Source organism: Bradyrhizobium sp. BRP22 (assembly GCF_020194175.1).
Lineage (GTDB): Bacteria > Pseudomonadota > Alphaproteobacteria > Rhizobiales > Xanthobacteraceae > Bradyrhizobium.
Genome location: NZ_JADYVX010000021.1, coordinates 53,094 through 141,446, shown reverse-complemented (window position 1 = coordinate 141,446; position 88,353 = coordinate 53,094). Strand labels below are relative to the sequence as shown.

Here is an 88,353-nt window from a genome sequence, read left to right as displayed (position 1 = left end):
GGAAAGAGGGAGGGCAGGGTCGGGGGTCAAGCCACGGGCGCAGGCGCCAATGGAGCGGGATGATCCCCACCCGGTTTGTGCTCACGCATATTGCTTGTCTCGCTGACGGCTTTCCGTCGTTTGATTGAGCTCGTTCAGGACGACGCCGATCAGGTTGCGCTCCGCCCCGCCGAGCGCGGCGATGATGTCTTCCATGCAGTCGTTGATATCGAGATGGACCGGGAGCACGGCGAGGAGGCCGTCGGCGAGGTCGAGCAGCTTGCGGTCCGTCGCGCTCAACGGCATCGCCGGCCCGTCGAGAAGGATGAGATCGTAGCCGCCTGCGGATCGCGCTTGTGCGACCGACTTGCGGATGGCTTCCGCCGCCTTGGCGTCGCCGCCGGCGACGACGGGCAGGATGGAAATTCCATTCGCCGTGTTGATGGCGCGCGTTGCCTTGCTGCCGATGCTGAGCCAGCCAAGGCGGCCGGCCTCGCTCCTGCCGAGCCTGATGACCTTGCCCGACAACTCGCGGTCGCGATGATCGGCATCGATCATCAGCACCTTGGCGCCGTCACGCGCGGCGGAGAGCGCGACGTTCAGCGCCACGACGCTGCGGTCGGCAGATGAACCCGCGCCGATCACGGCCATGACTGGTGCGCCGGTCGCGGGCGCGCGCTTCTTGAGCGTCGCGCGCGCCTCGCGCATGGCGTTGAGGAAGGTCATCAATGGGAAGCCTGCGCGCAGCGTCGGCCAACCCAGCCGGGTGACGTCGGCGATCTGGCCTCCGGTGAGGATGCCGCCCAGTGTCCGCATCACGTCGGATTCCTGCAGGCGGGCGATCAGCGGCTTCTCGATGACGCCGACTGCTGCTTGCGGCGCCGGCTTGCTGACGACGGGCTGTCTTGCGGGCGCCGTCGTCTGCCTCTCGGGCGAGGTCGATTTGCTTGGCCGCAGCGGGTCGGCGCCTGGCGCAAGCTGGTCGGCGGCGATGATCCAGGCGGCAGCCGCAAGCCCGCCGAGCACGAAGCCGATCATCGCGAGCAGGCTCATCGCCGGCGGGAAGGTGCGCCGCTGCGGCACGGTGGCTTCGCCGATGACGCGCGCGCTCGAAGTGTTCAGGCTTTCCTGTTCCTCGGTCTCGCGCGAGCGCTTGAGGAAGGACTGGTAGACGTCGCGGCTTGCCTCGACGTCGCGTTCGAGTTCGCGCAGATGCACCGAGGCCTGGCTCATCTGCACGCTCTGGCGCTTCTGCGCATCCAGCGCCTTGTTCAGCGACGCCTCATAGTCGCGGGCGCGGGTCAGGTCGTTCTTCGCGGCCTGCGCGAAGCGGTCGATCTCCTCCTTGACGGTGCGGCGGAGATCCTCGACCTGCTGCTCGACCTGTCGGAGCGCCGGATGCCGCGGGCCCAGTTCGCTCTGCAGTTCGGCCTGCCGCTTCTTGGCGTCGGCATATTGCGCGCGCAGGTTCGCAATGGTCGGCGACTGCAGCGCCTCGGGGATCGCGCCGGGGTCGCTCGCATTGCGGCGGCTGGCCTCGATCTGGTCGTACTTCGCCTGCGCATCGAGCGTCAGCGCGCGCGCAGCGGCGAGCCGCTGGTTGCTGGCGGAAAGCTGCTGGTCGGCGATCAGCGTGTCCTGGGTGCCGACGAAATTGTTCTGAGCCTTGTAGACCGCAAGCGCGTTTTCGGCGTTGCGCAGCCTTTCCTGCAATTCCTTCAGCCGGCCCGAGAGATCCCGCGTGGCGCGCCGGGCGGCGGCGGATTGCGACTGCTTGGATTCGGCGAGGTAGGCGCTCGAAAGCGCGTTGGCGAGCATCGCCGCCTTCGCCGGCTCATAGGACCAGACGTCGATATCGACGACGAAGGTGCGATCAGTCTTGCGCACATTGATGTGGCGGCCGAGGGCATCCAGCGCGCTCATCGTCGCCTGGTACTGCTGTTCCGCCGTCGGACGCAGCTCGATCCCGATCAGGCCGAGCAGCGAGCCGAACAGGCTCTTGCCATCACCGCCGCCGAACTCGGGATCTTTATCGAGATTGGTGTTCTTGATGACCTGCAACAGCACGCTGTTGGAGGTGATCACCCGCGCCTCGCTGTCAACCACCATCGCAAGGCCCGAAACGTCCTGGGCGCGCGGGGTCAGCTCGCGTTCAACGAGCTGCAATTCGCGCGGGTCGACATAGAGCTGCGCGGTCGCCGTGTATTTCGGAGTGAGGCTCTTGCCGATCGCAACCGCGATGCAGGCGCAGAGCAGCGCGGCGGCGACAATCGCAGCCTTGCGCCGCCACAGCAGCAGGGCCAGGTCGACCACGTTGAAGCCCTGGCTTCGGCGCTGTTCGCCCGTGGCCTGGCTCTTGGCCGGGCTGTTTATCGGCTGGTCGTAATCAAGCATCGACCCCAGCTTCCATTCCAAACGCCGCACGCATCGGCTGAGGGGTTACTCTTCGGGCCGCGCGATGCGCGACAGCGGACTGCGCGACAACAACGCAACAGGAAAAATTAACCATAGTCTTTGAGGGACTATTCACCGAAAAGGCAAACAAAGCGTTTAAGCGCTCGCGCATCGGAACGCCTCCGCCATGGTCAGGGCCGGAATATCGCGCTTCGCCGCCACCTCCAGCGCCCGGTTCAGGAGCCCCGGGGAGCAGCCATAGAAGCTAGGCCGCTTGGCCACGTCGTGGCTGTAGAAAATTAACCAGCCGTTATGGATTTGCGCCTCGTCGAGGGCGCGCTCGATCGCATCGCTGTTCATCTGGCGATCGATCAGCGGCATCGCGCGCAGGAACTGCAGGTCGACATTGCCGAAGTTCACGCCCTCGACGATCGAGCGGCAGGTCGCAAATCTGGACTTGAGCAGGTATTTGTGCGCGAACGAGCCATAGCCGAACGGATAGGCGAAGGTCTCGGCCCCGATCGACGGATCGAGCAAGTCGAAGTAGCGACGATTGCGGGCGATGTCGTCGGCAAGCGAGCGTTCATCGAGATCGCTGGTGCGGCGGTGCGAGAACGTGTGGCAACCGATCTCGTGACCACGGCGATGGAGCGACAATACGTCATCATCGTCGCCCGACGTCCAGTTCGCCGAATCGATGCCGACCAGGCCGCCCGACACATAGAAGGTGCCGCGGGCGCCATGCGCCTCCAGCATCTCGGCGCCGGTGGTCACCGCGCTCTTCGGCAGGTCGTCGAAGGTGAAGCTGACCATCGGCGTGGCGTTGCGCAGCCGGACGCGACCGACCGGCAGATGCATCGCCAGCCGGTGGCTGACCTTCACCACCGCTTCGGTCCACAACGCGTGCATGCTCTCACAGCTTCCGCAGGATCACGTGATAGTCGCCGTGCCGCACGTCGATCTTGCCGGGCAGGAAGAAGTTCAGCGCTTTCGCGGCGGCGTCGACCAGCGTGGCGAGCAGGGGCTTGCGCAGACGCATTTCCGGATAGCGCGGGCTCTCATAAACCTTGCGGTAGATCACCTGCAGGCCACGCGCCCTGGCGAAGGCTTCGAGCCTGCCCAGCGTGACCAGCGGATGAAAATGGGTCGGGAATGGTGCCTCGCCCGGCAGACCGGCTTTCTTGTCGCCGCGAACATAGCGGTAGAACCAGACGTGGAACCAGTGTGGCGAATACTTCGTCACCACGCCGGAGAGCGACTTCGGATTCGGAGCGCCGATCAGGATCAAACCGTTCGGTTTGATCGCCTCGCAGAAACCGCTGAGCGCGGCCTCGACATCGGGCACGTGCTCGATGACGTTGTAGCAGACGATGAAATCGAAGCTCTTCGGTTGGAAACGATAGGTCTGGATGTCGCCCAGGATCGTCGTCTGTGCGTAGTTGTTGTTCTTGACCTGGTCCTCATCGATGTCGACCACGGTGATGTGGCTGCGGCGCAGCACCTTGAGCGGCAGGAAACTGGTCGAGCCGCCGCCGGCCTCGTAGATCGCGAGCGGGCCTGCCGGCAGCGCCGCCTCCAGGATGCTGTGCACGGTGAGGAGGCTCTGCCGCGCTTCGCCCGGCGGCAGGTCGAGCAGCGACTGGGGATGGATGGCCGGCGCCGCCGCGTCAGCATCGGCGAGCGGTGTATGGATGCGATCCAGGGTGAGGGTGTTGGTCATTGGCTGTCATCCAATGTTGCTGTTTGCGAATTTTGCTCTGAATGCCGCAAGGCCATGCTTCAGCCGGCCGCGAATCCGGGCGATGTCGAACAGCCAGGCCAGCGCGGCATAGGTGAGGATGCCAACTCCCGCCAGCACGACGCAGGCGGCGAGATCCGGAATGCGCAGGACGCGATCGAGCGCTGCAACCGTCAGCGCCATCGCGAGCGCGGCGATCAGGACCAGTGCCAGTCGACCGAGCGGCAGCGGAACGCGGAAGGCATAACGGGTGAGCACCAGCGCGCAGGCAAAGCCGATGACATCGGCGCCGAGCCGCGCCCAGGCCGCGCCGACCGCGCCGTTGTGGCTGACGAGGAGATAAGACAGGATCACGTTCGCCGCGATCAGCGACGCGGTATTGATGAGATAGAAGCCATTCTTGCCCGACAGCAGGAAGCTTGCGTGCAGATATTGTTGCGTCAGGATCTGGAACACCACGGCGACCGCGATCACCGGCATGATCTCCGCAGCGAGCTCGCGGAATTCGGCACCGAGGATGATGTTGGCGATGTGCGAGGCGATCACGGCAAAGCCGAGCGCAGCCGGCAGCGTGAGGGAGAGCAGCAGCTCGAGGCATTCGGCGAGATGCGAGCGCACCGCGCCGTCGCCCTGCTTGGCGTGGATCTGAACGGCGAGCGGAAAGAACGCCGCCGCCATGCTCATCGCCGGCATCATCAGCGTCTGCCGCACCAGGTCGAGCGAGGCGACATATCGGCCGGCATCCGCCGCGCCGACGAGGTTGGCGATCATGAAACGGTCGGTGATGCTGGCCATCGCAAGCAGGGTCAGCGACAGCGTCAGCGGCAGGCCGGTCTTGGCCACGGCCATAAGGCCGGCGTGATCGAAGCTGATGTGCGTGCCACGCCAGGCGGTGCGCGACTGCACGAGCACTGCGAGCAGATAGGCGAGGGCGGAGGAGAGCAACAGCCAGAAGCCGTTCGGTCCGACCTGCGCCACGACGACGCCGAGTGCGAGCACGGCGATGGCGCGCACCAGCGTCGCCTTCATCACCGAAAACGCCATCAGCCGCGCACGAACCAGGTCCTGCGTCAGTTCGAACAGGCCGATCGCGACCGACAGCACCACGGTGGCGAACGCCGCGGTGTTGTCCAGGCCGGCGACACGGGCGAGCATATAGGCGATCGGCGCGGTCAGGCAGCAGATCATATAGCCTGACATCACAAGCCCGCGGACGTCGGTGCCATCGTTGCGGGCATGTCCGCTCAGGATCAGATTTCGGAACCAGCCGACCAGGAATACGCTGATCACGGAAGCGAAGCCGATGCCGAGCAGATAGACGCCGTAATCATGCGGCGAGAACAGCCGCGTGAAGACGAACACGCTGAGCAGCCCGAGCAGCGCCGACAGGATGTTGGCGGTCAGGTTGATGCTGGCTTGCCCGATCAGCATAACGCCGCGAACTCCGCGCGTTGGCTGCCGCCGGCGAGTGAAATGATCTCATTGCTCTCCGCAATCGCGGCGCGAATCGTCTCGACCGGCGTACCGGAGAAGGATGCGATCGAGAAGGCGACGTCGTCCTTGTTGGCCCGGCGCAAGAGATCCTGCAGCTCATCCTTGCTAAGCCTCGGATCGTCCCAATAGCTGATGCAGGGCGTGGTCGGCACAGCGGTATGTCGCAGCGAGGCCGCGGCGTCATTCTGCACGAAATAGCCGTACAGCATGTATTCGGAGAATTCGCGGGTCTTGCACAGCGCGTCGATCCAGTCGAGGGCGGTGACGGCCTCGATGCGCTCGGCCAGAGCGCGGGTGGTTCGCTTGTCCCAGAAGATGATGTGCCCGATGAAGTCGTCGGCCGGGAACGGCGGCGTCTTCAGCCCGAGCAATTCATGGCTGGTCACGAGCCAGCGCGAATGCCGCGGCTGGTCCGCGGTCACCACGTTGGACATGGTCAGCATCGGGATCGCGTTCGGAAATTCGAACCGCCTCAGATCGAAGTCGCGGAAGAACACGATGTCGGAATCCAGGATGCAGAAGCGCTGGTGGGGCAGGGCGATGGTGGCGGCGATCTTGAGGATTTGCTGCACATGCCAGCCGTTTACGGGCTTGGCCCGCAGCGACCACCAGAACTGGCGTCGCCGGCGCTGGATGATGCGCGGCAGCGGCCGCAGCCAGTCGGGCAGGAAGCTGGAAGCCGGAATGATGATGCGCCGTTCGCTCGCAAGCGGCGCGAACAGCGGCAGGTCGCAATCGGGAACCAGGAGATAATGCTTGGAGAACGAGGTGACGTGCCGGTCCACGCTCTCGCAAAGCAAGGTGCAGATTTCCAGATCGCGCCCGTAGGTCGGGGTCAACAACGCAACGGGGTCCATCTCGTAGATCTCTCTGGCGATCACGTTCACGGTTGTCGCTTTCCAAGCCGCCGTTCTTCCTCGGCGAGGCTTGCAGCAAGATCGGTGCCGAACCGCCGTGCCGCCCTCGGCCGCGATCGACGTTAGTTAATTTTGTTGGCGACTGAGCCGCGCGGTGCAGTTGATGCCGCGAAGTAACCATAGGAGGTCGTGCTTCAGGCCCAGAAGGCGCGGCTTGCCCGGATATTGCAGAGCCGGATCGCGCATCGCCGATGCTGTTCGGCGCGGGTGTGAGTGCATGTGGATTTACAGGTCTTCCGGGTGTGACCTCGCCGCGGATGATATGCGGGCTATGCCGCCGGTCCGTTTCGGCACAGCGGCTGCGTCCGTGGTGTCCGTTTTTGAAACGGCGGCGGCAGATGGGCTCGGTCATCGGCCGAGGGTGGGACGATGAAGTACCGTCCGGATATTGACGGGCTTCGGGCGCTCGCCGTCATTCCCGTGGTGCTCTATCACGTCGGCGTCCCCGGCTTTGCCGGCGGTTTCGTCGGCGTCGACATCTTCTTCGTGATCTCGGGCTATCTGATCTGCGGCATGACCGATGCGGATATCCGCAACGGATCGTTCTCGCTGTCCAATTTTTACAAGCGCCGGATCCTGCGCATCCTGCCGGCGCTGGTCGTCATGCTGCTCGCGACGAGTGTGTTGGCCTATTTCTATTTCCTGCCGGTCGAGCTCGAGGATTTCGCCAGGAGTCTTGCTGCAGCTGTCGGCTCCGTCTCGAACGTCTATTTCGCGCAGACGACGGGTTATTTCGAAGCGCCCGCGGAAACCAAGCCGCTGCTGCATACCTGGTCGCTTGGTGTCGAGGAGCAGTCCTACCTGGTCGTGCCGATCGTAATGGTGATCGCCTATCGCTTCGTGCCGAAACGCGCCAAGCTCCTGTTCGCGGTCGCCGCCGCGCTCTCGCTTGTTGCCGCCATTGCCATCAGCTACCGCAACGAGGCCTTTGTCTTTTACCTGACGCCGTTCCGCGCCTGGGAATTGGCGCTCGGCGCGCTGCTCGCGATCGGCTTCGTCCCGGCGCCGCGAAGCATGTTGTGGCGAAATCTTTGCGGCGCTGCGGGGCTGATACTGCTGTTCGGCGTCACCGTGTTCGGCTCGTCGTCCGCACCGCTGCTCCTGATGACATCGCTCGCCGCCGTTGGAGCGACGCTCGTGATCGCCTCGAGCGAGCGCGGCGTGTCAATGGTGGGGCGTCTATTGTCGCTCCGACCATTCGTGTTCGTCGGGCTGATCTCTTATTCGCTTTATCTCTGGCACTGGCCGCTGATCGTGTTTCAGCATACCGATGCAATCCTCGCGCTGGGATCGCCGGCGACGGTCAAGCTGACATTGGTCATCCTGTCGCTCGGCATGGCCTATCTGTCGTGGAAACTGATCGAGCTGCCGTTCCGCAGCCTGGCGCACGAGACGTCGAAATTCACCGTGTTCGCGACGGCGTCGACGGCGATGGCATCGATCCTCGCGCTCTGCGGCCTGGTGATGGTTGCGGGCGGCGCGCCGTTCCGGTTTCCCGATCGCGTGGTGCAGATCGGGTCCTACCTCGCCTATGATTCTGCATACGCGTTTCGTACCGGCCGCTGCTTCCTTTTGACCAATCACCAGCAGTTCGATGCCGAGACGTGCATCAAGCGCGACCCGGAGCGGCAGAATTATTTGCTCGTAGGCGACAGCTACGCGGCGCATCTGTGGTACGGCCTTTCCGCGGCTCTGCCCGACGTGAACGTGATGCAGGCCACCGCCAGCCTCTGCCGGCCGGCGGCCAAGGGCGGGTCGCGCTACGATACGCCGATGTGCCGGCGCTTGCGGGACTTCATCTTCAACGACTTCCTGGCGCACAACAAGGTCGACAAAGTTCTCCTCGCCGCCTCATGGAAGGATGAGGATCTGCCTGTTCTGGAAGGCACGCTGGACATCCTGAAAGCACGCGGGCTCGAGGTCACCGTGTTTGGCCCGGTCGTCGAGTACGACAGCGCGTTGCCGCGGCTTCTGGCCGATGAGATCCTGCATGACCATCCGGCCGCCGCCAGCCACATGAAGCGCGCCGGCGTGCGCGAACGCGACGGGGCGATGAGCCGGCTGGTCGCGGCACATGGCGCGACCTACGTCTCACTCTACGATGTCATGTGTCACGAGGGGCGCTGCGACGAAGTCGTCGAAGGCGGCGTGCCTATCCAGTTCGACGGCGGCCACCTGACGATGCGATCGATCGAAGTAGGCAAGCGGATCGCCCCATTGTTCAGCCGTAAACTCGCGAGGACAGCGAATGGCTCGAATTGAACGGTTGAGCCGGCGTCGGTTCGTCGGCGGGATGCTGACGGCATCCGCCGGCGCAGTTCTCGGCGGCGTGACCCCGGCGCGGAATGCCGCCGGCGCGGCCTCCCGCTTCGGCGCCGATCCCGCGCGATTCGCCGGCGCCTTCGTGAACTGGGGGAGCGACGGCCGCGAGCATGTGCTGCAGGCCTGGGAGAAATGGCTCAAGCAGAAGCCGTCATCCGTGCTCGGCGTCGACTTTTACGGCCAATCGACCTGGGAGGATTTTCGCAAGGTGGATTGGGTGCCCGGCGTCTGGAGACGGCTCAATCCGAAGCGGAACGTGGTCTGGTCGATGCCGCTGACGATCACAGGAACGCCGCTCGCCGATGTCGCCGACGGACTGCACGATTCGGACTTCGAGGCGGCCGCGCGCGCGATCTCCGAAGCGCAGCCACGCGCGATCATCCGGCTCGGCTGGGAGATGAACCTTTCGCAGATGGGCTGGTTCGCCAAGGGCCAGGAGGCCGATTACATCAGGGCGTTCCGACGCGTCGCGGACATTTTCCGCCGCGCGTCCGGCGAGTTCAAGTTCGACTGGTGTCCCGGCTGGGGGCCGCAGGAGATGCCCGCCGACCTTGCCTATCCGGGCGATGATGTCGTCGACTATATCGGGCTCGACGTCTACGACTTCAAATCGGAAGGCTCGGTGGAGCAGCGCTGGCGGGCGCTTTATCTCGAAGCGCCTTTCGGTCTCGAATGGCACCGTGATTTTGCCGCGCGGCACGGCAAGCGCATCAGCTTTCCGGAATGGGGCGTCGGCCATGCCGGCGACAATCCCTATTTCATCCAGAAGATGTGCGACTGGTTCGTCGAGAACCGCGACAGCATTGCCTATGCGGCGTATTTCAACGTTGACGGCCTGTGGCCGACACAGATCGATACCGGCCGCTTCCCCGAGTCGGAGAAATTGTTCCGGAAGCTGTTCGGACGGTGACTGCCTCGTAGCCCGGGTGGAGCGAAGCGCAACCCAGGGACATCTGCGTCAATATCTGCGAACGATCCCGGGTTACGCTGCGCTTCACCCGGGCTACGGCATTTACGAGCGGCTTTCGGATTACGCTGCCGCTTCGCCCGGGCTACGGTTGCTATTGCCCTCGTTCGCCTGCGCCTTTGTTCCCGTCAGCAGGGTCAGGCCCATCTTGAGCTTGTCCTGCAGCGTGCGCTGGGCGAGGCAGGTGAAGAGGCAGAGCTTGTCGCAGGCCACGGTTTCCTTGCGGCGCATGCGCGCTTCCTCGCTGTACCAGATTTCGCGCGCGGTCTGCGTGCGGACATTGCCGATCGGCTTGAAGAACCAGCAGACCTCGAGGCGGCCGTCGGAGCGGATGAAATAGTTGCGCATGCCGACCCGACAGGGCATCACCTCCGGCGGCGCCTTCTCGCGGCGGAAATGATTTGGCCAGGCGTTCAGCACGGCTTCGCCATTGAGGATCGGCGCGCCCTGACGCTTCAGCCGCAGCAACTCGTCGCGAACCGCGATGAGATCGTCCATCTCGCCTTCGCCGATCCACAATTCGTCCTCGACTTCCTGCGTGCCCATCTCGACCGGCTGGAAGCTCAGTGCGGTGGCGCCGATCTGCTGGATCCAGTCGACCATCTCCGGCAGCTGGCGGAAGTTCAGCCTGTGCACGACCGGTTTGATGATGATCGGAAAATCCAATCCTTCGGCGCGGCGCTTCTCGGAGACGTTCCGGATGCCCTGCACAATGTCGTTCAAGGAATTCTCGATGCCGCGCGAATAGTTGTGGATCTTCGGATCCCGCGAGTCGATCGAGATGTTGATGTTGAAGGGATGCGCCTCGACCGTCTGCGCGACGATCTTCTTGTTCAGATAGGCGCCGCCATTGGTGGTCACGCCCCAATGGATGTCGTTGTCGCGGCAGAACCGGACGAGGTCGAGGAAACCTTTCTTGATATACGGCTCGCCGCCGGCGAATTCGACATGATAGGCGCCGATGAATTCCTTGAGGCTCGATAGCGCACGCTGCCATTCCTCGATCGACATTTCCTCGCGATAGTTCGGACGGCGCCAATAGTCGCAATAGCGGCACTTGTAATTGCAGCGCTCGACGACCTCAGCGAAAATCGCGGCCGGCCGGGTGACGTCGCGGCCGGTGCGCAGATAGAGTTCTTCCGACAGGGCGTTGCGGACATGCCGTGTGCCCAGCGAGACGAGGTCTAGCGCTTTCAAGGTGAAACCTCAGACATTTGCCAGTGTTGTATGACTCAGCCGATTTCTTTGTCGTACCGAGGGACAGCAAATCGAATGCCAGAGGCATCAAGGCTCTCCGCTGCGGCGTTGCCGACCGCGTTTAACCTTAACGAATTGCTGCCAATGCGCGGTGGAGCGCGCGTCGATGCGGATCGACTGGTAGTTGAGCGCAAAGGCACGCTGAATGCCCCCGATTAACCCTCGCAAGAGATCGTGGTGGCACTACGCGCGGGTGGATCGGATTTTGCCATGACCTGGCCATACCGTGTGAATCGCTATCGTACGGCTCCGTCCATCAACGATTTCGGGACGATTACGTCTCATGATGGTGACGTGACCCGTTCTGGGACGGCGTGTCGCGGACTGGGAAGACGCCATGAACAAGATGTCGATGTCGACCGAGTTTCTTACAACGGACCGCGCCTGGGTCGCGGCCTCGCCCGGGCTCGACTGCTCCGTCGAGACCGTGGTCTGCATCCCGAGCTTCCGCCGGCCGCAGCATCTGCGGCTGACGCTGGAATCGGTCGCCGCGCAGCGCACCACGCGCCGCTTTGCGGTCGTGGTCGTCGAGAACGACGCAGCCAACTGTGAAAGCGCGCCGGTCGCCGCGGAATTCCTGGCATCGGGAAGGCTGAATGGCATCTGCCTCGTCGAGCCGCGGCAGGGAAACTGTCACGCCATCAATGCAGCGTTCGAGACGGCGCTCGGAACCTTTCCGCAGGCGATGAACTTCCTGATGATCGACGACGATGAGGTTGCCTCGCCCGAGTGGCTCGAGCGGATGGTCGAGGCCGCCGAGACGACCGGCGCGGAGGTGATCGGCGGGCCGGTCTGGCCGAAGTTCGACGACGAGCACAAGCGCGGCTTGACGCGTCACCCGGCGTTTGCGCCAGCCTATCATGACAGCGGACCAGTGTCCGTCATCTATGGCTGCGGCAATTGCCTGATCCGCCGCCACGTCTTCGATCGGCTTGGCAGTCCCGCCTTCGATCTGCGCTTCAACTTCCTCGGTGGCGGCGACCACGATTTCTTTGCCCGCTCCCGCCGGGCCGGCTTCCGCTTCTACTGGGTCAAGGATGCCGTCATCACGGAGACGGTACCGCGGAGCCGGACCAGGCTCGGCTGGATCGTGCGGCGCGGCCTGCGGATCGGGGCGATCAACTATCATATCGAACGCAAGGGCGCGCAGTCGACGTGGTCACGCGCCGCCGTGATGGCCAAGATGTTCGGCCTGGTGCCGTTCTCGCTGTTCCGCGCCACGCGCATCGTCTTGAGGGAGCACCAGCCCATCATCGCGATGCATCCGATGATGGTCGCCGTCGGCAGCGCGCTTGCGGTGCTTGGCATCGAGCCACAACCCTACGCCGCCTCGAAGATTGCTTCGTGACCGAGTTTCTCATCACGTCCGAAGCCCGGGCGGTCCTTGCCGATGTGTGGCGGCGGCCGGTGATGGATTTCGTCCGCGCCGCGGCCTTCATCGGCATCCTGCTCCTGATCTGGCTTTCGCTGCATCCGTTCGACGATCTCTCCGACATGCGCGTGGGCGAGGTGACCTCCGGCAAGGAAGCCGTGCTCTACGCGCTGTTCGGCGTGCTGATGGTGCTGATGCTGTTCCTGACCATGCGCGACAACATGCCGGCGCTGGCCTCGCTGTTGACGCCCGCTTATGTGCTGTTCGGGGCCTGGCTTTGCCTGACGGTGGTGCTGTCGTTCGATCCAGCCACCTCGGGCCGCCGTTTCGCGCTGTCGGTATTCGTCGTGGTGGTGACGGCGACCATGATGCTGTTGCCGAAGTCGCAGGGCGAGTTGATGCGCTGGTTCAGCATCGCTGCGCTGGGTTTGATCGCGACCTGCTATCTCGGACTATTGCTGGCGCCGAACCTGTCGATCCATCTGGCGACCGACCCGCAGGAGCCGGCGCTCGCCGGCAATTGGCGCGGCGCGTTCGGGCACAAGAACGTCGCCGCCGCGATGATGGCGATGATGATGTTCCTCGGCGTCTACTTCATCCGCGCCGGCGGATGGATATCCGGTGTCATCGTCATCGGGCTCTCGGCCCTGTTCCTGGTCTACTCGGCCGGCAAGAGCTCGATCTCGCTTTGCCTTGCCGTGCTGCTGCTGACCTCGCTGACATCAGTCGTCCGTTCACTGTGGGGACGGGCATTGATGCTGCTGCTGCCGCTGATCGTGCTCAACCTGTTCAGCGTCGGCACGGTGCTGAGCGATACGCTCGCATCAATCGCCAAGCTGTTGCCGCTGGATACCAGCTTCACCGGCCGCTCCGATATCTGGGTCTTTGCCGTTGAGTCCTTGCATCAGCGGCTCCTGACCGGCTATGGCTTCGAAGCCTTCTGGGGCAGCAACGCGATCACGAATCTCAAGGAAGGCAAGGAATGGGCGGGCTACGCCTCGCACAGCCATAACGGCTATCTCGACACCGCGCTCGGCACCGGCCTGCCGGGTCTCGTGTTTCTGATCGCCGCGATCGTCGTCAAGCCGCTGCGCGATTTCCAGGCCGCCGACGATGGCGGCAATGACGGCCCGCTGCAGATGCTGTTCCTGCGCATCTGGCTGTTCGGGCTTTATCTGTCGTCGATGGAGAGCTTCTTCCTCGACCGCGCCGATCCGATCTGGGCGACGTTCCTGATCGCCGTGTTCGGCCTGCATTATCTCGCGCGATTTCGCTTGCGGGCATAGATGACAGCCGCCACGGCCGTTGCCACATCGTGCCACCAGCCGGCGAAATCGAACGGCGCCTGCCACGGCGGTTGTCTCGCCGCGGCCAGGATTGCATCTGCATAAACCTCGCCCGCCGATCCGCGCGGAACCAGGACGATCGCGCCACGATCGATCAACTGCCGGAAGCGCGGATGGTGATCGAATTCATCAGGCAAAGCGGGGCCGGTCGCGACCAGCGGACGTCCCGATTGCGCGCAGGTGAGGATGCTGGATCGACGGGCGGTGATGCCTTCGTCCAGCGGATAGCAGAAGGCATCGACCTCGCTGAACAGGCCGAACACTTCGGCATCCGAGGCGACGAAGCCGGAGACGATGACGTCGTCACCGAGGCCGAGTTCGGCGGCGCGGGCATGGAAATTCTCCTCGACCTTGTCGACGCCGCGGATGAAGGAGCCGATATAGACAAGCAGCGGCCGCAATCCGCGCGCTTTCAGGATCGCACCGATCTCGAGCAGCGCATTCGGCTGCTTGCCCGGATAGATCGAGCCGAAATGCCCGATCACCAATCGTCCGCCGGCGCGCGCCGCTGATAGCCGCCGCCGCAATTCCGAGTCTTCGATCTGCGCCGGCGCCTCGACATTGGGCGGCAGCGGCGCCAGCATCGATTTCTTCACGGCGGAGGCGACCACGGCGTCATCGGCAAGCTCCTTGCGGACCAGCGGCGAGAACATGACGATGCTGTCGGCGAGCCATACCGCGGGGATGTAGGTAATCCGCCGCATCCAGTTCAGCCCGGCCCATTCGTGTTCGACCAGGACAACCTTGCGCCGCCTGAGCCTTGCGATCGCGAGCGCCACAAGCGGCCGCAGGATCACGCGCTTCCAGGCCACGATTGGAAAATTGCAGACCACGCTCTGCGCCGACCCGACCGCGCGCCAGATGTCGCGGAGCGATCCTTCGCTGCGCGTCACGGTTAACGTTTGGCTACTGCCGGGATCGAGCTTTTCGATCGCCTCGGCGAGCAGGCGCGTGAACTGCCCGACGCCGCAATGCATCTCGGCTCCCGCGCCGAGAAACAGCGCCCGATATCGCGGTGTAGAGGTCATCGCTGCAGCGGCGGGGCTTCCGAGGTCATTTTGTTAGCCCTACCGCGCAGACCTTAGCTTCCGGTAAGCGCCGCAAATGGCGTCGGCACCGATCTTGCCGATCCTGACGTGAAAGCTGCCCGGTCGTCCCGTAACGGGACATCGGAAGATCAAAAAGACGCAAGGCGACCAGGAGCGTGACATGACGGCAGGCAAGATCTTCACCAAATGGGACGACACCCATTCCGAGCTCTGGAGCCATCAGCCGATCCGGCTCGAGCACGCGATGCACAAGCAATCCGCGTTCTCGATGAATGAACTCGCCAAGCTGATCGAGAACTATCCGCGCGAGCATTACAGCCTGGTCCAGACAGGTGCGAAGGGTTCCAGTCGCGTCTGGCGCGAAGGCGAGATCGGCAAGCTCAGTGGTCGCCAGGTGATCGAAGCGATTTCGCGCGGCGGCCTCTGGCTCAACCTGCGCAACGTCACCTCCGTCGATCACCGTTTCCGCGAGATGGTCGATCAGATGTTCGCGGAGATCGCCGTCAAGGTTCCCGGCTTTGATGCGCCGACGCACCAGGCGGGCATCCTCATCTCCTCCCCGGACGCGCAGGTCTATTACCACTCTGACTTGCCGGGACAGGGACTGATCCAGATCGCCGGGCGCAAGCGCGTCTACATCTATCCAAACACGCCCCCATTCATCCGGCCGGAGCATCTCGAGGACATCGCGCTGTTCGATGTCGAGGTCGATATTCCCTATGCGTCCTGGTACGACCAGCATGCCCAGGTGATCGATCTCGAGCCTGGCCAGATGTTGAACTGGCCGCTGAATGCGCCGCATCGCGTCGAGAATCTCGGCGTCGTCAACATTTCGATGACGGTATCCTACGTCAACGATGACATCCGGCGCGCGCAGATCCTGCATCTCGCCAATGGCATGCTGCGTCATCGCTTCGGCTACACGCCGAAGAGCCGCAGCCTGCGCGGTCCGTCCTTCTTGGCCAAGCAGGTGATCCAGAAGCTCCTGCGCGACGGCAAGTGGGTGAAACGCGAGCGCTCGGTGCGCCGGCCGATCGACTTCCGGCTCGACGAGACCGAGCTCGGCAAGATCGTCGACTTGCCGAAAGCGGCGTAGGCGCGGCTTGCGGCCATGACCGTGCTTGCGACATCGGCGGGCAAGCCCTCCGCGTACACGAAAGCGCGCGCGGCCGGCTACCGCGTCGAGATCCTTTCCGACTGGCAACAGACACAGGCGCGGTGGAGTACGTTCGCTCCTCCGACCGCGTTCCAGAATCCGCGCTGGTATGAGGCCTGGTACGACGCTTTCGCCGACACCGACGGCATCTTGCCGGTGATCGCCTTCGTCACCGATGCTGCAACAGGCGAGCCGGCGGCGCTGTTGCCATTGATCCGTCGCCGACAGGGCGGCGTTCGAACGATCGAGTTCGCGGACCTTGAGCTCACCGATTACAACGCGCCGTTGCTCGGGCCTGCTGCGCCGCGCGATGCGGCGGCGGCGCGTGTGTTCTGGCGCGACTTGCGCGCCGCGTTGTGCAAACTTCCCGGCGGCGCCGATCTCATCCGCCTCCGCAAGATCGTACCCGATCTCGACGGCCGGCCCAATCCGCTGGCGCTGCTCGATACTGCGGCGGTTTGCCCGGTCAACGGCAATCTCGTCACCATCGGCGAGGATTACGATGCTTGGCGCTACACGCTGGAGCGGACCACGCGCAAGGAACTGGAGCGGAGCTGGCGCGTGTTCACCCGTGATCCCGCCGCTGCATTCTCCGTTGCAGCAGATCCTGACGAGGCGCAGAGGATTCTAGCGACGACCGAGGCTCAGCAGAGCGTGCGAATGCAGAGCCTCGGAGTAAAGTTCATCCTCAATGATGAGAATTGCGCCGCGTTCTATCGCAGCCTGGTCCGCAACGGCGTCGCCAGTGGCTATGTCATCGTGACGGCGCTGACGGCAGGCGAGGAGGTGGTGGCAACGCTGCTCGGTGTGCGTAACGGTCCACGCTATGTGATGATCCGTATCAGCAACGCCGGTGACAAATGGAGCAATTGTTCGCCGGGACGGCTGATCATCGAGCGCACCATGGCGGCGCTGCACAAGCAGGGTGTCCGCGAGTTCGATTTCTCGATCGGCAATTACGCTTACAAGCGCCGCTTCGGCGTCAAGCGGCTGCCGCTGCTCGATGTCAGCGCCGCCTTGAGCTGGCGCGGATTACCCCATGCGCTCCGCGACCGGGCGACAAGTGAGCTGCGTCGTTATCCCAAGTTAACCGCGTATCTGAAACGCGTCATTGGCAAGCCGGTCTCACGCGAAGACACCTGATCAAGCTTCCATGCAGAATTGTCACACTCACGCGGATTGTGTGAGCGTTCGTTCTATGTTCGCAAAAGTCCACAATTGTGGTCGCCGCATCGCACTATGCTGGCTGCGGGCTAAGGGCCACCGGGAATGTTTCCGCCAGGAGAAGCCCACATGCCAGCCTATATCCATCACCATGCCGTGGAACCGGACTTCATCATCTGCCCGAGCTGCGCCGGTCTCCCGATGTTCGTCACGGATGTTGCGCCGCATTGGAGCATGGCGAAGATCGACTTTACCTACGAATGCTCTGATTGCGGTGCGCAGGTCAGGCAAACGGTGACAAAGCCGGAGCTGTTGAACTAAAGCGTTTTCGAGCGAAGTGAACGTGAAGAAAACGCGTCAAAGCTCGAGAACGTGATCCGGAAGAGACGAGATCATGAGCCGATTTCAGGCCGATCGGATCATGATCTAAGCCCGGCGTTACTCAGAACTGCCGCACCACGCCGGGTCGGCCAAGCGGGCACTCCAGTGCCGGGCGGTCCCATTTCGCGGCAATCGCAGCGGCCTCATACGTGCTTTGCAGGAATTCCAGCACCGCCTGGTCGGGATCGTCGGAGGTGCGCGCGGCATCGTAGGGCAGGATGAATTCGCCGAGCTTCTCGCTGAAGAAGGCCGCGTCGGGTCGCACCTTGGCGGTGCGGAAGCCCGCGGGCTCCGGATAGGCATAGGAATAGAATGCCGGATAGTCGACGGCGCCGCCGCCCGGCCAGAAGCCGGCGCTGCTCACCTCGTGCGAATAGGCTTCGTGCGCCACTGCATCGGGCAGGTTCGGCACGCCACCGGGATGGCGTGGCGCCGTCCTGCCGGAGAAACGCGTCACCGCGAGATCAAAGCTGCCCCAGAAGAAATGCACGGGGCTGGCCTTGCCGAGAAAGCCGGTGCGGAATTGTTTGAACAGCCGGTCGCAGTTCAAGAGGATCTGGAAGAATCGCAGCACTGCGTCCGCATCGTAGGCGCGGTGCTGATTGTCTTCCGGGAACCGGATCGGGTCCGGTAATTCATTCGGCGTTTCGTCGATCGCAACCTCGATGCCGAGCTCTCTCAGCGCGGAGAGCACCGCCGCGTAGAAGCTCGCCACCGAGAGTCCGGCCAGCGCAAACTGTCGCGCTGCGCCGTCGCTGGACGAGATGTGCAAGACGTGATCGATGAAATCAAAATCGATTTGAAACGTTCTAATGCCGTCAGGGATCGGCGAGGTGGTCAGCCCGCGCGCCGTGACATAAAGCGTGACGTGCCACGAATGGTTCAGCCAGGGCGACTTGGCCAGCCGGATCTTGCCGACGATCTGGGTCCAGAGATGCAGCGTGGCGCAGGTCTCACGCCATGCTTGGGTCGGCAGTTCCGGCCACAAGACTTGCCTAGTGTTGCTCATGCCAAGATCTCATCCGTGACGGCTATTTGCGTGGCGGCTCTCGAAGCAGTCAGCCTATCACGAGTTCGTTATGCCGGCTCCACGGACACGGCCCGACAGATCGACATCACGACTTCGTGCATTCCGGACAGCGGCGTTGTCCGCGCGTGGCGCGGAAAAGACTCTTGCACCACCAGCGCCGCGCCATCGCCTGCAGCGGCCTGCGCACCAGCTGGGCCATGAACAGCATTTCAACCATGTCGTAATCCCCGAACGCGCATGTGCCGCCAGGCCCGGGGGGCAAGAGCCTGGCGGCTGCAGTCATGCGGTTTGAACATGAAGGTGCGATCGAATGAAATTTCCGACCGCACCGTCTACATAGGGCCGTACTCGCAAACGAGAACGCCCCCGAACTCGTATCAGCCATGCAGTTTGTTCGCGGTCTCCGCGATCACACGTCCTTGATAGCGCGCGCCTGCAAGCTCATTCGCGCTCGGTTGCCGGCTGCCGTCGCCCCCGGTGATCGTGGTGGCGCCATAGGGCGAACCGCCGGTGATCTCGTCGAGCTTCATCTGGCCGGCAAAGCCGTAATTGAGGCCGACCACGGTGACGCCGAAATGCAGGAGATTGGTGATGATCGAGAACAGCGTCGTTTCCTGCCCGCCATGCTGGGTCGCGGTCGAGGTGAAGGCACCGCCGACCTTGCCGTGCAAGGCGCCCTTGGCCCAAAGACCACCGGCCTGATCGAGGAAGTTCGCCATCTGCGAGGACATGCGGCCGAAGCGGGTGCCGGTGCCGATGATGATCGCGTCGTAATTGGCGAGATCGTCGATCTTCGCGATCGGCGCTGCCTGGTCCAGCTTATAGTATGACGCCTTCGCGACTTCGGCCGGCACGAGCTCGGGCACCCGTTTGATATCGACAGTAGCGCCGGCTTCGCGCGCGCCTTCCGCGACCGCATTCGCCATGGCCTCGATGTGACCATAGGCGGAATAATAGAGGACGAGAACTTTGGCCATGATGGCTCTCCTTTGGTTTGGTGTTGTTGAATTTGGAGGGTTGGTTGCCGGGCTTGACCCGGCAACCGATCACAATCGAGAAACCTCCCGAAGGGGATGGATGCCCGGGTCGGGGACAGGCGCCCGGGCATGACGAGTGGAGTTACGCCGCGTCGACCAGCACCAGCTCGGAATCCTCCAGTGCGGTGATCGTGAGTTTGGCTTCGTCACGGATCGCGGCGCCGTCACGGGCATCGACACGCACGCCGTTGACGTCAATGCTGCCGGCTGCGGGCACGAGATAGAGATGCCGCTTCTGCTCCGGTGCATATTCCGCGCTTTCACCAGCCTTCAGCGTGGTGGCAAGCACCCGCGCCTTGGCGCGGATCGGCAGCGCATCGGCGTCATTCTCGAAGCCGCTCGCGATCGTTACGAGCTTGCCGGAGCGATTGGCCTTCGGGAAAGGCTTGGAGCCCCAGGTCGGCTCGCCGCCATGCGTCGTCGGCTCGATCCAGATCTGGAATATCTTCGTCTTCGACGGCTCGAGATTGTACTCGGCGTGACGGATGCCACTGCCTGCACTCATCACCTGCACGTCGCCCGCTTCAGTCCGGCCCTTGTTGCCTAGCGAGTCCTGGTGCGTGATCGCGCCTTCGCGGACATAGGTGATGATTTCCATGTTGGCGTGGGGATGCGGTGGAAAGCCGGTGTTCGGGGCGATCTCGTCATCGTTCCACACGCGCAAGGCGCCATGGCCCATATTGTTCGGATCGTAGTGGCTGCCGAAGGAGAAGTGGTGTTTTGCCTTCAGCCAACCATGGTCGGCGCCGCCGAGTTTTGCATAGGGTCTGAGCTCGATCATCGGGGTATTTCCTGAAGTTTCGATGGAGATTGGATATGCCGCCCGGCGTGGTATAGAAATAGAAACTATCGAAACTCATTGTTTCCATTTGTGGAAAAGGGCGGCGCCGAAATGCCAAAGCTCCCGGACTTCGAAGCGCTCGCAATCTTCGCAAAGGTCGTGGAATTGCGGTCGTTTGCGGCGGCCGCTAGCGAGCTTGCGCTGTCGAAGGCGACCGTCTCCAAGGCGGTCAGCCGGCTCGAGGGCCGGCTTGGCGCGCGGCTGTTCAACCGCACCTCGCGTCGGTTGGCGCTGACGGATGCCGGACAAAAACTGTCCGAGCGCGCCGCGCGCCTTCTGGCAGACGGCGAGGCGGCCGAGAATGAGGCGCTGGCGCAATCGGCCACCCCGCGCGGCCTGGTGCGGCTCGCGGTGCCCATGACCTTCGGGGTGACGTCGGTCGCGCCGCTGCTCCCGGAGTTTCTGGAGAAATATCCGGAAGTGTCGATCGACCTGCATTTGAGCGATGCGACCGTCGACCTGATCGGCGAAGGTTTCGATGCCGGCTTACGCATCGCGCGCCTGCCCGATTCATCCTTGATCGCGCGGCGGCTCTGCGCGATGCCGCGTTACACGGTGGCGGCGCCGTCCTACCTGAAGCGCTGCGGACGGCCGACGCATCCGATGCATCTCGCCGAGCACAAGTGCTTCGGCTATGCCTATCTCTCGACCGCGGGCGTCTGGCACTACACCAACGCAGCCGGCGAGCAGGCAAGCGTGCGACCCGCCGGGCAACTGCGCGTCAACAATGGCGAAGCGCTGCTGCCTGCGGTGATCGCCGGTCTCGGCATCGCCGATCTCCCCGACTTCATCGTTGGAGAAGCCATCGCGCGCGGTGACGTCGAGGTGATCCTGAAAGGCTGGAAACAGCCTGAAGGCGCCGTGCACCTGGTGATGCCGCCCGGCGGCCCACGCCCCGCGCGCGTCGAAGTCCTCGCGGACTTCCTGGCGAAGCATTTCGTAAAGGGCAGGAAGCGGTGAGGCGAACCGCGCCTTTGCCTATCACGACCTCCATCGGCTACTCTCTGCGCATAAATCAAACCAAAACAAGACCACTGGGGAGAGGATGCCGATGAATCGCCGGGAGATTCTGAAAGCCGCCGCCGCATGGCCGCTGGCGCACGCCGCGCTTTCGCATGCTGCTTTCGCGCAAAGCGCTGTCTATCCCAACCGCAACATCACCATGATCGTGCCGTTTCCGGCGGGTGGCCAGGCCGATCTGGCCGCGCGGCCGGTCGCGTCGGCACTCGAGCGGATCCTCGGCAAGCCCGTGATCGTCGACAACCGCGCCGGTGGGGCCGGCGGCTCGGTTGGCAATGCGCAGGCCGCGCGTGCGGAGCCGGATGGCTACACGCTGCTGATGACGCTGTCGTCGCTTGCCGTGCTGCCGGAAGCCGATCGGCTGTTCGATCGCCCTGCGGCTTACGAGGTCTCGCAATTCGCGCCGATCGCGCGCGTGCTCGCCGATCCGACGCTGCTCGCGGTGCCGGCGTCGGCACCATGGAAGACGCTGCAGGATCTTGTCGACGACGCCAAGAAGCGTCCTGGCCAGATTCCCTATGGCTCGTCCGGCCCCTACGGCACGCTTCACGTCGCGATGGAGATGTTTGCCGCGAGCGCGGGCATCAAGTTGCTGCACGTGCCGTTCCGTGGCGCAGGTCCGGCGCTGACCGCGCTGCTGAGCGGCACGGTGCAGGCGGTGGCATCCGCGCCGGGCACGCTGAAGCAGCAGGTCGCCGACGGCAAGATGCGGGTGCTCGCCAATTGGGGCGCCGAACGCATTACAAGCTTCCCCGACCTGCCGACGTTCAAGGAACTGGGCTACAAGGATGTCGAGTTCTACATCTGGGCCGGCCTGTTCGCGCAGCGCGGATTGCCCGCGCCGATCATGATGCGGCTGCGGGAGGCGATGGCTGAAGCGGTGCAGGCGCCGGAGGTGGTCAAGACGTTCGAGACCGCGGGCAGTCCGGTCGCCTATCTCGATGCGCCGGAGTTTTCCAAATTCGTCGCTGACGACAGCGCGCGGCTGATCGCGGCGGTCAAGAAAATCGGCAAGGTGGAGTAGGCGATTTCACATTTTGTTGCGGGTCGCGAACCTTCCGCAGTCTCATTCATTTGGCATAGTTGCAGCGCGGCGTGCGCCTGGAACCGCCGCGCTGAGCGAACATCGAACGAGACGTCTATCGATAAGACATTGAAAGAGGATCCCTGCATGCGAACGCCGCGCATTGTCCTGGGTTGTGCGATCCTGATCGGCACCGGACTGGTCGTGCAAAACCCGGCATTCTCCGAAGAGTATCGCGGAACTTTCGAACAGCAGATGGCCTGCACGCCCGACGTCTGGCGGCTCTGCAGCGATCAAATCCCTGACGTCAACCGGATCACGGCGTGTTTGCGGCAGAACACGCCGCAACTTTCCAATGGTTGTCGCGCGGTATTCGAATCCAGCGCGAGTGCCCAGCAGCCGCCCTCACGTGTTCCGCCGCGAGCCGCGCCGCGTGCGCGAGGCGCACCGCCGCCTGCGCAGCTTCAGCCGGCGCCGCCAAGGCCCGACGACGACGAATAGGCCGACGTGTCCTCCTGCGGCCGATCGCAGACGTCGACCCATTCGGCCGACGTCAGTTGCGCCATTCGCTCCGGCGTGATCCTGACCGCGCTGTGGGTCGAGCCCGCGGCAGGCACGACGATGTCGAAGGCCTTCAGCGACACATCGCAATAGATCGGCAATGGCGTTCTCAGGCCGAAAGGACAGACGCCGCCGACCTCGTGGCCGGTGATATCGGCCACCTCATGCAGTCCCAGCATCTTCGGCTTGACGCCGAACAGCGCCTTCACCTTCCTGTTGTCCATCCGCGAGGTGCCGCTGGTGACGATCAGCACCACGCGATCGCCGACCCGCAGCGACAGCGTCTTGGCGATGCGCCCCGGCTCGACGCCGTAGGCTTCCGCCGCCAGCGCGACCGTCGCGGAACTCTTGGTTGATTCGATCACGGATATGTCGGGCGCCTTCTCGGCGAAGAAGGCGCGAACGGATTCCAGGCTCATATTCTAGGACCTGCGGGAGGAAAGCAGCGCGGGAAGTTCGGACAGTGCATGGATGCGATGGTCGGGCGTAACGCCGAGCTCATCCATCTGGGTGCGCAGCGCCTTGAACATCGTGAGCGGCGGCAAGGTCTCGCTTTCGACGCAGGCGAGCGCCATCGCCTGCGGCGTTACTCGTTCGATCCAGGCGACGTTCAAGCCGAACGCCTTGGCGCCGCAGGCGTCCCACGGATTGGAGGAGATGAACAGGACGTCCGAGGGCGGCACGCCAAGCGCTTCTTCGATCAGCGCGTAGGCCTCAGGGCTCGGCTTGAAGGTCTTCTTGGCATCGACGCTGATCGTTGCGTCCAGCACGCGATCGAGTCCGCTATTGCGCACCAGCGCGCTCAGCATCTCCGGGCTGCCATTGGAGAGGATCGCGAGCTTCTTGTCCTTGATCGCCTCGAGCGAGGCAAGCGCATCCGGATAGAGATCGAGATGCAGGTATTTGTCGATGATCCCATCGAACGTGCCGGCGTTATATTGCAGGCCGAGGCTTCGCAGCGTATAGGCGAGCGAGTCGCGCGTGACGACGGAAAAATCCCGGTAGCGCCGCATCAGCGAGCGCAGCCAGCTATATTCGAGCTGCTTGATGCGCCAGATCTGCGTGATGATCTCGCCATAGCCCGGAAATGCGTCCTCGGTCACGTCGGCGACCGACTGGACGTCATAAAGCGTGCCATAGGCGTCGAAGACAACGGCTTTGATGGTCACTGTCATTTCCTTTCGTCCCGATGCGTACCGGAACACCAAGGCATGATGTAGAGACCGCCTTATATACCCAAAATCTTCCGCGCGTTGGCCTTCAACACTTTCGGGCGGATCTCCTCGCGGATGTCGAGCTTGGCGAAATCCGAAAGCCAGCGGTCCGGCGTGATCACCGGCCAATCCGAGCCGAACAGCATCTTGTCCTGCAGGATCGAGTTGATGTAGCGCACGAGGATCGGCGGAAAATACTTCGGCGACCAGCCGGAGAGGTCGATATAGACGTTCGGCTTGTGGGTCGCGACCGAGAGCGCCTCTTCCTGCCAGGGGAAGGACGGGTGCGCGAGGATGATCTTCAGGTCCGGGAAGTCGGCGGCGACATCGTCCATATACATCGGGTTGGAGTATTTCAGCCGCATCCCCATGCCGCCGGGCATGCCGCTTCCGACGCCGGTCTGTCCGGTGTGGAACAGCGCGATCGCGCCGCCGTCGTTGATCGCCTCATAGAGCGGATAGGCGAGGCGGTCGTTCGGATAGAAGCCCTGCATGGTCGGATGGAATTTGAAACCGCGGACGCCATAGTCCTCGATCAGCTTCCGCGCCTCGCGCACCCCGAGCTTGCCCTTGTGCGGATCAATGCTGACGAACGGAATCAGGACATCGAGATTTTCGGATGCGACTTCCAGCATCTCGTAATTGTTGTAGCGGCGGAAACCGGTCTCGCGCTCGGCATCGACAGGGAAGATCACGGCCGCGATGTTCTTGGACCGGTAGTAGGCCGCGGTTTCCGGCACCGTCGGCGGATGCTTGTGCGGCGACTTGAAATACTCCGCCATCTGCGCCTGGAAGTCGTCATAGCCGTCGTCGCCATGCATGCCGCAGGGCTCCTCGGCATGAGTGTGGATGTCGATCGCGACGACGCTCTCGATGTCGGGCAGCTTGAGCTTGGGCATTCTTAAGGGGTCCTTGGGTTCCCGGCGGCCTGCTTCCTGGATTGCAAAATTGATTATACTATATAACGAATTCCGCAAGGCAGCCAGAAACTCGCGCGCGACGGGTCCATTCGGATTGACATTTGTGCCTCCGATCGCCTAGAAGGCGCGCGTCCCGTGCGGCTGGGCCGTTTTTCGGGATAAATCCCATGTTGTCACATTTGGGCAGGTTTTAGGTTCGGGCTTGAGCACGGCCTTTCAACGCATCAGGATTGTCCCATGAAGGTCCGTAACTCGCTGAAATCGCTGCGTGGCCGCCATCGCAACAACCGTCTGGTCCGCCGCAAGGGCCGGGTCTATGTTATCAACAAGGTGCAGCGCCGCTTCAAGGCCCGCCAGGGCTGATCGCGGGTCTTTAGCCCCGGTTGCCCCCAGCACGTCGTTTCACACGTCTTTGACGTCGCGCTGCTTTGCAGCGCGACGTTGTGCGTTTAAGCTGCGGCGATGGAATTGAGATTCCTGAGGTCCGTAACCCGTCAACTCGCATTCCTGTGCGCCGCGGTCGTGATTGCGGCGCCTGCGGCGGCGTTTGCCCAGGGCGACCCGCGGGTCATTCCTCCGCCCAAGGAGCAGAAGAAGCTGCCCGAGGCGCCCAGCAAATTGCCGCAAGTCGGCGCCGACCGCAGCCGCGGACTGGATTTCCTGTTCGGTGCGCTGAAGGCCGCGCCGGATGAAGCCAGCGCCAAGCACGTGGAGGCGCGGATCTGGGCGCAATGGCTGCAGACGCCAAGCGATACCGCGGCGCTGCTGATGGTGCGGGCCAAGGCTGCGCTCGACGCCCAGAACGTCGATGTCGCGCTGAAACTGCTCGATGCCGTCGTGAAGCTGCGCCCCGACTATATCGAGGGCTGGAACCGGCGCGCGACAATCTACTACCTGAAGAATGACTATGCGCATTCGCTGGAGGACATCCAGCAAGTCCTGATCCGCGAACCCCGCCATTTCGGCGCGCTGGCCGGCCTCGGCATGATCATGCAGGACCTGGGCGACGACAAGCGCGCACTGGACGCCTTCCGCAAGGCGCTTGCCATCAACCCGCACCTGGAAAAGGTGCCGGAATTGGTGAAGCAGCTCAGCGAAAAGGTCGAAGGCCGCGATATCTAGTTCCCGTGGATTAACCACGACTTCCGTCAGCCGATTGCAGCGCGGAACGATTGCGGCTAGCGGGCTTGGTTCCCCCGCGCCAACCCGCTTGGAGCGAACCATGAAAGCGTTGCTGCTGGCCAGCACGGTGATCGTTGCGGCGACGGCCGTAGGTCTTGCCGACGGGCTGTATTGGGTGGTGGGCAACCACGCGACCAACACCTGCGACATCGTCACCAGCAATCCCATCGTCGACGAGAACATCTGGTTCGCCGACGGTCCCTACAACTCGGCCGACGACGCCAAGCTCGCGCGCTCTACCATTCGCGAATGCCCAAAGGATCAACCGCCGGCCGACGACGCCAAATGACGGCGTGGCGCTGAACCCTCGAACTCAGTGCAGCAGCCTGCCGCCGCGGGTGAACTGGTCGCGCGCTGCCGCGGCGTAGAGCTGCTGCAGCTCGGCCTCGAGTTGCTCATTGACCAATAGAAGTGCCCTCAAGGCGCCATGCAGGTCGCCATTGCAGCGGGCCACGATCTGGTCGATGGCCGCTTCGCACGGATCGGAACTCATTGATACTTCTCCGAATTTCTGTCTTCTGAACTGTTAATGCGGCGTCCTGTTCCTGTGGATTGTGTGGACAGATTTGCCGTATTCCGTTTCGATCAAGCCGCGCGTGTTTTGGCAGAATGCCGGCAGGAATTTAAGGAACAGGTAATGACGCTGGTATGAACCCGCTATCCACAGGTCGGGCGCATTGTGGAAAACCGACTGGGCCCGACCATATGAGATCGGCATCGGCGGACGCCATCATTTACCCTGCAACGGATCATCCGGACCTTATCGATGACGATTGTGATCGCGGTGGCGGCGCTGGCGTTGCTGGCCGCAGCCACGCAGCTGGGCGTTGTGCTGGTGCAACGGGCCTTTCCCGCGCAGGGTATGATGGTCGAGGTTACAGGCGACGCGCTGCATGTCGTCGATATCGGCCCGCGCGAGGCGGCCTCGCCGCCGATCGTGATGTTGCATGGCGCAAGTTCCAATCTCGAGGTGATGCGCCGTCCGCTTGGGGACCGGCTCGCCAGAAATCACCGCGTGATCCTGATCGATCGTCCCGGCCACGGCTGGAGCACCCGCGCGCGGGCCAGCGATTCCACGCCCGCGATCCAGGGGCGGATGATCTCGGAGGCGCTGACCAAGCTCGGCATCGAGCGGGCGGTCGTGGTGGCGCATTCCTGGAGCGGCGCGCTCGGCCTGAGGTTGGCGCTTGATGATCCCGACCGGGTGGCCGGCCTCGTGCTGCTCGCGCCGGTCGCCTACCCCTGGAAGGGCGGCGTCGGCAAGTACAACGAATTGATCGCCACGCCGGTGATCGGCCCGCTATTCGCCTACACGATCACGCTGCCGCTCGGCACGGTGCTGACCGGGTCAGGTGCGCGCGGCGTATTTCTGCCGCAGACGATGCCGGATGGTTTCGTGAAGGATACAGCGACGCCGCTCCTGCTGCGGCCGCGCGAATTCATCGCCAACGCGCGCGACCTGGTGACATTGAAGGCCGCGGTCGCCGAGCAGGCGCCGCGCTATGGCGCGATCAAGGCGCCGCTCACCATCATCACCGGCGACGCCGACAAGACGGTGTCGACCGACATCCACTCCCGCCCGCTCGCCGCCGCCGTACCGCATGCCAAGCTGATCGTGCTGCCGGGCACCGGCCACATGATCCAGAACGCAGCGCCTGACCTGGTGATCGCGGAGATCGAAGCGATGATCGGAGCGCCGTACAGCAGCGCGGCTGGCGCGTAGTGGCAATCAGGATGCGAACTGTTATGGTCCGGATATGACCGAATTACTCGAACGTGCAATCGAACGAATGCCGGAGCTTCCTGCGCAAGATCAGGACGCTCTTGCTAACGCACTGCTCTCACTTGCCGGAGAGCCAACACCCGTTGTATCTCTGGATGACGACACCCGCGCTGCTATTGCGGAAGGCTTGCGCAAGCCAAGCGTGGCGACTTTGTTTCAGACGAAGAGGTGAGAAACGCCGAGAAGCGTCGGGGTCTATGAAGGTCCGATACACTCGGCGCGCGTTCAACGATCGCGAGGCGATCTACGACTTCCTGAAAGAACAGAGCCCAACTGGGGCAATCAACGTTCAGCGCGCCGTTCTCAATACGATCCACGCGCTCAGATCGTATCCTCGTCTCGGGCAACGAACTGAATTTGCCGACGCATAAGAGCTAACCGTTCCCCGCTAGGCGTACAAAGTTTACTACCGGCTCGAGGGTGACGAGGTGTGGATACTGCACATTCGCGACGCTCGCCGCCGGCCGCTGCAGGAACGAGATTTGATTTAACTTGGGCATCGTAACGCCTCGTCGAGAGGCGCCACGACGCAAGATACTCGCTACTACTGCTTGATTTTCCCGTCCTTGTCGAACTGTGCGAGATAGGCCCAGAGGTTGTTGGCTTCCGTCTCGTTCTTGATGCCGGCGAATGCCATCTTGGTGCCTGGGATCTTGGCCTTGGGATCCTTGATGTATTCGAGGAACGATTCCTTGTTCCAGGTGATGCCGGAATTCTTGTTGGCGTCCGAATAGTTGTAATCAGGCGCGGTGCCGGAGTGGCGGCCGTCAAGGCCGTTGAGCTCGGGGCCGACCTTGTTCTTGGCGCCTTCGCCAATTGCATGGCAGGCGAGGCACTTGTTGAACGAGGTCTTGCCGGCGGCAACATCCTGCGCCTGCGCGCCCGACGCTGCGAACATTGAGGTGACGACGGCCAACGCGCTCAAGATCGATGTTTTCATGTGGTGCTCTTTGTTTCTTCCCTGGTAGGTGGGCGGGTCGCCTTGTGGCAGGCCCGTCTCCGTTGGACAAGTGACGAAACTTTGACAGGGTTTGCGGTGGCACGCTTGTCCGAGAGCGAACTTGACTTGCCGGAGCAACCGGACTTTCCGCCGGCCTTCCCATTTGAGCCTGGAAATGCTTGATTTTCCCGGACAAATCGATAAAGCGCAACGTTTGGAGGGATCCGCATGGCCATCATGATGCCGGCCGCCGATCAGGCGGTTCTCAGCCGCCGCGGGGAGATCGTTGCTGCATTGCGGGCGATCGTGCCGGGCGAGGGCGTGATCGACAGCGCAGCCGAGATGCTGGCCTACGAATCCGACGGCCTCACGGCCTATCGCCAGCCGCCGATGGTTGTGGTGTTGCCCGATACCACCGAGCAGGTCTCAAGAGTGCTGAAATACTGCCACGAGCAGGGCATCAAGGTGGTGCCGCGTGGCTCCGGCACGTCGCTGTCCGGCGGCGCGTTGCCGCTCGCCGACGGCGTGCTGCTGGGCCTGGGCAAGTTCAAGCGCATCCGCGAGATCGATTTCGACAACCGCGTCGTCGTCACCGAGCCCGGCGTCACCAACCTTGCGATCAGCCAGGCGGTGGCGCATGCCGGTTTCTACTATGCGCCCGATCCGTCGTCGCAGATCGCCTGCTCGATCGGCGGCAATATCGCGGAGAATTCCGGCGGCGTGCATTGCCTGAAATACGGCATGACCACCAACAACGTGCTCGGCTGCGAGATCGTGCTGATGAGCGGCGAGGTGCTGCGCATCGGCGGCAAATCGGCGGAGAACGCCGGCTACGACATCATGGGAATCATCACGGGCTCGGAGGGCCTGCTTGGCGTCATCACCGAAATCACCGTGCGCATCCTGCAGAAGCCGGAGACCGCGCGCGCGCTGATGGTCGGCTTCGCCGAGGTCGAGGCGGCCGGCGAATGCGTCGCGCGGATCATCGGTGCCGGCATCATCCCCGGCGGTATGGAGATGATGGACAAGCCCGCGATCCACGCCGCCGAAGCCTTCGTCCATGCCGGCTATCCGCTGGACGTCGAGGCGCTCCTGATCATCGAGCTCGACGGCCCGAGCATCGAGGTCGATGAGCTGATCACGCGGGTGGAGACCATCGCAAAGGGCTGCGGCTCGGTGACCCTGCAGATTTCCAATTCGGAAGCCGAGCGCAACCTGTTCTGGGCCGGCCGCAAGGCCGCGTTCCCGGCGGTGGGGCGGATCTCGCCCGACTATCTCTGCATGGACGGCACCATCCCGCGCGGCGCGCTGCCGAAGGCCTTGGCGCGTATCCGCGAGCTCTCGGAAAAATACCAGCTCGGCGTCGCCAACGTGTTTCATGCCGGCGACGGTAATCTCCACCCGCTCATTCTCTATGACGCCAACAAGCCCGGCGAGATGGAGCGGGCCGAAGCCTTTGGCGCCGACATCCTGCGCTGCTGCGTCGAGCTCGGCGGCGTGCTCACCGGCGAGCATGGCGTCGGCATCGAGAAGCGGGACCTGATGCCGGAAATGTTTTCCGAGGTCGATCTCAACCAGCAGCAGCGGCTGAAATGCGCTTTCGATCCGCAAGGCCTGCTCAATCCCGGAAAGGTGTTTCCGACCCTGCACCGCTGCGCCGAACTCGGCCGCGTGCACGTGCACGGCGGCAAGCTGGCATTTCCCGATATTCCGCGGTTCTAGAGCGTTTTCGAGCGAAGTGGATATCGGTTCGCGTGAAGAAAACGCGTCAAAACAAGAATCTAGAGCTTCGGTTCTGATTCAATCAGAACCGAAAAAGCTCTAGCCCGTCATTCCTTCCCTTCTCACCTTGTCGTGGGAGAAGGTGGCGCGAAGCGCCGGATCAGGGGTTGCCTCCACCGGCGATGGTGCTGGTGGAAACAACCCCTCACCCAAGTGGGTCCGGTGCCGGCAGCGGAGCTGCCCTCTCCCACAAGGGGCGAGGGCGCAACGAACGGGCACTTTTACAAGCGACAATCACAGCAGCGCGTATTGCACGCGTTCGCGCTTTGCCAGCAGCGGCAGGGCTTCGCCAGCGATATAGGTCTTGAAATGGGCGCTCTCCTGATGCGCCTTGAAGGCGGCTTCGTCGCGGAACAGTTCGTAGAACAGGAACTGCGCCGGATTATCCTTGGCGCGCGAGATCAGGAACAGCTTTGCACCGGGCTCGCGCTGCGCTTCGGGCAGGAAGCGCGACAGGATATCGGCAATCCGGTCGGCCTGGCCTTCCTTCGCCTCCCATTGCGCGACCACCAGCAAGCCGCCATCGCCGACGGCTTCGTTCACGGTCTTGTCGATTGCATATTGACCCATGGCCATTGCTCCTTTGATTGAGGTTGCGCGGAAGCTGCTTCCTACATCCGTGGCCACCGATGATAATTCGATATCGGACGAATGATGATCGAAGTCATTTCGATGTTGTTCGAAGTGTGCCAGCGAGGAGCGGCGCCACGATCGCGGGCCGAATCGATCGCGGGCGGGGTGTAGCGAAACCTCCATCGTCCGGCACGGTGCCCTTGTCTCCGGCATTGATGCCTATAGAAGGGGTTGCGGGACAACAAGGCGGCGGCGGTGGAAAGGCAGGGCGGTAGGCGTGGATATCCGGAAGGTACGAGATGCTCAAGACGTCGAGCAGGTGGTGCGGGCGGCGATCGCCGGCGAGCAGCCGCTTGAGATCATCGGTCATGGTTCCAGGCGGGGAATCGGCCATCCGATGGCGACCAACGCGGTGCTCGATCTCTCCGCGCTGCACGCGGTCGTCTCCTATGAGCCGAACGAACTGATCATCACCGTGCAGGCCGGCGCCCCGCTTGCCGACGTCCAGTCGCTGATCGATGCCAAGAATCAGCAATTCGCCTTCGAGCCGGTCGATACCTCGGTGCTGCTCGGCACCAAGGGCAGCGGCACCATCGGCGGCATGATCGGGGCGGGGCTCGCCGGGCCGCGCCGGATCAAGTCCGGCGGCGTCCGCGACCATCTGCTCGGCGCCCATGCCGTCTCCGGCTTCGGTGACAGCTTCAAGACTGGCGGCAAGGTCGTGAAGAACGTCACCGGCTATGATCTCTGTAAATTGCTCAGCGGTTCCTGGGGCACGCTCGCGGTCATGACGGAGGCGACGCTGAAGGTGATGCCGAAGCCTGAGGCCGAACGCACGCTTATCCTGCGCGGTCTCGACGACGTCACCGCCAATGCCGCGATGACCGCGGCGCTCGGCTCGCCTTTCGATGTCTCCGGTGCGGCCCATCTGCCCAGTTCGGCGTTCCGGCCGACAGATGCTGCGCTCGCTCCTCTGGCGGCGTCGGAACAGGCCGTCACGCTGCTGCGGCTCGAGGGGATTGCGGCATCCGCCGCGCACCGTGCCGCCAGTCTCGCCAAGGCGCTCGCTTCCTACGGACCGGTCGAGACCATCGAGGATGCCGCCTCCCTCTCGATCTGGAGTGCGTTGCGGGACGTCGCGCCGTTCGCGGCCAACGGCGCGCTCGGCGCCTGGCCGGTGTGGCGGATCGTCTGTCCGCCGGCGTCCGGCGGCGCGCTGGGACAGTCACTGGCGCGGGCGACCGGCGGCGACGTGATCTACGATTGGGGCGGCGGGTTGATCTGGGCGGCGGTGCCACCCAAGGCGGATGCGCAGGCCGCGCAGGTCAGGAGCCGCGTTGGAGCCGCCGGCGGCCACGCCACCCTGATCCGCGCATCCGAGGAGGTGCGGCGTACCGTCGACGTGTTCCATCCGCAGCCGCGCGGGCTCGCCGATCTCAGCGAACGCGTGCGCCAGAGCTTTGACCCTAGGAACATCCTCAACCGCGGCCGGCTGACGCGGGGGACTGCATCATGAAGACCGAATTCTCACTCGCCCAGCTCGCTGACCCTGACATCGCCGAGGCCGACAAGATCCTGCGTGCCTGCGTCCATTGCGGCTTCTGCACCGCGACCTGTCCGACCTATGTGCTGCTCGGCGACGAGCTCGACAGCCCGCGCGGCCGCATCTACCTGATCAAGGAGATGCTGGAAAAGGACAAGCCGCCGACGGCGGAGGTGGTCAAACATATCGACCGCTGCCTCTCTTGCCTCGCTTGCATGACCACCTGTCCCTCCGGCGTGCATTACATGCACCTCGTCGACCAGGCGCGGGTCAGGATCGAGCAGGATTATCAGAGGCCGTTCGCCGAGTGGCTCTTGCGGTCCGTGCTGGGCTTCGTGCTGCCCCGACCCGGCGTCTTCCGCACCAGCATGGTGCTGGCCCGGTTGGCCCGGCCGTTCGCGACGCTATTGCCGACGCCCAAGGCCGAGGCCACCCCAGGTCTGGTCCGGCGAATCAAGGCAATGCTGGCGCTGGCGCCATCCAGCCTGCCGCCCCCAGGCTCACCGGCGGGAAGCGTGTTCCCGGCGGTGGGGAGACGGCGGGGACGGATCGCACTGCTGCAGGGGTGTGCTCAGCAGGTGCTGGCTCCGCGCATCAACAAGGCAGCCATCAATGTGCTGACCCGCCATGGCATCGAGGTGGTGCTGGTCAAGGACGAGCAATGCTGCGGCGCCTTGACCCATCACCTCGGGCAGGATGGCGATGCGCTCGCCCGCGCGCGCGCGAACGTCACGGCATGGCAGAAGGAGGCGGAACAGCGCGGCCTCGACGCCATTCTGGTAACCACGTCAGGCTGCGGCACCGTGATCAAGGACTACGGTTTCCTGCTGCGCGAGGACCGCGAATTCGCAGCTCCTGCCGCGAAGGTCTCCGCACTCGCAAAGGACATCACCGAGTATCTGGCCGGCATCGAACTTGATCCGCCGCGCCTCAAAGACGAGGTCACCATCGCCTATCACTCAGCTTGTTCGCTGCAGCACGGGCAGAAAATCACAGGCCTTCCGAAAGAATTGCTTTCCAAGAATGGATTCGTGGTGAAAGATGTGCCGGAGAGCCATTTGTGTTGCGGTTCGGCGGGGACCTACAACATTCTCCAGCCCGACATTGCGATGAGGTTGCGCGATCGGAAGCTCGCCAACCTCGCGACAATCAAGCCGGACATGATTGCTGCGGGCAATATTGGCTGCATGGTTCAGATTGCCGGCGGTACATCAGTTCCTGTGGTGCACACGATTGAGCTTCTCGATTGGGCGACAGGAGGTCCTCGGCCAGGGGTGAATTGATCGATTGCCTATCGAGCATGAACCGGACCCGGGGGCCGTGTTGGGGCGACGCGGGTCACGGTTTTCTCCACGACAGGCGCAGGCGTTTGCGCGGAGTCATGCACGACAAAGGACGGGGCGGGAGATGCTTCGAACAAGCACGATCCCGATCCGGGCAAGCGGACTATTCGAAGCGCTCGACAGACTGAATCAGCGGCAACAGGAGGATCACGATGGCTAAGGCGAAGAAGGGTAAGAAGGGGAAAAAGGCCAAGAAGGTTAAGAAGGCGGTAGCGGCGAAGAAGAAGTCTGCGAAGAAGGTCGCCAAGAAGACCGCGAAGAAATCTGCGAAAAAGGCTGCCAAGAAGACCGCGAAGAAATCCGCGAAGAAGTCGGCAAAGAAGGCCGCGAAGACAGCCGCCAAGAAGGCGGCGCCAAAGAAGACCGCCAAGAAGAGCGCGGCAAAGAAGGCTGCTGCTCCCAAGCCGGCGGCCCCGGTCGCTGCCCCCACTCCCGCGCCGGAACCCGAACTCGGTCCGAGCTGGGCAACCCCTAGCCCCAGCGCTTCGGAGAGGACGGAAGGCTCGGAGGACTCCTCCAGTCCGTCCTGACGCGACCAGGCAAACCTGACCCGAGAGCCGCAGCGTTCGCCGCTGCGGCTCTTTTCGTTTTGCGGGTGCGCGGATCGGGGCGCGGTATGGATGATTCGGCGGAGCGCAGGCCCGGACCGTTGCAGCGGGGGAGGACTCAGTCGTCACGTGTGAGAGGTGCGGATGCCCTTCACAAGGTGCGGAAGTCGGTAAAGTTGTTGTGAGATTGCAACACCCGCCAACAACCTCACCGAAACAAGGCAGAACGCCTAAAAAGTCGGCACATGCTCGTCTTTTTTGCTTCAACATGGAGGGCATGGCGTTCCAGATTGCCTGCGGATTTTGGTCGCAGTCGGTGATCGCTCGCCCCGGGGGGCCGGAAGAGCTGGACTGTATTGAACGTGTGGGGATCCTTCATGAAGAAACTGGCTTTGTTAGCAACGGCGCTGGCAATGTTCTCTAGCTCGGCAATGGCTGCCGACATGGCCGTCAAGGCCCTCAAGGCGCCGCCGCCGCCCCCATTCGAACCCTGGGATTTCGCCTTCGGCGCTGCGCTGATGAGCGACTACGTGTTCCGCGGCATCACACAGTCGAACCACAAGCCCTCGGTCGCCGCCTATTTCGAGCCGCGCTACAACGTCACCAAGGACCTGCAGCTCTACATCGGCGCCGCCGGCGAGAGCATCTCCTTCCCGAACCGCGCAGCGGCCGAAATCGACATCTACGGCGGTATCCGTCCGACCTTCGGCATCTTCGCCTTCGACTTCGGTGTCTGGGGCTACCTGTATCCGGGCGGCTCGTGCTTCAATGCCGCCGCGCTCCCGGGCTCCGGCATTCCGGGTTCGGATGCGAGCTGCGCCGCCAGCCCGTTCGGCAACTCCGATCCGATCACGCTCGGCCTGCCGATCAACGGCAACTTTGCCAAGAAGAGCGCGAGCTTCTATGAGGGCTACGCCAAGCTCAACATCAACATCAATGACCAGTGGACGGTCGGTTTCAACGAGTACTACTCGCCGAACTTCCTGAACCTCGGCGCCTGGGGCAACTACGCGTCGATCACCGCGAAGTGGACTGCGCCCTCGACCATCTTCGGTTCGACCGGCATCGGCATGTACGTCTCGGGTGAGTTCGGTCGGCAGTGGCTCGGCACCTCCGACTCCTTCTATGGCACCACCATTCCCAGCCCGCTTGGCGGCGGACCGTACCCCGGTGGTATCCCGGAGCCGAGCTACAACACCTGGAACATCGGTGTCGGCTTCACCTACAAGGTGTTCACGCTGGACCTGCGCTACACCGACACCAGCCTCTCGAAGGGTGATTGCAACGCCTTCACCAGCGATTACACCGCCCGCTTCGACGGCAGCTTCACGCCGATCAACCCGGGTGGCTTCAGCTCCAACTGGTGCGGTGCGACGGGTATCGCCAAGCTCTCGGCTGACCTGACCGCGATCTCGAACCTGAAGTAAGTTCCACGCGCGTGGATCAAGGGGCGGCGGAGCGATCCGCCGCCCTTCGTTTTTCGTAGCGGTCGCGGCGCCGGCGCGAAGCCGTCTCAACCTCCCTTCAAAAGGGGAGGTTGGTTTGCGCTGGAAGCGCAAAGCGGGTGGGGATCAGGTCTCTCCACGCGAGACAGTGTGACTCGCGGCAGACCCCCATCCCAACCTTCGCCCTTGCAGGGAGAAGGGGTGCAGCGGTGCAAGTGGCAATCCCGCTTTAAGACGGCGCGGCGGCGTTGGCGGCTTCACGCAACGCAAACCGGTCGCCGTCGCGGACCAGCGCGATATTGCGCTGGTGGAATTCCTCCAGCGTCGAGCGGTGGCCGATCGAGACAATCGTGGTGGCCGGCAATTGCTCCATCAGCAAACGATAGAGCGCGGCTTCCGAGGGCTCGTCGAGCGAGGCGGTCGCCTCATCGAGGAACAAATAGTCGGGCGCATGCAGGAGAGCCCGCGCCAGCCCCAGGCGCTGCTGCTCGCCGAGCGACAACATCCTGTTCCAGTGCCCCTCTTCCTCGAGCCGCGATGCAAGCTGCGGCAGGCCGATCTGGGCGAGCACTTCCCTGACCCTGTCGGCGCTGAACTTTTCGGCTTCGGCCGGATAGACGATCGCCGCGTGCAGCGAGCCGATCGGGAAATAGGGCTTTTGCGGCAGCATCATCAAGGATGCCTGCTCGGGAATGACGATCGAGCCGCTGCCGAACGGCCAGATGCCGGCAACCGCCCGGAACAGCGTCGACTTGCCCGCACCAGACGGACCGGTGACCAGCGTGCGTTCGCCGGGACGAAGCTTGAGATCGGTCGCCGAAACCAGCGGGGCGCCGTTGGGCAATTCCACGAGAAGCTGCTGCAGATCGATCGCATCGCTTGCCGCGGGCGCCGCCCTGACCGCGGTGGGATCAGCAGCGATCCTTTCCGCCTCTGCGATAGATCGTTCGAAGCCATCGAGGCGGGCAACCACCGCGCGCCATTCCGCCAAGGTGCGATAGACCGATATGAAGAACGACAACGCATCCTGCACCTTACCGAATGCTTCCAGCGTTTGTATTACGGTTCCAAGCTGTATCTTGCTGGCGAAATAGGCCGGGGCCGTGAGAATGATGGGAAACACCACGGCGGTCTGCGAGTAGCTCTGCGTGAACGCAGTCAGCCGCTTGGTCCGGCTCATGATGCCGTACCAGTTGGAGACCACGCGACTAAAGCGCGTCGACAGCTGCTCACGTTCGGCGCGATCGCCCTTGAGCAGTGCGATCTGTTCGGAGTTCTCGCGAACCCGCACCAGGTTGAAACGGAAATCGGCCTCCAGTCGCTGCTGATCGAAGTCCAGGCGCACCAGCGGCGAGCCGATCCACTGCGTCAAGGCCGTGCCGAAGATGGCGTAGACCAGGGCGCCCCACACCAGATAGCCGGGGAACGACAGGTCACTGCCGAACAGATGCAACGGCGCCGCCGCCGACAGACCCCAGAGAATCACGACGAAAGACGCCAGCGTCACGACCGAGCTCAACAGCCCGATGCCGAGTCCCAGAGTCTGGCTGACGAACATCTTGACGTCGTCGCTGATGCGCTGGTCGGGGTTATCGGCGGCATCGCCCTGAAGCTGCATGCGGTAGTGGTTGGCGTCATGCAGCCATTCGCCGAGATATTTGCTCGTCATCCAGCGGCGCCAGCGGATCTGGAGCCACTGGTTGAGATAGAGCTGATAGATCGACAGTCCGGTGAGGACCGTTGCGAGCACGCAGAACACGATGAGCTCGCGGACGAAGGCGTCCCAATTGTGGTCCTGCAGCGCATTATAGAAACGATTGCGCCACTGGTTCAGCAGCACGTCGTTGGCGACCAGCGCCAGCTCGATTGCGATGACCGCGGCAAGCAGGCCGCGGCCGGCCCATTTGTCTTCCGAGTTGAAATAGGGCGCCGCGATGCGCCACACCGTCGTGAGCGTCGAACGAATGTTGTTCACAGATTAGCGTCTCCGGAGGGCCATCTACAAAGGCTTGAAAAATCGGGACAATCAGGGAACGTCTAGACTAAAGTCGTAGGTTCCGCGGTCAGCGTCCACTTGTCGCAGCATGAGAGTCAACCCTAGCATGCCGCCGCGACGCGGGGCGGGGGACTTTCTGATTTCGCGAGGTTGTGAGCGTTTCGGCCGTGCCGACTCGCGCAGGCCTTTTTCGCACGACATCATCTTGATCGCGCCGGCTTCACGCCCTCGCAGGCGCCGACAGCCAGCGTTGGGGAGGAACAACAAAAATGTGGAATCAAATCTACAACCCGCTCGGCAACGCCGCGCTCTCGACCATCGCAGCCGCGGTTCCCGTGGTCACGCTGCTGGTGCTGATCGCCAGCGGCAGGGTGAAGGCGCATGTCGCCGCCATCATCGCGGTGATCGTGACCAACCTGATCACGATCTTCGTCTTCACCATGCCTGCGAACATGTCGATCCGCGCCACGCTGCTCGGCGTGGTGACCGGCTTCTTCCCGATCGGCTGGATCGTGCTGAACGTCATCTTCCTCTACCAGATCACGGTGGCGACCGGGAAGTTCGAGCTCTTGAAGCGCGCGGTCGGCGGTGTCACCGAGGATCGCCGCTTGCAACTGCTCTTGATCGCGTTCGCCTTCGGCGCGTTCTTCGAGGGCGCCTCCGGCTTCGGCACGCCGGTCGCGATCACCGGCGCGGTCCTGATTGGCCTCGGCTTCTCGCCGCTCGCGGCTTCCGGCCTGTCGCTGATCGCCAACACCGCGCCGGTCGCCTATGGCGCGCTGGGCACGCCGATCCAGGGCCTTGCCTCGGTCACCGGTCTGGACCCTTACGTGCTCGGCGCGATGGTCGGCCGACAACTGCCGCTGTTCTCGCTCATCGTGCCGTTCTGGGTGGTGTGGGCGTTCGCCGGCTGGCGGGGCATGAAGGAGGTCTGGCCGGCGATCCTGGTCACCGGCGTTTCCTTTGCGGTCCCGCAATTCGTGATCTCGAACTACATCAATCCGTGGATCGTCGACATCGGCGCCTCGCTGATCTCGATGGGCTGCCTGATCCTGTTCCTGCGCGTCTGGCAACCGCGGCAACTCTGGCTGTCGCCGGCGCTGCGCAACCACGATGAATCGGCCGCCACCATGGCGACGCCGAAGGCGCTGGACAAGACGCCGCTCACGCAAGGTGAATTTTGGAGCGCGCTTCTGCCGTGGATCATCGTCTGCATCCTGATGCTGATCTGGGGCAACGGCGCGTTCAAGGCCTGGGCGAATGCCAACTTCGTCTGGAACTATCCGATCCCCGAGCTCGACAAGATGATCAACAAGATGCCGCCGGTCGCCGCCAAGCCGACGCCGGAAGGCGCTGTGTTCGGCTTCACCTGGCTGTCGTTCACCGGCACGGGCATGCTGATCGCGGCGATCATCTCGGGTCTGCTGATGGGCTTCTCGCCGCTGCGGCTGATCACCGAATATGGCCGCACCATCCGCCTTTGCGCGATCTCGCTGATCACGATCTCGGCGATGCTCGCGATCGGCACGCTGACGCGGCTCTCCGGCGTCGACGCCACGCTCGGGCTCGCCTTCGCCGCAACCGGCGTGCTCTATCCCTTCTTCGGCACGCTGCTCGGCTGGTTGGGCGTGGCGCTGACCGGATCGGACACCGCCTCCAACGTGCTGTTCGGCAACCTGCAGAGGATCACCTCGGAGCAGTTGGGTCTCTCGCCGATCCTCATGGCCGCCGCCAATTCCTCCGGCGGCGTCATGGGCAAGATGATCGACGCGCAATCGATCGTGGTCGCCTCCACCGCCACCAACTGGTACGGCCATGAAGGCTCGATCCTGCGCTACGTGTTCCTGCACTCGATCGTGCTGGCCTGCCTCGTCGGCCTGTTCGTAACCCTGCAGGCCTATGTCTACCCGTTCACCGAGATGGTGCTGAAGTAGCGCTCTCTCTCCTTGCACCGTGTCGTAGCCCGGGTGAAGCGCCAGCGTAACCCGGGTCCGCTCGTAGATATTGACGCAGACGTCCCGGGTTGCGCGTTCCGCTCCACCCGGGCTACGACGCACCTCCGTCGTGAATGCAGATCGTTCTGATCTCATCAGGCCCCGCGACGTATTCGCACGTGTCCAGTGAAAGGGCGCGTTGGTGATCTCAGAGAGGATTCATGGTTCCACGGAATTGCACGAGAACGGCCCTCGTCCTTGCGCTACTCGCGGCCACGGTGATGGCGACCGAGGCTCATGCGCAGGAAGAGTTTCCCTTTGGCTTCGAGATGACGCTCGATGCCGCGCGGATGCCCGGCTCCAAGCGCATCCCCTCGCTCGACATCGGCGACAATGGAGAGGTGGTGATCGAACTCTGGTGCAAGGGCGGCAGGGGCCAGTTCTCGGTCGCCGGCAACACCATCATCTTCGTTCCCGGCGCGATGGAAGCGCGCAATTGCCCGCCTGACCGCGCTCAGGCCGACGACGACCTGCTCGCCGCATTGGCCGATGTCGCCACCTGGCGCCGCCAGGGCGATGCCATCACGCTCACGGGGTCGAAGACTTTGCGCTTTCGATTGAACACGAACTAATTTAGCGGCCGCGTAGCCCGGGTGGAGCGCAGCGCAACCCGGGACATCTGCTTCCACATCTGCACGCGATCCCCGGGTTGCGCTGCGCTTCACCCGGACTACGGGCGCTGCCTTACTTCCACGCCGATTTGTCGGCGTCCCAGCGCTGGGCCTTGAACTCCCTCGCAAGCGCCTCGATCGAGCCGTTGTCGTCCTGCGGCTCGCCGCCTTCCTCGTCGCCAACGGAGTCTTCCGAGAGGTTCAGCTTGGGGCCCGACCCTTCGTCGGCGGTCGTGACCACCGGGCTCGAAACCCACAGCATCAGTCGGTCCGACGTGCCGGGCTTGTCCGAGGACACCAGCGCCGAGATTTCGATGGTCTCGGTGAGGCCGAGCGCGGGATAGACTTGGCTTGGACGCTTGAACATCAGCTTCAACTTGCCGGTATTGGCGTTCCAGGATGCCGATGACGGCTTTGCTGCCAGCGTCTTGCTCAGCACGCCCGATATTGCGGATGCGATCTTGTCCTTGTTGATCTTGTCGCCGGTGAGCCACTCGGCGGCGGCGAAGCGGATGGTGCGATCCATCTCGACGCTGCCCGTGGTCCAGCCGGCCGCGACCACGCCCGGCATCGCCTTGGCCTTGGCGACGAAGGCCGCAGCCTGTTCCGGATCGACGGTAAGGTTGATGGTCTGCTCGCCGGCGCGCAGCGCATCGCAGGTGATGCCGAGGCTCGAGAGACCGACCTCGACCACCTGGCCCTTGAGGCTCTTCAGGAAGTCCAGCGCCGCGTCGAGCTTGACGCGCACGCCGACCGATTCGGGAGAGACTTCAGTGAAATCCTTCGGGGCCGGCGTGATGCCGTCATCGGTGGTCTGGCTCTCCTGAAATTCGTGCTCCGAGAGGTCGGTATTGTCGGAGGAGGCCACTTCGGTCACCGCTTGGCCGATCGTGATCTGGCCGCGAAATTCGAAGCTGTCGCCGGTCGGCTTGCGCACGAGCTTCACTGTGATGGGCGATTTGTCATTCAGGCTCTGCGTCGTGCCGCTCAGGTTCTGGCCGTTGACCGCGAGATTGACGACGAAGCGGTCCTTGCGGTCGGAACCTTTTTCCGTGGGATAGCAGACGTCGAGCACCGCCGCGGTGACGTTCTTGCCCTGGCGGGTTTCCTTCAATACCGCGTCGGCATTGCCCTCCATCAAGCCGTCGATCGAGGTGAAATAGCGCGTCTCGGTCGCGCCCGGCGCCGTCTTGGACGGCAGCTTCATCTGGGCCAGAGCGAGATCCGACGAGGCCGTGATGAGGCCCAACAGGCAGCAGAGCAGGGCGCGCATATAAGGATCCCCTTGAGGAACAGAATCGCCAACGCCGTAACTAGCAAACCTTTCGTGAAAAAGAAGGCCGCTTCAGAGATGTAACCCAAAAATGCACGGCCGACCTTCAGGACGGGGTGCCGGCAGGGCAACCCGGGTCAATGGGCTATGCGGATCGGAGCGCCCGCAGTTGCAGAGGGTTCTTCAGCTAGCCGGATGAGGAATGCGCCGGGATGGCAGTAGCATTTGCTCGCTTCCGCTTCAGGCGACGCACGACCGGAATTCCGCCACTCGTCGACTGCTGCGGCAGTACGGCGCGACGCCGACGCCAGACGTCCGTTTCATTCTTTAGCTTGGCGGCCCAACCGGCTTCGATGCCGTTATCTTGTCAGCCACATCCGAGACCGGCATGCATCCTCCAGCAATCAGTCAAACATAACAGCCGCGACATTGCTCGCGCGATAGCGACGGGCAGCGCGCGCGTCCCGCAATGGTTGGGTTCATTGAATTCCGCAGCACGGCTGCAGTTCCCTCGGCGGCGCTGGGTCCTGGCTTCCGGCACTATGGCGTCGGCGCTTGAGTTTGATGTTGCGCGGCGTCACACTGGCCCATCAGGGCATGCGGCAAGTGCACTACTTTTCAGCGGGAAAATCTAGCAAGAGCTCCGCAGAGCAACCTTGAGATTCCACATCATCCGCCGATGGCAAGCAGAACAACGCGACGATCAGCAAGGCCATGGAAACGAGCCGGAAACTTGTTTCCACTTCCCCTTTTCAATCCGCCAGCCGTTTTCCATCGGCGGTATGACAACGGGATAGAACGGCAATTCGTTCCGTAGCGTTCGGAACTTGTGCGAGTGCATGAAGTTCTTTGAGCGCCGCATGTCGCGGCGAGGAGAATCCAGATGAGGAAGATGCTTTTGCTTTCCGCGGCTGTCGCTCTGATGTCGAGCGGAGCGTTCGCGCAGAGCACCGTCACGACGACGACCGGGACCGCAAGTACCACGGTTCAGATCGAGCCGGAGTACCGCACCAGGATCAAGACCTACGTCACCGAGCATAGGGTTCGTCCTGTGACGACCAAGGAAAAGATCGTCGTCGGCGCGACGGTACCGCGTGATGTCGAGCTCGAGGCGGTGCCGTCCGATTGGGGGCCGTCGCTCACGAAGTATCGTTATGTCTATTCCGGCGACCGCGTGATGCTGGTGGATCCCGGCACGCGCACTGTGGTTCAGGAAATTGATTGACGTAAGAGGGAGGCCGCCGCCGGCGGCTTCCCTGTTCTCGCCGTGAGGAGAAAGAAAAAAATGGAATCGCATTTTGAGGCCCGCATCGTCGGCCTCAGCCTGGCAATGGTCTACGCCGCTTGCCTGCTGCTCGCCGCCATCAGCCTGACCTGACAAGGGAGTACTCGGCGACTATTCGGTTCTGATCTAATCAGAACTCAGTACCTCCAGTCCGGATGCGAAAAGGCCGCCCGAAGGCGGCCCTTTGACTCGATCGCGAGGGTATCGGGCTCAGAAACCCATGCCGCCGCCTCCGGGCGGCATCGCCGGTGCCGGCTCCTTCGGCAGTTCGGCCACCATGGCTTCCGTCGTCACCAGCAGGCCTGCCACCGAAGAGGCGTCCTGCAGCGCGGTGCGCACGACCTTGGCGGGGTCGATGATGCCCTTCTCGACCAGGTCGACATATTCCTCGGTCTGGGCGTCGAAGCCGAAGGTCTCCGACTTGTTCTCGAGGATCTTGCCGACCACGATCGAGCCTTCGACGCCGGCGTTTTCCGAGATCTGGCGCACCGGGGCCTCGAGGGCCTTCAGCACGATGTTGATGCCGGCCTGGACGTCGGAATTGTCGTTGGAGAGACGTCCGACCGCCTTCTTGGCGCGCAGCAGCGCCACGCCGCCGCCGGGCACGATGCCTTCCTGCACCGCGGCGCGGGTCGCGTTCAGCGCGTCCTCGACGCGGTCCTTCTTCTCCTTGACCTCGACCTCGGTGGCGCCGCCGACGCGGATCACCGCGACGCCGCCGGCCAGCTTGGCCAGCCGCTCCTGCAGCTTCTCGCGGTCGTAGTCGGAGGTGGTCTCCTCGATCTGCGCCTTGATCTGGGTGACGCGGGCATCGATCTCGGCCTTCTTGCCGGCGCCGCTGACGATCGTGGTGTTCTCCTTGTCGATCACGACCTTGCGGGCGCGGCCGAGCATCTTGATCGTGACGTTCTCGAGCTTGATGCCGAGCTCTTCGGAGATCAACTGACCGCCGGTCAGGACCGCGATATCCTCCAGCATCGCCTTGCGGCGGTCGCCGAAGCCGGGCGCCTTGACGGCGGCGACCTTGAGCCCGCCGCGCAGGCGGTTGACCACCAGCGTCGCCAGCGCCTCGCCCTCGACGTCTTCGGCGATGATGAGCAGCGGCCGGCCGGACTGCACGACGGCTTCCAGCACCGGCAGCATCGCCTGCAGGCCCGAGAGCTTCTTTTCATGCAGGAGGATGTAGGCGTCCTCGAGCTCGGCCGTCATCTTCTCGGCGTTGGTAATGAAATAAGGCGAGAGATAGCCGCGGTCGAACTTCATGCCTTCGACGATGTCGACCTCGGTCTCCAGCGACTTGTTCTCCTCGACCGTGATCACGCCCTCATTGCCGACCTTCTGCATGGCCTGGGCGATCATCTTGCCGATCGCGGTGTCGCCATTGGCCGAGATGGTGCCGACCTGGGCGACTTCGGAGGAGGCGGCGACCGGCTTGGCGCGCTTCTCGAGATCCTTGACCACGGCGTGCACTGCGATGTCGATGCCGCGCTTCAGGTCCATCGGGTTCATGCCGGCGGCAACCGCCTTGCCGCCCTCGCGCACGATCGCCTGCGCCAGCACGGTCGCGGTGGTGGTGCCGTCGCCCGCGGTGTCGTTGGTCTTGGAGGCGACCTCACGCAGCATCTGCGCGCCCATGTTCTCGAACTTGTCCTCGAGCTCGATCTCCTTGGCGACGGTAACGCCGTCCTTGGTGATGCGCGGGGCACCGAAACTCTTTTCGATGACGACGTTGCGGCCCTTCGGGCCGAGCGTGACCTTCACCGCGTTGGCAAGGACATCGACGCCGCGCAGCATGCGTTCGCGGGCTTCTCCAGAAAATTTAACGTCTTTGGCAGCCATATCTTGCTCCTGGAATGATTGAGGGCGCTGGGCGGCATTCTTTTGTCGTCATTGCCGGACCCTGTCCCCGACCTGATCGGGAATGAGCCGGCAATCGATCTTGAAGTGCGATGGATACCCGGGCCCGCGCCCGGGCATGACGTGTGTGGATGTTGCAGCCGTTTCGATAGATTACGTCAGGTCAGAACGCCCATGATGTCGGACTCCTTCATGATCAGGAGTTCCTCGCCATCGAGCTTGACCTCGGTGCCCGACCACTTGCCGAACAGCACGCGGTCGCCGACCTTGACATCGATCGGGATCAGCTTGCCGGTCTCGTCGCGGCCGCCCGGCCCGACGGCGGTGACTTCGCCCTGCGAGGGCTTTTCCTTGGCGGTGTCCGGGATGATGATGCCGCCCTTGGACTTCTCTTCGGCTTCGATGCGCTTGACCACGACGCGGTCATGCAGCGGGCGGAATTTGGATTTAGCCATGACGTTTCCTCTTGGAGGCTCGGTTTCAGGTCTCGTTCATCGGGGCCGGGATTGAATGCCGGCCGGTCGACGGCTTGCGGGCAGGACAGTCCGGCGCCTTAGCAATCGTCGCGCCAGAGTGCTAATTTGTGGGCCGGGAAATATGGCTTGGCGCCTTTCCTGTCAAGCAAAGTGGTTAAGGCCTTGGTGAGGCCAATATAGGATGCTGCAAGCAAACCAAATCAGAACCCAGTCGGAGTTTTCACGTCATCGTTTCGACGTCATTGCTCTGCCTTACCTTTTACGCTTGGTTGCAGGACGGGTGCGACCCAAGGATATGCAGCCCAAGGATATTTCGGGGGAACACGGATGATCGGATCAGGTGTTGCGCGCGCGGTTGCGCAATTTGCGACCGTCTCGGCGCTGACGCTTCTGTTGGGAGCGTGCAGCAGCGTCAACCTGCCGTCGCTATCGTCCAATCCCGGGCCCGCGCCCGAGCCGGAGGCGGCGCCGGAAATGCGCGCCACCATCCGTTCGGACGAGATCGTCGGCCGCTGGGGCCTGGCCTCCTACCAGAATCCCGCGGATCGCGCCCGCACCGAGAAGATGGCGCGCGATCAGTGCAGGCAGCCTTACGTAATCGGCGCCGGCCAGACCGGAGGCGTGGTCATGCATCTCGCCGACCAGGCCACTCCGCAGGAACTGCGCCTGAAAGGCTCTCCGAGCGGCAAGAACTATATCGGCCCGCCCGGTCCGGCTGGCACCGAGCAGGACCGGGAGATCGTCTCCTTCGACGGCCGCGTCATGATCACCCGCTTCGTCGACAAGGACGCCGCCGTCCGCTACGGCAACATGGTCTATGTCCGCTGCGCCCCACGGGCGTGAGGGCTGGCGCTTTGTCCGTCATGCCCCCGCGCAGGCGGGGCATCCAGTAACCGCCGCCGTCTGTGCTTGAGCAGAGACGCCGCTGCTTACTGGATCGTCCGCCTTCGCGGACGATGACAGCGGAGGGGGCCCGCCGCGCATAAAACAAAAAACGCCGGCATCGCGCCGGCGTTTTTGCTGTGTCCGTCGAACTGCGCTCAGTCGAACATCGCGTCGATATCGTCCTGCGAGGCGTGGCCCACGTCGCCGTCGAGCCTTGGGCCGTTGAGCAGGCGGGCGTCGCCCTCGCGGGTGTCGATGATCGGCGGCGCGTGCGCCTTGATGGCGTCGACACCGCCCCAGATATCCATCATCGCATTGATGTGCTGCTCGATGAACTTCATCGTGTTCATCACCTTGTTGATGCGCTGACCTGTGAGGTCCTGGAAGTTGCAGGCCTCGAAGATCGACACCACGCGCTCCTGGATATCCTCGGTGAGCAGCTTCTGCTGTTCGGGCGAGGCGACCTTGGTCAGCGCGGTGGCGGCTTGGTCGATCGCCTCGGTCGCCTCGAGGATCTGCTGGGTGGCTTGTTCGGTGCCGCCGACGACGGCGCCGAGCTCGCCGTTCACCTTGGCCATCTCCTGGCCGTCAAAGCTCTTGCCGTGCAACACCGCGATCTCGCGCTTGGTGCGGTTGATGGCGTCGTGGATCAGGTCGAGCTCGACCTTCAGCTTCTCGCATTGCTCGATCTGCGCGCGATAGGTGTCGAGCAGCGCGTGCGCTTCGGCGACCTCGCGCGCCACCGCCGCCTCGGTGGCTTCGGTTGCGGCCGGACGCTGGGCGTGGCCGCCGAGTGCCATCTGCGCGCGGATGGAGCGAAGCTCCGCCATGATCTCCCGATGCATTGGACCGATTTCGCCGCCCTCCACCACAACTGGTGCCGGCATTGGCATGTCGCCCATAATGGCTTGTTCAACACGAAAACGCTTACGATTAACCGACATGAGACTATTCCCGCCCCTTCACTCCTGCTGTTCTACGCAGAAGCGATTTAATAGGGAGTTCACATAGGAACATTTTGCCGCGCACGTTTCGCGCCGCGCCGCATACCAGCGATTAACCATGTACGTCCGGCATTTAAGCAAAATAAACGCTAAGTTTGAAATCCACGCCCGATTGCCGACGTGGTGAATCCAAACGCTCGCTACGTTTACCAAACCGATGCGGTTTTGATTTTGATTGGCGGCATGCCGCGGGCGTGCACGCCGAGAGCGGCTGACGATTGACGAAACAGTACAGAGTACGTCGATGAAGAAAACATTCTTTGCGCTTATTGCCGGCGCGTCATCCCTGCTTGCCGCTCCACATCAGGCCTTTGCGATTGACGGCGCGCCGCTCGCCGAGCCGACCGTGATCTACTCCTATCAGTCGCCGCCTCAGCCGGTGCGTAGGGCGTCCAACCTCGGCGGCGGCTTCATCGAATTCCTGTTCGGCGACGGCCCCGACCAGGGCTCCGCGCAATCCTACGAGCGGCAGCCGATGTATCAGCAGCAGCCCGGCTATTATGGTGAACGGCGCATGATGCTGCCGCCAATGGATCCACAACAGCCGATGATGCGCCAGGAGCAGGCGGCCGATCCCGCGCAGCGGCCGTTCGATCCGAAATATGAGAAGCAGCTTGTCGATTACACCGGCAAGGAAAGCCCGGGCACGATCGTCGTCGATACCCCCAACAAATTCCTCTATCTCGTGCAGGCCGACGGCAGGGCGCTGCGCTACGGCATCGGCGTCGGCCGTCCCGGCTTCACCTGGTCGGGCGTCAAGACGATCTCCGCCAAGCGCGAATGGCCGGACTGGACGCCGCCGCCGGAAATGCTGGCACGCCGCCCCGATTTGCCCAGGCACATGGTTGGCGGACCGGAAAATCCGCTCGGCGCGCGCGCGATGTATCTCGGCTCCTCGCTTTATCGCATCCACGGCTCGAACGAGCCCTGGACCATCGGCACCAACGTCTCCTCCGGCTGCATCCGCATGCGCAACGAGGACGTCATCGACCTCTATGGCCGCGTCAATGTCGGCACCAGGGTCGTGGTGATCTGATGACATGACGCTGTCGGGGTTATGGGTCCCGGCCTTCGCCGGGACGACGAAAAGAAACGGCCGCTTGAATCGGGCGGCCGTTCTGCTTTTCACCTGCGCTGCGGCTTACGCGTAGTCGCTGCCGCCGTCGTCGCCGCCGTCATCGAACCCATCGTCGTCGTCATCGGGACCGTAGCCATCGTCGTTATTGTTGTTGTTCGATGCCTGGTCGAAGAAGCCGGCGCGTGAGTCGTTGTCGCGGCCGCCTGAGCCGATGTCGCCAAGTCCGGCGTCGCGCGCGAGGTCGCCGCCGGACTGGTCATTCCCCCACGGCTTGTCGTCGCCGGCATTGCCTGAATCCGCGAACGCCTGGTGACCGCCACTGCCACCCATCAGGCCGCGGATGCTGTTCATCAGCAGTGAGCCGCCGACCACGCCGGCGGCCGCCGCCGCGGCGGTGCCGAGGAATGAGCCGCCGCCACCGCCGAACGGACCCGCCTGCGGCGCGCCATAAGGCTGCGGCTGCTGGCCGTAAGGCGGCTGGCCATACGGTCCAGGACCCTGCGCCTGCTGCATCGCCTGGCCGCTATTCCAGACCGGACGGCCGCCACCTTCCGGCGGACGCACCGGCGGAACCGAGCCGCGCGACTGATTCTGATTCTGGCCGAAGATCGCATCACGCATCGAATCGAGGAAGCCGCCGCCTTGGCCCTGCTGCGGGCCGCCGCCGAGCTCCGCTTCCAATTGCTGGATGTGGTCGTTGGCGCGCCTCAGCGCCTCGTCCTGCACCAGCGCGGTCTGCACCAGCGCATAGGCGGCGTTGGGCGCCTTGCGCAGCCCTTCCGAGATGGCAGCCAGGGCCTCGGGATCACGCGGGGCGTTCTCCAGCTTGGCGAGCCGGTCGAAGAGATCGTCGATCAATTGGCGTTCTTGCGGGGTCATGGCCTTCTCCATCGCGTCGATTGCATCGAAGCGCCGAACATGTAGGGCTGTCTTTGTGGCGCAAGGAGTGGCGCAGCGAATTAAATTTCAGTATGCGACAAAACGACCAACAGATTCTGCTGCGGATTTTCGCGCACGGCTTCAGGCAAGTGTAACATTGTTCGCCACGAGCATTTGCGCGAATCGATCGCTGCCAAGAAACGCATGCTCCTTTTCGCGCTGGGTCGTCAGCGGATCGAGCTCTTTGAGCGTCTCATCGACAAAACCGGGATGGCACATCACGAGCCCGCCGTCGGGCAGTCCGTCGAGAAACTGCTGCATCAATGGGCCGAAGTCGGGCGATTTCGAAAAATCGTAGGCGCCGGCAAAAGCGGGATTGAAGGGAATGCCGGCGCGCAATGCGCGTTTCCTGAACTGCGCACTCAGCATATCCAGCACCAGCGCTTTCGGCGCGCGCAAGCGTTGCGGGAGAGGCTGGTTGCGTCCGCCCTGTCGCACCCAGGCTTCGGGCGCAGCTTCCTTCACGGCACGTAAGAAGGCGTCGCGCACCTGCGGAAACAATTGCACATGCTGATGGCCGTCAACAAAGTCGGGCGCGCAGCCGAACATGTCCTTGAACGTCGCCAGTTGCTCCACGAGTTCGGCGTGGATCATCTCGCGATCGAGCCGCCTGAGCATGCCGGCGCGCAACATCCTTGGGAATGGCAGGAACAGCCCGCCATTGACGGGCCGGAAATGCATGGTCAGCGGACGGAACGGCGCGCTCAGCGTCGCATGCAGCCCGACCGCGCAACGCGGGCTTTCGGCGGCAACGCGCTTCAGCGCCGCCACCTCGTCGCGGCCGATGGCTGCGCCGACCATCATCACCGAAGTGGCGTTGAGACGGCCGCGCGCGATCAGCTCGCGTATGCCGCGGTTGACGCCCTCGCTCAATCCGTAATCGTCGGCGCAGAGCCAGATCCGGCGCGGCTGCGCGGCGTCGTTCATTCGGCCGCGGTCCGTTCGCCGCTTGCGGCAGTCGCATCGGGGCCGGCGCGCTTCTCGCTATGCTCGGCAACGAAATAGATCGGCCGCGCCTTCAGCTCTGACAGGATCTTGCCGATATATTCGCCGACGATGCCGATCATGATGAGCTGCACGCCGCCGATCGTCATCAGCCCGATCACCAGCGAGGGATAGCCGGGCACCTGCTTGCCGGTCGTGAAGACCTCCCACAGGATCGAAAGCCCGAACAGGAACGCCGCGGTCGCGAGCAGCACGCCGAGCAGGCTCGCAAAGCGCAGCGGCGCCACCGAGAACGACGTCAATCCCTCGATCGACAGGCCGATCAGCCGCGTCGCACTGAACGTGGTGACGCCATGCGCGCGCGGCGCCGGCTCATAGTCGACCCTGATCTGGCGGAAGCCGATCCAGCTTGCCAATCCCTTGAAGAAGCGGTTGCGCTCCGGCAATTGCCGCAGCGCCGCCACCGCACGCGGCGACAACAGGCGGAAGTCACCGGCATCTTCGGGGATCTTCTGCCGCGCGCCCCAGTTGATCAGCGCGTAGAAGCCGTGCACCGCGACCCTGCGCAGGAACGGTTCGTTGTCGCGATGCGCCTTCGCGGTATAGACGACGTCGTAGCCGTCATCGATCCAGTGCGAGACCAGTTTCTCGACCAGGCTGGGCGGGTGCTGGCCGTCGCCATCCATGAACAGCACGGCGCCGCGCCGGGCGTGATCAAGGCCAGCCATCAGCGCGGCCTCCTTGCCGAAATTGCGCGACAGCGACACCACCTGGACATCGAGCGTGTCGGGGATAAGCGAACGCGCGATCGACAGCGTGCTGTCCTTGCTGCCGTCGTCGACATAGACGACCTCGCACGAGAGCCCGTAGCGATCCCTCAAGGTCCGCGCCAGGCCAATCAGCCGCTCATGCAGCAGCGCGAGCCCGGCGGCCTCGTTATAAACGGGAACGACGATCGACAGCCCTCGCGCCGCAGCATTCACCGCGGTGGTGGTCAGGCCGGAAACGTCAGAGCCCAGCGTCATCGATCAGGTTCCAGATTGTCAAAAATATATGGTACCGCCCGGTAGCTGTCGCCACGATGAACAAGCGTGCGACCTCATTGCCGCAGGAACGCCTCGAGCCTGGCGAATAGCGGGTTCTCGCGGTCGAAGACGTAGTCGAGCGAGACCACCGACACCGTATCGGCGCCATGCTCGCGCAGGAAACTGCCGAGCGCATAGAGCTGCGCCGGTGGGCAGTGCAGCGTCAGCATGCCCGACGAGGTCGGCCCGCCGAACGGCGCGACCACGCCGAAGCGGTTATGGGCTTCCGCGAGCAATGCTGCATCGCATCCTTTGAAGCGGGTGCGGACCTCGCGATATTTATTCGCCCGAGCGCGCGCGGCGATGTGATCCAGGATGACGCGCGCGGCTTCGCGGGCCTCGGTGGACCAGTCGGCGTCCTTCGAGGCGACGAGGTTGGCCTGGCTGCGCAGGATCACGCCGTCGTCGAGCACTTTCAGTCCGTTGGCGGCGAGCGTTGCGCCGGTCGTGGTGATGTCGACGATCAGTTCCGCCGTGCCGACCGCGGGCGCGCCCTCGGTCGCGCCGGCGCTCTCGACGATGCGATAGTCGAGGATGCCGCGGGAAGCGAAGAAGGTCCGCGTCAGGTTGATATACTTGGTTGCGATCCGCATGCGCCGGTGATGCTGCTCGCGGAAGCCGGTGGTGACGTCGTCGAGATCCGCCATGGTGCGCACATCGATCCAGGCCTGCGGCACCGCGACCACCACATTGGCATAGCCGAAACCGAGACCGTCGATCAGGTGCACGCGCTTGTCGGCATCCGCGATGCTCTCGCGCACGAGGTCCTCGCCGGTGACGCCGAGATGCACCATGCCGCGCGCGAGCTGCGAGGCGATCTCGCTCGCCGAGAGATAGGCGATCTCGACATTGTCCAGCCCCGCGATGGTGCCGCGATAATCGCGGGCGCCGCCGGGCTTGGACAGGGTCAATCCGGCGCGGGCGAAGAACGCCTCGGCGTTTTCCTGCAAACGTCCCTTCGAGGGGACCGCGAGAACAAAGGGCGCGCTCATGCCTTGCCTCCGTGGAGAGGCTTGCCGAGCTGCGTCAGCGTCTCAATCCAGACCGAGAAGCCGACCGCGGGGATCGGCTGCGCCGAGCCGAGCTGCGTCATCAGGCCGTCATAGCGGCCGCCGGCGACCAGCGGTTCGGCGCCGTTGCCCCTGGCGTGCAGTTCGAACTCGAAGCCGGTATAGTAATCGAGCCCGCGCCCGAACGAAGTCGAGAAGCGCGTCCGGCTCGTATCGATGCCGCGCGCGGCCATGAAGCCGACGCGGCGTTCGAACTCGTCGATCGCGTCCGAGAGGTCGAGCTTGGCGTCTTCAGCCAGCGTGCGCAGTTGTGAGACGGCGTCATCAGGCTCGCCCGAGATCGACAGGAAGCGCTTGATGGTCGCGATCGCGTCGCGCGGCAGCGCGCCGGCCTTCAGGGTCGATTGTTCGAGGAAGCGGTCGGCGATCTCGGCGACGGTGCGGCCGCCGACATTGGTGGTGCCGGCGATCGACATCAGGTCGGTGACAAGCGCCAGCGCCGCCTTGCGGTCGGAGCCGGCGAGTGCGGCGAGCACGCCCTGATATTCGTTGCGACCGGAGCCGCCGGCGAGCGTCAGCCGCTCGATGTCCTCGGTGAGGCTGACCTTGCGGTTGAAATCCTTGATCAGGCGCCGCCGCCACACCGGATAAAGCTCCAGCGCCTCGATCAACGCATTGAACAGGGCGACGTCGCCGGTGCGGATCTCGACGTCGGTCAGTCCGAACGCTGCCGTCGCCTCCAGTGCCAGCGCCAGCATCTCGGCATCCGCCGCGGCGCGGTCCTGCCGGCCGAACGATTCGATCCCGGCCTGCAGGAACTCGCTGGGCTGGCTCCCGCGATAACGGAATACCGCGCCGAGATAGCTGAAGCCGGCCGGCTTTCCGGCCTCTGGCGAGGCGAGATAGTCGCGTGCCACCGGGATCGTCAGGTCGGGGCGCAGGCACAGTTCCTCGCCGCTCGCGTCGGTGGTGAGGTAAAGGCTTTTGCGGATGCCCTCGCCGGAGAGGTCGAGGAACGGCTCGGCCGGCTGCAGGATTGCGGGCTCGGCCCTGACGTAACCGGCCTGCGCAAACGACAACAGCAGTGCATCCGCCCATGCGGCGGAGGAGGCGGCACCGCGTGCGGTGGCGGTCACGGTCATCTCGACGTCCAAATTGCCCGAAAACGGGTTCCCGAAGCGGCTCAAGGGTTTGCGGGCGTGCCCTTAGCACGGCAAAAGCGCTGTTTCGACCGCCATCGGCCAAATCGCTTAATGGTCGGTGCCTTACCGATTTAAGCCGGCATTGCCTAGTCCTGGCGAGGGCTTGTAGCCCGGCTGGAGCGGAACGCGAAAGCCGGGATATCTGCCTCAGCGGTTACCGGGCGTCCCGGGTTACGCTGGCGCTCCACCACCCGGGCTTCGGCGCCAGTCCCCGAGTGCTGCCTGGACCAGGGCCAGCGCTGCGACCCCGGCGGTGTCCGCCCGCAGGATCCGCGGTCCCAGCGCCAGCCGGAGGATTTTGGGTTGGCGCAACAGCAGCGTGCGCTCCTCCTCGGAGAATCCGCCCTCCGGGCCGATCAGCACGTCGATGCCGCCGGTGGCGGCTCCCTGCTGCAGCGCCTGAAGGGGATCGCCAAGGTCGGCGGCCTCGTCGCAGAACACCAGGAGCCGGTCACCGGCGCGCCCAGGGAGGAAGCGCTCGAGCGGGACCGGATCGGCCACCTCGGCCAAAGCGGTGATCCCGCATTGTTCGGCTGCCTCGATCACGTTGGCGCGCATCCGCTCGCCGTTCACCCGCGAAACCTGGGTGAAGCGGGTCAGGACCGGCTGCAGGCGCGAGGCGCCCATCTCGACCGCCTTCTGCACCATGTAGTCGAGCCGGGCATGTTTCAGCGGCGCGAAGACATAGGCGATGTCGGGCAGGCGGTCCTGCGGCCGGGTCGGGCGCTGGATGGTCAGTGTGTCCACCCGCTTGCGGCCAGCGAGTTCAGCCTGCCATTCGCCATCGCGGCCGTTGAATACCAGTATGGTGTCACCCGCCTTCAGCCGTAACACGTTACCGAGGTAGTTGCTCTGGTCGCGGCCCAGCGTGACGATTTCGCCCGTTTGCAGGGGGGCGTCGACGAACAGGCGAGGGGCGCGAAAGTCGTAGTCCGGCATCTGTTCATGTTCCATCGGGGCATGATTGCGGAAAAGGTGGAGACCTGTTTTCCGAACAGATCATGCCCAAGAGTCCGCGCTTTTAGCCTAAAGCGCTAGAATCCGTAGCCTATTTTTGATCGATGGCGCGGCGTGACGCCGCGCTGTTGCCCCAATCCACGGGTTGTTAAGGATCGGCTGGAATCGTAAAAAGCCGCATGGAAATTGTGCTTCGATTTGAAGCCGGCTGCCGGAGACATACCCCTTGATGACCCGCCTGATGGTGTCGCTGACGGTTGCCGCCGTGGTGCTCCACGCCGGCCAGGCTTTTGCGCAGGGCGCGTTTCCCGCGCCGCTGCCCGGTCAGCAGGCCGCAACGCCTGCGAACGCCTCGCCTTTCCCGCCGGTGAACGGCGCGGCTCCGTCCGCGTCGATCGGCGCGCCTTCGGCCTTCCCCAGCCAAGGTGCGACGCCGCTCGCGGGCGGTGGCGGTGGATTCGCACCACCGGCGCCCCCGAGCGCGGGCGCGGGCCCGTCAGATGCCTGCATGAAGGGTTTCATCCCCTTGCGCGAGGAGACCGAGCGGCGCGGCAAGCTGATCAAGATCGCCGGTGAGAAGAAGGCTGGACCGGACGAAGCCTGCAAGCTGATCGGTAATTACAGCCAGGCCGAGTTGAAGATGATGAAGTACGTCAAGGACAACTCGGCGAAATGCGGAATTCCGCCGCAGATCCTCGAGCAGCTCCAGAACGGCCACAAGAACACCGAGGCGATGCAGAGGAAGGTCTGCGCCGTGGCGCAGCAGATGCAGAACCGCCCCCCGGCCGGCCCGACCTTGAGCGAAGTACTGGGATCCGCCTCCGCGCCCGAAGCGGTGCCGACCCGCAAGGGCGGCAGCACCTTTGATACGCTGAACGGCAACGTGCTGTCGCGATGAGCGACGTCACCGCCCGTGTTGCCGATGCGACCGGCAACTGGGTCGACACCCGCGCGCCGTCCTGGTCGCGGCCTTACCTGCGTCTCTCCCGTTTCGACCGGCCGATCGGCTCGTGGCTATTGTTGATGCCGTGCTGGTGGTCGGCGGCGCTCGCTGCCGGCGTCGCCCACGACCTCCGCCAGCTTCCGCTGGTCATCATCCTGTTCTTCATCGGCGCCTTCGTGATGCGCGGTGCGGGCTGCACCTGGAACGACATCACTGATCGCAATCTCGATGCGAAAGTGGAGCGGACGCGGTCGCGGCCGATCCCGGCGGGTCAGGTGAGCGTGACGCAGGCGCTGGTCTTTCTGGTCGCGCAGGCACTGATCGGCCTCGTGGTGCTGCTGCAGTTCAATCGCTTCGCGGTGGCGACCGGCATCGCCTCGCTCATCATCGTCGTGATCTACCCGTTCATGAAGCGCATCACCTGGTGGCCGCAGGTGGTGCTCGGGCTTGCCTTCTCCTGGGGCGCCCTGATGGGATTTGCTGTCATCCTCGAGCGCATCGATCTGACCGCGCTAGCGCTCTATGCCGGCTCGATCTCCTGGGTGATCGGCTACGACACCATCTATGCGCATCAGGACGCCGAAGACGACGCGCTGATCGGCATCAAGTCGACCGCACGCCTGTTCGGCGCAGCTACGCACAAGGCGCTCGTGCTGTTCTATTCGCTCGCGGTGGTCCTGATCGGCGTGGCGCTCGTGCTCGCAGGTGCGCATTGGTTCGCCTGGATCGGCCTCGCCGCCTTCGCGTTGCATCTCGCGATCCAGATAAGGCGGCTCGACATCAGGGATCCCGCGCTGTGCCTGCGCATCTTCAAGTCCAACCGCGACGCCGGCCTCATCCTGTTCGCCGGCCTGCTGATTGATGCCGTGATGCGCATGAATTTGTAGGATGGGTTTCGCTTCGCTCCACCATCCTACAAGCTACAGATTCACGCTTAATCCTGCGCGATGATCTCGCGCTCGCCGCGATGGACGTTCGGCGCATCGAGCGGACGGCCGGCGCGGCGGCGCACCAGGAAACGCGGTCGGCGCTTCTGGATGACGTTGCGGCGGCGGCGCCTTGCCGCGGGCTCGCGCGGTGCTTGCTCGCTTAGTTGCGGCAGGCGGAGCACATCGCTCCACGTCTGCCAGGCACTTTCGATCTCGTCGCGGTCGGAACTGACGCCAAGCGGAATCGAAAGCGACGGATCGCGGTGGACGAGCGTCAGCATCTGCTCGCCGCCAAAGTCGCACAGCGCGACGCCGATGAAGTCGCTGACGCGAACATTGACCGCCATCCGCATGCCCTTGACGGCACGGCGCAGCACGACGCGTTCGTGATGAAGTTCAACCTGCCGCACGCCGCCGTCTGCGCGGACGTCCTGCGCAGGGAAGCTGAGCGGAAGAGAAAGCGGGTCGAGCCGCTGCACACGGCCCGACCCGGCGGGGTTCAGCCCGCCTGTTGCTGTTTGACGCCTCACGGCTTTATCTCCCCGCCGGGATTATGTTCCCGGTCGATGCGAAGACCTTAGCGCAGCCGTTTCCGGATCAGCTTAAAAAGCCTGGTTAAAGAGAGGTCAAAGGCGCTCATGCTTGACAAGACCTTGCCGGGCTCAAGCAATTCTTCTTCATCGCGCGGCAAAATGCTTGAAATCGCTGCAAATCCGGCACATCTGGTGGGTTTGGCGCTCCGCGTTCCATCACCCCTTCAATGTCGGGAATTTGTTCGTGAACCCTTCATCATCGCTTGCCGAAAAATCCGCGACCGATCTGTTCGATCAGTCGGCCTTGAGTGAATTGGCGCAGCGTCTCGTCGAGGCAGCCAGGCGCGCCGGGGCGGATGCGGCGGACGCGGTCGCGGTGCGCGGCGTTTCGCAAAGCGTCGAGGTGCGCGACGGGCGGGTCGAGGAGTCCGAGCGCTCCGAAGGCGACGATGTCGGTCTGCGTGTGCTGGTCGGTCAGCGCCAGGCGGTGGTCTCGACCAATGATGTCTCCGGCGACGGGGTTGCCAAGCTTGCCGAGCGCGCGGTCGCAATGGCGCGCGTCGCGCCTGATGATAAATATGTCGGGTTCGCTGATCCCGCGCTGCTCGCGCGCGACTTCCCCGATCTCGACCTGCTCGACCGCAACGTGCCCTCGACCGCGGAACTCGAACGCCGCGCCACCGAGGCGGAAGCGGCGGCGCTGGCGGTCAAGGGCGTGACGAAATCCGGCGGCGCGTCGGCGTCCTCCGGCATCGGCGGCATGGTGCTCGTGACCTCGACCGGCTTCCATGGCTCCTACCTGCGCTCGAGCCAGGGCATCTCGATGACCGCGATCTCGGGCGAGGGCACGAGCATGGAGCGCGACTACGATTTCACCAGCGCGTTGCATGCATCCGATCTCGCGTCGCCTGCAAGCGTCGGCCGCAAGGCGGCCGAGCGCGCGGTGGCGCGCACCAATCCGCGCAAGGTCGAGACCTGCAAGGTGCCCGTCGTCTACGACCCGCGCGTCTCGAACTCGCTGGTCGGCCATCTCGTCGGCGCCATCAATGGTGCATCGATCGCGCGCAAGACCAGTTTCCTGAAGGACCGTCTCGGCCAGCAATTGTTCGCCAGCAACATCCGCATCATCGACGATCCCTTGCGCGTGCGCGGCCTGCGCTCGCAGACCTTCGACGCCGAGGGCGTCAAGGTGAAGAAGATGGCCCTCGTCGATAACGGAGTGCTCACCACCTGGCTGCTCGATTGCGCGACCGCGCGTGAGCTCGGCATGGCAACGACCGGACATGCGCATCGCGGCGTCTCCTCGGTGCCGTCGCCCGGAGCCTACAATCTGCATCTCGAGCCCGGCACGGCGACGCCGAAGGAACTGATCGCCGATATCAAGCAGGGCTTTTACGTTACCGACCTGATCGGTTCCGGCGTCAACGGCGTGACCGGCGACTATAGCCGTGGCGCCTCGGGCTTCTGGATCGAGAATGGCGAGATCACCTATGCCGTCAGCGAAGTGACCATCGCAGGACATCTGCTGGCGATGTTCAAATCGCTGGTCGCCGCGAACGATCTCGAATTCCGCTACGGCGTGAACGCCCCGACCCTGCGCATCGAGGGACTGACGCTTGGCGGACGCTGACACGGACGACGCGATCCTGGCGCGCGACGCCGCCCTGCTGGCGGACACCGTGCGGGAGGCGGGCGCGCTGGCGCTCTCGCTGTTTCGCACAGATTTGAAGAACTGGATCAAGGGCGCCTCGTCGCCGGTGTCCGAGGCCGATATCGCGGTCAACGATCTGCTCGAGCGGCGTCTGCGTTCGGCAACGCCCGATTACGGCTGGCTGTCGGAAGAGAGCGCAGACGATAAGGCACGGCTTGGCAAGCGCCTGGTTTGGATCGTCGATCCCATCGACGGCACCCGTTCCTATCTCGCCGGGCGTGAGGACTGGTGCGTCAGCGTGGCGCTGGTCGAAAATGCCTCGCCCGTGCTGGCCGCGGTATTCGCGCCAGCAAGCGACGAATTCTTCTTCGCCGCGCGCAGGCAGGGCACCGCGCGCAATGGCATCACTGTGCGCGCGGCCGCGGGCACCGATCTCGATTTCTCCCGCGTGGCCGGCCCGAAGCCGCTGGTGCAGCGATTGAGCCCCACAGCGCATGAGATCACGCTGCACCCGCGAATCGGTTCGCTGGCGCTCAGACTATGCCGGGTCGCGCATGGCGCGCTCGATGCGGCCTTCGCCGGCGGTAATAGCCACGATTGGGACCTTGCGGCGGCCAATTTGATCGTGCAGGAAGCGGATGGTAGGATGACAGCGCTCTCGGGGGATGCGATTGCGTATAATCGCCGGGAGCTGGTGCATGGGGTGCTGGTGGCGGCGGGACATGATCGTCATGCACGTATTGTCGAGCATTTTCGCAACCGCCCGTTGCACTGATCGACTCGCGCCACAGGACTGGCCTGCCGGGCATCTCATCAGGAAAAACAATTATGTCAGATAGCGCCCAGCCGCAGCAATTATTGCATCTCGTCATCGGCGGCGAGCTGATCGATCTCCAGCACAACACCTTCAAGGATCTCGATCAGGTCGACATCGTCGGCGTATATCCGAATTACGCCAGCGCTCACGCGGCCTGGAAGGCGAAGGCGCAGCAGACCGTGGACAACGCCCACATGCGGTATTTCATCGTCCATCTCCATCGGCTGCTCGATCCGGGCCAAAGTCCAAGCCAGGGACAAAGCCACAATCCGGGCCCAGACACGAAGCCTTCCCGTTGAAACGACTGATTCGCGATTTTCTGCGCAGCGGCCTCGTGCAGCGTGCGCTAGGCCTGCTTGCGGCCGAATATCTGCGACTGGTCTGGCTGACCAACAAGTTCAGCTTTGAGCCGCCTGATGTCTATGAGCAGGTGGAACCGCAGATGCCCTGCATCTTCGTGTTCTGGCACGGCCAGCACCTGATGACCCCCTTCATCCGGATCAGGGGCAGCTACCGCGCCAAGGTCCTGATCTCCCGCCATCGCGACGGCGAGTTCAACGCGATTGCGGCCGAGCGGCTCGGCGTCGGCACCATCAGGGGGTCGGGCGACCATTCCGGCAGTTTCCACCGCAAGGGGGGCGTCGGCGCCTTCAAGGAGATGCTGCGGGCGCTGGAGGAGAACTGGAACGTCGCGACCACCGCCGACGTGCCCAAGCGCGCCCGGATCGCCGGCCTCGGCGCCATCATGCTGGCGCGCGAGTCGGGGCGGCCGATCATGCCGTTTGCCATGGTGACCAGCCGGTTCATCCGGTTGAAAAACTGGGATTCCACCACCATCAATTTGCCATTCGGAAGGGGCGCATTGGTGGGCATCGATTCCGTGAGCGTGCCGCCCGACGCCGACGCCGAGACCATGGAAACGCTGCGGCTCAGGGTGGAGACCTTGCTAAACGAAGCGACCCGAAAGGCCTATGCCGCCGTCGGGCGTCCGGAGGGAGCGCTTGGCTAAGTCGCTGCCGATGACGTTGCGGGTCTACCAAAGGCTATCGTCCGCGATGGTGCCGCTCGCGCCTGCCTTGATCCGGCGGCGGCTGAAGCTCGGCAAGGAGGATCCGGCCCGGGTCGGCGAACGGCGCGGCGTCAGCGCCGACGTGCGGCCGCCCGGGCCGCTGGTGTGGATCCACGGCGCCAGCGTCGGCGAGGTGCTGGCGGCGGCGGCGCTGATCGAGAAGCTGCGTGAGCTCAATTTGCGCATCCTGCTCACCTCCGGCACCGTCACCTCGGCGGCGATCGTCGCCAAGCGCTTTCCGCCCGACGTCATCCATCAATATGTGCCCTATGATTCGCCGCGCTATGTCGGGCGTTTCCTCGATCACTGGCGGCCGTCGCTGGCGCTGTTCATCGAGTCGGATCTGTGGCCGAACCTGATCCTGTCGAGCTCCGCGCGCCGCCTGCCGATGGTGCTGATCAACGGACGGATGTCGCAGCGCTCGTTTCCGCGCTGGCAGCGGATGTCTAACACGATCTCGGCCCTGCTCGACCGCTTCGATATCTGCCTGGCCCAGTCGCGAATGGACGCCGAACGCTTTGCCGCGCTCGGCAGCCGCAACGTCGTCATCACCGGCAATCTCAAGCTCGACGTCGCCGCGCCGCCGGCCGATCCCGCCAAGCTGGAGCGGCTGATGGCGGTGACGCGCGGCCGGCCGATCGTAGTCGCGGCCTCCACTCATCCCGGCGAGGAAGAGCAGCTTGTGGAAGCGCATCGCGCATTGGCCGGATTCTTCCCCTCGCTGCTCACCGTGATCGTGCCGCGCCACCCGGATCGCGGCGAGGCGGTTATGCGCGTCGTCGAGGCGTTCGGCCTGCACAGCGCGCTGCGATCGCGCGAGGAACTGCCGGTCGCGACCACCGACGTCTATGTCGCCGACACCATGGGCGAGCTCGGCCTGTTCTATCGGCTGGCGCCGATCGTGTTCATGGGCGGCTCGCTGGTTCCGCACGGCGGTCAGAACCCGATCGAAGCGGTGAAGCTCGGCGCTGCGATCGTGCACGGCCCGCACGTCTTCAACTTCACCGATGTCTATGAGGCGCTCGACCGTGCCGGCGGCGCGCGCCGCGCCGATACGCAGGAAGCATTGGTGAAACAGCTCGGCCAATTGCTGGCCGATGCCAAGGCGCGCGAAGCCTCGCTGGGAGCCGCCGAACATGTCGTGCAGCAGCTCGGCGGCGCGCTGGAGCGGACACTTGGGGCGCTCGAACCGTATCTGTTGCAGTTGCGGCTCGAGATGGGAGCCGCCAATGCGTGAGCCGGCCTTCTGGCACGGTCCGGCATCCCTGACTTCGTATCTGCTGCAACCGCTCGCCGTGCTCTATGGCGCTGTTGCCGCCAAGCGCATGCAGCGCAAAGGCATCAACGCCGGCATTCCCGTGTTCTGCGTCGGCAATTATCACACCGGCGGCGCCGGCAAGACGCCGACCGCGCTGGCGCTGGCAAAATTGCTCCGCGAGCTCGGCGAAGTGCCTGTTGTGCTCAGCCGCGGCTATGGCGGCCAATTGCGCGGGCCGGTGAAGGTCGATCCTTCCGGACATTCGGCCGCGGATATCGGCGATGAACCGCTGATGCTCGCCGAGCGGCTGCCGGTCGTGGTCGCGCGCGATCGCGCCGATGGCGTCGCGCTGGCGAAGTCGCAGGGCGCGAGCGTGCTGCTGATGGATGACGGCTTCCAGAATCCGGCGATCGTCAAGGACGCCTCGATCATCGTGATCGACAGCCATCGCGGCCTCGGCAATGGAAAAGTGTTTCCGGCCGGTCCGTTGCGCGCGCCGCTGGCGCCGCAGATCGCGCGCACCGATGCGCTCGTGGTGATCGGTGACGGCACTGCCGCAAAAATGGTGGCGACGGAGATTGCCATGCGCGGAAAGCCGGTGCTGACAGCGCGGCTGCAGCCGGACGATGCATCACTGGAGTCACTGCAGGGCAGGCGCGTGCTTGCCTTTGCCGGCATCGGCGATCCCGCGCGCTTTTTCAACACCCTCCGGAACAGCGGCGTTGACGTTGTCCGTGAGCGTGCCTTCCCCGATCACCACGCGTTCTCGAAGGCCGACATCGATGGCCTGCTGTCGGAGGCGAGACGTGACGGTCTGACATTGGTGACCACGGAAAAGGATCTGGCGCGGCTCAAGCAACGCGGCGAGTTGCCTGTCTGGGCGCAGGCGGTCGTGCCGTTCGCGGTGACGCTGGAGCTCGACGACCCGGCGGCACTGCGGACGTTCGTTTCAGACAGCCTGTTCAAGGCGCGCGAACGCAGTTTCCAGGAGACGAATTCGTAGCCGGGGTTACGCTTCACTCCACCGCGGGTTACCGAACGCAAGCGGCCACACGTGACGTCCTCACCTGAGGAGGCCGCGAAGCGGCCGTCTCGAACGATGGGCCCGGGGCCTCATGGTTCGAGACGCGCTACGCGCTCCTCACCATGAGGGTCTGGCGTCGTGCCCGCGGAGCAGCCCGTAACCTGGGTACGGAACGAATGCGCCCTATCCCTGTTTCAGCGCTGCGGGAAAGTGCCTCTGCAGAACGGCGCCCGGGGTCGCATAGGCTTCCTGCAGGTCGACGCTCCAATATTTCAGTTCGTCGAGCGGAATCCGTACGTCCGTGATGGCGCAGCGCACATAGGTTCCCGGCGAGACCACGCGGAAATCGCCATCCAGATATTGCACCTGCGCTTCGCCGTGGCCTGAGGGACCGAACTTGTTCAGCACTATAAACTCTCCGCCCGGCCTTGCCGCGAGGCCTCGTTGGGGTTGCGGTTCATACCTACCATAAATAGGCTTTAGTGTCCGCAGGTTAAACCACCGACTTGTGATGAATTGCGGCCAGACTGCATGCTAGTTTCGCAAGTCATGGTCCGCTCGGTCAGCAGCGCCACCATGATCCGGCCAATTGAAATGCGGTTTTTGTCAGCAGCCATTTTCCTGACGCTCGTTGCCGTGGCTTCGGCCGCGACGGCGGCGCCGCTGCCGGCCCCGCGCCAGGTCGACATTCCCGCAAGCAATCTCACGTTGCGCGCGCAACTCTACAAGCCCGATGGCAACGGACCGTTTCCGACCGTGATCGCGCTGCATGGCTGCGGCGGCCTCGCCGGGCGTTCGGAGCCGGTTCTGCCGCGTTACCGCGACTGGGTGGAACAATTGCTCAGGACCGGCCACGCCGTGCTGTTGCCTGACAGCTACGGCTCGCGCGATCTCGGCCCGCAATGCCGCGTCAAGGAGCGGGAACGGCACGTGCTGGCCCGTCGCGAGCGCGTCGGCGATATCGTAGCGGCACGGCAATGGCTGATGCAACAGCCCTGGGTGGCGCGTGAGCGCATCAGCCTGATCGGCTGGGCCAATGGCGCCAGCGCACTGTTGTGGGCCGTGCGGCCGCAACTGCTGTCGCGCGGCACCGAGCCCGACTTCCGTTCGGCGATCGCGTTCTATCCGGACTGCCGGCTGTCCTCCAGGCTTGGCTGGAGCGCGCGCGTTCCGACCCTGGTCATGATCGGCGCCAACGACGATGTGAGCTCCCCGCCGGCCTGCCACCAGATGGTCGAGGGCGCGCACGGCCGCAGCGCGCTGGCGCGGATCATCGTCTATCCCGGCGCCTATCACGACTTCGATCTCGCCAACCTGCCGCTGCACGCGATTGCCGGAACGTCCGATGCCGCAGTGCCCGAGGGCGGCCATGTCGGCACCGACGCCGAGGCCCGCACCGACGCCCAGAAACAGGTCGCCGCCTGGCTCTCGCGGTAGCCGTTTCACCTCTCCCGCCGGGCGAAGGGCTCTCTTCACTCGGAGAGTCCCAATGTGGAGATACCCTCACCCCGCCCCTCTCCCGCTCGCGGGAGAGGGAGAATACGCATCTCCCGTTTGGCAACCTTGCCGCGGAGCGGCCTTTGAAGTCACCTCGCCCGCTTGCGGGAGAGGTCGGCGCGCAGCGCCGGGTGAGGGCTCTCTCCCCACGATCGGACAGCATGAATCGCAAACTGTCGTAGCCCGGGTGAAGCGCTAGCCCGAGTCACCGCTCGCAATGCGGATGCCCGCGCCCCGGGTTACGCGTTCCGCTCCACCCGGGCTACAAGCTAGAACAGGCTGCCCTGATCGACCGGCTTGGCCACGCGCTTCGGTGCCGGCTTCGGCTCGCGCGTGATCGGTTTCGGCTGCGCGGCAGGCGCTGCGGTGGCAGGGCGATCGCTATCGGCGGTCGCGGCCACGCGGCCGTCGGCGAATTCGATCGACAGTTGCGCATTCGGCGCGACGCTGGCCGCGGCATGCACCGGATGCCCCGCTTCGTCGCGCACCAGGGCAAAGCCGCGCTCGAGCACGCTGCGATAGGAGAGCGCCGCCAGCAATTTTCCGCTCTGGCCGACGCGCGCATCCAACCGCTGCAGCAACGTGACCATGGCGCGCTGTGCGCGCTCGGCGAGCCGGTAGGTGCGTTCCCGCTGCCGTGCGATGGCGTTGCGCTGCGCCTGCGCATTGGCGAGCTTGGAGGCCTTGAAGCGGACTTCGAGCCCCGTAAAGCGCTCGCGCCGAGAGCGCAGCAGCGAGCGCGCCGAAAGCGCGATCCGCTCGCCCGACACGGTCAGGCGCTGCCTGGCATGCGTGATCTGCCCGTGCAGCACGCGCAGCGTCAGCCGGCCGCTGGTGGACGCGAAGCGGCGGAAATGCGCGTGCGTGTTCGCCTTCAAGCCGCGCGGCAGTGCGGCGCCAAGATGATCCAGCCGCTGCCGCGGGATCGCCAGAAGCTCGCTCGGTGCCGGCAGCGCCCGCGCCGCGGCGCGCAGTTCGTTGCGGCGGGCCTCCTGGCCGCGCTGCCAGCATACGGAGACGCGCCGCGCCAATGCCGCGACTTCGGCGAGCAACTCGCTGCGCACCGGCACCGCCATTTCGGCTGCCGCCGTCGGCGTCGGCGCGCGCTTGTCGGCGGCGAAATCGATCAGCGTGATGTCGGTTTCGTGCCCGACGGCGGAGATCAGCGGGATCACGCTGTCGGCGGCGGCGCGGACCACGATCTCCTCGTTGAAGGACCAGAGGTCCTCCAGCGAGCCACCGCCGCGCGCCACGATCAGAAGATCGGGGCGCGGGATCCTGCCGCCCTCGGGCAGCGCGTTGAAGCCGCGGATCGCGGCGGCAACCTGCTCGGCGGAACCGTCGCCCTGCACCTTGACCGGCCACACCAGCACGCGGCGCGGAAAGCGGTCCTCGAGCCGATGCAGGATGTCGCGGATCACGGCGCCGGTCGGCGAGGTGACGACACCGATCACTTCCGGCAGCCAGGGCAACAGCTGTTTGCGCGCCTCGTCGAACAGGCCCTCGGCGGCGAGCTTCTTCTTGCGCTCCTCCATCAGCGCCATCAGCGCGCCGATGCCGGCCGGCTCCAGCGCCTCGATCACAATCTGGTACTTGGAGGAGTTCGGATAGGTCGTGAGCTTGCCGGTCGCGATGACCTCGAGCCCCTCCTGGGGCTTGAAGCGCATGCGGGCGTGGGCGAACTTCCAGATCACCGCCTCGATCTTGGCGTTCTCGTCCTTCAGCGCGAAATAGCAATGACCGGAGGAGTGCGGGCCCCGGAAGCCGGTGATCTCGCCGCGGACCCGGACATGGCCGAACCGGTCCTCCACCGTGCGCTTCAGCGCGGAGGACAGTTCCGAGACAGTGAATTCGGGCGCGTTGAGCAGATTCGGGGCAGCGGTCATCGTCTTATAGAATCGGGCTTTTCGGGCCCGGGTGCAAGGTCCCAGGGCGATGAGTGGGCCGCCACGCCACATATCCACATCCACGCTCAGGCATTTGTTGCCGTGGCGGAGCGCGTGCTAAACCCTCGCGCTATGGCGCGGCAACCCTTATCTCACTGCATCCCATGAACATTCTCCTGATCGGTTCCGGCGGCCGCGAACATGCCTTGGCGTGGAAGATCGCCGCCTCTCCGCTGCTGACAAAGCTGTGGTGCGCGCCGGGCAATGCCGGAATTGCGCGCGAGGCTGAATGCGTGGCGCTCGATGTGGCCGATCATGCCGTTGTGATCGAGTTCTGCAGGCGCAATTCCATCGATCTCGTCGTGGTCGGTCCGGAGATCCCGCTCGCGGCCGGGATCGTCGACGATCTCGCCGCCGCCGGCATCAAGGCGTTCGGCCCGAGCAGGCTCGCGGCGCAGCTCGAGGGCTCCAAGGGCTTCACCAAGGATCTCTGCCGCGAGTTCGACATTCCGACCGGCGCCTACCGCCGCTTTGACAATGCCGATGATGCGCTCGCCTATGTGCGGGCGCAGGGCGCGCCGATCGTGGTCAAGGCCGACGGTCTTGCGGCCGGCAAGGGCGTCGTGGTGGCAAAAACCGTGGGCGAGGCGGAAGCGGCCATCGCGATGATGTTCGAGGGCGGTTTCGGCGCAGCCGGCGCCGAGGTGGTGATCGAGGAGTTTTTATCCGGCCGCGAGATCAGCTTCTTCGCGCTGTGCGACGGCGAGACCGCGATCCCGCTCGCCTCGGCGCAGGACCACAAGCGCGTGTTCGATCACGATGAGGGGCCGAACACCGGTGGCATGGGCGCCTATTCCCCGACGCCGTTCGTGACGCCAGAGATCCACGACCAGATCATGGCGCGGATCATCCTGCCGACGGTCGCCGGCATGAAGCAGCGCGGCATTCCATTTCGCGGCGTGCTCTATGCCGGCGTGATGCTGACGGAGCAGGGTCCAAAGCTGTTCGAATACAATGTCCGGTTCGGCGATCCGGAATGCCAGGTCCTGATGCTGCGGATGATGTCCGACATCGTGCCGGCCTTCCTCGCCGCCTCTGACGGGCAGTTGAAGAACTTTGATCTGCGCTGGTTCCCCGAACCGGCCCTGACTGTGGTGATGGCCGCCAAAGGCTATCCCGGCGATTACAAGAAAGGAACGCGCATCGAAGGGCTGGACGAGGCCACTCAGATCGAGGGTGTCGAAATCTTCCATGCCGGCACGGTCGAAAAGGATGGCGTCATCCTCGCCAATGGCGGCCGCGTGCTCAATGTCTGCGCCTCGGGCAGGACCGTGACGGAAGCCAAGCAGCGCGCCTACGAAGCGATCGACCGCATCCGCTGGCCGGACGGCTTTTGCCGTCGCGACATCGCCTGGCAGGCGGTGGAGGCCGAAAAGAGCTAAACTCGATCCGAAATTGAGAGGAGGCTTGCGATGTCCGATCTCGCCGATCTTTTCCCCGGTTATGCCTCCGAATGGATCAACACCTCCTCAGGCCGCATCTTCGCGCGCGTCGGCGGCAAGGGGCCGCCGCTGCTCCTGCTGCACGGCTTCTCGTCCACGCATGTGATGTGGCATCCGGTGGCACCAAAGCTCGACGACCGGTTCACGCTGATCATCGCCGACCTGCCGGGCTATGGCTGGTCTGACATGCCCGACAGCGACAAGGACCACACGCCCTATACCAAGCGCGCGATGGCGAAGACGCTCATTGAAGCCATGGAGAAGCTCGGTCATGTGCATTTCGCGCTCGCCGGTCACGACCGCGGCGGCCGCGTCTCCTATCGGCTGGCGCTCGATCATCCCGGCCGGCTGTCGAAACTCGCCGTGCTCGACATCCTGCCGACCTATAATTACTGGGAGCGCATGAACCGGCTCTATGCGCTGAAGATCTATCACTGGACCTTCCTGGCGCAGCCGGCCCCGTTCCCGGAGACGCTGATCCTGGGCGCGCCGGATTTCTTCCTGAAGCACAAGATGGCGAGCCAGACCAAATCGAAGACGCTGGATGCCATCGATCCGCGGGCGCTGGAGCACTATCTGGCGCCGTTCCGCGATCCCTCGCGTGTCCATGCGATGTGCGAGGATTACCGCGCCGGCGCCTATGCCGATTACGAGACCGACAAGGCGGATTTCGAGGCGGGCAGGAAGATCACGATCCCGATGCTGGCGCTGTGGGGCGATGCCGGCATCGCGAGTGCCGCGGCCACGCCGCTCGACACCTGGAAGCAGTGGGCGACCAATGTCGTGGGATCGCCGGTCGATTCCGGGCATTTTTTGACCGAGGAGAATCCGGAAGCGACGGGGAGGCTGCTGCGGGAGTTCTTTCTAGCGGGCTAGCTTCCGCACGGCTCGTCATACCTCGCGAAGGCGGGGTATCCAGTACGCATCGGCCGATCGAATAGTCACTGCCGTCTCTGGAATACTGGATCATCCGCCTTCGCGGATGATGACAGCGGTGGTGTCGGCGCAGCAGGGACACAACTCACCGGCGCTCGCGAAAGAACTCCCGCAACAGCGCGGCGGCCTCCCGCTCGCCGATGGCGGGATAGATTTCCGGCCGGTGATGGCAGGTCGGTGAGGAGAAGAACCGCACGCCGGACTCCACCGCGCCGCCCTTCGGATCGGCCGCGCCGTAATAGAGCCGGCGGATGCGGGCGAACGAGATCGCGGCGGCGCACATCGTGCACGGTTCGAGCGTGACATAGAGATCGCAATCCACCAGCCGCTCGGTGCCGATCGCCTCCGCGGCCTGCCGGATCGCCAAAATCTCGGCATGGGCGGTCGGGTCGCGGTCGGTCAGGGTCCGGTTGCCGGCGGTGGCGATCACCTCGTAGCCCCGCACGATCACGCAGCCGATCGGAACTTCGCCGGCCTTTCCGGCGTTTTCGGCGGTTTTCAGCGCCAAATCCATGAAAGAAGGGGCAGTCATGCCTCGTATCATCACAAGAAACCTGCTACTAGCTGCGCCTTCAGCAACAGTGGACACCGGCTTTGCAAAAGATGCGGCGTGATGACGGCGCGCGCAAATGCCTTTTGACCGACCTTAAAGTGAGACCTTTCATGCCCCGCGACCGCGATAAACACAACGATACCCCGCGCGGCCGGCGGGACGGGGGTCCGGCCAAGGGCCGTTCCGGCAAACCCCGTGGGCCGGACAAGAAGTTCGCCAAGCGCGGCTACGGACGGGACCGGGACGAGGGTGAGAAGCGCTCGTTCGGTGGCAAGCGCGAGGATCGTCCCTTCCGCCGCCGCGAGGGGGGCGATGCGCCGCGCCGCGATTACGGCGACAAGCCGCGGTTCAACCGGGACGACCGCCCGCGCGGCGACCGTCCGAAGTTCGACCGTGACGATCGCGGTAGCGAAAAGCGCCCGTATACGCCGCGTGCCAATCGCGATGACGCCCGGCCGGCCGGCCGCTTCTCGGACCGGAAGTTCGGGGACAGGAAGCCTTATGCTTCACGCGACCGCGATGGCGAGAAGCGTCCTTTCCGCGAGCGCGACGAGGGGCACCGCGGCGAGCGATCGTTTGGCGAGCGCCCGAAGAGAAAGTTCGGTGACGACAAGAAATTCTCCCGCGGCCCGCGGAAGGATTTTGGCGACCGTCCGCCGCGTGGCGAGTCCAAGCCGTGGGAGAAACGCGAGCGCAGTTCCGACCGCCCGGACCGACCGAAGTTCGACAAGCCCCGCTACGACCGCGGCGGCGACGAGCGTCCGCGCTTTTCGCGCGCGCGCGACGACCGTCAGCAGGGCGACCGTCCGTTCCGCGAGCGGCCGAAATTCGATCGTCCCCGCGAGCGCGATGATCGCAAGTTCGACCGTCGCCGCGAGCGCCCCGAAGGCCGGACCGACTGGCAGGAGCATCCGCGCAGCGAGGGGCGCTTCTCCGACCGTCCGCGTCGCGACAATGAGGATGACAGCAAGATTTTCGCGAAGCGTCCGGCGTTTGGCGGTCGCGGCGCCTATCGCGAACGTCCGGCCGATTTCGAAAGGCGGCCGCGTCCGGAGCCGAGGCCGAAAAAGTCCGGCGAGCGGATTGCAAAAGTGCTGGCGCGTGCCGGCCTTGCCTCACGCCGCGATGCCGAGGAGATGGTGACGCAGGGCCGCGTCACCGTGAACGGCCGCGTCATCAATTCGCCGGCGCTCGACGTCACCACCAATGATGTCGTCGCCGTCGACGGCAAGCCGTTGCCGCCGCGCGAACGGACGCGGTTGTTTCTCTATCACAAGCCGCGCGGGCTGATGACGACGCATGACGACCCTGAGGGGCGTCCGACCGTGTTCGACAATCTGCCCGAGGGTTTGCCGCGGCTGATCAGCATCGGCCGACTCGACTTCAATACCGAGGGGCTGCTCTTGCTCACCAATGACGGTGGGCTGGCACGCGTGCTCGAATTGCCCGACACCGGCTGGCTCCGGCGCTATCGGGTCCGCGCCCATGGCGAAGTGACCCAGGCGCAGCTCGATGAACTGAAGAAGGGCGTCGAGGTCGAGGGCGTCAAATACGGCCCGATCGAGGCGACGCTGGAGCGCGACCAGGGTTCGAACGTCTGGCTGGTGTTCGCGATCCGCGAGGGCAAGAACCGCGAGGTGCGCAACGTGATGGCGCATCTCGGCCTCGAGGTGAACCGCCTGATCCGCATCTCCTACGGCCCGTTCCAGCTCGGCGAGCTCGAGGAAGGCAAGGTCGAGGAGGTCAAGACGCGGGTGCTGCGCGAGCAGCTCGGCGAGAAGGTGGCCAAACTTGCGGGCGCGGACTTCGCCCGGCCCGAGCACCATGCCGGCGGTGACGACGATGCGCAGCGCGGCAGGAAGCCGTCGAAGCCGGTGAGCGAGCGCGCAGTGATCGCCGACCGCAAGGGCCGCCGCGTGCTGGTGCAGCGCTCCGGCAGCGAGGAGGCGCGCATCCGCAACGAGGAAGAGAATGCCGGCTACGGCCCGCCCCGCCGCGTCAAGCGCGCCTATCACGGCAAGCGCGATCTGAAGCCGAGGGACGAGTAGGCGATAGATGCGCGTCGTCGGGGGACGATTGAAGGGCCGCAACCTGGCCGCGCCTTCTTCGCGCGACATCCGCCCGACCGCGGATCGGCTGCGCGAATCCGTGTTCAACATCCTCGTCCATGCCTATGACGATCCGATTGCGGACGCGCGCGTGCTCGATCTCTTCGCCGGCACCGGCGCGCTCGGCATCGAGGCGGTGTCGCGCGGCGCGAAGTTTGCGCTGTTCGTCGACAATGGCGCCGAAGCGCGCGCGCTGCTTCGCAACAATGTGGAGTCGCTTGGGCTTGGCGGCGTGACGAAAGTGTTCCGCCGCGACGCCACCAATCTCGGCCCCGCGCATCCCGTCGAGCCGTTCTCGCTGGTGTTCCTCGATCCGCCCTACGGCAAGGGACTGGCGGAGAAGGCGCTGGCTTCGCTCTGCGACGGTGCATGGCTGACGCCAGGCGCGCTGCTCGTGGTGGAAGAGGCGAAGGCCGCGGCCTTTGCCGCGCCTGAGGGATTTGAGGAATCGGAGCGCCGTGCCTATGACGACACGGAGTTCGTGTTTTTGCGGGCGCGATAATCGCGCGGCCACGACTGTCGTCATGGCCCGCGGAGGCGGGGCATCCACTAACCCGCAGCCTCTCAGTTTGAGCCGAGATGCCTCTGGAATACTGGATCGTCCACCAGAGCCTGTCATTGGGCGGCCGTTCGGCCGACCCGGTGGCGGACGATGACAGCGGACCATTATCTCCGCCCGAACAGCTTTTCGATATCCGACAGCTTCAATTCCACATAGGTCGGGCGGCCGTGGTTGCACTGGCCGGAGTTCGGCGTGTCTTCCATCTCGCGCAGCAGCGCGTTCATCTCTTCCGGCTTGAGGCGGCGTCCGGCGCGTACCGAGCCGTGGCAGGCCATGGTGGCGGCGACATGCATCAGGCGTCGCTCCAGCGGCAGCGCCTCGTCCCATTCGGCCATGTGCTCGGCGAGGTCGCGGAGCAGCCCGGCCGCATTCGCCCTGCCGAGCAGCGATGGCGTCTCGCGCACCGCGACCGCGCCAGGGCCGAAGGATTCGATCGCAAGCCCGTAACTGGCGAGCTCCTCGGCGCGATCCAGGAGCTTCTCGACGGTGGATTCGTCGAGCTCCACGACCTCGGGGATCAGCAGGATCTGCCGCTGCACGCCGTTTTTGGCCAGCGACGCCTTCAATTTCTCATAGACGATGCGCTCATGGGCGGCGTGCTGGTCCACCACCATGAGACCATCGCGGGTCTGCGAGACGATATAGGTCTCGTGGATCTGCGTACGCGCCGCGCCAAGCGGACGGTCGAGCAGATCGGCGGCCGGCTGCGCCTCGAAGCGGACATCGGCCGTCGGCGCACCGACGTCGAAGGCGGCCTGACCGGGCTCGGCCAGCGCGCTGGCGGCGACGGCATCGAACGAAGGCATCGGCCGCACCGGATAGGCCGGCGAGCGCCGCCAGTCCCAATTGGTCGGGCGGGGGGCGAAGGAGGGACGGAAGGCGGAGAGCGCCGCGCCATCGGTGTTGGCCGCGGTGCGCCGTCCCTCGCGCGCCAACCCCTCCTTGAGTGCATGCACGATCAGGGCGCGGACCAGGCCGGCATTGCGGAAGCGCACCTCGGTCTTGGCCGGATGCACATTGGCGTCGACCTCCTGCGGCGGCAGCGTCACGAACAGCGCCACCACCGGATGGCGGTCGCGCGGCAGATAGTCGGCATAGGCCGCGCGCACGGCGCCGAGGATCAGCTTGTCGCGCACCGGGCGGCCGTTGACGAACAGATACTGGCCGAGCGCATTCGCCCGCGTCAGCGAGGGCGCGGCGGCAAAGCCTTCGACCGCAACGCCGTCGCGCTCGGCGCGGACTTCGATCGCGCTCCCGCGGAAGTCAGCGCCCAGGATATCGCCGAGCCGCGTCAGCCGGCCGGGGGCGCCGGGCAGCGCCGCGGCCCAGGTGACCGGCGCGCGCTCCTCGCCGGCGAGCGTGAAGGCGATGTCGGGCCGCGCCATTGCGAGCCGCCGCACCACCTCGCGGATCGCTTCGGCTTCGGTGCGGTCGGTCTTGAGGAATTTCAGCCGCGCCGGCGTCGCATAGAAGAGATCGCCGACCTCGACCCGGGTGCCCTGGCCGAGCGCCGCGGGCATGACCGCCGATTTCACGCCGGCTTCGACCGAGAGCGACCAGGCATGCGGTTCGCTCGCATGTCGCGTCACGATGTTGAGCCGTGCCACCGCGCCGATCGAAGGCAGCGCCTCGCCGCGGAACCCAAGCGTCCGGATCCGCAAGAGGTCCTCGTCGTCGAGTTTCGATGTGGCGTGGCGGTCGACCGACAGCGCAAGGTCGGCGCGGGTCATGCCGCCGCCGTCGTCAGTGATGCCGATCCGCCGCCGCCCGCCGCCATCGGTGAAGACATCGATCCGGCTGGCGCCGGCATCGATCGCATTCTCCACCAGCTCCTTGACCACGCTCGCGGGACGCTCGACCACCTCGCCGGCTGCGATGCGGTTGACGACCTCTACGGGAAGCTGGCGGACGGGCATGGCGTGCGATCGATTCGAGCTGCTGCCCCATTCTAGCCGGCGTGGCGGCAAATGCATGCATCGAGGTCCGGAAATCCACGTCGCGCTGGGGATGGGCGCCGGCTATCGCATTGAAGACACTGACATTCGCGGGACGGCGGCTGTGCAGCGCAGGATTGTCGGGTGGCACGGCCGGGTATATCGTTTAGAAAAATTATAATCTGGCGGGAGGATTCCATGTGCCATTTGTTCGCCCATCAGCCGCAACGCGATTACGAATCGCAGACGAGGTCGCTGCGCCTTGGCGGTCATTGCACCTCGATCCGGCTGGAACTGGCATTCTGGGACACGCTGGAGGAGATCGCGGCGAAGGAGGGGATGAGTCTGGCGAAATTCCTCACGACGCTGCACAACGAGGTTCTCGACCATCACGGCCAAGTCAACAATTTCGCCTCGCTGCTCCGCTGCTCCTGCCTGATCTATCGCTCGAAGAGTGCGGCGGCGCCGGAGGTGGGCGGCGAAAGGGCCGCGATGTTGGACGCAGCGGAATAGCTGCGGCGCCGCTGCGCTCCCTCTCCCGCTTGCGAGAGAGGGTGGGGTGAGGGTGTTTCCACGATGGGATTATCCGTGTGGGGAGAGCCCCCACCCGCCGCGCTTCGCGCGCCGGCCTCCCCCGCAAGCGGGAGAGGCGAAGCGACTCGCGGTTAGAGTGAATCACCCAACCGACATCAGCCTAAGTCTCCTTCCGCTGCATCGCGCCGGCGATGTGGTCGGCCTGCCGGATCGCCAGTGACACGATCGTCAGTGTCGGGTTGCACGCTGCCCCGCTTGTGAACTGGCTGCCATCGGAGATGAACAGGTTCTTGATGTCGTGGGTCTGACCGAACTTGTTCACCACGCCATCCCTCGCCTTCTCGCTCATCCTGTTGGTGCCGAGATTATGCGTGCTCGGGTAAGGCGGCGTCGGATAGGTGACGGTGGCGCCGACCGCCTCATAGACCGCGGCACCCTGCTTGTAGGCATGGGCGCGCATCGCGAGGTCGTTCGGATGATCGTCAAAATGCACGCTTGCGACCGGCATGCCGAACTTGTCCTTGGCCTTGGGATCAAGCGTGACCCGGTTGGTCTCCTGCGGCATGTCCTCGCCGACCAGCCACATGCCGGCCATCCGGGGATAGCCTTCCATTGCGCTGGTGAACGGACGTCCCCAGGCGCCGGGGTTGAGGAAGGCCGCCATGAAGGGCAGGCCGATCGACAGCGTCTCCATCTCGTAGCCGCCGACGAAGCCGCGTGATGGATCGTTCCTGGACTCGTCGCGGATGATGCCGGCCATGGTGGTGCCGCGATACATGTGCACCGATTTCTCGAACGCCGCATAGACGCTGCCGGTCATGTGCCGCATGTAGTTGCGGCCGACCTGGCCTGAGGAATTGGCGAGCCCGTCCGGGAACATGTTCGAGGCGCTGTTGAGCAGCAGCCGCGGGCTTTCGATCGAATTGCCGGCGACCGCGACCACGCGGGCCTTCTGCCGCTGCATCGCGCCATTCTCGTCGGCATAGACCACGCCCGTCACCTTGCCGGATTGATCGTGCTCGATCTTGATCACCATGCTGTTCGGGCGCACTTCGAGATTGCCGGTGGCTTCGCCTTTCGGGATCTCGGTGTAGAGCGTCGACCATTTCGCGCCCGATTTGCAGCCCTGGAAGCAGAAGCCGATCTGCTGGCAGGCGCCACGGCCGTCACGCGGCTCGCTGTTGATGGCCATGTTGCCGGTGTGCACGGTCTTGTAGCCGAGCTTCCTGGCGCCGGCCTCCAGCACCTTGAAATTGTTGTTGCCGGGTAGCCCGGGAATGCCGTTGGTCCGCGTCACGCCCATCTTGTTTTCGGCCTTGGCGTAATATGGCTGCATCTCGGCAAGCGTGATCGGCCAGTCCAACAGATTGGCGCCGGGAATGCCGCCATAGGTGCTCTTGGTCTTGAATTCGTGCTCGTCAAAGCGGAGCGATGCGCCGGCCCAATGCGTGGTCGAACCGCCGACCGCCTTCACGATCCATGCCGGCAGGTTCGGAAAGTCCTTGGCGACGCGCCAGCTTCCTGACGTCGTGCGCATGTCGGACCAGGCGAGCTGCGCAAAGCTGTCCCATTCGTCGTTGATGAATTCATGATTCTCGACGCGCGGCCCGGCCTCGAGGATGACGACCTTGACGCCCTTCTGTGCGAGCTCGTTGCCGAGCGTTCCGCCGCCGGCGCCGGATCCCACGATCACCACCACGCCGCTGTCATTGAGATCGAATTTTGCCATTGTGATCCTCACAGAGCGTTGGTTGGCTTAAGCTTTCGGGAGCCAGTCGATGTCGGCGAAGCCGCGATTGAGGTAACCGCCATATTCGGCGGACGAGCCCTCATAGCCGAACTTCGGCCAGACCTCTTTCTGGTTGTACAGAGAAACCACGAGGTCGCCGCGGATCTTCTGGAAAAACGCGGTCTGTTCGATCCGCTGCAACAGCGCCACGCGATCGGCTTCCCAGGGCACCTGCACGTAAGCGACCTTGTGGCGGTCATTGGCCTCCTGGTCGAGCCTGGTGACACCGTCGGTGATCAGCGACTTCACCGCGGGATCCTTGGCTGCCTTGCCGTCCCACGGCTTGATCGCGGTGATGTAGTAGCTGTCGGCGAGGAAATCATGCGGATAGATGTCGCGCGCCATCTTCACCAGGGTCTTCAATGTCGCCGGCGTCAGCGTGGTGGCGTCATCGGCCCAGGCATCGCTGATGGTGAGGCCCGTGCTGCTGGCGATGGCGACGGTCGGCACCGCTGTTGCCGCGCCCTTCAGGAAGACGCGGCGATCATATTTGCTGCGACGATCGACTTCTCTCATGGGTTTCCTCCGTGGAATGTTTTGTCATTGTTGATTGCTCGTTATCTGTTCCGATCATGCGCTAGCCGAAGCGGCCGCCGCGCTGGATCACCTCGATCTTGTAGCCATCGGGATCAGCGACGAAGAAGAAGCGCGCCAGCGTCTTGCCGTTGTGCTTGAAATCGCGCAGCGGTCCCGGCGCGAGCTTTTCCTGCTCGAACCGCGCATGCTCGGCATCGACGTCGTCGACGACCACAGCGAGATGGCCGTAGCCGTCGCCGAGCGAATAGGGCTCCTTGCGGTCGAAATTGACGGTCAGCTCGACCTCGAAGGATGAGGAGGGATGGCGCAGATAGATCAGCGCGAAATCGTCGAACTTGAGATGGTCGGCGACCTCGAGACCGAAGGCGCGCGCGTAGAAATCGAGCGCCCTCGCTTCGTCGAGCACGCGGATCATGGAGTGAACCGGTTTTGCCATTCAGTTGAGCTCCTTCAGATAGGCGATGATGGCGGCACGGGTCTCCGGCTTGGCCTGGCGATAGGCCATGACGGAGCCGGGGATCATCGCCTGTGGGTTGGCGAGCCATGCATCGAGTCTGCCATCGTCCCAAGTGAAATCGGCTTTCGCGAAACCGTCTGAATAGTGAAAGCCTTCCGCCCTGCCTGCCGGTCGACCGACGATCTTGAACAGGGACGGGCCCTGCCGGACCGGATCGGACAGGTTCGTGGTGTGACAGGTCGCGCATTGCTGCTTGAACAGTGTCGCGCCATCGGGCGGCTTGGCGGCGGGCAACGGCATCTGCGCGGCCGCGATCGTCGCGAGCAGCGCACTGCAACATCCAACCCCGATTGCCGCTGCTGCGCGTAGCCGTCTCATCCACATCACCGCCTGTGCGCGGTAACTCTAGGTCGCTGGCGAAAGGCGGTGGTAGTAGCGGGCTGTTTCACCGCAGAACAAAACGCGCCGATCTAGTTTGTTTGACGCGTTTTCTTCACGCGAACCGGTGTCCACTTCGCTCGAAAACGCTACGGGTAGGAAAATAGTGCCGGCGAAACAGCCTCGCATCGCCGCATATGTGAAGCGCAATTTCGCGAAATTGCCCCGAAATCCCTGCACGATCTCCACACGACGCAGTTTGCATGACGCACGCGTCGTTTGCGACACGTTCAATCCGCGTGAGGGGAGTCCGGCGCAGCAGGCGGCGCATGGAACCGCCGAACATTCCCGCACGAACAAAATCCAGGAGCAATGGATGAAGCTAGCGAAAACCTCCGTGATCGCATTTGCCCTCTCGGCCGTACTCGTCGGCCCTGCCCTCGCGCAAGGCGCTGCCACCGGCGGCACGATCCGCGGCGGCGCGCAGGAAAGGGGCGCGGCGCCGGGTGGAATGACCGGCGGCACCGATGAGGAGATGAACGCGCAGACGGAGACTCAGACTGGAAAGGCTGGCGCGAAATCCGGGGCCAAGGGTACCGTCGGCGCCGGCGGCAGCGCGCGCAAAGGCACGGCAACGGAACCCGCTCCTGGAAGCAAGCGGTACTAGAGCATTTTCGGTTCTGATTGAATCAGAACCGAAGCTCTAGATTCTTGTTTTGACGCGTTTTCTTCACGCGAACCGGTATCCACTTCGCTCGAAAACGCTCTAAGCGTCGACTCGGCGGAGCCGCGCGCTCCCTTCACCTCTCCCGCTTGCGGGAGAGGTCGGCGCACCCGGATCGGCGCTTCGCGCCGTCCGAGTACAGGCTCCGCGTCGGGTGAGGGCTCTCTCCGCACGGAAAGTCCCATCGCGGAGATACCCTCTCCCCGACCCTCTCCCGCAAGCGGGAGAGGGGGCGCAGCGTGCATCGCGGACGCGATGTGACCATACCCTAATCCTCAAATCCTCGCGCGCCGCGCCGGGCCTTGATGTCGCCGCGGCGCTTCTTGCCTTCAAGGCGGCGCTGCTTGGAGCCGAGCGTCGGCCTGGTTGGCCGGCGCGGAGTCGGCCGCACCATGGCCTCGCGCAAGAGTTCGAGCAGGCGCTCGATCGCGTCGACGCGATTGCGTTCCTGGGTGCGGAAGCGCTGGGCGTGGATCACGATCACGCCCTCCTTGGTCATGCGCTGGCCGGCCAGTCGGGCCAGCCGCGCCCGGACGTCCTCGGCGAGCGCGATTCTGCTGGTGTCGAACCGCAGTTGCGCCGCGGTCGCGAGCTTGTTGACATTCTGCCCGCCCGGACCCGAGGCGCGCACGAAGCCGATCTCGATATCGTTCTCGTCAATCAAGAGGTCGTGGGCAACCCGCAGCATGGCATCACCGGTGGTGCAGTAGAATCGTCTGCTACACCATACCGGGTTTGTGAGACGCGCGCCCGCGGAACGGCCGGGGCTCCTCGCGGCGGACAGCCGCCCTGCGTCTCCACGACCACAGACCTCGTCCCGAGGAGCCTGCGGAGCAGGCGTCTCGAAGGATGGGCCACGGGCGAGATCTGGGCCTCATGGTTCGAGACGGCGCTGCGCGGCTCCTCACCATGAGGGGCAGGCAATCACGCCACACCATGCCGTTGCTCCTCACCACGAGGGATCGCTAGCGTGGCTCGCGGCCCGGCCGGGCTGAGGCAACCAGCCCGGCGAAAAAGCACTCAGTTCGGCGCGGATGGCTTTGCGGCTGACGGTGCGGCGGCTGGTGGGCTTGCGGCCGGCGGTGTCGCGGCCGATGGCGTGCTGACGGGCTGGGCTGCAGCATGCGGGCTGCGGCCGACAACGACCGTGAGCAGGCCCTGGCCCCAGAGCCGCTGCGATACCTTCTTGGCGTCGTCCAGCGTCACCGCATCGACGATGGCGTTGCGCTTCTCGATATAGTCGATCGGCAGCTTGTCGATCTGATACTGCAACAGCGCGCCTGCGAGCTTCGAGGAGGTGTCGAGCGCCAGCATCTGCGAGCCCTTCAGATAGGACTTGGCCTCGTCCAGCTCCTTCTGGGTCGGGCCTTCCTCGGCCATGCGGCGGACTTCCTTCTCGATCGCGTCCACCGTCTCGCCGGCGCGATCGGCGCGGGTGCCGGTATTGCCGATGAACAGCGAGGAATGCTCCATCCAGACCAGCGCTTCATAGATCGAATAAGCCAGCCCACGCTTCTCGCGGACTTCGCGGTAAAGCCGCGAGGACAATCCGCCACCGCCGAGGATGTGGTTGACGACATAGGCCGGCATGAAATCCGGCTCGCTGCGGCGGACGCCGGGGCCGCCGAACGTCACCACCGTCTGCGGCACGTCCAGCGGAATGAAGGCGCGCTGCGGCGGCTTGGCCGCGACGATGTCGGCGACCGGCGTCAGCGTCGCCTTGGCGGGCAGGCTGCCGAAGGTGTGGTCGAGCAGTTTGCCAAGCGTGTCCGGATCGACATCGCCGACCGCGGCGACCTTGAGCGTGTCCTTGGCGAGCACGCGGCGCACATAGTCCTTGAGTTCGGCGACCTCGATCTTCGGCACGCTCTCGAGCGTGCCCTGGGCGTGCCGGCCATAGGGATGGTCGCCGAAGGCGACTTCGAGGAATTTGCGGCCTGCAAGTGCGCTCGGGTTGGTGGATTCGCGACGCAGGTTGGACAGCACCTGGGCGCGGATGCGCTCGACGTCGCTCGCCTCGAAGCGCGGCGAGGTCAGCGCCGAGCGCAACAGGTCAAAGGCTTCGTCCTTGTTTTCCTTGAGCATGCGCAGCGAGCCGCGGAAATTGTCGCGGGTCGAGGAAAAGCTCAACTCGATGGCGCGGCGATCGAGCCGTTCATGGAAAGTCTTGGAATCGAGATCGCCGGAACCTTCGTCGAGGAGGCTGCCGACCAGATTGCCGACGCCGGGCTTGGCGGTGGGATCCTGGCTGGCGCCGCCGTCGAAGGCATATTCCATCGCGATCAGTGGCACGGTCGAATCCTGCACGAACCAGGCTTCGATGCCGCCGGGCGAGACCAGATGCTGGATCCTGGTTGCAGCCTGCGCCGGGCGCGATGCGAGCATCGTCGTCAGCGCAAGCGCGCTGCCGCCGATCAGGACCGAACGCCGTGTGAGAGAATAGGTCACGAGCGCTTCTCCTCGCGTTTGGGCGCAACATCCTTGATCAGGTAACCGGTCACCGAACGTTTCTTGTCGAGCCACTCCTGCGCGGCTTGGCGGACCTGCTCGGCGGTGACGGCGCGGATGCGGTCGGGCCAGCTCCTGATATCGTCGACACTGAGGCCGGTGGTGAGCGCGCCGCCATACCAGCGCGCCAGCGTCGCCTGGTTGTCCTGGGCGTAGATCGCTTCCGCGATCAACTGGGTCTTGACCCGCTCGAGGTCCTCGGCGCGCGGCGGGTTCTGCGCGATGTCGGCAATGACCTTGTCGATGGCGTCCTCGATCTGCGCGAACTCGACGCCCGACTTTGGCGTTGCTGAAATGATGAATTGCGAGGGATCGAGCGAGGTGCCCTGATAATTGGCGCCGGTGGAGATCGCGAGCTGCTGGTCGATCACCAGCGAGCGATAGAGGTAGGAATTGGCGCCGCCGCCCATCAGTTGCGCGAGCACGTCGAGCGCGGGGCTTTCGCCCGCGGCCGCGGTGGCGGCCGACGGGACCAGGTAATAGCGGCGCATGGTCGGCTGCTCGACGCGCGGATCGGCCAGCGTCACCGTGCGCGGCGCGGTCGGGGCCGGCTCCTGCGGACGCAGGCGTTTGGCCGGGATCGCGGGCTGCGCGGGGATCTCGGCGAAATTCTTCTCCACCATCGGGCGGATCTCATTGAGATCGACGTCGCCGGCGATGATCAGGATCGCGTTGTTCGGCGCATAGAACCGCTTGTAGAAGGCGAGGGCATCCTCGCGGTCGAGCTTTTCGATCTCCTGGTGCCAGCCGATCACCGGACGGCCATAGGGATGGTTGAGATAGAGCGCCGCCATGATCTGCTCGGTGAGCCGCGCGTCCGGATTGTTGGCGACGCGCATGTTGTATTCTTCCAGCACGACGTCGCGCTCCGGCAGCACATTCTCGTCATGCAGGATCAGGCCGGTCATCCGGTCGGCCTCGAATTCCATCATCCTGCCGAGCTGCTCGCGCGGCACGCGCTGAAAATAGCCGGTATAGTCGGTCGAGGTGAAGGCGTTCTCGTTGCCGCCGACCCGCAGCACGGTCTGGGAGAATTCGCCGGCCGGGTGCCTGGCTGTTCCCTTGAACATCAGGTGTTCCAGGAAATGTGCCAATCCCGATTTGCCCGGGGTCTCGTCCGCGGAACCGACCTTGTACCACATCATCTGCGTCACAACCGGGGTGCGGTGATCGGGGATCACCACCACCTGCAGGCCGTTGTGCAGCGTGAAGCTCGCGGGGCGTTCCGAGGTGACCGTGGTCTGGGCAATGGCGCTGGAGGCGGAGAGGGATGCCGTCGCAAGCAACCCGGCAAAAAGCGAAACCACAAGGCGGTGCTGGGACATCAGGACCTATCTAAAAACCCGGAGCAATATTGCTCCGGGTATGGCGGCATCATAGGCCGCGCGTAAAAGCCGCCAACCTCACGAACGCGAGAGACGAGGTTAATTAATCGCCATACTTGCCCTGGGCCGGGTTGTATTCCTTGTTGAGCGATTCCTTCGGCCCGGTGCCATAGGCAAAGTTCGGCGACGGTGTCTGGTAGCCGGGCGGCGGCTGCGTCAGGGACTCTCGCGTCGGCTCGCTCTTGAAGGTCGCCGTCTCCGTCTTGCTGCCGCCGAACAGGCCGCTGAAGCCGCCCTTATAGCCGAGCTGCTCCGGCGAGAGGATCGCGTTGGCGCCGGGGTTGCCGCCGGGCTGGTCGACCGACTCGCCGCCGCTCGACTTTTTGTCGCTCTTCTGAGCGAGCTCGCTCGGCGTCAGGACCCGGCTGGCCTCGCGCGGATCCTTGTTCGTGTTCTTCCGCGCCGCGATCGCGGCCTTGCGGCGCTGCACGTCGGGGTCCTTCGGCCAGTTCGGCACGTTGGCCTCGGCGGAAGTCGCCGGCGGGGGCAGGTTGAGGCTGGGGGGCACGACCAGCGGCGAGCGCTCGCGGTAGTCGATGCCGCGGTTTTCCATGTTGGTGCCGCCGAGGCCCTTCATGATGCCTTCGATGACCTTCTCTTCGAAGGTCTTGTCGTCCTCGTCGTCCTCATCGTCGCCGGCCCGCACGGGACCTGCAGCCATCACCAGGCCAATGCCGAGGGCGACCGCGGCGAGCCGCAAGGCGTGTGTCAGGGCTTTCCAGGAGGTTGAGGTATTGGCTTCCGAGGCGTTGGCTTCAGCGTGACGCATCGCGCTCCCCACACATTAAAATTCGGTAAGGCGATCACCGGCTTAGGCACGGCTCCGCCTTTGAAATCCTACCCGCTTGCCAAGGCCGTATCGGCCGCGATCAGGGCGCTTTTGCGGCGGGTACCCCCAGAAAAGAATCATACAATAGCGCCGCTACCCCGGCAACGATGGCCACATCCGCGACGTTGAACACGTACCAATTGAAGGTTTTTTCCCCGATCTGGATGTGGAACAGCGCGAAATCGACCACCGCGCCATAGGCGATGCGGTCGATGGCGTTGCCGATCGCGCCGCCGATGATCAATCCCAGCGCAACCGTCGCAAGCAGGGTACGGGAGTACGCCATCCAGATCGCCAGCGCGAGCACCGCGAGCGCCTTGACCGCCATCAGCACGATCTGGGCCGTCGGGCTGTTGCTCTGGAACCAGCCGAAGCTGATGCCGACGTTCCAGGCCAGCACCAGGTCGAAGAACGGCGTCACCTTCACCACCCCGCGCCGGGCGAGGTCGAACGAAAACAACAGCCAGAGCTTCGACGCCTGATCGAGGATCAGCGTCGTGACGGCCGCGATGATGCCGGCGCGCAGGGGAGAGGTCATGCGGCCGCGGGCTCCGCCGTCGTCCCCGCGAAGGCGGGGACCCATAACCCCAGGCAGGAGTTGCTTGAACGAATCTGCGTCATCTGCCATCGCCCATTCCGGACCGCGGTGGTTATGGGTCCCGGCTCAAGGCCGGGACGACGAGAGACTTAGACGCTGACACCCAGCGCCTTCCACTCCCGCAACGCCTGCGCGTCGCGCGGGGAGACGTCGGGATATTCGGTGTCCTCGCCGACGGTGGGCAGGATCTTCCACGACCGCGCGCATTTCCGCCCGACCGCCTTCTCGACCACGACGGCAACGCCCGGCACGTCGTTGAGGCGGAAGGCATGCTCCGGTGCGTCCTGGTTGGTCACCATCGCGTTCGAGGTGATGCAGACTTCCGCAAGGTCGACATTGAACAGCGTGTCGAGCATCTCCCGGTCGGAGACGTAGACCAGCGGCGAAGCCTCCAGCGAGGAGCCGATGTTCTTGGCGGCACGTTCGATCTCGAGCGCGCCGGTGACCACGCGCCTGATGTCGCGGACGGTCTCCCATTTGGTGGCGAGCCGCTCGTCGCGGAATTTCTCCAGCCCCTCGGGGAACAGCGTCAGGTGCACGGAGGGCTCCGCATCCGGCCGGTACATCCGCCACGCCTCGTCGGCGGTGAAGCTCAGCACCGGCGCCAGCCATTTCAGGATCGCATCGCAGATGATGTCGATCGTGGTCAGCGCCGCCTTGCGCGCGATAGAGGACGGCGGGTCACAATAGAGCGTGTCCTTGCGGATGTCGAAATAGAACGCCGACAGTTCCGTGTTCATGAACGCGGCAAGGCTTGCGACCACGGTCTTGTAGTCGAATTCGGCGTAAGCCTTGCGGACGATCGCGGCCTGGCCGGCAAGCTCATGCAGCATCAGCCGCTCGAGCTCGGGCATCTCGCCATAGGCGACCTTCTCGCCCGGCGTGAAGTGATGCAGCGTGCCGAGCATCCAGCGCACGGTGTTGCGCAGCTTGCGATAGGTCTCGATGGTGTTCTTCAGGATTTCCGGGCCGATGCGCTGGTCGTCGGAATAGTCGGTCGCGCAGACCCACAGACGCAGGATATCGGCGCCCGAATCCTTGATCACCTTCTGCGGCTCGACGGTGTTGCCGAGCGACTTCGACATCTTGCGGCCGTTCTCGTCCAGCGTGAATCCATGCGTCAGCACGACGTCATAGGGCGCGCGGCCGCGGGTGCCGCAGCTTTCGAGCAGCGAGGAATGAAACCAGCCGCGATGCTGGTCGCTGCCTTCCAGATACATCACGGTATCGTCGCCGCCGTCGACCTTGCGCTTGATGACGGCTAGCCCGGGGAAGTGCACGGGGTCCTCCAGCACGAAGGCATGGGTCGAGCCGGAGTCGAACCAGACGTCCAGGATGTCGTCGACCTTCTTCCAGTCCTCATTGGCAAGTGACCCGAGGAAGCGCTCGCGCGCGCCGTCGGCATACCAGGCGTCCGCGCCTTCCTTTTCGAACGCGTCAGCGATGCGCTGGTTGACGGCCTCATCGCGTAGAATCTCCGCCGACCCATCGCCCTTCTCGCGCACGAACACGGCGATCGGCACGCCCCAGGCGCGCTGGCGCGAGATCACCCAGTCGGGGCGGTTCGCGATCATGCCGTTGATGCGGTTCTGGCCCGCCGGGGGCACCCATTGCGTCACCGAGATCGCCTGCAGTGCGCGGGCGCGCAGCGTGTCGCCCGGCTTTGCCTTGCCCTCGTTGGCGATGTCCACAGCCCCGGGCCTGCCCGCGGCGTCCACGATAGGTTTATCCATCGCGATGAACCATTGCGGCGTATTGCGGAAGATCACCGGCTTCTTGGAGCGCCAGGAATGCGGATATTGGTGCTTCAGCCGCCCGCGCGCGAGCAGCATGCCGCGCTCGATCAACGCCTTGATCACGGCTTCGTTGGCGTCGCCCTTTTCGCCCTTGTCGTTGATCACGCGCCTGCCTTCGAAGCCCGGAGCTTGATGAGTGAAGGCGCCGTTTTCATCGACGGTATAGGGGATCGTAGGATTGATGCCGCGGCTTTCCAGTTCGCGCGCATTCGCCGTCCAGACGTCGAAGTCCTCGCGGCCGTGGCCCGGGGCGGTGTGCACGAAGCCGGTGCCGGTATCGTCGGTGACGTGATCGCCCGCGAGCATCGGCACCGTGAATTCATAGCCGCCGGCAAGGCCCTTCAGCGGATGCGCCGCCTCGACCGCATCGAGCGTGTCGGCCGGCAGATCGCGCACCTTCTCGTAGGCGGTGACGCGCGCCTGCTTGAACACGCTTTCCGCAAGCGCATCGGCGAGGATCAGGAGGTCACCCGTCTTCGCCCAGTTGTCGGCGGGCGCATCGGTGACCTTGTAGAGGCCATAGGCGATCTTGGGCGAAAAGCTGATGGCCCGGTTGCCGGGCAGCGTCCATGGCGTCGTGGTCCAGATCACGACGCTCGCCTTCGCCAGCACGCCATGCGCGGGCGAGGTGACCGGAAACTTCACCCACACCATATCAGAGGTGTAGTCCTCGTACTCGACTTCGGCTTCTGCCAGCGCGGTCTTCTCCACCACGCTCCACATCACCGGCTTGGAGCCGCGATAGAGCGTGCCGTTGGCCGCGAACTTCATCAGTTCGCGCGCGATCTGCGCCTCGGCCGGATACGTCATCGTCTCATAGGGATGATCCCAGTCGCCGATCACGCCCAGCCGCTTGAATTCCTCGCGCTGCACGTTGATCCAGTGCGTCGCATAGGCGCGGCATTCCTTGCGGAACGCCACCATCGCCGCGGAGTCGCGGAAGTCAGGCTTCTGCTTGCCTTTGGAACGGTAGTTCTCCTCTTCGATCTTCCACTCGATCGGCAGGCCGTGGCAGTCCCAGCCCGGCACGTAGTTGGAATCGAAGCCCAGCATCTGCTGGCTCTTGGTCACCACGTCCTTCAGGATCTTATTCAGCGCGTGCCCGATATGGATGTTGCCGTTGGCATAGGGCGGGCCGTCATGCAGCACGAATTTGGCGCGGCCCTTGGCGGACTGGCGCAGCTTCTCGTAGAGGCCGATCTCGTTCCAGTATGAGAGGATTTCCGGCTCGCGCTGGGGCAGGCCGGCGCGCATCGGGAATTCGGTCTGCGGCAGGAACAGGGTTTTGGAATAGTCTTTGGCGTCGGACTTTTGCGGCTTTTCGGACATCGGATCAGGTTTGGGGTCAGGCTTGGCCAGGATGGGCGCGTTTGAGCGATTGGTCGCGGGAGGAACATGAAATCCCGGTCTTGCGCCGAGCCTTGGGAGCTCAGACGGAAGCCGGGCCGCTAATGCCGATGATGCGCCGTATCAACATGGGGCCTTCCATAGCAGCCGGAATGGGAAATCGCAAAGGCTGGCGCCAGCACGTCTGGTTCATCACGAACGGGCCCGGGCAGGGTTTCCAGTGACAATCTGGCCTGCGGCGACGTCGCGCGTGACCACGCTGCCGGCGCCGATCACGACATCATCGCCGATCGAGACGCCGGGCAGGATGATAGCACCGCCGCCGATCCAGACATCGCGGCCGATCCGCACCGGCCGGCCGAATTCGAGGCCGCTGCGCCGGGTCTCAGCATCGCGCGGATGGTCGGCGGCATAGATCTGCACGGCGGGCCCGATCTGGGTGCGATCGCCGATAACGACCTCGACGACGTCGAGAATGACGCAGTTGAAATTGAGGAAAACCTCCTCGCCCAAACGAATGTTGTAGCCATAATCGCAGAAGAACGGCGGACGGATCACGGCGCCTTTGCCGACGTGGCCGAAATGTTCCGACAGCAGCGCATGCCGTTGCGATACCGGCTCGGCCAGGGCCGCGTTGTAGCGCGCGAGCCAGGCCTTGTTGGCGGCGGCATCAGCCTGCAGTTCCGCATCACCGGGACGATACAATTCACCGGCCAGCATCTTCTCCTTTTCGGTCTTGCTCAATCGATCGCTCCGAGTTTCGGGAATGCATCCGCCGCCGCAGCGAGCTGCGCCTTGGCGCGCGCGCTGTCGTCGTCCATCTGGCGGATCAACGCTTCAATGTTGTCGAATTTCAGCTCATCGCGGATGAAGCCGATGAAAGCGACGTCGAGCAAATTGCCATAGAGATCGCCCTTGAAGTCGAACAGGAACACTTCGAGCAGTGGTGCGCCATTGTCGAAAGTCGGGCGGCGGCCAAAACTGGCGACACCATCGATACGCTCCGACCCACGACCGACCCGCACCGCATAGATGCCGTGCTTCAGGCCGCAATTCTTGTCGAGGCGGATATTGGCGGTGGGATAGCCGAGATCGCGGCCGCGCTTCTCGCCATGGATCACCTCGCCGGTGACGAACCAGGGGCCGCCCAGCATCGCGGTCGCGTCCGCGATCTGGCCTTCCGCGAGCGCCATCCGGATTGCGCTCGAGGAAACCGGCCTCTCGTCGATGTCGACATGGGCCTGGACGTCGACCTCGATGCCGAGCCGCGGCGCCTCGGCGACGAGCAGGCTCGGCGAGCCGACCCGGCCCTTGCCGAAATGGAAGTCGTAGCCGACCGCTATTCCGCTG

Annotated in this window: 84 protein-coding genes (1 of these 84 cut by a window edge); 39 read left to right on the top strand and 45 right to left on the bottom strand. The window is 64.3% G+C overall.

The window, feature by feature from the left end:
* Positions 1–81: 81 nt before the first annotated feature.
* The 5 genes from I6F35_RS24520 to I6F35_RS24500 all read right to left on the bottom strand — a co-directional run bounded on the left by I6F35_RS24520 (position 82) and on the right by I6F35_RS24500 (position 6,492).
* Positions 82–2,373: an exopolysaccharide transport family protein gene (locus I6F35_RS24520; RefSeq protein ID WP_225120222.1), complete on the bottom strand. Its 2,292-nt coding sequence runs from the start codon at positions 2,371–2,373 to the stop codon at positions 82–84.
* 156 nt (positions 2,374–2,529) lie between these two features.
* Positions 2,530–3,282: a polysaccharide deacetylase family protein gene (locus I6F35_RS24515; protein WP_225120221.1), complete on the bottom strand. Its 753-nt coding sequence runs from the start codon at positions 3,280–3,282 to the stop codon at positions 2,530–2,532.
* Between the two features lie 4 nt (positions 3,283–3,286).
* Positions 3,287–4,093, bottom strand: coding sequence for a class I SAM-dependent methyltransferase (locus tag I6F35_RS24510; RefSeq protein WP_225120220.1), 807 nt, complete (start codon positions 4,091–4,093; stop codon positions 3,287–3,289).
* A gap of 6 nt (positions 4,094–4,099) precedes the next feature.
* Positions 4,100–5,542, bottom strand: a complete 1,443-nt coding sequence (locus tag I6F35_RS24505) for an oligosaccharide flippase family protein (protein ID WP_225120219.1) — start codon at positions 5,540–5,542, stop codon at positions 4,100–4,102.
* Positions 5,536–6,492 carry a DUF6492 family protein gene (locus I6F35_RS24500; RefSeq protein WP_225120218.1) on the bottom strand — a complete coding sequence of 319 codons (957 nt, stop codon included), beginning with the start codon at positions 6,490–6,492 and terminating at the stop codon, positions 5,536–5,538. The genes I6F35_RS24505 and I6F35_RS24500 overlap by 7 nt, the downstream gene beginning before the upstream one ends.
* Before the next feature lie 399 nt (positions 6,493–6,891).
* Here I6F35_RS24500 and I6F35_RS24495 point away from each other — a divergent pair, with 399 nt between their 5' ends.
* Together I6F35_RS24495 and I6F35_RS24490 are read left to right on the top strand one after the other, a co-directional pair.
* A complete protein-coding gene (locus I6F35_RS24495; protein WP_225120217.1) occupies positions 6,892–8,784 on the top strand; it encodes an acyltransferase family protein in 1,893 nt (630 codons plus the stop codon).
* Positions 8,771–9,754, top strand: coding sequence for a hypothetical protein (locus I6F35_RS24490; RefSeq protein WP_225120216.1), 984 nt, complete (start codon positions 8,771–8,773; stop codon positions 9,752–9,754). The genes I6F35_RS24495 and I6F35_RS24490 overlap by 14 nt, the downstream gene beginning before the upstream one ends.
* A 120-nt stretch (positions 9,755–9,874) precedes the next feature.
* Here the strand turns inward: I6F35_RS24490 and I6F35_RS24485 are convergent, their stop codons facing one another.
* Entirely contained in the window at positions 9,875–11,008 is a 1,134-nt protein-coding gene (locus I6F35_RS24485) for a radical SAM protein (protein ID WP_225120215.1), read from the bottom strand.
* 397 nt (positions 11,009–11,405) lie between these two features.
* Between I6F35_RS24485 and I6F35_RS24480 the strand changes: the two genes are divergently transcribed.
* Both I6F35_RS24480 and I6F35_RS40565 read left to right on the top strand, forming a co-directional pair.
* Positions 11,406–12,416 carry a glycosyltransferase gene (locus tag I6F35_RS24480; RefSeq protein ID WP_225120214.1) on the top strand — a complete coding sequence of 337 codons (1,011 nt, stop codon included), beginning with the start codon at positions 11,406–11,408 and terminating at the stop codon, positions 12,414–12,416.
* The gene (locus tag I6F35_RS40565; RefSeq protein ID WP_225120213.1) at positions 12,413–13,726 is read left to right on the top strand and encodes an O-antigen ligase; all 1,314 of its coding nucleotides are present in this window, start codon (positions 12,413–12,415) and stop codon (positions 13,724–13,726) included. Before I6F35_RS24480 ends, I6F35_RS40565 begins: the two co-directional genes overlap by 4 nt.
* Here I6F35_RS40565 and I6F35_RS24470 read toward each other — a convergent pair.
* Entirely contained in the window at positions 13,696–14,814 is a 1,119-nt protein-coding gene (locus tag I6F35_RS24470; protein ID WP_225120212.1) for a hypothetical protein, read from the bottom strand. The genes I6F35_RS40565 and I6F35_RS24470 overlap by 31 nt on opposite strands.
* A gap of 181 nt (positions 14,815–14,995) precedes the next feature.
* Here I6F35_RS24470 and I6F35_RS24465 point away from each other — a divergent pair, with 181 nt between their 5' ends.
* The 3 genes from I6F35_RS24465 (at position 14,996) to I6F35_RS24455 (ending at position 17,476) form a co-directional block, all read left to right on the top strand.
* Positions 14,996–15,931 (top strand): cupin-like domain-containing protein, encoded by a 936-nt coding sequence (locus I6F35_RS24465; protein WP_225120211.1) that lies wholly within the window; start codon positions 14,996–14,998, stop codon positions 15,929–15,931.
* A 15-nt stretch (positions 15,932–15,946) separates the two neighbouring features.
* On the top strand, positions 15,947–17,134 hold the full coding sequence (locus I6F35_RS24460; RefSeq protein ID WP_225120210.1) for a GNAT family N-acetyltransferase: 1,188 nt from the start codon (positions 15,947–15,949) through the stop codon (positions 17,132–17,134).
* Between the two features lie 150 nt (positions 17,135–17,284).
* Positions 17,285–17,476, top strand: a complete 192-nt coding sequence (locus I6F35_RS24455; RefSeq protein WP_225120209.1) for a hypothetical protein — start codon at positions 17,285–17,287, stop codon at positions 17,474–17,476.
* 121 nt (positions 17,477–17,597) lie between these two features.
* Here the strand turns inward: I6F35_RS24455 and I6F35_RS24450 are convergent, their stop codons facing one another.
* The 4 genes from I6F35_RS24450 to I6F35_RS24440 all read right to left on the bottom strand — a co-directional run bounded on the left by I6F35_RS24450 (position 17,598) and on the right by I6F35_RS24440 (position 20,384).
* Positions 17,598–18,545 (bottom strand): DUF5996 family protein, encoded by a 948-nt coding sequence (locus tag I6F35_RS24450; protein WP_225120208.1) that lies wholly within the window; start codon positions 18,543–18,545, stop codon positions 17,598–17,600.
* Positions 18,546–18,651: 106 nt separating this feature from the next.
* Positions 18,652–18,783 carry a hypothetical protein gene (locus tag I6F35_RS40250; protein WP_275945491.1) on the bottom strand — a complete coding sequence of 44 codons (132 nt, stop codon included), beginning with the start codon at positions 18,781–18,783 and terminating at the stop codon, positions 18,652–18,654.
* Positions 18,784–18,943: 160 nt separating this feature from the next.
* Positions 18,944–19,543 (bottom strand): NAD(P)H:quinone oxidoreductase, encoded by a 600-nt coding sequence (gene wrbA / locus I6F35_RS24445; protein ID WP_225120207.1) that lies wholly within the window; start codon positions 19,541–19,543, stop codon positions 18,944–18,946.
* 142 nt (positions 19,544–19,685) lie between these two features.
* Positions 19,686–20,384 (bottom strand): pirin family protein, encoded by a 699-nt coding sequence (locus I6F35_RS24440; protein ID WP_225120206.1) that lies wholly within the window; start codon positions 20,382–20,384, stop codon positions 19,686–19,688.
* Positions 20,385–20,495: 111 nt separating this feature from the next.
* Between I6F35_RS24440 and I6F35_RS24435 the strand changes: the two genes are divergently transcribed.
* The 3 genes from I6F35_RS24435 to I6F35_RS24425 all read left to right on the top strand — a co-directional run bounded on the left by I6F35_RS24435 (position 20,496) and on the right by I6F35_RS24425 (position 22,989).
* Entirely contained in the window at positions 20,496–21,404 is a 909-nt protein-coding gene (locus tag I6F35_RS24435; protein ID WP_225120205.1) for a LysR family transcriptional regulator, read from the top strand.
* Positions 21,405–21,495: 91 nt separating this feature from the next.
* Positions 21,496–22,488 (top strand): tripartite tricarboxylate transporter substrate binding protein, encoded by a 993-nt coding sequence (locus tag I6F35_RS24430; protein WP_225120204.1) that lies wholly within the window; start codon positions 21,496–21,498, stop codon positions 22,486–22,488.
* A gap of 147 nt (positions 22,489–22,635) precedes the next feature.
* Positions 22,636–22,989, top strand: coding sequence for a hypothetical protein (locus I6F35_RS24425; RefSeq protein WP_225120203.1), 354 nt, complete (start codon positions 22,636–22,638; stop codon positions 22,987–22,989).
* On the opposite strand, the gene I6F35_RS24420 is transcribed toward I6F35_RS24425, so the two are convergent.
* The 3 genes from I6F35_RS24420 to I6F35_RS24410 are packed head-to-tail and all read right to left on the bottom strand — an operon-like array spanning position 22,953 to position 25,162.
* Positions 22,953–23,468 (bottom strand): YbaK/EbsC family protein, encoded by a 516-nt coding sequence (locus I6F35_RS24420; protein WP_225120202.1) that lies wholly within the window; start codon positions 23,466–23,468, stop codon positions 22,953–22,955. The two genes, I6F35_RS24425 and I6F35_RS24420, sit on opposite strands and share 37 nt — an antisense overlap.
* Before the next feature lie 3 nt (positions 23,469–23,471).
* A complete protein-coding gene (locus I6F35_RS24415; RefSeq protein ID WP_225120201.1) occupies positions 23,472–24,218 on the bottom strand; it encodes a haloacid dehalogenase type II in 747 nt (248 codons plus the stop codon).
* A 59-nt stretch (positions 24,219–24,277) separates the two neighbouring features.
* A complete protein-coding gene (locus tag I6F35_RS24410) occupies positions 24,278–25,162 on the bottom strand; it encodes an amidohydrolase family protein (protein WP_225120200.1) in 885 nt (294 codons plus the stop codon).
* A gap of 258 nt (positions 25,163–25,420) precedes the next feature.
* Between I6F35_RS24410 and ykgO the strand changes: the two genes are divergently transcribed.
* The 3 genes from ykgO (at position 25,421) to I6F35_RS24395 (ending at position 26,654) form a co-directional block, all read left to right on the top strand.
* Positions 25,421–25,546, top strand: coding sequence for a type B 50S ribosomal protein L36 (ykgO, locus tag I6F35_RS24405; RefSeq protein ID WP_002718645.1), 126 nt, complete (start codon positions 25,421–25,423; stop codon positions 25,544–25,546).
* A gap of 99 nt (positions 25,547–25,645) precedes the next feature.
* On the top strand, positions 25,646–26,305 hold the full coding sequence (locus tag I6F35_RS24400) for a tetratricopeptide repeat protein (protein WP_225120199.1): 660 nt from the start codon (positions 25,646–25,648) through the stop codon (positions 26,303–26,305).
* 100 nt (positions 26,306–26,405) lie between these two features.
* Entirely contained in the window at positions 26,406–26,654 is a 249-nt protein-coding gene (locus I6F35_RS24395; RefSeq protein ID WP_225120198.1) for a hypothetical protein, read from the top strand.
* Positions 26,655–26,678: 24 nt separating this feature from the next.
* Here the strand turns inward: I6F35_RS24395 and I6F35_RS24390 are convergent, their stop codons facing one another.
* A complete protein-coding gene (locus I6F35_RS24390; protein WP_225120197.1) occupies positions 26,679–26,858 on the bottom strand; it encodes a hypothetical protein in 180 nt (59 codons plus the stop codon).
* 273 nt (positions 26,859–27,131) lie between these two features.
* Between I6F35_RS24390 and I6F35_RS24385 the strand changes: the two genes are divergently transcribed.
* Positions 27,132–28,088, top strand: coding sequence for an alpha/beta hydrolase (locus tag I6F35_RS24385; RefSeq protein WP_225120196.1), 957 nt, complete (start codon positions 27,132–27,134; stop codon positions 28,086–28,088).
* Between the two features lie 604 nt (positions 28,089–28,692).
* Here I6F35_RS24385 and cycA read toward each other — a convergent pair.
* Positions 28,693–29,088, bottom strand: coding sequence for a cytochrome c-550 CycA (gene cycA, locus I6F35_RS24380; protein WP_225120195.1), 396 nt, complete (start codon positions 29,086–29,088; stop codon positions 28,693–28,695).
* 228 nt (positions 29,089–29,316) lie between these two features.
* Here cycA and I6F35_RS24375 point away from each other — a divergent pair, with 228 nt between their 5' ends.
* On the top strand, positions 29,317–30,810 hold the full coding sequence (locus tag I6F35_RS24375; protein WP_225120194.1) for an FAD-linked oxidase C-terminal domain-containing protein: 1,494 nt from the start codon (positions 29,317–29,319) through the stop codon (positions 30,808–30,810).
* 294 nt (positions 30,811–31,104) lie between these two features.
* Here the strand turns inward: I6F35_RS24375 and I6F35_RS24370 are convergent, their stop codons facing one another.
* Positions 31,105–31,440 (bottom strand): putative quinol monooxygenase, encoded by a 336-nt coding sequence (locus I6F35_RS24370; RefSeq protein ID WP_225120193.1) that lies wholly within the window; start codon positions 31,438–31,440, stop codon positions 31,105–31,107.
* Positions 31,441–31,720: 280 nt separating this feature from the next.
* Here I6F35_RS24370 and I6F35_RS24365 point away from each other — a divergent pair, with 280 nt between their 5' ends.
* From I6F35_RS24365 to I6F35_RS24350, 4 genes are all read left to right on the top strand, one after another.
* Complete coding sequence (locus I6F35_RS24365) at positions 31,721–32,959, top strand: FAD-binding protein (protein WP_225120192.1); 1,239 nt, start codon at positions 31,721–31,723, stop codon at positions 32,957–32,959.
* A complete protein-coding gene (gene glcF, locus I6F35_RS24360; protein ID WP_225120191.1) occupies positions 32,956–34,269 on the top strand; it encodes a glycolate oxidase subunit GlcF in 1,314 nt (437 codons plus the stop codon). The genes I6F35_RS24365 and glcF overlap by 4 nt, the downstream gene beginning before the upstream one ends.
* Positions 34,270–34,481: 212 nt before the next feature.
* A complete protein-coding gene (locus I6F35_RS24355; protein ID WP_225120190.1) occupies positions 34,482–34,859 on the top strand; it encodes a histone in 378 nt (125 codons plus the stop codon).
* 395 nt (positions 34,860–35,254) lie between these two features.
* Positions 35,255–36,304 (top strand): TorF family putative porin, encoded by a 1,050-nt coding sequence (locus tag I6F35_RS24350; protein ID WP_225120189.1) that lies wholly within the window; start codon positions 35,255–35,257, stop codon positions 36,302–36,304.
* Between the two features lie 247 nt (positions 36,305–36,551).
* Here the strand turns inward: I6F35_RS24350 and I6F35_RS24345 are convergent, their stop codons facing one another.
* On the bottom strand, positions 36,552–38,297 hold the full coding sequence (locus tag I6F35_RS24345; RefSeq protein WP_225120188.1) for an ABC transporter ATP-binding protein/permease: 1,746 nt from the start codon (positions 38,295–38,297) through the stop codon (positions 36,552–36,554).
* A gap of 290 nt (positions 38,298–38,587) precedes the next feature.
* Between I6F35_RS24345 and I6F35_RS24340 the strand changes: the two genes are divergently transcribed.
* Positions 38,588–40,252, top strand: coding sequence for an L-lactate permease (locus I6F35_RS24340; RefSeq protein WP_225120187.1), 1,665 nt, complete (start codon positions 38,588–38,590; stop codon positions 40,250–40,252).
* Between the two features lie 221 nt (positions 40,253–40,473).
* Complete coding sequence (locus I6F35_RS24335) at positions 40,474–40,884, top strand: META domain-containing protein (RefSeq protein WP_225120186.1); 411 nt, start codon at positions 40,474–40,476, stop codon at positions 40,882–40,884.
* Between the two features lie 112 nt (positions 40,885–40,996).
* On the opposite strand, the gene I6F35_RS24330 is transcribed toward I6F35_RS24335, so the two are convergent.
* The gene (locus I6F35_RS24330; protein WP_225120185.1) at positions 40,997–42,196 is read right to left on the bottom strand and encodes a hypothetical protein; all 1,200 of its coding nucleotides are present in this window, start codon (positions 42,194–42,196) and stop codon (positions 40,997–40,999) included.
* 883 nt (positions 42,197–43,079) lie between these two features.
* Between I6F35_RS24330 and I6F35_RS24325 the strand changes: the two genes are divergently transcribed.
* Positions 43,080–43,421, top strand: a complete 342-nt coding sequence (locus tag I6F35_RS24325) for a DUF1236 domain-containing protein (RefSeq protein WP_225120184.1) — start codon at positions 43,080–43,082, stop codon at positions 43,419–43,421.
* Between the two features lie 270 nt (positions 43,422–43,691).
* Here the strand turns inward: I6F35_RS24325 and groL are convergent, their stop codons facing one another.
* Together groL and I6F35_RS24315 are read right to left on the bottom strand one after the other, a co-directional pair.
* The gene (groL, locus tag I6F35_RS24320) at positions 43,692–45,320 is read right to left on the bottom strand and encodes a chaperonin GroEL (protein ID WP_225120183.1); all 1,629 of its coding nucleotides are present in this window, start codon (positions 45,318–45,320) and stop codon (positions 43,692–43,694) included.
* Between the two features lie 176 nt (positions 45,321–45,496).
* A complete protein-coding gene (locus I6F35_RS24315; RefSeq protein ID WP_130582605.1) occupies positions 45,497–45,793 on the bottom strand; it encodes a co-chaperone GroES in 297 nt (98 codons plus the stop codon).
* 348 nt (positions 45,794–46,141) lie between these two features.
* On the opposite strand from I6F35_RS24315, the gene I6F35_RS24310 reads away from it, so the two are divergent.
* Complete coding sequence (locus I6F35_RS24310; RefSeq protein ID WP_225120182.1) at positions 46,142–46,657, top strand: hypothetical protein; 516 nt, start codon at positions 46,142–46,144, stop codon at positions 46,655–46,657.
* 197 nt (positions 46,658–46,854) lie between these two features.
* Here the strand turns inward: I6F35_RS24310 and I6F35_RS24305 are convergent, their stop codons facing one another.
* On the bottom strand, positions 46,855–47,643 hold the full coding sequence (locus I6F35_RS24305) for a protein phosphatase CheZ (RefSeq protein ID WP_225120181.1): 789 nt from the start codon (positions 47,641–47,643) through the stop codon (positions 46,855–46,857).
* A 304-nt stretch (positions 47,644–47,947) separates the two neighbouring features.
* On the opposite strand from I6F35_RS24305, the gene I6F35_RS24300 reads away from it, so the two are divergent.
* The gene (locus I6F35_RS24300) at positions 47,948–48,739 is read left to right on the top strand and encodes a L,D-transpeptidase (protein ID WP_225120180.1); all 792 of its coding nucleotides are present in this window, start codon (positions 47,948–47,950) and stop codon (positions 48,737–48,739) included.
* Positions 48,740–48,844: 105 nt separating this feature from the next.
* Here the strand turns inward: I6F35_RS24300 and I6F35_RS24295 are convergent, their stop codons facing one another.
* The 6 genes from I6F35_RS24295 to I6F35_RS24270 all read right to left on the bottom strand — a co-directional run bounded on the left by I6F35_RS24295 (position 48,845) and on the right by I6F35_RS24270 (position 54,901).
* Positions 48,845–49,660 (bottom strand): DUF2076 domain-containing protein, encoded by an 816-nt coding sequence (locus tag I6F35_RS24295; protein WP_225120179.1) that lies wholly within the window; start codon positions 49,658–49,660, stop codon positions 48,845–48,847.
* Positions 49,661–49,801: 141 nt separating this feature from the next.
* Positions 49,802–50,647, bottom strand: coding sequence for a ChbG/HpnK family deacetylase (locus I6F35_RS24290; protein WP_225120178.1), 846 nt, complete (start codon positions 50,645–50,647; stop codon positions 49,802–49,804).
* Positions 50,644–51,690 carry a glycosyltransferase family 2 protein gene (locus I6F35_RS24285; protein WP_225120177.1) on the bottom strand — a complete coding sequence of 349 codons (1,047 nt, stop codon included), beginning with the start codon at positions 51,688–51,690 and terminating at the stop codon, positions 50,644–50,646. The genes I6F35_RS24290 and I6F35_RS24285 overlap by 4 nt, the downstream gene beginning before the upstream one ends.
* 74 nt (positions 51,691–51,764) lie before the next feature.
* Positions 51,765–52,742: an ATP phosphoribosyltransferase gene (gene hisG / locus I6F35_RS24280; RefSeq protein ID WP_225120176.1), complete on the bottom strand. Its 978-nt coding sequence runs from the start codon at positions 52,740–52,742 to the stop codon at positions 51,765–51,767.
* The gene (locus tag I6F35_RS24275; protein WP_225120175.1) at positions 52,739–53,902 is read right to left on the bottom strand and encodes an ATP phosphoribosyltransferase regulatory subunit; all 1,164 of its coding nucleotides are present in this window, start codon (positions 53,900–53,902) and stop codon (positions 52,739–52,741) included. The genes hisG and I6F35_RS24275 overlap by 4 nt, the downstream gene beginning before the upstream one ends.
* Positions 53,903–54,133: 231 nt before the next feature.
* On the bottom strand, positions 54,134–54,901 hold the full coding sequence (locus I6F35_RS24270; protein WP_225120174.1) for a 16S rRNA (uracil(1498)-N(3))-methyltransferase: 768 nt from the start codon (positions 54,899–54,901) through the stop codon (positions 54,134–54,136).
* A gap of 244 nt (positions 54,902–55,145) precedes the next feature.
* Between I6F35_RS24270 and I6F35_RS24265 the strand changes: the two genes are divergently transcribed.
* Together I6F35_RS24265 and ubiA are read left to right on the top strand one after the other, a co-directional pair.
* Positions 55,146–55,817, top strand: a complete 672-nt coding sequence (locus I6F35_RS24265; RefSeq protein WP_225120173.1) for a hypothetical protein — start codon at positions 55,146–55,148, stop codon at positions 55,815–55,817.
* Positions 55,814–56,749, top strand: coding sequence for a 4-hydroxybenzoate octaprenyltransferase (gene ubiA / locus I6F35_RS24260; RefSeq protein ID WP_225120172.1), 936 nt, complete (start codon positions 55,814–55,816; stop codon positions 56,747–56,749). The genes I6F35_RS24265 and ubiA overlap by 4 nt, the downstream gene beginning before the upstream one ends.
* 47 nt (positions 56,750–56,796) lie before the next feature.
* Here ubiA and I6F35_RS24255 read toward each other — a convergent pair whose 3' ends face one another.
* Entirely contained in the window at positions 56,797–57,321 is a 525-nt protein-coding gene (locus tag I6F35_RS24255) for a DUF6101 family protein (RefSeq protein ID WP_225120171.1), read from the bottom strand.
* A 241-nt stretch (positions 57,322–57,562) separates the two neighbouring features.
* Between I6F35_RS24255 and I6F35_RS24250 the strand changes: the two genes are divergently transcribed.
* The 6 genes from I6F35_RS24250 to lpxK are packed head-to-tail and all read left to right on the top strand — an operon-like array spanning position 57,563 to position 63,122.
* Complete coding sequence (locus tag I6F35_RS24250; protein WP_225120229.1) at positions 57,563–58,954, top strand: TldD/PmbA family protein; 1,392 nt, start codon at positions 57,563–57,565, stop codon at positions 58,952–58,954.
* Positions 58,941–59,750, top strand: a complete 810-nt coding sequence (locus I6F35_RS24245; protein ID WP_225120170.1) for a 3'(2'),5'-bisphosphate nucleotidase CysQ — start codon at positions 58,941–58,943, stop codon at positions 59,748–59,750. Before I6F35_RS24250 ends, I6F35_RS24245 begins: the two co-directional genes overlap by 14 nt.
* A gap of 53 nt (positions 59,751–59,803) precedes the next feature.
* On the top strand, positions 59,804–60,091 hold the full coding sequence (locus I6F35_RS24240) for a DUF4170 domain-containing protein (RefSeq protein ID WP_225120169.1): 288 nt from the start codon (positions 59,804–59,806) through the stop codon (positions 60,089–60,091).
* On the top strand, positions 60,088–60,801 hold the full coding sequence (locus I6F35_RS24235) for a lysophospholipid acyltransferase family protein (protein ID WP_225120168.1): 714 nt from the start codon (positions 60,088–60,090) through the stop codon (positions 60,799–60,801). Before I6F35_RS24240 ends, I6F35_RS24235 begins: the two co-directional genes overlap by 4 nt.
* Complete coding sequence (locus I6F35_RS24230; protein ID WP_225120167.1) at positions 60,764–62,098, top strand: 3-deoxy-D-manno-octulosonic acid transferase; 1,335 nt, start codon at positions 60,764–60,766, stop codon at positions 62,096–62,098. The genes I6F35_RS24235 and I6F35_RS24230 overlap by 38 nt, the downstream gene beginning before the upstream one ends.
* A complete protein-coding gene (gene lpxK, locus I6F35_RS24225) occupies positions 62,091–63,122 on the top strand; it encodes a tetraacyldisaccharide 4'-kinase (RefSeq protein WP_225120166.1) in 1,032 nt (343 codons plus the stop codon). The genes I6F35_RS24230 and lpxK overlap by 8 nt, the downstream gene beginning before the upstream one ends.
* 204 nt (positions 63,123–63,326) lie before the next feature.
* Here lpxK and I6F35_RS24220 read toward each other — a convergent pair whose 3' ends face one another.
* A complete protein-coding gene (locus I6F35_RS24220) occupies positions 63,327–63,551 on the bottom strand; it encodes a DUF2093 domain-containing protein (RefSeq protein WP_225120165.1) in 225 nt (74 codons plus the stop codon).
* Between the two features lie 186 nt (positions 63,552–63,737).
* Between I6F35_RS24220 and I6F35_RS24215 the strand changes: the two genes are divergently transcribed.
* Positions 63,738–64,580, top strand: coding sequence for a dienelactone hydrolase family protein (locus I6F35_RS24215; RefSeq protein ID WP_225120228.1), 843 nt, complete (start codon positions 63,738–63,740; stop codon positions 64,578–64,580).
* A gap of 329 nt (positions 64,581–64,909) precedes the next feature.
* On the opposite strand, the gene xseA is transcribed toward I6F35_RS24215, so the two are convergent.
* A complete protein-coding gene (gene xseA, locus I6F35_RS24210) occupies positions 64,910–66,526 on the bottom strand; it encodes an exodeoxyribonuclease VII large subunit (RefSeq protein WP_225120164.1) in 1,617 nt (538 codons plus the stop codon).
* Between the two features lie 164 nt (positions 66,527–66,690).
* Here xseA and purD point away from each other — a divergent pair, with 164 nt between their 5' ends.
* Positions 66,691–67,968, top strand: coding sequence for a phosphoribosylamine--glycine ligase (gene purD, locus I6F35_RS24205; RefSeq protein WP_225120163.1), 1,278 nt, complete (start codon positions 66,691–66,693; stop codon positions 67,966–67,968).
* Positions 67,969–67,998: 30 nt separating this feature from the next.
* Positions 67,999–68,904 carry an alpha/beta hydrolase gene (locus tag I6F35_RS24200; protein WP_225120162.1) on the top strand — a complete coding sequence of 302 codons (906 nt, stop codon included), beginning with the start codon at positions 67,999–68,001 and terminating at the stop codon, positions 68,902–68,904.
* A gap of 145 nt (positions 68,905–69,049) precedes the next feature.
* On the opposite strand, the gene I6F35_RS24195 is transcribed toward I6F35_RS24200, so the two are convergent.
* Complete coding sequence (locus I6F35_RS24195; RefSeq protein WP_225120161.1) at positions 69,050–69,496, bottom strand: nucleoside deaminase; 447 nt, start codon at positions 69,494–69,496, stop codon at positions 69,050–69,052.
* Between the two features lie 131 nt (positions 69,497–69,627).
* Between I6F35_RS24195 and I6F35_RS24190 the strand changes: the two genes are divergently transcribed.
* Together I6F35_RS24190 and rsmD are read left to right on the top strand one after the other, a co-directional pair.
* Entirely contained in the window at positions 69,628–71,565 is a 1,938-nt protein-coding gene (locus I6F35_RS24190) for a pseudouridine synthase (protein WP_225120160.1), read from the top strand.
* A 7-nt stretch (positions 71,566–71,572) separates the two neighbouring features.
* On the top strand, positions 71,573–72,127 hold the full coding sequence (gene rsmD / locus I6F35_RS24185; RefSeq protein WP_225120159.1) for a 16S rRNA (guanine(966)-N(2))-methyltransferase RsmD: 555 nt from the start codon (positions 71,573–71,575) through the stop codon (positions 72,125–72,127).
* A gap of 164 nt (positions 72,128–72,291) precedes the next feature.
* Here the strand turns inward: rsmD and mutL are convergent, their stop codons facing one another.
* Positions 72,292–74,103: a DNA mismatch repair endonuclease MutL gene (gene mutL / locus I6F35_RS24180; protein WP_225120158.1), complete on the bottom strand. Its 1,812-nt coding sequence runs from the start codon at positions 74,101–74,103 to the stop codon at positions 72,292–72,294.
* 216 nt (positions 74,104–74,319) lie between these two features.
* Here mutL and I6F35_RS24175 point away from each other — a divergent pair, with 216 nt between their 5' ends.
* Positions 74,320–74,634, top strand: a complete 315-nt coding sequence (locus I6F35_RS24175; protein WP_225120157.1) for a ribbon-helix-helix domain-containing protein — start codon at positions 74,320–74,322, stop codon at positions 74,632–74,634.
* Between the two features lie 181 nt (positions 74,635–74,815).
* Here I6F35_RS24175 and I6F35_RS24170 read toward each other — a convergent pair whose 3' ends face one another.
* The 4 genes from I6F35_RS24170 to I6F35_RS24155 all read right to left on the bottom strand — a co-directional run bounded on the left by I6F35_RS24170 (position 74,816) and on the right by I6F35_RS24155 (position 77,738).
* Positions 74,816–76,384 carry a GMC family oxidoreductase gene (locus I6F35_RS24170; RefSeq protein ID WP_225120156.1) on the bottom strand — a complete coding sequence of 523 codons (1,569 nt, stop codon included), beginning with the start codon at positions 76,382–76,384 and terminating at the stop codon, positions 74,816–74,818.
* Positions 76,385–76,411: 27 nt separating this feature from the next.
* Positions 76,412–76,960, bottom strand: a complete 549-nt coding sequence (locus tag I6F35_RS24165) for a gluconate 2-dehydrogenase subunit 3 family protein (RefSeq protein ID WP_225120155.1) — start codon at positions 76,958–76,960, stop codon at positions 76,412–76,414.
* A 61-nt stretch (positions 76,961–77,021) separates the two neighbouring features.
* A complete protein-coding gene (locus I6F35_RS24160; protein WP_225120154.1) occupies positions 77,022–77,417 on the bottom strand; it encodes a VOC family protein in 396 nt (131 codons plus the stop codon).
* Positions 77,418–77,738, bottom strand: a complete 321-nt coding sequence (locus I6F35_RS24155; protein ID WP_225120227.1) for a c-type cytochrome — start codon at positions 77,736–77,738, stop codon at positions 77,418–77,420. It lies immediately after the preceding gene.
* 244 nt (positions 77,739–77,982) lie between these two features.
* Between I6F35_RS24155 and I6F35_RS24150 the strand changes: the two genes are divergently transcribed.
* A complete protein-coding gene (locus I6F35_RS24150) occupies positions 77,983–78,483 on the top strand; it encodes a hypothetical protein (RefSeq protein WP_225120153.1) in 501 nt (166 codons plus the stop codon).
* 325 nt (positions 78,484–78,808) lie between these two features.
* On the opposite strand, the gene arfB is transcribed toward I6F35_RS24150, so the two are convergent.
* The 8 genes from arfB to I6F35_RS24110 form a co-directional block, all read right to left on the bottom strand.
* Positions 78,809–79,228, bottom strand: coding sequence for an alternative ribosome rescue aminoacyl-tRNA hydrolase ArfB (arfB, locus tag I6F35_RS24145; protein WP_225120152.1), 420 nt, complete (start codon positions 79,226–79,228; stop codon positions 78,809–78,811).
* Positions 79,229–79,560: 332 nt separating this feature from the next.
* Positions 79,561–80,925 carry a pitrilysin family protein gene (locus tag I6F35_RS24140; RefSeq protein ID WP_225120226.1) on the bottom strand — a complete coding sequence of 455 codons (1,365 nt, stop codon included), beginning with the start codon at positions 80,923–80,925 and terminating at the stop codon, positions 79,561–79,563.
* Between the two features lie 59 nt (positions 80,926–80,984).
* Positions 80,985–82,373, bottom strand: coding sequence for a pitrilysin family protein (locus tag I6F35_RS24135; RefSeq protein ID WP_225120151.1), 1,389 nt, complete (start codon positions 82,371–82,373; stop codon positions 80,985–80,987).
* A 103-nt stretch (positions 82,374–82,476) separates the two neighbouring features.
* On the bottom strand, positions 82,477–83,202 hold the full coding sequence (locus tag I6F35_RS24130; RefSeq protein WP_225120150.1) for a hypothetical protein: 726 nt from the start codon (positions 83,200–83,202) through the stop codon (positions 82,477–82,479).
* Positions 83,203–83,302: 100 nt separating this feature from the next.
* Positions 83,303–83,800, bottom strand: a complete 498-nt coding sequence (lspA, locus tag I6F35_RS24125; RefSeq protein ID WP_225120149.1) for a signal peptidase II — start codon at positions 83,798–83,800, stop codon at positions 83,303–83,305.
* A gap of 149 nt (positions 83,801–83,949) precedes the next feature.
* Positions 83,950–86,985 carry an isoleucine--tRNA ligase gene (gene ileS / locus I6F35_RS24120; RefSeq protein ID WP_225120148.1) on the bottom strand — a complete coding sequence of 1,012 codons (3,036 nt, stop codon included), beginning with the start codon at positions 86,983–86,985 and terminating at the stop codon, positions 83,950–83,952.
* A gap of 210 nt (positions 86,986–87,195) precedes the next feature.
* Positions 87,196–87,747 (bottom strand): sugar O-acetyltransferase, encoded by a 552-nt coding sequence (locus tag I6F35_RS24115; protein ID WP_225120147.1) that lies wholly within the window; start codon positions 87,745–87,747, stop codon positions 87,196–87,198.
* On the bottom strand, positions 87,744–88,353 hold the 3' portion of the coding sequence (locus I6F35_RS24110; protein WP_225120146.1) for a bifunctional riboflavin kinase/FAD synthetase. It continues 362 nt past the right edge of the window; 610 of the gene's 972 nt are visible here — the last part of the coding sequence; the start codon falls outside the window, past its right edge — the gene reads right to left on this strand; it ends in the stop codon at positions 87,744–87,746. The genes I6F35_RS24115 and I6F35_RS24110 overlap by 4 nt, the downstream gene beginning before the upstream one ends.

Bases quoted from the DNA above. Each gene is read 5' to 3' on its own strand.
- lpxK (WP_225120166.1), top strand. From the start codon at position 62,091: ATGCGTGAGCCGGCCTTCTGGCACGGTCCGGCATCCCTGACTTCGTAT.
- I6F35_RS24490 (WP_225120216.1), top strand. From the start codon at position 8,771: ATGGCTCGAATTGAACGGTTGAGCCGGCGTCGGTTCGTCGGCGGGATG.
- I6F35_RS24170 (WP_225120156.1), bottom strand. From the start codon at position 76,384: ATGGCAAAATTCGATCTCAATGACAGCGGCGTGGTGGTGATCGTGGGA.
- I6F35_RS24340 (WP_225120187.1), top strand. From the start codon at position 38,588: ATGTGGAATCAAATCTACAACCCGCTCGGCAACGCCGCGCTCTCGACC.
- I6F35_RS24215 (WP_225120228.1), top strand. From the start codon at position 63,738: ATGCGGTTTTTGTCAGCAGCCATTTTCCTGACGCTCGTTGCCGTGGCT.
- I6F35_RS24350 (WP_225120189.1), top strand. From the start codon at position 35,255: ATGAAGAAACTGGCTTTGTTAGCAACGGCGCTGGCAATGTTCTCTAGC.
- hisG (WP_225120176.1), bottom strand. From the start codon at position 52,742: ATGAGCGCGCCCTTTGTTCTCGCGGTCCCCTCGAAGGGACGTTTGCAG.
- I6F35_RS24135 (WP_225120151.1), bottom strand. From the start codon at position 82,373: ATGTCCCAGCACCGCCTTGTGGTTTCGCTTTTTGCCGGGTTGCTTGCG.
- I6F35_RS24480 (WP_225120214.1), top strand. From the start codon at position 11,406: ATGAACAAGATGTCGATGTCGACCGAGTTTCTTACAACGGACCGCGCC.
- I6F35_RS24285 (WP_225120177.1), bottom strand. From the start codon at position 51,690: ATGACGCTGGGCTCTGACGTTTCCGGCCTGACCACCACCGCGGTGAAT.
- I6F35_RS24335 (WP_225120186.1), top strand. From the start codon at position 40,474: ATGGTTCCACGGAATTGCACGAGAACGGCCCTCGTCCTTGCGCTACTC.
- I6F35_RS24240 (WP_225120169.1), top strand. From the start codon at position 59,804: ATGTCAGATAGCGCCCAGCCGCAGCAATTATTGCATCTCGTCATCGGC.
- I6F35_RS24495 (WP_225120217.1), top strand. From the start codon at position 6,892: ATGAAGTACCGTCCGGATATTGACGGGCTTCGGGCGCTCGCCGTCATT.
- I6F35_RS24375 (WP_225120194.1), top strand. From the start codon at position 29,317: ATGGCCATCATGATGCCGGCCGCCGATCAGGCGGTTCTCAGCCGCCGC.
- I6F35_RS24195 (WP_225120161.1), bottom strand. From the start codon at position 69,496: ATGACTGCCCCTTCTTTCATGGATTTGGCGCTGAAAACCGCCGAAAAC.
- I6F35_RS24505 (WP_225120219.1), bottom strand. From the start codon at position 5,542: ATGCTGATCGGGCAAGCCAGCATCAACCTGACCGCCAACATCCTGTCG.
- I6F35_RS24460 (WP_225120210.1), top strand. From the start codon at position 15,947: ATGACCGTGCTTGCGACATCGGCGGGCAAGCCCTCCGCGTACACGAAA.
- I6F35_RS24355 (WP_225120190.1), top strand. From the start codon at position 34,482: ATGGCTAAGGCGAAGAAGGGTAAGAAGGGGAAAAAGGCCAAGAAGGTT.
- xseA (WP_225120164.1), bottom strand. From the start codon at position 66,526: ATGACCGCTGCCCCGAATCTGCTCAACGCGCCCGAATTCACTGTCTCG.
- cycA (WP_225120195.1), bottom strand. From the start codon at position 29,088: ATGAAAACATCGATCTTGAGCGCGTTGGCCGTCGTCACCTCAATGTTC.
- I6F35_RS24310 (WP_225120182.1), top strand. From the start codon at position 46,142: ATGATCGGATCAGGTGTTGCGCGCGCGGTTGCGCAATTTGCGACCGTC.
- groL (WP_225120183.1), bottom strand. From the start codon at position 45,320: ATGGCTGCCAAAGACGTTAAATTTTCTGGAGAAGCCCGCGAACGCATG.
- I6F35_RS24155 (WP_225120227.1), bottom strand. From the start codon at position 77,738: ATGCCGTTGCCCGCCGCCAAGCCGCCCGATGGCGCGACACTGTTCAAG.
- I6F35_RS24455 (WP_225120209.1), top strand. From the start codon at position 17,285: ATGCCAGCCTATATCCATCACCATGCCGTGGAACCGGACTTCATCATC.
- I6F35_RS24230 (WP_225120167.1), top strand. From the start codon at position 60,764: ATGCCGCCGTCGGGCGTCCGGAGGGAGCGCTTGGCTAAGTCGCTGCCG.
- I6F35_RS24305 (WP_225120181.1), bottom strand. From the start codon at position 47,643: ATGTCGGTTAATCGTAAGCGTTTTCGTGTTGAACAAGCCATTATGGGC.
- lspA (WP_225120149.1), bottom strand. From the start codon at position 83,800: ATGACCTCTCCCCTGCGCGCCGGCATCATCGCGGCCGTCACGACGCTG.
- I6F35_RS24330 (WP_225120185.1), bottom strand. From the start codon at position 42,196: ATGCGCGCCCTGCTCTGCTGCCTGTTGGGCCTCATCACGGCCTCGTCG.
- I6F35_RS24395 (WP_225120198.1), top strand. From the start codon at position 26,406: ATGAAAGCGTTGCTGCTGGCCAGCACGGTGATCGTTGCGGCGACGGCC.
- I6F35_RS24515 (WP_225120221.1), bottom strand. From the start codon at position 3,282: ATGCACGCGTTGTGGACCGAAGCGGTGGTGAAGGTCAGCCACCGGCTG.
- I6F35_RS24440 (WP_225120206.1), bottom strand. From the start codon at position 20,384: ATGATCGAGCTCAGACCCTATGCAAAACTCGGCGGCGCCGACCATGGT.
- ykgO (WP_002718645.1), top strand. From the start codon at position 25,421: ATGAAGGTCCGTAACTCGCTGAAATCGCTGCGTGGCCGCCATCGCAAC.
- I6F35_RS24470 (WP_225120212.1), bottom strand. From the start codon at position 14,814: ATGACCTCTACACCGCGATATCGGGCGCTGTTTCTCGGCGCGGGAGCC.
- I6F35_RS24315 (WP_130582605.1), bottom strand. From the start codon at position 45,793: ATGGCTAAATCCAAATTCCGCCCGCTGCATGACCGCGTCGTGGTCAAG.
- I6F35_RS24420 (WP_225120202.1), bottom strand. From the start codon at position 23,468: ATGAGCCTGGAATCCGTTCGCGCCTTCTTCGCCGAGAAGGCGCCCGAC.
- I6F35_RS24450 (WP_225120208.1), bottom strand. From the start codon at position 18,545: ATGAGCAACACTAGGCAAGTCTTGTGGCCGGAACTGCCGACCCAAGCA.
- I6F35_RS40250 (WP_275945491.1), bottom strand. From the start codon at position 18,783: ATGGTTGAAATGCTGTTCATGGCCCAGCTGGTGCGCAGGCCGCTGCAG.
- I6F35_RS24390 (WP_225120197.1), bottom strand. From the start codon at position 26,858: ATGAGTTCCGATCCGTGCGAAGCGGCCATCGACCAGATCGTGGCCCGC.
- I6F35_RS24270 (WP_225120174.1), bottom strand. From the start codon at position 54,901: ATGCCGGACTACGACTTTCGCGCCCCTCGCCTGTTCGTCGACGCCCCC.
- I6F35_RS24295 (WP_225120179.1), bottom strand. From the start codon at position 49,660: ATGACCCCGCAAGAACGCCAATTGATCGACGATCTCTTCGACCGGCTC.
- glcF (WP_225120191.1), top strand. From the start codon at position 32,956: ATGAAGACCGAATTCTCACTCGCCCAGCTCGCTGACCCTGACATCGCC.
- I6F35_RS24430 (WP_225120204.1), top strand. From the start codon at position 21,496: ATGAATCGCCGGGAGATTCTGAAAGCCGCCGCCGCATGGCCGCTGGCG.
- ubiA (WP_225120172.1), top strand. From the start codon at position 55,814: ATGAGCGACGTCACCGCCCGTGTTGCCGATGCGACCGGCAACTGGGTC.
- I6F35_RS24140 (WP_225120226.1), bottom strand. From the start codon at position 80,925: ATGCTCGCATCGCGCCCGGCGCAGGCTGCAACCAGGATCCAGCATCTG.
- I6F35_RS24465 (WP_225120211.1), top strand. From the start codon at position 14,996: ATGACGGCAGGCAAGATCTTCACCAAATGGGACGACACCCATTCCGAG.
- I6F35_RS24325 (WP_225120184.1), top strand. From the start codon at position 43,080: ATGAGGAAGATGCTTTTGCTTTCCGCGGCTGTCGCTCTGATGTCGAGC.
- I6F35_RS24385 (WP_225120196.1), top strand. From the start codon at position 27,132: ATGACGATTGTGATCGCGGTGGCGGCGCTGGCGTTGCTGGCCGCAGCC.
- rsmD (WP_225120159.1), top strand. From the start codon at position 71,573: ATGCGCGTCGTCGGGGGACGATTGAAGGGCCGCAACCTGGCCGCGCCT.
- I6F35_RS24400 (WP_225120199.1), top strand. From the start codon at position 25,646: ATGGAATTGAGATTCCTGAGGTCCGTAACCCGTCAACTCGCATTCCTG.
- I6F35_RS24200 (WP_225120162.1), top strand. From the start codon at position 67,999: ATGTCCGATCTCGCCGATCTTTTCCCCGGTTATGCCTCCGAATGGATC.
- ileS (WP_225120148.1), bottom strand. From the start codon at position 86,985: ATGTCCGAAAAGCCGCAAAAGTCCGACGCCAAAGACTATTCCAAAACC.
- I6F35_RS24300 (WP_225120180.1), top strand. From the start codon at position 47,948: ATGAAGAAAACATTCTTTGCGCTTATTGCCGGCGCGTCATCCCTGCTT.
- wrbA (WP_225120207.1), bottom strand. From the start codon at position 19,543: ATGGCCAAAGTTCTCGTCCTCTATTATTCCGCCTATGGTCACATCGAG.
- I6F35_RS24435 (WP_225120205.1), top strand. From the start codon at position 20,496: ATGCCAAAGCTCCCGGACTTCGAAGCGCTCGCAATCTTCGCAAAGGTC.
- mutL (WP_225120158.1), bottom strand. From the start codon at position 74,103: ATGCCCGTCCGCCAGCTTCCCGTAGAGGTCGTCAACCGCATCGCAGCC.
- I6F35_RS24190 (WP_225120160.1), top strand. From the start codon at position 69,628: ATGCCCCGCGACCGCGATAAACACAACGATACCCCGCGCGGCCGGCGG.
- arfB (WP_225120152.1), bottom strand. From the start codon at position 79,228: ATGCTGCGGGTTGCCCACGACCTCTTGATTGACGAGAACGATATCGAG.
- I6F35_RS24290 (WP_225120178.1), bottom strand. From the start codon at position 50,647: ATGAACGACGCCGCGCAGCCGCGCCGGATCTGGCTCTGCGCCGACGAT.
- I6F35_RS24425 (WP_225120203.1), top strand. From the start codon at position 22,636: ATGCGAACGCCGCGCATTGTCCTGGGTTGTGCGATCCTGATCGGCACC.
- I6F35_RS24510 (WP_225120220.1), bottom strand. From the start codon at position 4,093: ATGACCAACACCCTCACCCTGGATCGCATCCATACACCGCTCGCCGAT.
- purD (WP_225120163.1), top strand. From the start codon at position 66,691: ATGAACATTCTCCTGATCGGTTCCGGCGGCCGCGAACATGCCTTGGCG.
- I6F35_RS24275 (WP_225120175.1), bottom strand. From the start codon at position 53,902: ATGACCGTGACCGCCACCGCACGCGGTGCCGCCTCCTCCGCCGCATGG.
- I6F35_RS24520 (WP_225120222.1), bottom strand. From the start codon at position 2,373: ATGCTTGATTACGACCAGCCGATAAACAGCCCGGCCAAGAGCCAGGCC.
- I6F35_RS24370 (WP_225120193.1), bottom strand. From the start codon at position 31,440: ATGGGTCAATATGCAATCGACAAGACCGTGAACGAAGCCGTCGGCGAT.
- I6F35_RS24165 (WP_225120155.1), bottom strand. From the start codon at position 76,960: ATGAGAGAAGTCGATCGTCGCAGCAAATATGATCGCCGCGTCTTCCTG.
- I6F35_RS24130 (WP_225120150.1), bottom strand. From the start codon at position 83,202: ATGCGTCACGCTGAAGCCAACGCCTCGGAAGCCAATACCTCAACCTCC.
- I6F35_RS24160 (WP_225120154.1), bottom strand. From the start codon at position 77,417: ATGGCAAAACCGGTTCACTCCATGATCCGCGTGCTCGACGAAGCGAGG.
- I6F35_RS24410 (WP_225120200.1), bottom strand. From the start codon at position 25,162: ATGCCCAAGCTCAAGCTGCCCGACATCGAGAGCGTCGTCGCGATCGAC.
- I6F35_RS24175 (WP_225120157.1), top strand. From the start codon at position 74,320: ATGTGCCATTTGTTCGCCCATCAGCCGCAACGCGATTACGAATCGCAG.